Genomic DNA, 113928 nt, shown 5'->3' with positions numbered 1-113928 from the left:
GGTCGTTTTCCGGGATATCGGCGCTCATGGGGCTCGCGGTGGCAATGACGGGTCAGTGAGGGCAGCGGGCTGGACGACGGCTGCCGCCGGCTTTGGCGCTTTTTCCAGGCTCAGGCGCGGCGCTTGCGGCTTGACAATGGCAGCAGGCGCGGCGGGCTCGGGTTGCAGTTCGATCGGTTGCGGGTCCGGCTCGGCGGCAGGCGCATCGCGGTTCAGCACGTCTTCGTTGGGCGGCGAGAACAGTTTGCGGGCTTCTTCTTCCAGCGACAGGATGTGTTCGTTGTGCAGTTGCCGGCGAATTTCGTCGGCACCGATTTCACGTTCGACTTCCTGCTTGATGGCATTGAAGCTGCGTCGCAAGCGGCCTATCCACAAGCCTGCGGTACGCGCGGCGCCCGGCAGGCGCTCGGGGCCGAGCACCAGCAGGGCCACCAGGCCGACCAGCAGCAGTTCGGAAAAGCTGATACCAAACATGGATCAGACCTGATCCTTGCGCACTGGCTCCTGCACCCGCTGCGCCTGGGCGTCGATGGTATGCGGCGGCTCCGGTTGTGGATTATGCGCGGTGGTTTGCGCCGGCTGCGGTTGTGGCTGCGGCTGGGCGCTGGCATTCGGGTCAGCCGGCTTTTCGTCGTCGTTCATGGCTTTGCGAAAGCCCTTGATCGATTCGCCGACGTCACTGCCCAGGCCCTTGAGTTTCTTGGTACCGAACACCAGCACCACAACGACCAGGATGACGATCCAGTGTTTCCAGTCAAAAATACCCATGAAGCAATCCTCTTGAAGTTCAGACTCGAAATCAGGCCTGGCCTGTGGTCCGGGCCGCTTTTTCCGCATGACCGGACACGCCGGTGCGGCGCTCCAGTTCGTCGAGTACCGCTTGTGGATGCAGGCCCAGGGCCGAGAGCATCACCATGCTGTGGAACCACAGGTCAGCGGTTTCATAGATGACATCGCTGAAGTCGCCGCTGACGGCGGCGTCCTTGGCGGCAATGATGGTTTCGACCGACTCTTCGCCGACTTTTTCCAGAATCTTGTTCAGGCCCTTGTGGTGCAGGCTGGCGACATACGAACTGTCGGCGGCTGCGCCTTTGCGCGATTCCAGCACTTCGGCCAGGCGGGTCAGGGTGTCGGTCATGTTCAGTTTCCTGCTTGATAGATGGCGTCGGGGTCTTTGAGCACCGGGTCGACGGTTTTCCAGTCGCCGTTCTCGTAAACCCGATAGAAGCAGCTTTGCCGGCCGGTATGGCAGGCGATGCCGCCCAGTTGCTCGACCATCAGGATGACGACGTCGGCATCGCAGTCCAGGCGCAGCTCGTGCAGTTTTTGCACATGGCCGGATTCTTCGCCCTTGCGCCACAGTTTGCCGCGCGAGCGCGACCAGTAGATGGCGCGGTTTTCGGCGGCGGTCAGGGCCAGCGCCTCGCGGTTCATCCAGGCCATCATCAATACGCGGCCGGTCTGATAGTCCTGAGCGATTGCAGGCACCAGTCCGTCGCTGTTCCAGTGAATCTCGTCCAGCCAGTCTTTCATATTTACTCCGGCTGCCGGGGTTCTCGCCCGGCGGATTTGACAGTGTGCCAGCGCCTTGGGCTGCTGGCTATCGACGAACGATCAGATACAACCCTGCCACCAGCATGATCCCGGCCGGTACGCCGGCCACTCCCGGCAAGGTAGTACCTGCCGAGCTCATGGCCCAGGTCTGGATCGCGCCACCGCTCAGCAATGCGGCCCCCAGCAGGCGCAAGGCCCAGCTGTCGTTACGCTCGCGCCACGGTTGGGGCGGATCGTTGGCGTGCGGCTGCGAGAGACGTTCAAGCAGGTCGCGGGTCATGCCGGCAATATGCGGTAACTGTTCTACCTGTGATTGCAGGTTGCCCAGCAGCGTTCTGGGGCTGACCCGGTCGCGCATCCAGCGCTCCAGAAACGGTTGCGCCGTGCTCCACAGGTCCAGGTCAGGGTACAACTGACGGCCCAGGCCTTCGATGTTGAGCAGGGTTTTTTGCAGCAGCACCAGTTGCGGTTGCACTTCCATGTTGAAGCGCCGTGCGGTCTGGAACAGGCGCATCAAGACCTGGCCGAAGGAAATATCCTTGAGCGGTTTCTCGAAGATCGGTTCGCACACCGTACGGATTGCTGCCTCGAATTCGTTGAGTTTGGTTTCTGCCGGCACCCAGCCCGAATCGATGTGCAACTGCGCCACCCGGCGATAATCGCGCTTGAAGAAGGCAAACAGGTTACGGGCCAGATAATCCTGGTCTTGCGGAGTCAGGCTGCCGACGATGCCGCAGTCGATAGCGATGTATTGCGGGGCCCACGGGGTGACCGTGCTGACGAAAATATTGCCCGGGTGCATGTCGGCGTGGAAGAAGCTGTCGCGAAACACCTGGGTGAAGAAAATCTCGACGCCGCGTTCGGCCAGCAGCTTCATGTCGGTGCGCTGGTCGGCCAGGGTCGCCAGATCGGTGACCTGCACGCCATAGATGCGCTCCATCACCAGTACCTTGGGCCGGCACCAGTCCCAATACACCTGCGGCACGTACAGCAGGTCCGAGCCTTCGAAATTGCGCCGTAGCTGGCTGGAGTTGGCCGCTTCGCGCAGCAGGTCCAGCTCGTCGTAGATGGTCTTTTCGTAGTCGCTGACCACCTGCACCGGGTGCAACAGGCGTGCATCGGCCGACAGCCGCTCGGCGATGCGCGCCAGGATGAACAGCCAGGCCATGTCCTGGGTGATGATCGGGCGCAGGCCGGGGCGCACCACCTTGACCACCACCTCTTCGCCGGTCTTGAGCCGCGCGGCATGCACCTGAGCAACGGAGGCCGAGGCCAGCGGTTCGACATCGAAACGGCTGAACACCTCGCTGATCTTCGCGCCCAGCTGCGATTCGATCAGTTGCACCGACAGTTGCGGGTCGAACGGTGGCACCCGGTCCTGCAGCAGCATCAGCGCGTCGGCGATGTCTTCGGGCAGCAAGTCGCGGCGGGTCGAGAGCAACTGGCCGAACTTGATGAAGATCGGCCCCAGGTCCTGCAACGCCAGGCGCAGGCGCGTGCCGCGATCAAGCTCGGAGGGCTTGCGTGGCAGCCAGCGCCACGGCAGCACAAAGCGCACCGCCAGCAGCCACCAGGGCAGCGGCAGGGCAAACAGCAGGTCATCGAGACGGTAGCGGATTACGACACGCTGGATACGAAACAGGCGGCGGACGGCAAGCAACTTCATGCGGGATCGCTATTGCTGGGGTTCAGTGAGTGGGAAAGGCGTGCAACCCGGGCTTCCAGGCGTTCCAGATCGAGTTTGATCCGGTCCAGTTCACTGAACTGCGCCTCGGCCTCATGTTTGCCGACCAGGGTGCGTGATTCTTCGCTCAAATAATCGGCCAGGTTCTGGCTCAGGCTGGCCAGCGCGCCCTTGCTCCAGCGTGCGCGGCTGCGCAGGTGGCTGCCCAGCAACTGGCTGGCCACCGGGCCCAGCCAGCGCGACAGCTCGTATTCCCAGTCCAGTTCAAGGTCCTGAAGAATACCGGTCAGCTCCAGCAGCACGCCGCTGTCGCCTTCGATCTCGACATTCGGGCCATGCAGGACGGCGGTCTTGTCCTGGCTCAGGGCCAGACGCAGCAGGCTGGTGGCCGGTGCGCGCAGCGTACAGTCGGCGTCACCGGCCCAGTCGGCGGCCAGAAACAGGCCTTCATCACTGGGCAGGATGAACAGCTTCAGGGCCGGATCGCGGCAATCGATGGCAATCACCGTGCCGGCCAGCGCACTCAGGCGCGGCAGCGCGGTGCTGTCCATGCGCAGCACCCGGTTGATGCCGTGCTCGACACTGGCCAGCAAGCCTCGCAGCAGCATCAGGGCTTGATACCCCGGTGCAGGGCAACGATGCCGGAAGTCATATTGTGGTAGGTCACGCGGTCGAAGCCGGCCTGGACCATCATCGACTTCAGCGTCTCCTGGTTGGGGTGCATGCGGATCGATTCGGCCAGGTAGCGGTAGCTTTCCGAGTCGTTGGTGACCAGCTTGCCCATCAGCGGCATGAAGGCGAACGAGTAAGCATCGTAGGCCTTGGACATGAAGGTGTTGGTCGGTTTGGAGAACTCCAGCACCAACAGACGACCACCGGGCTTGAGCACGCGCAGCATCGAGCGCAGGGCGTCTTCTTTATGGGTCACGTTACGCAGGCCGAAGGCGATGGTCACGCAATCGAAATGGTTGTCCGGGAACGGCAGCTTTTCAGCGTCGGCCTGAACGAATTCGATATTGCCCGACACGCCTTTATCCAGCAGGCGGTCGCGCCCGACCTTGAGCATCGAGGCATTGATGTCGGCCAGCACCACATGGCCGGTCGGGCCGACCAGTTGCGAGAACTTGCGCGCCAGGTCACCCGTGCCGCCGGCGATGTCGAGCACCCGGTTACCCGGGCGCACGCCCGACAACTCGATGGTGAAACGCTTCCACAGCCGGTGCATGCCACCGGACAACAGGTCGTTCATCAGGTCGTATTTGGCGGCTACAGAGTGGAAAACCTCAGCGACCTTCTCCGCCTTCTGGCTTTCCGGCACGTTCTTGTAGCCGAAGTGGGTGGTAGGTTCGGCATCGCTGCCTTTGCGCTGATCGGTCATATCGCTGTCACCGGAATAGAATGCGGCCATTCTAATCGGCGTGGCTGGCTTTGTCTTGACAACGCGCATGACAGCTACAAGTGGCTTGCTATAGTGCCCCCATGATTCACCTTCGAACGAGGACCATTGGCATGTCGAAAATCATCGTTGAGCGCCCGCACGATCTGGGCCACGAGCAGGCCCGTACCAAGGCTGAGCATCTGGTAGAGAAGCTGGCGGCCAAGTACGGCCTGGAACACGAATGGGACGGCGACAGCGTGTCGCTGCACGGCAAGGGCGCCAAGGGCCGGGTCGACGTGGAAGCGGCGCTGATCCGCGTCAGTATCGAACTGAATTTCTTCCTGTCGGCGATGAGCGGCAGCATCAAAAGCGAAATCGAACGAGTCCTCGATCGCGAGCTCGCTTAGGCGCAGCGGCAAGCGATCAGCCTCAAGCTGCAAGAAAGAGCTAACGGCAGCTGTAAGTCTCAAGCCTCAAGCTGCAAGTAAGAACAACACGCTTGTAGCTTGAGGCTTGCAGCTTGCGGCTGCTCTTAGGGTGTGGATTCTAATTTTTCGCTCTACTTTGGTTTCACTGTCCCTTGAGGGACGTTCTCTTCAACTATCGAGCGTGAGGTGAACCATGGCCAAAGTCAGTGTGAAAAGAAAGATCGAAGTCGACCTGGAACAGGACGGCAAGCTTTCCGAAGTCAAGCACTACGCCCGCAAGATCTGGCTGGCGGGCCTGGGTGTGTATACCCGGGTCAATGAAGAAAGCAGCGAGTACGTCAAAGAGCTGATCCGCACCGGCGAGCGTGTCGAAAAGGACGCAAAAAAGGTCATCGACGAAAAGGTCGAGGCCGCCAACAGCGAGATCGACTCGATCAAGGGCGAGGCGTCCGAGGTCAAGAATCGCTTTGAAGCGCAACTCGACAAGATCGAAGGTTTGCTCGACCGGCGCATCGCCAAAGGCCTGCACCGCATCGGTATTCCGTCAAGACATGACGTTGATGCGCTCTCTGCTAAGCTCGATGAACTGACGGCATTGCTGGAACGCGTCGGGCCTCGAAAGCTCGAGCGCCCAGAGCCTAAAAAGCTCGCGCGCGTCGAGTCTGATCAATAAGGAGAGTGGGATGGCTGGCAAGAAAAAAACCGAAAAAGAAAGCAGCTCCTGGGTTGGCGAGATAGAGAAGTACTCTCGCCAGATCTGGCTGGCTGGGTTGGGTGCTTACTCCAAGATCAGCAATGACGGCAGTAAGCTTTTTGAAACACTGGTAAAGGATGGCGAGCAGGCCGAGAAGCAGACGCAGGCTCAGGCCGAGCAGAAGCTCGATGACGTCAAGGACGGCATCAAGGCGGGCAAGTCCCGGGTTGGCGATGTCAAGGACCTGGCCATTGGCAAGTGGAACGAGCTTGAAGGCGCTTTCGATAAACGCCTGAACAGCGCCATTTCGCGTCTGGGCGTACCGAGCCGCAATGAAGTCCAGAGCCTGCATGACAAGGTCGACCAACTGACCCGCAAGATCGAGCAACTGACGGGCGAAAAAGCCAGGCCAGTGACCTCGCGGGCTGCCGCGTCCAAACCGGCTGCCGGCAGCACTGCCAAGCCGTTGATCAAGGCCGCAGCGAAAACGGTCGCCAAGACCGCCGACAAGGTTGCCGATAAAGCCGCTGCCGCCAAACCTGCGGTGAAAAAGGCCGCTGCCAAGCCTGTTGAAGCCGTCAGCAAAACGGCTTCAGCAACTGCCAGCAAGGCTAAATCGGTGGCCGATTCGGCCGAAGCGAAGCCGGCCAAAAAACCAGCGGTACGCAAGCCTGCCAGCAAACCGGCAGTGGCCAAGGCGCCCGCCAGGGCAAAAGCTGCGGCCAGGCCAGCAGCAGAGGCTGCGCCTGCCACCGAGGCGCCGGCAGCCCCTGCAAGTCCGGCTGCCAACAGCGACGCCGGTGCGTCCGCCAGCCAGTCCTGATCAGGGCTGGCCAGCCCGGTTTGCCTTGCAGATCGGGCGGGCTCCTGGCGCTCAGGACGCTTGCTGTTCCAGATAATGCAGCGCCAGTTGCTCCACGCTTTGTCGCGAAGGGGCGACCAGGTGCGGCGCGACCAGCATCATGATCTGGTAGACCACTACCCGCACCTGGCCATCACGGCCCAGAATGCGCTGGTAATCCAGTGAAAACAGCAGCGTTAACGTTACCTGTTCTACCAGATGCCCCAATGCCTGGGTGTCGCTGACCAATTGCCCCTGCGATTTGAGATGGGCCAGTAACGACGCCAGGGTGCGCTTGAGCGCATCGAGCAGGTTACGAATGCCGCGCGCCAGCTTGGGCAAGCGCCCGGCCAGGTTCGACAGGTCCTGAAACAGAAAGCGGTAATGCGCCAGCCGTTCGACGATCAGGTGCAGGAACAGCCAGTAATCCTCGGCATCCAGCCGCGCATGCGCCGGTGGGTCGAGCAACGGTGCCAGCTCTGCCTGGAAGCGTTCGAACAGGTTGAGAACCAGTGGCTCCTTGCCGTGAAAGTGGTAGTACAGATTGCCAGGGCTGATGCCCAGTTCATTGGCGATTTCCAGAGTCGAGACATTCGGCTCGCCATTGCGATTGAACAACGCCAGAGCACATTCAAGAATTCGGTCGCGGGTTTTCATCCATCCCTCTTGTTCGGCAATCCATTCAGTCAGCGCACATGCACGTAGGTGCCCGGGGCCGCTTCCATCGGCGGATACGCCTCGTTGCCCAGGCTTGTGCGGGGTTCGCGCAGGGTGCCGGAGCGTTCCTGAACCCAGGCCAGCCAGGTCGGCCACCAACTGCCTTCCTGCGACTTGGCGTCGTAATACCAGGCGCGCGGGTCACTGCTGAGCTGGCTGCTCTCGACGAATGTAGCCTTGGGATTGCCCGGCGGGTTGAGAATGCTCTGCACATGACCGCTGCTCGACAACACGAAGCGCCGCTCGCCGCCCAGCAGCAGGGTAGAGCGATACACCGCATCCCAGGGGGTGATGTGGTCGTTGATGCCGGCCACGCTGAAACTGTCGACCGTGACCTTTTGCAGGTCGATGGGCGTGCCGCACACTTCAAGGCCGCCAGGGTGGCTCAACGGGTTGTGCTTGAAGAAATCCAGCAGGTCGCCATGCAAGGCGGCGGTCAGGCGCGTGGTGTCGTTGTTCCAGTAGAGGATGTCGAAAGCCGGTGGTGCCTTGCCCAGCAAATAGTTGTTGATCCAGTAATTCCAGATCAGGTCGTTGGGGCGCATCCAGGCAAATACCCGGCTCATCTCACTGCCTTCCAGCACGCCGCGCTGGTACGAGCGACGCTTGGCAGCCTCCAGCGCTTCTTCATCGATGAACAGCGTGGCCGGGCTTTCGATCTGGCTGTCGAGCAGGCTGACCAGATAAGTAGCGCTGGCCACCCGGCGCATCTGCCGCTTGGTTTGCAAATGGCCTTGCAGAGCGGCAACCGTCAGGCCGCCGGCGCAGGCCCCCAGCAGATTGACTTCGCGGGCGCCGGTGATTGTCCGGCAGACATTCATGGCCTGTTCGGCGGCTTCGACGTAGCTCGACAGCCCCCACTCGCGATGGCGTACATCGGGGTTGCGCCAACTGATGACAAAGGTCTGCAGGCCGTTTTTCAGGGCGTACTGTACGAAGCTGTTGGCGGGGCTCAGGTCGAAAATATAAAACTTGTTGATCTGCGGTGGCACGATCAACAGGGGGCGGCTGTATTGCTTCTCGCTCATGGGCTTGTACTGGATGAGCTCCAGCAGTTCGTTGCGAAACACCACCGCGCCTGCGGTGGTCGCTAACGTCCGGCCAATCTCGAAAGCGTCCTTGGTGGTCTGGCTGGGCAGGCCATTGTTGTGCAGCAGATCACTGGCCATGTGGCTCAGGCCCTTGATCAGGCTGCTGCCACCGGAGTTGAACAGCTCTTTGATCGCCATCGGGTTGAGCAGGGTATTGGTGGGCGCCAGCGCGTCGTTGATCAGGCTGAACAGAAAGTGCGCCCGCGCCCGGTCGTCGCTGCTCAGGTCGCTGTCATCGATCCAGTGCTTGAGCTGATGCTGCCAGCTCAGATACGCCTGCAGCCCGCGGCGGTACAGCGGGTTAAGGCGCCAGGCCGGGTCATCGAAACGGCTGTCGCGCGGGTGAGGTGCATGGGGTGTTTCGCCCAGGATCATTACCCGTCCCAACTGGTTGCCCAGCGCCAGTGCATGGCGGGCGCTGCGCAGCGGATGCCGCCAGCCCTGGCTGGCCACACTGCGCAAGGTAGAGAGCAGGTCGCGCCCGCGCAGGCCGGTAATTGCGCTTTGCGCGTTGATGTACGTGGCCGGGGTCGTCTCGGCATGCTTCACAGGTTTTTCTCGCATCTGGCAACACTCCTTCGTCAAGCCATCAGTGAAAACTCGGGACGCAGGAACGCTGCGTCGTTCTGCGCGATTCGACGGTCCTGTCAGGGCGCACAGCGGGGTAGAGCGAATGGCGCCTCTTCAGAGGCGGCCAAAATCAACGCGTGGTGGATGTGGGGTGCGGATGCATGACTGCACGCTGACGTTCCTGTTGCAGAAAGCTCATGATGATGGGCGCTACCGCTTCGGCCCGGGTAATCAGGAACAGATGACCGTCATCAATTATGTGTAGCTGGGCATTGGGTATCCGCCAGGCTAAAAGGCGCATATTTACCAGCGGAATCAGTGGGTCGTCGTCACCGGCCAGCACCAGGGTTGGCTGGCGAATCTTGTGCAGCCAATGAATGCTGGTCCAGCCCATGCCGGCAAACAGTTGCCAGTAGTAACCCAGCTTGCCGGACGAGCGAACCTTGGCAGCATGGTTGGCCGCCAGGTGCGGGTCGCGGCGAAAGGCCCCGCCGTAGATCTCAGGTGCAATACGGATGACGTGCGAGGGCTGGATATAGCGCCGGGGGCTGGCCATCAGCATCAATACCCGCGGCTTGCCCGGCACCATCACCATGCCGGCTGCGGTGGCGGCCAGCACCAGCTTTTTGCAGCGCTCCGGGTAATCGTGGGCGAACTGCTGGGCCAGCGCGCCGCCCCAGGAAACACCGATGGCATTGACCTGCCCGTAGTCGAGGTAATCGAGCATGCGCGCAGCCAGCCTGGCCAGGCCCGGAAAACGGTACGGACGCCTGGGTGTCGAAGAGCCGCCGACGCCTGGCACATCGAAGGCGATGACTTCCATGTCAGGGTCCAGCGCGTCGACGAACGGAAACACCAGTTCCAGGTTGGCGCCGATGCCGTTGAAAATCAGCAGCGGCGTCATGTGGCTCTTGCCGGGCCGCACGGCGGTACGAATCGTGTGGCCGTCCAGGTCAATAGAGCGAAATACAAACGGATGCGGCATGCCGGAGCCCTGTTGGTTAATACGCTGGAAAGCGGTCCTGCGCCTTTTCCAGACCGACCGAGGCATGGCCTCTTGCGTTTAGATCAAGCTTAGCGTTCGTGGACATAAGTGCCCGGTGAGGCCTCGCCGGCCGGGTGCGCTTTGTTGCCCAGGCTTGCAGGCGCCTTTTTCAGCGTGCCAGAGCGCTCGCTGAGCCAGGCCTGCCAGTGCAGCCACCAGGAGTCGGTGTGCTTGGTGGCGTTCTCCTGCCAGGCGGTCGGCTCTGCCGGCAGCTCGCTGTTGGTCATGTAACGGGCCTTGGGGTTGCCCGGCGGGTTGAGGATGCTCTGGATATGGCCGCTGCTCGACAACACGAATTCGGTCTTGCCACCGAACAGGCGCGCCGATTTGTAGCACGACAGCCAGGGCGTAATGTGGTCGTTGGTGCCGGCCAGGCAGAACACGTCGTTGGTGACCTGTTTGAGATCGATGGCGGTCCCGCACACTTCCAGGGCATTGGGGCGGGTCAGCGGGTTGTTCTTGAACATCTCGATCAGGTCGCCATGAAAGGCGGCCGGCAGGCGCGTGGTGTCGTTGTTCCAGAACAGAATGTCGAACACCGGCGGCTCGTTGCCGAGCAGGTAGTTGTTGACCCAGTAATTCCAGATCAGGTCGTTGGGGCGCATCCAGGCAAACACCTTGGCCATGTCGCGGCCTTCGAGTACGCCGGCCTGGTAGGAGTGGCGCTTGGCCGTTTCCAGGGTCTGCTCGTCGACGAACAGGGCGACTTCGTTATCCATGGTGGTGTCGAGCACGCTGACCATCAGGGTCATGGCATTGATCTTTTTCTCGCCCAGGGCTGCATAGTGGCCCAGCAAGGCGGTGCAGGTAATGCCGCCCGAGCAGGCGCCCAGAATGTTCAGGTCGCTGCTGCCGGTGATGGCGGTGACTACGTCGACCGCTTCCTTGAGCGCCTCGATGTAGGTCGACAGGCCCCACTCGCGCTGGGCTTTGGTCGGGTTACGCCAACTGACGATGAACGTCTGTACCTTGCTGTTCAGGCAGAAGCGCGCCAGGCTTTTTTCCGGGCTGAGGTCGAACACATAGAACTTGTTGATCTGTGGCGGGATCACCAGCAGCGGGCGCTGGTAGACCTGTTCGGTGCCGGGCTTGTACTGGATCAGCTCCAGCACATCGTTGCGAAACACCACCGCGCCTTCGGTGGTGCCCAGGTTCTTGCCGACCTCGAACGCATCCATGTTGACCTGGCTGGGCATGCCGCCGTTGTGCACCAGGTCCTTGGCCAGGTGTGACAGGCCGTCGAGCAGGCTCTTGCCGCCGGTCTCGAAAAAACGCTTGATCGCCGCCGGGTTGGCCGCGCCATTGGTCGGTGCCATGGCCTCGGTCATCAGGTTGATGACGAAGTGGCCGCGGCTGATGTCCTGCGGGGTCAGGTGGCTGCCGTCGAGCCAGTCATGCAGCTCTTTGCGCCAGGCCAGGTAAACCCCCAGATAGCGGCGGTACAACGGATTCTGGCTCCAGGCCGGGTCCTGAAAGCGGCGATCGTCGCTGGTCGGCTGCAGCTGCGAGCGACCCAGCATCACGTTTTTCAGCTCTACGCCCAGGTGGGCGACATGCTTGACGCTATGGATCGGATGCCTGATCGCCAGGCGCATGACCATGCGTGCGGTGGTCAGTAAATCCTTGCGACGCAAGCCCACCACCGGGTTGAGTCCCAGCGTGTGTTCAGAAGCCTGGCGCGGCAGTTCATCGTTGTTCTTGCTACTCATCTACGACGCTCCGTTGTCCTGAGGCGAGTACTGGCGAGTGATACAGGCGAGCGCCAGTACTACTGCTCATGTGACCGATGATGGCTGGTTGGCCGGTTCCCCAAGGCATGCCCATGGCACGAAGGCGTCTGAACGGCTGCGCTTTCACCACGGTTGACTGGCATGGCCCCTTTTGCTGCTGCGTCGAAACGATGCAGTTAACTTGCCAGAATCCTTGGCTACACGAGATTGCAAAAAACATGCAGGCAGCGTTATGCAAACAGGCCGCTGCGCGGCACATTGAAACAAAAACAATTAGAAACCGCTTACTAAAACGCCAAGCGGTTCGGGGGAAGGATAGACGCTGTTTATGACTGCGCTAGGTCAAAGCATCAGGCGCACGACTTGCTCGTGCGGATCGCGGGTCTTGCCGGCCTTTTTCAGCTCCAGCAGGTAGTCGTTCCACAAGTCGTCCTGGCGCTGGCACAACTGGTACAGGTAGTCCCAGGTGAACAGCCCGCTGTCGTGGCCATCGTCGAAGGTCAGCTTCAGGGCATACTGCCCGGCGGCCTCGACCTTGCTCAGGCCCACGCCCAGTTTGCCGAACTGCAGGATGGGCTTGCCATGCCCCTGCACCTCGGCCGAAGGCGAATGCACACGCAAGAACTCGGCGGGCAAACGATAGTGCTCGTCGGGGGCGTACTTCAGCGTCAGGGTTTTCGAGGCTTTATGCAGCTCGATGGCAGTGGGCAGCTTGTTCATGGTCCGCAGCTTAAGGCTGCAAACCCATTAGCTGCAAGCCTCAAGCCGCAAGCTTCAAGCAGAACGATGTTAGTGCGGCTAACACCACTCTGCCTCTAACTTGCGGCTTGAAGCTTAAAGCTTGCCGCTGCTGTCAGAGAATATAGCGCGACAGGTCTTCGTCGTCGGCCAGTTCGCCCAGGTGGCTGTTGACGTAGTCGGTGTCGATGCTGATCGGCTGTGCATCGGGCTGACCTGCCAGATCACCGGCGCTGAACGACACTTCTTCAAGCAGACGCTCGAGCAGGGTGTGCAGGCGGCGGGCACCGATGTTTTCGGTCTTTTCGTTGACCTGCCAGGCGATTTCGGCCAGGCGCTTGATACCGTCGGGCTTGAATTCGATGTTCAGCCCTTCGGTCTTGAGCAGTTCGCGGTATTGCTCGGTCAGCGAGGCATGTGGCTCGCTGAGGATGCGCTCGAAGTCCTGTGGCGACAGGGCCTTGAGTTCCACGCGAATCGGCAGCCGGCCTTGCAGCTCGGGCACCAGGTCGCTTGGCTTGCTCAGGTGGAACGCACCGGAGGCGATGAACAGGATGTGGTCGGTCTTGACCATGCCCAGCTTGGTGTTCACCGTGCAGCCTTCGATCAGTGGCAGCAGGTCGCGCTGTACGCCCTCACGCGAAACGTCTGCACCGCCGACATTGCCGCGCTTGGCGACCTTGTCGATTTCGTCGATGAACACGATGCCGTGCTGTTCGACCGCTTCCAGCGCCTTGGCCTTGAGCTCGTCGTCGTTGACCAGACGGCCGGCTTCTTCCTCGCGGACCATCTTCAGCGCGTCCTTGACCTTGAGCTTGCGCGACTTGCGTTTGCCCTTGCCCATGTTGGCGAACAGGTTCTGCAACTGGCTGGTCATTTCTTCCATGCCCGGCGGCGCGGAAATGTCGACGCCAACGGCTTCGCTGACTTCGATCTCGATTTCCTTGTCGTCCAGCTGGCCTTCGCGCAGGCGCTTGCGGAACAGCTGGCGGGTGTTGGAATCGCTGGTCGCCACCGGCTCTTCATTGAAGCCGCCGCGTGCCGGTGGCAGCAGGGCATCGAGAATGCGGTCTTCGGCAGCGTCTTCGGCGCGGTGGCGAACCTTGACGATCTCTTGCTCGCGCAGCAGCTTCATGGCGGCATCGGCGAGGTCACGGATGATCGACTCGACGTCGCGGCCGACATAACCGACTTCGGTGAATTTGGTCGCTTCGACCTTGATGAACGGCGCGTTCGCCAGCTTGGCCAGGCGACGGGCGATTTCGGTCTTGCCGACACCGGTCGGGCCGATCATCAGAATGTTCTTGGGGGTGACTTCGACGCGCAGTTCTTCGGGCAGTTGCATGCGCCGCCAGCGGTTACGCAGGGCGATGGCGACGGCGCGCTTGGCGTCGTCCTGGCCAATGATGTGGCGGTTCAGTTCGTGGACGATTTCGCGGGGAGTCATGGACATGGTTATCAACGGTCCTCAGGTCGGATGGCCGCAACGGCTCACTCGGCGAGGTCCTGCTCCTCAATGGTGATGTTGTGGTTGGTGAACACGCAAATATCGCCAGCGATGTGCAATGCGGTTTCAGCGATCTCGCGCGCCGACAGCTCGGTCTTCTGTAACAGGGCGCGGGCCGCGGCCTGGGCGAAGGCGCCGCCGGAACCCATGGCGATCAGCCCGTCTTCGGGCTCCACGACATCGCCGTTGCCGGTGATGATCAGGGAGGCGTCCTTGTTGGCGACTGCCAGCATGGCCTCAAGGCGGCTCAGGGAGCGGTCGGTACGCCAGTCCTTGGCCAGCTCGACGGCGGCACGGACCAGGTGGCCCTGATGCTTTTCCAGCTGGGCTTCGAAGCGTTCGAACAGCGTGAAGGCGTCGGCGGTGGCGCCGGCAAAGCCTGCGATGACCTGACCGTGGTACAGGCGACGCACTTTTCTGGCGTTGCCTTTCATCACGGTATTGCCCAGGGAAACCTGGCCGTCACCGGCCATGACGACTTTGCCGTGGCGGCGTACTGAAACGATGGTGGTCAAGGGAAGAGTCTCCACGCAGCGGGGCGAAAATGCCCAGATGGAGACAGATATGGGGATGGGGGCGGTGATTTCAACCGTGGACGATAAATGCCGGGTTGCTGGATGGTAACCCCGTAGGAGCGGTTTTAACCGCGAACCAGACACTGCGGTCTGTGATCTTCCCGGCTAAAGCCGGTCCTACGGGCCCCGTCAGCGGCTTTGGCGCTGTTGTAACAACAGGTTGCTGAAGCCGCCGCCGGCCAGTTGCTTCTGGGCGGTGGTCAACTGGTCGCGGTTGCTGAACGGGCCGACCAGCACGCGGTACCAGGTTTCTTCCTTGACCGTGCCGGACTCCACAGTTGCGGTCTGGCCCAGCAGGATGATCTGCGCACGCACCTTCTCGGCGTCGGCCTGTTTGCGGAACGAACCCGCTTGCAGGAAGAACTGCGTCACCGGCGCAGGCTTGGCTGGCGTGGTCGCCACCGGTGGCGCAGGCGGCGGGGTCAGGCCACTCAAGGCTGCCTGGGCGCGGGCGGTGTCGATCTTCGCCGCCTGTTCCGCAGTAACCGGAGCGACCGGGGCTACAGGTGCAACCGCAGGCGCCGGTGGGGTTTTCTCAGGCACCGCTTCCTTGGGCACGATGACTTCCGATTCCGGCAGCAGCGTGTAGAAGTCGTACTTGGGCTTGACCACGGCCGGGCTCGGCGGCGTCTTGTTCGCCTCGGCGATCTTGGCGGCAGCCTTGGCCTCGGCTTTTTCGCGTTTGATGTCGCTACCACCGGGCTCCAGTTTCATCAGAAAGACAATGAAGGCGCCGACCGTAAGGCCGACAGCCAACCATACCCATCCTGGGATCGACTTCTTCGGCGCTGCCTGATGGCGACTGGCACCGCGCTTGGGAGCCGCTTTCTTTTTAGCCACTGCCAACTTACATACGCTCCAGAGTGTCCAGGCCCAGCAGATCCAGGCCTTGCTTGAGGGTGCGGCCGGTCAGGGCAGTCAGGCGCAGGCGGCTCTGCTGCTGGTCCGGGTTTTGCGCACCAAGGATAGGGCAGTTTTCGTAAAAGCTGGAAAACAGCCCCGCCAGATCATACACATAGGCACACAGTACGTGCGGTGTACCTTTTTCGGCAACCGTGTTGAGAATTTCACCGAACTGCGCCAGGCGCGCGGCCAGCTCCAGCTCTTGTGCGGCCTCCAGCACGATATGGCCGCTGCTGGCGTCGAACGGCGTGCCCAGCTTACGGAACACCCCGGCAATACGCGTGTAGGCGTACAGCAGGTACGGCGCGGTGTTGCCTTCGAAGCTGATCATCTGATCGAAGTTGAAGCTGTAGTCGCTGGTGCGGTGCTTGGACAGGTCGGCGTATTTCACCGCGCTGATACCCACCGCTTTGGCGATGCCGCGCAACTCGGCCTCGGCCAATTCGGGGTTCTTTTCCTTGACCAGGTCATAGGCGCGCACTTCGGCTTCGTCGAGCAGATCGATCAGCTTCACGGTGCCGCCATCGCGTGTCTTGAACGGACGGCCGTCGGCGCCGTTCATGGTGCCGAAACCCATGTGCTCCAGTTGCATGCCTTCGTGGGTGAAGCCTGCACGGCGCGCCACTTCGAAGACTTGCTGGAAGTGCAGCGCCTGGCGCTGGTCGACGAAATACAGCACACGGTCGGCGTGCAGCACCTTGCTGCGGTAGCGGATGGCGGCCAGGTCGGTGGTGGCATACAGATAACCGCCGCCGGCCTTTTGCACGATCACCGGCAACGGCGTGTCGTCGGCGGTGCGGAATTCTTCGAGGAACACGCACTTGGCGCCTCCGCTCTCGACCAGCAGGCCGGTACTCGCCAGGTCGCTGACCACGTTGGCCAGGTCGTCGTTGTAGGCGCTCTCGCCCTTGACGTCGGCCGGGGTCAGGTTGACGTTCAGGCGTTCGTAGGTCTTCTGGCAGTGCGACAGCGAGATTTCGTTGAAACGCTTCCACAAGGCCAGGCACTCGGCATCACCGGCCTGCAGCTTGACCACCAGCGCGCGGGCGCGATCGGCGAACTCTGCGCTGTCGTCGAAACGCTGCTTGGCGGCGCGGTAGAAGTTCTCAAGGTCCGACAGCTCGTCGCTGGTCGTAGGCTTTTCTTGCAGGTAAGCCAGCAGCATGCCGAACTGGGTGCCCCAGTCGCCGACGTGGTTCTGGCGAATGACAGTGTCGCCCAGCCAGGTCAGCACGTTGGCCACCGCATCGCCAATGATGGTCGAGCGCAGGTGGCCGACGTGCATCTCTTTGGCCAGGTTCGGTGCCGACAGGTCGACCACCACGCGCTGTGCCGGGCCGTTGCGCAGCACCGACAACCGTTCGTCGGCCAGCGCCGCGTCAAGGCGTGCGGCGAGCGCTTGAGTGTTCTGGAAGAAGTTCAGAAAGCCGGGACCGGCGATTTCGACCTTGCTGATCTGCTCGTCGGCGGGCAGGGCGGCAATCAGCTTTTCGGCCAGATCACGCGGTTTCAGGCCCGCAGGCTTGGCCAGCATCATGGCGATGTTGCTGGCGAAATCACCGTGGGTCTTGTCCCTGGCGTTCTCCACCTGAATCGCCGGCGTCAGCCCTGGCGGCAAGACACCCTCGGTCTCGAGACGGGTCAGGGCGTGTTGGATCAGCTGGCGAATGGTGTCTTTCATGGGGTTCTCTTCAACCGCAAGCGCGGTAGCGCCTGGATGCGCGGGTGGAAAAACTGCACATTATCCGTGCCTGAAGCGGCCTTGCCAACCTTGGAGGCGTCAATACAGGTCGACCGGGTCGACATCCAGCGACCAGCGCACCTGACGGCCGCTGGGCAGTTGCTCGAGGACCAGTAGCCAGGCGCCCAGCAAACGGTGCAATGGCGCGCGGGCATTGGCCTGCAACAGCAGCTGTGCGCGATAGCGCCCGGCGCGCCGCTCCATGGGCGCCGGCACCGGCCCCAGCAGCTCGATGCCACCGGGGCTGATCTGCTCCAGCAATATCTCTGCCTCGGCGCAGGCTTCGTCGAGAAACTGCTCGGCCTGGCCCGGCTTGTGCGCTTCGGCGCGCAGCAGCGCCAGGTGCGCAAACGGCGGTAGCCCGGCGGCACGGCGCTCGCTCAGGGCTTGTTCGGCAAAGGCGAAGTAACCTTGCTCGGTCAGCTGAATCAGCAACGGATGGTCGGCCAGGTGCGTCTGGATGATCACTTTGCCGGGCTCTTCGGCGCGTCCCGCACGCCCCGCCACCTGCACGATCAATTGCGCCATGCGCTCGCTGGCGCGGAAGTCACCGGAAAACAGCCCGCCATCGGCATCCAGAATCGATACCAGTGTCACCCGTGGAAAGTGGTGACCCTTGGCGAGCATCTGGGTGCCGACCAGAATGCACGGCTGGCCACGCTGAATGGTGGCGAACAGTTGATTCATGGCGTCCTTGCGCGAGGTACTGTCGCGGTCGACCCGCAGCACCGGGTAATCCGGAAACAGAATCCCCAGGCGCTCTTCGGCACGTTCGGTGCCGGCGCCAATGGGGCGCAAATCGACCTGGCCGCACGACGGGCACTGGCGCGGCACGCGCTCGACATGCCCGCAATGATGGCAGCGCAACTCGCCGGAGCGCTGGTGCACGGTCATGCGTGCATCGCAGCGCACGCAGCCCGACAACCAGCCGCAGTCATGGCACAGAAGGGTCGGCGCAAAGCCGCGGCGGTTGAGAAACACCAGCACCTGCTGGCCCGCCGCCAGGGTTTGAGCGATGGCCTGTTGCATGGGGCCGGAAATGCCGCTGTCCAGCGGCCGGCTCTTGACGTCCAGGCGCAAGAAGCGCGGTTGCTTGGCGCCGCCGGCGCGCTGGGTCAGGCGCAGCAGGCCGTAGCGACCGGTGTAGGCGTTGTGCAGGCTTTCGAGCGACGGCGTGGCTGAGCCGAGCACGATCGGGATGTTTTCCTGGCGGGCACGCACGATGGCCAGGTCACGGGCGTGATAGCGCAGGCCTTCTTGCTGTTTATAGGAGCCGTCGTGCTCTTCGTCGATGATGATCAGCCCGGGATTCTTCATTGGCGTAAACAGCGCCGAGCGTGTGCCGATGATGATGTCGGCATCGCCGTCACGGGCCGCCAGCCAGTGATCGAGCCGTTCGCGGTCATTGACTGCCGAATGCAGCAGGGCGATACGCGCATTGAAGCGTTGCTCGAAACGCGCCAGGGTTTGCGGGCCGAGGTTGATCTCCGGGATCAGCACCAGCGCCTGCTTGCCGGCCTCCAGCACCTGACGAATCAGTTGCAGGTAAACCTCGGTCTTGCCGCTGCCGGTGACCCCGGCCAGCAGAAAGGCATGAAAGCTGTCCATGCCAGCGTTGATCGCCTCGCAGGCGGCACTTTGCTCAGGGTTGAGCGGCAGCTCGGGCTGCGCCAGCCAGTGCTCGTGGCGGGCGCCGGGCGCCTGGCTGCGCACCTCGATCTCCACCAGCCCCTTGGCCAGCAGCAGGTTGAGGCTGTCCTTGTTGAGCATCAGCTTGCCCAGCACCTGATGGGCCACGCCATGCGGGTGCTGGGCCAGGGTCGCCAGGGCCTCGCGCTGCTTGGGCGCGCGGGCAATGCGCGGGTCTTGCAGGCTGGCACCGGGTGTCACCTGCCAGAAACGCTCCTGACGCGGTTCGGCCAGTTCGCCCTGACGCAGCAGCACCGGCAAGGCCCAGCTCAGGGTGTCGCCCAGGCTGTGCTGGTAATACTGCGAGGTCCACAGGCACAGCTTGAACAGCGCAGGCGGTAGCGGTGTGTGGCTGTCGAGCAAGGCAATGGCCGGCCTGAGCTTGTCGGCCGGCACTTCGCTGTGGTCGCACACCTCGATCAGGATGCCGATCATTTCCCGGCGCCCGAACGGCACGCGCAGGCGCATGCCCGGTTGCAATGCAGCGCGGGTCACGCCGGCCGGGGCAAGGTAGTCGAACAGACGGCGCAGCGGCGAGGGCAGCGCAAGGCGCAAAATGACATCAGACACGCGGTGGCTTTCCCAAAGGGCTTTCCCTATATGACAAGCAGGCTGAACGAGCGGCGATCTTAGCAGACAGCCTGCCCGGGCTGACGACCGGCATGCGCGTGCATTTGCGTAATGGCAATTGTCTGGTAACATCCGCCGCCTATTTCGCGTGCGGTATCCGACAATAGTGTCGGGTGGCGGCTCGCAAGCCTGAGGAAGTTCCCATGAAAGCCGATATCCATCCAGTTTACGAGCCAATCGACGCCACCTGCAGCTGCGGCAACGTCATCAAGACCCGTTCCACTCTGAACAAGCCTCTGAGCCTGGACGTGTGCAACGAATGCCACCCGTTCTACACTGGCAAGCAGAAGACTCTGGACATCGGTGGTCGTGTTGACCGCTTCAAGTCCCGCTTTGGTGCTTTCGGCGCGCCGAAAACCAAGTAAGACCGGTTGCCACGGACTGCCCTTCGGGCATCTCCAGGCTGCTGGAAAAGGCGCCCCTTGCGGGCGCCTTTTTCGTTTGTGGGCTATGGTAATCCGGCTATCGCCAGCGCACCCGGCGCCGGTTTTGTACGGGTGCGACATAAACTATTCCACAATTGCAATCCAACCATCCGCCCTCTTGACAGCAGTGACTACCCAGTCTTGTTAGGATTCTGCATCTTGCGTATCCTCGGCGGTCCGTCTGTCCATAGAAAAAAGCGGAATCCTATAAAATGTCCGATCTGAAAACCGCTGCGCTCGAATACCATGCCAATCCTCGTCCAGGAAAGCTGAGTGTAGAGCTCACCAAGCCAACTGCTACTGCCCGTGACCTGTCCCTGGCCTACAGCCCAGGCGTTGCCGAACCTGTACGTGAAATTGCCCGCGATCCCGAGCTGGCTTACAAGTACACCGGTAAAGGCAACCTGGTAGCAGTCATTTCCGACGGTACAGCCATTCTGGGTCTGGGCGACCTGGGCCCTCTGGCCTCCAAGCCGGTCATGGAAGGCAAAGGGGTTCTGTTCAAGCGTTTCGCCGGTATCGACGTGTTCGACATCGAAGTCGACTCCGAAAGCCCGCAGGCTTTCATCGACACCGTCAAGCGCATCTCGATCACCTTCGGTGGCATCAACCTGGAAGACATCAAGGCACCCGAGTGCTTCGAGATCGAAAAGGCCCTGATCGAGCAGTGCGACATCCCGGTGTTCCACGATGACCAGCACGGCACCGCGATCGTCACCGCTGCCGGCATGATCAACGCCCTGGAAATCGTCGGCAAAAGCCTCGACACCGCCAAGATCGTCTGCCTGGGCGCCGGCGCTGCGGCCATCTCCTGCATGAAGCTGCTGGTAAGCATGGGCGCGAAGATCGAAAACATCTTCATGATCGACCGTACCGGTGTCGTTCATTCCGGCCGTACCGACCTGAACCAGTACAAGGCTCAGTTTGCCCACGCCACCGAAAAACGCACCCTCAGCGACGCGCTGGAAGGTGCTGACGTATTCGTCGGCCTGTCGGGTCCAAACCTGCTGAGCGCTGAAAACCTCAACCTGATGGCCAAGGACCCGATCGTGTTCGCCTGCTCGAACCCGGATCCTGAAATCGCTCCTGAGCTGGCCCATGCCACGCGCAGCGACGTGATCATGGCCACCGGTCGTTCGGACTACCCGAACCAGGTCAACAACGTACTGGGCTTCCCGTTCATCTTCCGTGGTGCCCTGGACGTTCGCGCCAAGCGCATCAACGAAGAAATGAAAATCGCCGCTGCCAACGCCCTGAGCGAACTGGCCAAGCTGCCTGTGCCTCAGGACGTCTGCGACGCCTATGGCGGCATCGAACTGAAATACGGCCGCGAATACATCATTCCAAAGCCACTGGACAGCCGCCTGCTGGGCGTGATCTCGGAAGCGGTGGCCAAAGCGGCTATCGAGAGCGGCGTTGCCACCCTGCCGTATCCAAAGCACTACCCGCTGACCAGCGTTGATGAAGTCTTCAATGGCTAAATGCAGCTGCAAGCCCCAATAAAAAACCCCGGCCATTGGCCGGGGTTTTTTATTGGGGAAGCTTCAAGCTGCAAGTTAGAAGCACAGCAGTCAGCACGACCCGGACTGCTCCTTCTTGCCGCTTGTAGCTTGCCGCTTGTGGCTGCTTTAAAACAGGTCAATTGGGGCGGATTCGTCCGCCGGCAGCGGGCTGCCCGGTGCGCTGCCGCCCATTTCGTTGACGCTCGGCGGCGTGTCCTCGCTTTTGAACAGCTCAAAGAACGCATTCGGCGTGTTCGGGCCAGCCGCGCGGCCGCTGAACGGGTCGACGCGCAGGCTGAGGATGCCGTCCGGCTCGGGTTGCTGGTGCGGTGGCTTGTCCTTGAGCGCGGCACTCATGTAGTCCATCCAGATCGGCAGGGCAACGGTGCCGCCGAACTCGTGGCGACCCAGGCTTTCAGGCTGATCGAAGCCGCTCCACACCGTGGTCACATAGTCGGCGTTGTAGCCGGAGAACCAGGCGTCCTTGGACTCGTTGGTGGTGCCGGTCTTGCCGGCGATGTCCGGGCGATTCATCGACAGCGCACGGCGGGCGGTGCCGCGCTTGATGACGTCCTGGAGCATGCTGTTGAGGATGTAGGTGGTGCGGCTGTCGACGATACGCTCGGCGACGGCCGGCGCCTGAGGCTCGCTGCCGGGTGCGCTGGCGACGATGCCTGGCGTGTCGTGTACCGCAAAGGTGGCGGTGTTTGGCGCCGCCTTGACTTCGTTGGCCGGCACCGTTGGCGGGTTGGCAGTGAACAGGAGCTGGCCGTCGCGGTTGTCGATGCTCTGGATCAGGTACGGGCTGATCTTGTAGCCGGCGTTGGCGAAGGTGCTCCAGCCGGTGGCGATTTCCATCGGCGTCAGCGTTGCGGTGCCCAGTGCCAGCGACAGGTTGCGCGGCAGGTCCTGCTTGGCGAAGCCGAAGCGGGTGATGTAGTCGATCGAGGTGTCGATGCCCAGTTGCTGCAACAGGCGGATCGACACCAGGTTGCGCGACTTGTACAGCGCTTCGCGCAGGCGGATCGGACCAAGGAAGGTGCCGTTGTCGTTTTTCGGGCGCCAGACCTTGTCGACGTACTCGTCGACGAACACGATCGGTGCATCGTTGACCAGGCTGGAGGCGGTGTAGCCGTTGTCCAGGGCGGCGCTGTACAGGAACGGCTTGAAGCTAGAACCCGGCTGACGCTTGGCCTGCATGGCGCGGTTGTAGTTGCTCTGCTCGAACGAGAAGCCACCGACCAGGGCGCGAATCGCACCGTTGCGCGGGTCAAGCGAGACCAGCGCGCTTTGCGCGGCAGGCACCTGGCTGAATTTCAGGCTGTTGTCGGGCTGGCGCAACACGCGGATCAGGTCGCCGACCTGAGCCACATCGCTGGTCTGGCGTGGCGTGGCGCCCATGCTGTTGGTGTTCTGGTAAGGCCGTGCCCATTTCATGCTGGCCCAGTCGACGGATTCTTCTTTTTCGCCATTGCGGGTCAGGACGCGCAGGCCGGTCTTGTCGACCTGGGTGACGATCGCCGGCTCCAGGCCGTTGATCGGGCGTTGCTTGCCCAGTTCCTGAGCCCAGACAGCACGGGTTGCGCCGGCAAAACGGCTTTCCGGGCCACGGTAGCCATGGCGCTGGTCATACTCGATCAGGCCTTGGCGTACGGCATCGTTGGCGTGTTCCTGCAGGTCGCTGGGCACCGTGGTGGTGACCCGGAAACCTTCGGTGTACGCCTCGCTGCCGTAGCGACCGACCATTTCGGCGCGGGCCATTTCTGCAATATAAGGCGCATACACTTCCGGCGTCGGCACGTGATAGCTGGCGTTCATCGGCTCGGCGAGGGCTGCCTGGTAAGCCGTCTGATTGATCTTGCCCAGGTGATACATGCGCCCCAGAATCCAGTCGCGGCGCTCTTTGGCGCGCACCGGGTTGGCCAGCGGGTTGAAGCGCGACGGTGCCTTGGGCAGGCCGGCAATAGTGGCCATTTGTGCAAGGCTGACGTCACGGATCGATTTGCCATAGTAGACTTGCGCCGCCGCCTCGATACCGTAGGCGCGGTTACCCAGGTAAATCTTGTTGACGTACAACTCCAGGATCTCGTCCTTGGTCAGTTGCCGCTCGATTTGCAGGGCCAGCAGGATCTCGGTGGTTTTACGCGAAAAGCTGCGCTCGCTGGTCAGGAAAAAGTTTTTCGCGACCTGCATGGTGATCGTGCTGCCGCCCGACTGGATATGCCCGCTCTTGACCAGTTCGCTGGCTGCGCGCACCAGGCCCGTGGGGTCGACGCCATAGTGGTTGGCGAAGTTGTCATCCTCGGCGGCCAGCAGGGCGTTGATGAAGTCGGTAGGAATCTCGGCGAAACGTACCGGTGTGCGGCGCATTTCACCGAATTCGGCGATCAGTTTGCCATCGCTGCTGTAGATCCTCAGCGGGATCTGCAACTGAATGCTGCGCAGCGCTTCTACCGAGGGCAGGTTAGGGCTCAGGTAGAGGAAGGCACCGCTCAGACCCAGCACCAGGGCACAGATCACCGCGACGATGGACCACCAGAAAAACTTCAGCAGGCGTATCAAGGCTTTTGGATTTCCAGAAAAAGAATGAGTGGGCGCAGGCTTTAACAATTGAATACAGTTGTAAGCCTTTGGTGTTTAAAAAAGCGCCGGGCATTATAAGCATTTTTCGTGTCCGGGCGGGATTTGCGCTACTGTCAAGGCGGTCGACAGCGCTGCTGGCCGCAAAACACTTCGTTAGTGACGCAAAGGCATAGGAATCAGGTTGTGTTCGAACTCTTCAGTAAGAAGGCCAACGCCCTTCTAGGGATCGATATTAGCTCCACATCGGTAAAGCTCCTCGAATTGAGCCGTTCCGGTAACCGCTACAAGGTCGAGTCCTATGCGGTCGAACCCTTGCCTGCCAATGCCGTGGTCGAAAAGAACATCGCCGAACTCGAGGGTGTCGGTCATGCCCTGACTCGCGTGCTGGTCAAGGCCCGCACCTCGGTCAAAAGTGCAGCGGTGGCCGTGGCGGGTTCTGCGGTGATCACCAAGATCATCGAGATGGACGCCGGCCTGTCCGACGACGACATGGAAAACCAGCTCAAGCTGGAGGCCGACCAGTACATTCCCTATCCGCTGGAAGAGGTGGCCATCGACTTCGAGGTCCAAGGCTATTCGGCGCGCAACCCTGAGCGCGTGGATGTCTTGCTGGCCGCGTGCCGCAAGGAAAACGTCGAGGTCCGTGAGGCCGCTCTGGCCCTGGCCGGGCTGACGGCGCGGGTGGTCGATGTCGAAGCCTATGCGCTGGAGCGCTCGTTCGGGCTGCTGTCGGCGCAACTGGGCAAGGGCCATGAAATGCTCACCGTCGCGGTGGTCGATATCGGCGCGACCATGACCACCCTCAGCGTTTTGCACCAGGGGCGCATCATCTATACCCGCGAGCAACTGTTCGGCGGCAAGCAACTGACCGAAGAGATCCAGCGCCGCTACGGCTTGTCGGTGGGCGAGGCGGGGCTGGCCAAGAAGCAGGGCGGTCTGCCCGACGATTACGTCAGCGAAGTGCTTGAGCCTTTCAAGGATGCGCTGGTGCAACAGGTTTCCCGTTCGCTGCAGTTTTTCTTCGCCGCCGGGCAATACAACGCGGTGGACTACATCATGCTGGCCGGCGGTTCGGCCTCGATTGCAGGTCTTGAACACTTGATCCAGAAACGCCTGGGCATGCCGACCATGGTTGCCAACCCCTTCGCCGACATGGCGCTGAGCGCCAAGGTCAATGCTGGCGCCCTGGCCAGCGATGCACCGGCACTGATGCTTGCCTGTGGTCTGGCGTTGAGGAGTTTCGACTGATGGCACGGATCAACCTTCTACCCTGGCGCGAACAGCAGCGCGAAGAGCGCAAAAAACGCTTTATCACCGCCCTCGTCGGTGTATTGGTGGTGGCGGTAGGCATCGTCCTGCTGATCGACCAGACCCTGAGCCGGGCGATTACCCATCAAACGGCGCGCAATACCTTTTTGCAGGGTGAACTGGTGCAGCTCGATGCGCGCATCAAGGAAATCAGCGAGTTGAAAGCGCGCCGCAAGCAGTTGCTCGAACGGATGAAAATCATCCAGGACCTGCAGGGCAACCGGCCGATCATTGGCCGTGTGTTCGATCAACTGGTGCGCACCTTGCCCGATGGCGTTTATTTCACCGATATCAAAATGCTCGACAACGTGATCGCGATCAACGGCATCGCCGAATCGAACAACCGGGTGTCCGACCTGATGCGTAATCTGGAAGCCTCCGACTGGCTGGAAGGGCCGATTCTCAATGAGGTCAAGGCCAGCGCCGCGCCCGATCAGGCCAATGCCTTCCAGTTGACCGTTCGCCAGACCCAGCCCTCTATAGAGGGAGCCAAGCCATGAATGTCTCCGAATGGCTGGAAAGCCTGCGCAAGGTCGATCTGGGCGAGCTGGACGTGAACAACCTGGGTTCATGGCCGGCGGCCGTCAAGGGCGTGACCTGTGTCCTGTTGATGGTTCTGGTGCTGGCTTTGGGCTACTTCTTTTACATACAAGACCTCGAAGCCCAGCTCGACGGCGCCCGTGCCTCTGAGGCACAGCTCAAGGAGCAGTACACCAGCAAGGCCTTCCAGGCTGCGAACCTCGAGCCTTACAAGAAGCAGATGACCGAGATGGAAGACACCTTCGGTGCCCTGCTGCGGCAGTTGCCCAGTGACACCGAGGTACCGGGCCTGCTTGAAGACATCACCCGTACCGGCCTGGGCAGTGGACTTGAGTTCGAAGAAATCAAACTGTTGCCCGAAGCGGCCCAGCAGTTTTACATCGAGCTGCCGATACAGATCACTGTGCAGGGCAGTTACCACGACCTGGCGACGTTCGTCAGTGGTGTGGCCAGCCTGCCGCGTATCGTTACGCTGCACAATTTCGATATAAAACCGGTCGACAAGAGCCCGATGAAGTTGCGCATGAGCATCCTGGCCAAGACTTATCGCTACAACGATGAAGGGTTGAAGAAATGAGCATGGCGCGTCTGATGTGCGTCAGCATGGTGCTGCTGGGGCTGGCCGGCTGTGGTGGCAGCGACGATTTCACCGACCTGTCTTCGTTTGTCGAAGAGGCCCGCAAACGGCCGACCGGCGCCATCGAACCGCTGCCCAAGTTCAGGCCCTACGAGGCCTTCACCTATAACGCCGCCAGCCTGCGCAGCCCGTTTCAGCCGCCGGTGAAAATCGACCCGCTCAATCGCCAGAAAGGCTCGCGCCAGGTAAAGCCCGACGAAACCCGGGTCAAGCAATTTCTGGAAGGCTTTAATATCGAGTTGTTCGAGATGGTCGGAACCCTGGGCAATGCTTCGGGTACATTTGCACTGCTGCGCGGCGGCGGTGGCGTTCATCGCGTCAAAGTAGGCGATTACCTGGGCCGCAACCACGGCCGGGTCGTGTCGGTCGGCGATCTGCAGGTCGATGTCATCGAAATAGTTCCTGATGGTGAGGGGGGCTGGCTGGAAAGGCCGCGTACGATCTCCCTCAATGAACGCTCTTGAAACGGGCAAGGCCAAGCATGCAAAGCACCGCACAACGGAAATTGAACATGATCAGGATTCTCTCGATTGTCAGCGCATCGCTATGGATCGCGATGGTGTCGCCGATTCTCCAGGCTGCCAGTCTCAAGACCCTGGATGTTGCGACACTGCCCGGTGATCGCATCGAGTTGAAGCTGGGGTTCGATGCTCCGGTGCCGGCACCCCGTGGCTATACCACTGACCAGCCGGCGCGTATTGCGCTCGACCTGCCCGGGGTCAGCAGCGAGCTGGCCAGCCGCAGTCGCGACCTGGGGGCCGGCAATGCACGCAGCGTCATGGTGGTTCAGGCCCAGGACCGCACGCGGGTGATCGTCAACCTGACCTCGCTGGCGCCCTACACCACGCGGGTCGAAGGCAATAACCTGTTCGTGGTCATCGGTCAGAGTGCTGCCGCCACGCAGCCTGTTGTGCAAAGCACTGCAAAAGGCGCTCCGCGCGTCGCAACGCCCATTCCGGTACCGGCCACCGCGACCCTGCGCGCGGCAGTACCGCCGGGAGCCAAGGCGGTGCGCAATATCGATTTTCAGCGTGGCGAGCTGGGTGAGGGCAACATCCTCATCGACCTGAGCAACGCCACTGTTGCCCCGGATATCCAGGAGCAGGGCGGCAAGATCCGGGTCGACTTCGCCAAGACCCAGTTGCCCGATGCCCTGCGCGTGCGGCTGGACGTCAAGGATTTTGCTACACCGGTGCAGTTCGTCACCGCCACTACCTCGGGTGACCAGGCCAGCATCAACATCGAGGCCTCGGGGGCCTACGATTATTCGGCTTACCAGAGCGATAACCGCCTGACCATCAGTGTCCGTCAGCTGACCCGCGACGACCAGGCACGCCGCGCCCTCGACAAGCCGGTGTACACCGGTGAGAAGCTCTCGCTCAACTTCCAGGACATCGATGTACGCTCGGTGCTGCAACTGATCGCCGACTTCACCAACCTCAATCTGGTGGCCAGCGACACGGTACAGGGCGGTATTACCCTGCGCCTGCAAAACGTCCCGTGGGACCAGGCGCTGGACCTGGTACTCAAGACCAAGGGCCTGGCTCAACGCAAGGTCGGTAACGTGTTGCTGGTCGCGCCGGCCGACGAGATCGCCGCCCGCGAGCGCCAGGAGCTTGAATCGCAGAAACAGATCCTGGAGCTGGCGCCGCTGCGCCGCGAGCTGCTGCAGGTCAATTACGCCAAGGCTGCCGACATTGCCAAGCTGTTCCAGTCGGTCACCAGCGCCGAGGCCAAGAACGAAGAGCGTGGCTCGATCACGGTCGATGACCGCACCAACAACATCATTGCCTACCAGACCCAGGACCGCCTGGACGAACTGCGGCGCATCGTCTCGCAACTGGATATTCCGGTGCGTCAGGTGATGATCGAGGCGCGTATCGTCGAGGCCAACGTCGGTTATGACAAGGCGCTCGGCGTACGCTGGGGTGGCTCCAGAACCAGCGGCAGTGGCAAGTGGACGACCTATGGTCTGGATGACAACGGCGACGAGGCGGGTAACACCGGTACGGACCTGACCCGAAACATTCCGTTCGTCGACCTTGGCGCTGCCGATGCGACGTCCGGGTTCGGCCTTGGGTTCGTGACCAACAACACGTTGATCGACCTTGAACTCAGCGCCATGGAAAAAACCGGTAATGGTGAAATCGTCTCCCAGCCCAAGGTCGTGACCTCCGACAAAGAGACGGCCAAGATCCTCAAGGGCACCGAGATTCCTTACCAGGAAGCCAGCTCCAGCGGCGCCACCAGCGTGAGCTTCAAAGAGGCCTCGCTGTCGCTTGAAGTGACCCCGCAGATCACCCCGGACAACCGCATCATCATGGAGGTCAAGGTCACCAAGGACGAGCCCGACTACCTCAATGCCTTGAACGGCATACCGCCAATCAAGAAAAACGAGGTCAACGCCAAGGTGCTGATTTCCGATGGCGAGACCATCGTTATTGGTGGTGTGTTTTCCAACACGCAAAGTAAAGTTGTAGAAAAAGTGCCATTTCTTGGCGATGTGCCGTATGTTGGCCGCCTTTTTCGGCGTGACGTGGTGTCAGAGGCCAAGTCCGAACTGCTGGTCTTCCTCACACCGCGCATCATGAATAACCAGGCGATTGCTGTGAGTCGTTGATTCTGTGCGAAATCTAATACTTGTGGGGCCGATGGGCGCGGGTAAGAGCACTATCGGACGTTTGCTGGCCAAAGAACTGCGGCTTCCTTTCAAGGATTCCGACAAGGAAATCGAACAGCGTACCGGTGCCAATATCCCGTGGATCTTCGACAAGGAAGGCGAGCCTGGCTTTCGTGACCGCGAGCAAGCGGTGATAGAGGAACTGTGCCTGTCCGACGGTCTGGTGCTGGCGACGGGTGGCGGTGCGGTGATGCGTGGCGAAAATCGCAAGGCGCTGCATGACGGCGGGCGTGTGGTATACCTGCACGCCTCGGTCGAGCAGCAAGTCAGTCGCACCGCCCGTGACCGCAATCGGCCTTTGCTGCGTACCGCCAATCCGGCCAAGGTCCTGGCGGACTTGCTGAGCCTGCGCGACCCGCTGTACCGGGAAATTGCCGACGTAATAATCGAAACCGACGAACGGCCACCGCGAATGGTGGTTCTGGAGATTCTGGCCCGTCTGGCAGAGCTTCCGCCCCGTTAAAGCATGGCGCAAAATGCGCTATCCTCGGCGACCAGCGAAACAGTGGCGGCCTGTGCAGTGCCCGAATGCACGCACACCGTCCAACCGGTAATCAATGTGGGGACACATGCAGACACTTAAGGTCGAGCTTGGCGAGCGTAGTTATCCGATTCATATTGGCGAAGGTCTGCTGGACCAGCCCGAGCTGCTGACACCGCACATTGTCGGGCGTCAGGTGGCTATCGTGACCAATACGACGGTTGCCCCGCTTTATCTCGAACGTCTGACCCGGACCCTGGCGGGCTACAAGGTGCTGCCGATCGTGCTGCCCGATGGCGAGGCGTTCAAGAACTGGGAAACCCTGCAACAGGTGTTCGACGGCCTGCTCGGCGCCCGGCACGACCGGCGCACCACGGTCATCGCCCTGGGCGGCGGCGTGATCGGCGACATGGCAGGCTTTGCCGCCGCCTGTTACCAGCGCGGGGTGAACTTCATCCAGATCCCGACCACCCTGCTGTCGCAGGTCGACTCCTCGGTGGGCGGCAAGACCGGTATCAACCATCCGCTGGGCAAAAACATGATTGGGGCTTTCTACCAGCCCTCCGTGGTTCTGATAGATACTCGTTCGCTGGTGACGCTGCCTGAGCGCGAACTGTCGGCGGGCCTTGCCGAGGTCATCAAGTATGGCATGATCTGCGACGAGCCGTTCCTGACCTGGCTTGAAGAAAACCTCGAAGCGTTGCGCGGCCTCGACCAGGTTGCCCTGACGGCCGCCATCGAACGCTCCTGCGCGGCCAAGGCTCGTGTGGTCGGCGCCGACGAGCGCGAGTCGGGCATCCGCGCCACACTGAATCTGGGCCATACCTTTGGCCACGCCATCGAAACCGAAATGGGTTACGGTGTCTGGCTGCATGGCGAGGCGGTCTCGGCCGGCATAGTCATGGCACTGGAAATGTCCACGCGCCTGGGCTGGATCAGTGCCGGCGACCGCGACCGTGGTATTCGTCTGCTGGTGCGCGCCGGCTTGCCGGTGGTGCCGCCGGCGCAAATGAATGAAGCGCAGTTCATGGAACACATGGCAGTCGACAAGAAGGTGATCGATGGCCGTCTGCGCCTGGTATTGCTGAACCGGTTGGGCGAAGCCGTCATTACCGACGACTATCCACGTGAAGTACTACAGGCCACCCTGGTTGCGGACTACAGCGCCCTGGTGGATCAGCTTAGAGGTTAATGGAAAGCCGATGACTAGTTTGCACGCCGACGAGGCCTTTCTCGGCCACTACCAGTTAAGCCATGACCCTTTTGCAGCACGGGTGCCGGGCTTCAAGTTCTTCCCGGCCCAGCGCAAGCCGGTGCTGGGGCAGCTCCATCACCTGGCGCGCTACAGCCAGTTGCTGCTGGCGGTGACCGGGCCTCAGGGCAGTGGCAAGACCTTGTTGCGTCAGGCGCTGGTGGCCAGCACCAACAAGCAGTCGGTGCAAAGTGTCGTGATTTCGGCGCGTGGCGCCGGCGACGCAGCGGGCGTTCTGCAGCAGATGGCGCAGTCGCTGGGCCTTGCTCGTGGCGATTTGCAGTCGATCCTCTACCAGGTGGTGCAACTGGCCCTGACCGGCCAGGAAGTCTACGTTCTCGTCGACGATGCGGAACAACTGGACAATTCTGCGCTCGAAGCCCTGCTGGGGTTGTCTGTGGGTGTGCCTGAAGGGCATCCGCATGTATTCCTGTTCGGCGAGGCTTCGTTGCTCGACCGTCTTGATCAGGTATGTGGCCAGTTACCTGCCGGTGCCGATGGCGAACGCTTTCATGTCATCGAATTGCAGCCCTACAACGAAGATGAAACCCGTGAATACCTGGCACAACGCCTGGACGGCGCCGGGCAGGGTATTGCCCTGCTGAGTGCCGAGCAGATTGCCGATATTCATGAACAGTCCGATGGCTGGCCTGGGATCATCAACCAGGTGGCCCGCGATTCAATGATCGAGGCGATGATCGCGAGTCGCTCTGCGGTCAAACGCCCTAGTGTGGGGTTCAACATGCCGAAGAAACACATAGTGGCTCTAGGCGCCGTAGTGATCGCGGCGGTCGCGGCTGCGGTACTGATTCCGGGGGGCAGCAAGACGCCCGAGTCCGGTCAGGCGCCTGCCAATGCCCAGGCCCAGTTGCCGCTGGGGCAGGGTACACCAGGCAACGCGCAATCCAACAACGGTGGCCCGGCCATCGAATTTGCCGGTAATTCCCAGCCTGTGCCATTGCCACTGGGCGGAAACTCTCAGCCGGTCATGCGTGGCCCGCTTGCAGAAGCGGCAGGCTCCGGTGATGGCGATGAAGACAGCGTGCCGTCTACCTCACCGGCCCATCCGCCGACCGTGACTGCTGGCGCCGGCGCATCGCCGAGCCAGCCAGTGGCGCAGGTGCCGCGTTCTTCCATTCAACCACCTGCGTCGGCAACCCCTGCGCCAGCCCCTGCCCAGCCGGCACGGCCAGCGCCTGCGCCAGCCCCGCAGACCCAGGTTGCCACTGCCAGGCCAGCTCCGGCGCCGGCACCTCAACCTCAGGTAGCGGCAGCGAAGCCTGCACCTGCTCCGGCGCCAGCGCCAGCGCCTGCTCCGGCAGCGCCGGCCAAACCGGTCGAAAAACCGGTTGCCGCTGCCAAGCCGGCAGCTGGCGGCAGCTGGTACGGCAGTCAGGCGCCAGGTCGCTACGTGGTACAGATTCTGGGCACCAGCTCCGAGGCAACGGCCCAGGCCTACATTGCCGAGCAGGGCGGCGAGTACCGTTATTTCAAGAAAACCCTGCAGGGCAAGCCGCTGTTTGTGGTGACCTACGGTAATTTCTCCGACCGCACCGCTGCACAAGAAGCCATCAAAAACTTGCCAGCCAAGGTCCAGGCTGGTAAACCTTGGCCTCGCACTGTCGCCAGCATCCAGCAAGAGCTCGGCGCCAGTCGCTGATCCGACAACCTCGCTTCTCCCCTGAAAGGCGCACCACTTCACAGTGGCGTGCCTTTCGGTGTCTGTGCCCCTCTCCCTACCTTACGGCAGTCTCTGCGCCAAACAGCGAAAATATGTTTGACGTATCACACGTGGTCGCTTTAAAAGATTCATAAATGCGACATGCTATTTCACTTAATAGTCATTAAATTTGTGAGCTCTTAAGTCGCTGTGTACAATGGCCTCCTTTTTGCCTCTCCAAAGCCGGCGTACGTTCGGCGTGATAGGTGGTTGGTTGATCAAGAATTTGCCTCTAACCCAGGCAGCCTGGTGAGAAAGTGTCTATGAAAGCAGGTCTGTACCATCCGGATGAATACAAGGCTAACTGTGGTTTCGGCCTGATCGCCCACATGCAGGGCGAGGCCAGTCATCACCTGTTGCAGACGGCCATGCAAGCCCTGACCTGCATGACCCACCGTGGCGGCATCAATGCCGACGGCAAGACCGGTGACGGTTGCGGCCTGCTGATCCAGAAGCCCGACCTGTTCCTGCGCGCCGTAGCCCGCGAGCAGTTTGCCGTCGACCTGCCGCGCCAGTACGCGGTCGGCATGGTGTTTTTCAACCAGGATGCCGACAAGGCTCAGGTCGCTCGCGAACACATGAATCGCGAAATCCTTGCCGAAGGCCTGCAACTGGTCGGCTGGCGCGAAGTGCCGATCGACACCAGCGTGCTGGGCCGTCTGGCACTGGAGCGTCTGCCGCGCATCGCGCAGGTGTTCATCGGCGGTGAAGGCCTGAGCGATCAGGAATTCGCGGTCAAGCTGTTCAGCGCCCGTCGCCGTTCCTCGGTTGCCAACGCCCAGGACGCCGAGCACTACATCTGCAGCTTCTCGCACAAGACCATCATTTATAAGGGCCTGATGATGCCTGCCGACCTGGCAGCCTTCTATCCGGACCTGGGCGATGAGCGCCTGCAAACCGCGATCTGCGTGTTCCACCAGCGCTTCTCGACCAACACAATGCCCAAGTGGCCGCTGGCCCAGCCGTTCCGCCTGCTCGCCCACAACGGCGAGATCAACACCATCACCGGCAACCGTAACTGGGCCCAGGCGCGGCGCACCAAGTTCGCCAACGACCTGATGGACCTGGAAGAACTCGGCCCGCTGGTCAACCGCGTCGGCTCCGACTCCTCCAGCATGGACAACATGCTCGAACTGATGGTCACCGGTGGCATCGACCTGTTCCGTGGCGTGCGGATGATCATTCCGCCAGCGTGGCAGAACGTCGACACCATGGACTCGGACCTGCGTGCCTTCTACGAATACAACTCCATGCACATGGAGCCATGGGACGGCCCGGCCGGTGTGGTGATGACCGAAGGTCGCCACGCAGTCTGCCTGCTCGACCGTAACGGCCTGCGCCCGGCGCGCTGGGTCATGACCAAGAACGGCTACATCACCCTGGCGTCGGAAATCGGTGTCTGGGACTACACCCCTGAAGACGTGATCGCCAAGGGCCGCGTCGGCCCAGGCCAGATCTTTGCCGTCGACACCGAGACCGGCCAGGTGCTGGACACCGACGCCATCGACAACCGTCTCAAGTCGCGTCACCCGTACAAGCAATGGCTGCGCAAGAACGCCCTGCGCATCCAGGCGACCATGGAAGACAACGACCACGGTTCGGCCTTCTATAACCAGGACCAGCTCAAGCAGTACATGAAAATGTACCAGGTCACCTTCGAAGAGCGTGACCAGGTGCTGCGTCCGCTGGGTGAGCAGGGCCAGGAAGCGGTCGGCTCCATGGGTGACGACACGCCGATGGCCGTGCTGTCGCGTCGCGTGCGCTCGCCGTACGACTATTTCCGCCAGCAGTTCGCGCAGGTCACCAACCCGCCGATCGACCCGCTGCGCGAAGCCATCGTGATGTCCCTGGAAATCTGCCTGGGCGCCGAGCGCAACATCTTCCAGGAATCGCCAGAGCACGCCTCGCGGGTGATCCTCAGCTCGCCGGTCATTTCGCCTGCCAAGTGGCGCTCGCTGATGAACCTGGACCGTCCAGGCTTCGAGCGCCAGATCATCGACCTGAACTACGACGAAAGCCTGGGTCTTGAAGCGGCGGTGCGTAACATCGCCGATCAGGCCGAAGAAGCCGTTCGCGCCGGTCGCACCCTGCTGGTCCTCACCGACCGCCACATCGCGCCGGGCAAGCTGCCGGTGCATGCGTCGCTGGCCACCGGTGCCGTGCACCACCGCCTGACCGAGCAAGGCCTGCGCTGCGACAGCAACATCCTGGTCGAAACCGCGACTGCCCGCGACCCGCACCACTACGCCGTGTTGCTCGGCTTCGGTGCTTCGGCGGTCTACCCGTTCCTGGCCTACGAAGTGCTGGGCGACCTGATCCGTACCGGTGAAGTGCTGGGCGACCTCTATGAGGTGTTCAAGAACTACCGTAAGGGCATCACCAAGGGCCTGCTCAAGATCCTCTCGAAGATGGGCATCTCGACCGTTGCCTCGTACCGTGGCGCGCAGCTGTTCGAAGCCATCGGCCTGTCCGAAGAAGTCTGCGACCTCAGCTTCCGTGGCGTACCGAGCCGCCTGAAAGGCGCACGCTTCGTCGACCTCGAATCCGACCAGAAGCTGCTGGCCACCGAAGCCTGGAGCGCGCGTAAGCCGATCCAGCAAGGCGGCCTGCTCAAGTTCGTCTACGGCGGTGAATACCACGCCTACAACCCGGACGTGGTCAACACCCTGCAAGCCGCTGTGCAGCAGGGCAACTACGAGAAATTCAAGGAATACACGGCGCTGGTCGACCAGCGGCCGGTGTCGATGCTGCGCGACCTGCTCAAGGTCAAGACCCTTGAGCAGCCGCTGAGCCTGGACGACATCGAACCGCTGCCAGCCATCCTCAAGCGCTTCGACTCGGCCGGTATCTCGCTGGGTGCGCTGTCGCCAGAGGCTCACGAAGCGCTGGCCGAAGCCATGAACCGCCTGGGTGCGCGTTCCAACTCCGGTGAAGGCGGCGAAGACCCGTCGCGCTACGGCACCATCCGCAGCTCCAAGATCAAGCAGATCGCTACTGGCCGTTTCGGTGTCACCCCCGAATACCTGGTCAACGCCGACGTACTGCAGATCAAGGTCGCCCAGGGCGCCAAGCCCGGCGAAGGCGGTCAGTTGCCTGGCGGCAAGGTCAACGGCCTGATCGCCAAGCTGCGCTATGCCGTACCGGGCGTGACCCTGATCTCGCCACCGCCGCACCACGACATCTACTCGATCGAAGACTTGTCGCAGCTGATTTTCGACCTCAAGCAGGTCAACCCGGCAGCACTGGTCTCGGTCAAACTGGTCGCCGAAGCCGGCGTGGGCACCATCGCCGCTGGCGTGGCCAAGGCCTATGCCGACCTGATCACCATTTCCGGCTACGACGGCGGCACCGGTGCTTCGCCGCTGACGTCGATCAAGTACGCCGGTTCCCCATGGGAACTGGGTCTTGCCGAAACCCACCAGACCCTGCGCGGCAACGACCTGCGTGGCAAGGTCAAGGTACAGACCGACGGCGGCCTGAAAACCGGTCTCGACGTCATCAAGGCGGCCATCCTCGGTGCCGAGAGCTTCGGCTTCGGTACCGCGCCAATGATCGCCCTGGGCTGCAAATACCTGCGCATCTGCCACCTGAACAACTGCGCCACCGGCGTGGCGACGCAGAACGACAAGCTGCGCAAGGATCACTACATCGGCACCGTCGACATGGTGATCAACTTCTTCACCTTTATCGCTGAAGAAACCCGCGAGTGGCTGGCCCGCCTGGGCGTGCGTTCGCTGGAAGAGCTGATCGGCCGTACCGACCTGCTCGATATTCTGCCGGGCGAGACCGAGCGCCAACAGTACCTGGACATGACGCCATTGCTGGGCAGCGACTACATTCCGGCCGACAAGCCGCAGTTCAGCCTGGTCGACCGCAACCCGCCGTTCGACAAAGGCCTGCTGGCCGAGAAAATGGTCGAGATGGCCAAGCCGGCCATCGAATCGCTGAGCGGTGGTGAGTTCGAGCTCGACATCTGCAACTGCGACCGCTCCATCGGTGCGCGCATCTCCGGCGAAATCGCCAAGCTGCACGGCAACCAGGGCATGAACAAGGCACCGATCACCTTCCGCTTCAAGGGCACTGCCGGGCAGAGCTTCGGGGTGTGGAACGCCGGTGGCCTGAACATGTACCTCGAAGGCGACGCCAACGACTACGTCGGTAAAGGCATGACCGCCGGCAAGCTGGTGATCGTTCCGCCAAAAGGCAGCCCGTTCAAGAGCCAGGAAAGCGCCATCGTCGGCAACACCTGCCTGTACGGTGCTACCGGCGGCAAGCTGTTCGCAGCGGGCACGGCGGGTGAGCGTTTCGCGGTGCGTAACTCCGGTGCCCACACCGTGGTTGAAGGCACGGGCGACCATTGCTGCGAATACATGACCGGCGGTTTCGTCTGCGTACTGGGTAAAACCGGCTACAACTTCGGCTCGGGCATGACCGGTGGTTTCGCCTACGTTCTGGACCAGGACAACACCTTCGTTGACCGCGTAAACCATGAACTGGTCGAGATCCAGCGCATCAGCGGCGAAGCGATGGAGGCCTACCGCACCCATCTGCAGAGCGTGCTGAACGAGTACGTCGCCGAGACCGACAGTGAGTGGGGCCGCAACCTGGCCGAGAACCTGGACGACTACCTGCGTCGCTTCTGGCTGGTCAAGCCAAAGGCCGCCAGCCTCAAGTCGCTGCTGTCCAGCACCCGCGCCAACCCACAATAAGCAGCTCTAAGCTGCAAGCTTGAAGCTACAAGCTTGCAGCCGATTGCACTTTGATTAGAACGTGATTCTTGCAGCTTGAAGCTTGACGCTTGAAGCTGCCCTGAGGGGCAAAAAATGGCTGAACGTCTGAGTAACGACTTCCAGTTCCTTGATGTCGGACGTAAAGATCCGAAGAAGAAGCTGCTGCGTCAGCGCAAGAAAGAGTTCGTGGAAATCTACGAACCTTTCAAGCCCCAGCAGTCCGTCGACCAGGCGCACCGTTGCCTGGGTTGCGGCAACCCGTATTGCGAATGGAAGTGCCCGGTGCACAACTTCATTCCCAACTGGCTCAAGCTGGTGTCGGAAGGCAACATCCTGGCCGCCGCCGAGCTGTCGCACCAGACCAACACCCTGCCGGAAGTCTGCGGCCGCGTGTGCCCGCAAGACCGTCTGTGTGAAGGGGCCTGCACCCTGAACGACGGCTTTGGCGCCGTGACCATCGGCTCGGTCGAGAAGTACATCACCGACACCGCCTTCGCCATGGGCTGGCGCCCGGACATGTCGCGCGTGGTGCCGACCGGCAAGCGCGTGGCGATTATCGGTGCCGGTCCTGCGGGCCTGGGCTGCGCCGATGTGCTGGTGCGCAGCGGCGTGACGCCGGTGGTGTTCGACAAGAACCCGGAAATCGGCGGTCTGCTGACCTTCGGCATCCCCGAGTTCAAGCTGGAAAAGAGCGTGCTCAGCCACCGCCGTGAAGTCTTCACCGGTATGGGCATCGAGTTCCGCCTGAACATGGAAGTCGGCAAGGACGTGACCCTCGAGCAGTTGCTCGCCGAATACGATGCCGTGTTCATGGGCATGGGCACTTACACCTACATGAAGGGCGGCTTTGCCGGTGAGGACCTGCCGGGCGTCTACGACGCACTGGATTTCCTGATCGCCAACGTCAACCGCAACCTGGGCTTTGAAAAGGCCCCGGAAGACTTCATCGACATGAAGGGCAAGAAGGTCGTGGTTCTGGGCGGCGGCGACACCGCGATGGACTGCAACCGTACCTCGATCCGCCAGGGCGCCAAGGCCGTGACCTGTGCCTATCGCCGCGACGAAGAAAACATGCCCGGCTCGCGCAAAGAGGTGAAGAACGCCAAGGAAGAAGGCGTGAAATTCCTCTACAACCGCCAGCCAATCGCCATCGTCGGCGAAGACAAGGTCGAAGGCGTCAAAGTCGTCGAAACCCGTCTGGGCGAGCCTGACGCCCGTGGCCGTCGCAGCCCCGAGCCGATTCCGGGTTCCGAAGAGATCATCCCGGCCGATGCTGTGGTCATCGCTTTCGGCTTCCGCCCAAGCCCGGCGCCATGGTTCGAGCAGTTCGACATCCGCACCGACAGCCAGGGCCGCGTCGTGGCGCCTGAACAAGGCAAGTTCAAGCACCAGACCAGCAACCCGAAAATCTTCGCCGGTGGTGACATGGTGCGCGGTTCCGACCTGGTCGTGACCGCCATCTTCGAAGGCCGCAACGCCGCCGAAGGCATCCTCGATTATCTGGGCGTCTGAAGACGCCAGCTACAAGTGGTAAGCATCAAGCTGCAAGCTGGACACGATCCACTTGTAGCTTGGCGCTTGAAGCTTGCAGCTTGAGACTGCTTTAATGCCGGCACTTTTATTGCGGATGCCGACATGACTGCCCTGAAGAACGACCGTTTCCTTCGTGCCCTGCTCAAGCAACCCGTGGATGTGACTCCGGTCTGGATGATGCGCCAGGCCGGTCGCTACCTGCCGGAATACCGCGCCAGCCGTGCCAAGGCCGGCGATTTCATGAGCCTGTGCATGAACCCCGCGTTCGCCTGTGAAGTCACCCTGCAACCGCTTGAGCGTTATCCGCTGGACGCCGCGATCCTGTTCTCCGACATCCTGACCATTCCCGATGCCATGGGCCTGGGCCTGTATTTCGAGACCGGCGAAGGCCCGCGTTTCAAGAAAACCGTCAGCACCCTGGCCGACATCGAAGCCCTGCCGATCCCCGATCCACACAAGGACCTGGGGTATGTGATGGACGCGGTCAGCACCATTCATCGCGAACTCAATGGCCGCGTACCGCTGATCGGTTTCTCCGGCAGCCCGTGGACCCTGGCGACCTACATGGTCGAAGGCGGCTCGTCCAAGGACTTCCGCAAGTCCAAGGCCATGCTCTACGAAAATCCACGCGCCATGCACCTGCTGCTCGACAAGCTGGCGCAGTCGGTCACCGCCTACCTGAACGGCCAGATCCGTGCCGGCGCGCAAGCCGTGCAGATCTTCGACAGCTGGGGCGGCAGCCTTTCGGCGGCGGCGTATCAGGAGTTCTCACTGGCCTATATGCGCAAGATCGTCAGCGGCCTGATTCGCGAACACGATGGCCGTAAAGTCCCGGTCATCCTGTTCACCAAGGGCGGCGGTCTGTGGCTGGAGAGCATTGCCGACGCCGGTGCCGACGCGCTGGGCCTGGACTGGACCTGCGACATCGGCCAGGCCCGCGCCCGGGTCGGTGACAAGGTTGCGCTGCAAGGCAACATGGACCCGACCGTGCTCTACGCCCGTCCCGAAGCCATTCGCCAGGAAGTGGGGCGCATTCTGGCCAGCTACGGCCACGGCACCGGCCACGTGTTCAACCTCGGCCACGGCATCACCCCGGAAGTCGACCCGGCGCATGCCGGCGCTTTCATCAACGCGGTGCATGAGCTGTCGGCTCAATACCACCGCTGATCAACGACCATCGCTGAGCAGAAAATTCCCCGGCCCACTGTTATCCAGCACCGGCACTTCGGCTTCGTCCTTCAGGTCGACGCCGGAGAGCTGGCGGCGGCAGGCTTCGCGCATCAGGTACATCAGGCGGAAGGTCGCCATGTTGTAGCTCAGGCCTTCAAGTCGCACGTTGGAAATGCAGTTGCGGTACGCATCGTTGAGGCCGATTTTAGGCCCGTAGGTGAAGTACAAGCCCAGGCTGTCCGGTGAACTGAGCCCCGGCCTTTCGCCGATCAGGATCACGCTCATCTTCGCCCCCAGCCGTTGTCCGACCTCGTCGGCCACCGCCACCCGGCCCTGTTCGACCAGAGTAATCGGCGCCAGCGACCAGCCGGCTTCGGTGACCTGCTCCAGCAGCTTGTCGAGAAACGCCACGCTGTGGCGGCGCACGGCCAGTGACGACAGCCCGTCGGCAATCACGATGGCCAGGTCATAACCCTTGCCCTGTTGCGCCGCATAGTCATCCAGCGCCTGCGCCGATTCTTCGTTGAGCTTGCGGCCCAGGTCCGGGCGTTGCAGGTAGGTGTGGCGGTCGGGCGCGGCGCTGTGCACCAGCAGCGTGTCGAATTTTCGTTCGTGCAGTTCGTCACGCAGGCCGGCATGGTCGAACGGCAGGTGTACCGCGTCGCGGGCCTGGGCGTGGGCGAACTGAAAATCGAGCTGCGCGGCGGTGGGCAGGCTGGTGCCTGCACGCCCCAGTGCAATGCGTGCAGGCGTCAATTGGCGCAGTTGCTGCCAGGGGTTTTCGGTCGCGGGGGATTGGTCGGTCATGTCCACCTCTTAAGCCAGTTGCGCCAAAGCCTGACGAAATGCCGGCGGCAGTTCGTTACCCATGCGCAGTTGACCGCCTTGCTGCTGGAAGATGCCCATACGCGCCAGCCATTGCTCGAACTCCGGTGCGGCATGCAGGCCCAGCACCTTGCGCGCATACAGCGCATCGTGGAACGAGGTGGTCTGGTAGTTGAGCATCACGTCGTCCGAGCCCGGAATGCCCATGATGAAGTTGATCCCGGCGGCGCCCAGCAGGGTCAGCAGCACGTCCATGTCGTCCTGATCGGCTTCGGCGTGGTTGGTGTAGCAGATATCGCAGCCCATCGGCACACCGAGCAGCTTGCCGCAAAAGTGATCTTCAAGGCCGGCGCGGATGATCTGCTTGCCGTTGTACAGGTACTCGGGGCCGATGAAGCCGACCACGGTGTTGACCAGAAACGGATTGAAATGCCGGGCCACGCCATAGGCGCGGGTTTCACAGGTCTGCTGGTCGACGCCGTGGTGGGCGTTGGCCGACAGGGCGCTGCCCTGGCCGGTTTCGAAGTACATCAGGTTGTTGCCCAGTGTGCCGCGCTTGAGGCTCAGCCCGGCTTCATAGCCTTCCTGCAGCACCTTGAGGCTGACGCCGAAACTGGCGTTGGCGGCCTCGGTGCCGGCAATCGACTGGAACACCAGGTCCAGCGGCGCGCCGCGCTCGATGGCGGCAATGGAGCTGGTGACGTGGGTCAGTACGCACGACTGGGTCGGAATCTGGTAGCGCTGGATGATCGCGTCGAGCATCTCGACCAGCGTGCAGATCGAACTCATGCTGTCGGTGGCCGGGTTGATGCCGATCATGGCGTCGCCGTTGCCGTACAGCAGACCGTCGACGATGCTGGCGGCGATGCCGGCCGGATCGTCGGTGGGGTGGTTGGGCTGCAAGCGGGTCGACATTCGCCCGCGCAAACCTTGAGTGTTGCGAAAACGGGTTTCGACGCGGGTTTTCTGCGCGACCAGCACCAGGTCCTGGATGCGCATGATCTTCGACACGGCGGCGGCCATTTCCGGAGTCAGGCCGGGCGCCAGTGCTTTCAGGCTGGCCTCGGTGGCCTGTTCGCTGAGCAGCCAGTCGCGCAGGCCGCCCACGGTCAGGTGGCTGACCACCGAAAATGCCTCGGCATCGTGGCTGTCGATGATCAACCGGGTGACTTCGTCGCTTTCGTAAGGAATCAGCACTTCCTGCAAGAAGTGCTTGAGCGGCACATTGGCCAGCGCCATTTGGGCAGCGGCGCGCTCGGCATCGCTGCCGGCGGCCACTTCGGCCAGGTAGTCACCGGAGCGCGCCGGGCTGGCCTTGGCCATCAGCTCGCGCAGGCTGTCGAAGCTCCAGGTCATGTGGGCGATGGTGTGGGTAAACCTAGCCATTGATCAGTCTCCTGTCGCGGTCACCCGCAGGGTGGCCGCTAATTGCAGGTCAGCGCAGGGATTGTTCAGCCGCCTGAATGGCCGCGAACTCTTCCTCGGGGGTACCGGACACCAGATGGTGACGGCTGTACAAGGCGAAGTAGGCAATGAACAGAGCGTAGATGACGGCAGCGCCGATCACGACCCGCGTGTCGACCAGAAAACCTGCGACCAGGGCAATCGCCGCCAGCACCAGTGCCACCGCCGAGGTCAGCACGCCGCCGGGTGTACGGTACGGGCGTGGCATGTCCGGGCGACGCACGCGCAGGGTGATGTGCGCGGCCATCATCAGGACATACGACAGCGTGGCGCCGAAGACTGCGACCAGAATCAGCAGATCGCCCTGGCCGCTCAGCGACAGGCCGAAACCGATGATGCCCGGCACAATCAGTGCCATGACCGGTGCCTTGTTACGGTTGGTCAGCGACAGGCCGCGTGGCAGGTAGCCGGCACGCGACAAGGCGAAGATTTGCCGCGAATAGGCGTAGATGATCGAGAAAAAGCTGGCGATCAGGCCGGCCAGACCGACCAGGTTGACGAACTGGCTCATCCAGGTCGAACCGCCGTAGACCTTGACCAGCGACTCGACCAGCGGGTTACCCGAAGCCACCAGCGCCTGGGCACCGGCAGCGCCCGGACCGACCAGCAGGATCAGGCCGGCAAAGGCCAGCAGCACCAGCATCGCGCCAATCAGGCCGCGTGGCAGGTCGCGTTTCGGGTCTTTGGTTTCTTCGGCGGCCAGCGGCACGCCTTCGACGGCCAGGAAGAACCAGATGGCGTACGGCAGCGCCGCCCAGATGCCCATGTAGCCAAACGGCAGGAAGCTGCTGGCGCCGGTGGCTTCGGTGGCCGGAATATCGAACAGGTTGGCGACCTGAAAGTGCGGCACCATCGCCACGATGTACACGCCCAGTGCGATGGCGGCCACGGCGGTGATCACGAACATCAGCTTCAGCGCCTCACCGGCACCGAGAATGTGGATGCCGATGAACACGACGTAGAACACCAGGTAGATGATCCAGCCGCCGATGCCGAACAGCGATTCGCAATAGGCGCCGATAAAGCAGGCAATCGCCGCAGGTGCGATGGCGTATTCGATCAGGATCGCCGTACCGGTCAGAAAGCCGCCCCAAGGCCCGAACGCGGTGCGGGTAAAGCCGTAGCCGCCGCCGGCGGTAGGAATCATCGACGACAGCTCGGCCAGCGAGAAGCACATGCACAGGTACATGGTCGCCATCAGCAAGGTGGCGATGAACATCCCGCCCCAGCCACCTTGCGCCAGGCCGAAGTTCCAGCCGGCGTAGTCACCGGAAATCACGTAGGCCACGCCCAGGCCGATCAGCAATACCCAGCCGGCGGCGCCTTGTTTGAGTTGGCGGCTGGCGAAATACTCGGCGCTGACCGCTTCGGTTTCCACACCCCCTTGAGAGGGTGTGGTGAGTGTCTCTTTGGACATATCTGGGCTCCTTCACGTCCCGCCGCGCGGCAGCGGGTCGTTGCTGTGTTGAGTTGGCTGTCTATGCGGCAGATCAGAAGAAGCCCAACGGGTTGATGTCGTAGCTGATCAGCAGGTTTTTGGTCTGCTGATAGTGGTCGAGCATCATCTTGTGGGTTTCGCGCCCGACCCCGGACTTTTTGTAGCCGCCGAAGGCAGCGTGCGCCGGGTACAGGTGGTAACAGTTGGTCCAGACACGCCCGGCCTTGATCGCCCGGCCCATGCGGTAGGCACGGTTGATGTCGCGGGTCCAGACGCCGGCGCCAAGGCCGAACTCGGTGTCGTTGGCGATTGCCAGGGCTTCGGCTTCGTCCTTGAAGGTGGTCACGCCGACCACCGGGCCGAAGATCTCTTCCTGGAACACGCGCATGTCGTTGGTACCCTTGAGCAGGGTCGGCTGGATGTAGTAACCGCTGGCCAGATCGCCTTCGAGTTGCTCCGAGGCGCCGCCGGTCAGCAGTTGTGCGCCTTCCTGCTGAGCGATGTCGAGATAGCCGAGAATTTTCTCGTATTGCTGCTGCGAGGCCTGGGCGCCGACCATGGTCTCGGTGTCCAGTGGGTTGCCGCGCTTGATGGCCTTGATCTTCTTCATGACCTCGACCATGAACGGCTCGAAGATCGACTCCTGCACCAGCGCCCGCGACGGACAGGTGCACACTTCACCCTGGTTGAAGAACGCCAGCACCAGGCCTTCGGCAGCCTTTTCGATGAAGGCCGGTTCCGCCTGCATGATGTCTTCGAAGAACACGTTCGGCGATTTGCCGCCCAGCTCCACGGTGCTCGGAATGATGTTGGTGGCCGCGCATTTCATGATATGCGAGCCGACCGGCGTCGAGCCGGTAAAGGCGATCTTGGCGATACGCGTGCTGGTGGCCAAGGCTTCACCGGCTTCGCGGCCAAAGCCCTGGACGATATTCAGCACGCCGGGCGGCAGCAGGTCGCCGATCACCTCGGCCAGCAGGGTGATCGACAGCGGTGTCTGTTCGGCCGGTTTGAGCACCACGCAGTTACCGGCGGCGAGTGCCGGCGCCAGCTTCCAGGCGGCCATCAGCAACGGGAAATTCCACGGGATGATCTGCCCGACCACGCCCAGCGGCTCGTGAAAGTGATAGGCAGCAGTGTGTTCGTCGATCTCGGCGCTGCTGCCTTCCTGGGCACGGATGCAGCCGGCGAAGTAACGGAAATGATCGGCGGCCAGCGGCACATCGGCGTTCAGGGTTTCGCGCACGGCCTTGCCGTTGTCCCAGCTTTCGGCGACGGCGAGCAATTCAAGGTTGGCTTCGATGCGGTCGGCGATTTTCAGCAAAATCAGCGAGCGGTTCTGCACCGAGGTCTTGCCCCAGGCCTCGCTGGCAGCATGGGCGGCGTCCAGCGCGCGCTCGATGTCGGCGCTGTCGGAGCGGGGGAATTCACCGATCACTGAGGCATCCACAGGGCTGGTGTTGGTGAAATGCTGGCCGTTGACGGGCCCGACGAATTCACCGCCGATGTAGTTGCCGTAACGCGACTTGAGCGTGACGACGGCGCCTGCAGTACCTGGTTTGGCATAGATCATGAGAATTCTCCGGACGACATTTGTTGTTATTCGAGATGGCCTGGTTAACGTGGCTCATCTTCATCATGAGCGGATTTCATGGGCGCGACTTGACCTTGAGAATGGCTCTTTGTCGTCCAGGGTCAACTCTTTACCGACGACGCGCAGCACTGTCGTATTGAGTCAAATCCGCCGCCCGGCAGCGGTGCAGGTGTTCCCGGATGACCCATTTGGGTGCATTTATCTTCATTCGAGAGGTGTCTTGATCGGCTGAAAGCGTTGCGCCCCGCAGTTATCAGAGTGGGCGGCGTATTTCTTGCTTGCTGACATCAATTGTCACAAAGGAGCCGCCCATGAGCATTCTTCTTGCCCAGCCAGCATTCTCGGCGGGCTCCTCGCTGCTGGCCGGTGCTCAGGCCAATGCCGGCGTACTGGCGGCGGCCGCCAGCGGGCTGTGCGACTTCATCGAAAAGCAGGGCGGCGACCCTGACCGTATTCTCGGCGTGTCCGGTATCGATCCCGAATCGCTGCGCCACCCGACCCTGAGCCTGGCGCTGCCCAATTACTGCCAGGTGCTCGAAGAGGCCTCGCGGCAGTCGGGCTGTGACAATTTCGGCTTGTACTACGGCCAGCAGTTCAAGCCCCAGGCACTGGGGTTGCTCGGCTATATCGGCCTGTGCTCGGCGACTGTCGAACAGGCACTGATCAACTTCGCCCGCGCCTTTCCGCTGCACCAGCGCAACAGCCTGATTCGCCTGGTCGATGCCGGCGACTGCTATCGCTTTGACTATCAGGTGCGCCACGGCGCGATTCTCAGCCGGCGTCAGGATGCCGAGTTGACCCTGGGCATGGCACTCAATCTGGTGCGTCATGTATTGGGCAACCAATGGGCGCCACGGGCGGTGCATTTCGAGCATCCACGGCCCGAGCACTGGCATGAGCACTGCAAAGTCTTCGATGCGCCGGTGTACTTCGAGCAACCGTTCAACTCTCTGCTGATCCCCAAGCGCGGCCTGCAACGCAGCATGCCGCAGAGCGACCCGCTGCTGTTGCTGGTGATGCAGGACTCGCTGAGCCAGCTCAGCCGGCTGAGTGAGAAGGGCGGGCAGGGCACGCTGGACATCGTCGATGAGGTGCGCGAACAGGTACGCCAGCGCCTGCTGGAAGGCGAACCGGTGCTGGAAGACATCGCCGGGCAACTGGGCATGGCCAGCTGGTCGCTGCAACGGCGCTTGCGCGAGCAGAACCTGAGTTTTTCGGCTGTGGTCGACACGTTGCGTTGTGAACTGGCCACTCATTATCTGCGCCAGCAGCAATTGCCGATTTCCAGCCTGGCGCCTTTGCTCGGCTATTCGGAAACCAGCGCCTTCAGCCGCGCCTTCCGCCGCTGGTTCGGGGTCAGCCCCCGGCAATGGCGCCGCGACGGTGATTGCCCGCCCTAGCTACCGTTCATCGGCACTCCAAAGCCGATGGTCTTTAGCTCGTATTCCCCGCGCCGATTTCTGGCGATGCTGCGTTGCGCCCGGTTTACACGTGCGTAACGAACCGGCACAACTCCCTATGGTCTGAAACAAACGCGCTGACAGGCGGTTATCAAGATCGTATTTATCGATATTTCAAAGCAGTTTTTTGCGCTTTTTTTCGATAGATAAATCGCTAGTCTGATCGCACGTCTTACAAGGTACCCGGCAATGCAGTTACGTAATTCACCTTCTCGATACGGTCTGGTCAGCCGCGTGCTGCACTGGGGTGTGGCCTTGACGGTCTTCGGCCTGTTTGGCCTGGGGCTGTGGATGATGGGGCTGGATTACTACGACAGCTGGCGCAAACAAGGCCCTGACCTGCACAAAAGCATTGGCCTTGTGTTATTCGCAGTGATGCTGGCCAGGGTGATCTGGCGCTTTGTCAGCCCGCCGCCACCGCCATTGGCCAGCTACAGTAGATTGACCCGTATCGGCGCGGCCTTCGGTCATCTGTTTCTGTATGTCGCGCTGTTTGCGGTGATGACTGCCGGTTACCTGATTTCCACCGCCGATGGCGTGGGCATTCCGGTATTCGGGCTGTTCGAGGTGCCGGCGCTGATCAGCGGACTGCCGCAGCAGGCCGACACTGCAGGACAAATACATTTTTATCTGGCCTGGACCATCGTGATTTTTGCGGTGCTTCATGGTCTGGCTGCTCTGAAACACCACTTTATTGATCGTGATGTGACCCTCAAGCGCATGCTGGGTCGTAATTGATAGCTCAACCATAAAGGGAATACAGCATGTTGAAGAAGTCTCTCGCCGCACTGGCTCTGGGTACAGCACTGTTCACCGCCGGTCAGGCAATGGCTGCCGACTACGTGATCGACAAGGAAGGCCAGCACGCCTTCATCGATTTCAAGATCAGCCACTTGGGCTACAGCTTCATCCACGGTACCTTCAAGGACTGGGACGGCACGTTCACTTTTGACGCCGCCAAGCCTGAAGCCAGCAAGATCGCCGTCGAGCTGAAAACCGCCAGCCTGTTCACCAACCATGCCGAACGTGACAAGCACATTCAGAGCAAGGATTTCCTGGACACCGGCAAATTCCCTGAAGCCAGGTTCGTCTCTACCAGCGTGAAATCCACCGGCGAGAAAACCGCTGACGTGACCGGCGACCTGACCCTGCACGGCGTCACCAAGCCAGTCGTGATCAAGGCGACCTTCAATGGTGAAGGCAAGGATCCATGGGGCGGCTACCGTGCCGGCTTCAACGGTTCGACCACTTTGAACCTGAACGACTTCGGCATCAAAGGCCCAGGCCCGACGTCGCAGACGCTGGATCTGGATATCTCGCTGGAAGGCGTGCAAAAGAAGTAAGCCTTAGCGCAGATACAAAAACGCCGACCCTTGGGTCGGCGTTTTCGTTAGCGGCTTTTAGCTGTCGCGGTTGCGGGTCAGCAGGGCCGGTTTTTCACCGCGTGGACGGTTTGGCAACTCGTCGAGCAGTTCGGCAGACGGGAAACGATCGATCTTCGATTCCTTGTGCACGATTTTTGGCTGCTGCGGCTGACGCTCCTGTGGACGAACGGCGGGCTCTTCACGGGCCTGACGATCACGTGGGGCGTTGTTGCGTGGGCCGCCGGTACGCGGACCGTTGCTGGTGCGCTTGCCGGCACCGGCGCCAGCACCGGCCGGACGTGGCGAGTTGTTGCGTGGTGCCTGCCCCTGCGGCCGGGCTGCGCCGTTGCCCGGCGACGATGCAGCGCCTGGGCGACGACCACGGCCCTGGGCGTTACCCTTGTAAGGGCTGACGTAGTCGGCGCGGTTGCCGAAGTTGTCGACGTCATCGTCCAGAAACACTTCCGGATCACGGTTGGCCGGTGCGCGCGGGATGGCAGGTGCAGCCGATTGCTGTGGTTGTTGCTGGCTGCGGCCAGTGCCTTCGCGTGGCTTTTTCTCGCGTGGCGGGCGAGCAGGGCGTTCGCCCGGTGCCGCTGCGGCGGCCGGCTTGTCCCTGCCCTTGTCTTTTTCGCGCCCTTTGTCCTTGCCTTTATCGCGACGGCCGCCGCTTCCCTTTTCGCCTTTGTCGGCGCCTTCGGCACGGCCGTTACGGGTATTGCGTTGTGGACGAGGCTCGCGGGTTTCAGGCTTTTCGGCTTCAACCGTGGTGGCGTCGAAACCGGCCAGATCGCCGTCGGCAATCTTCTGTTTGGTCATGCGCTCAATGCTCTTGAGCAGCTTTTCTTCGTCCGGTGCCACCAGCGAGATCGCCTCGCCGGTACGGCCTGCACGGCCGGTACGGCCGATACGGTGCACGTAGTCTTCGTCGACGTTGGGCAGTTCGAAGTTGACCACGTGTGGCAACTGGTCGATGTCCAGGCCGCGAGCGGCGATGTCGGTGGCGACCATGATCCGCACTTCGCCGGCCTTGAAGTCGGCCAGGGCTTTGGTACGGGCGTTCTGGCTTTTATTACCGTGAATCGCGACAGCGCTGAGGCCGTGCTTGTCGAGGTATTCGGCCAGGCGGTTGGCGCCGTGCTTGGTGCGGGTGAAGACCAGTACCTGCTCCCACGCGCCCTGAGTGATCAGGTGGGCGAGCAAGGCCCGCTTGTGGCTGGCGGCCAGGCGGAACACACGCTGTTCGATACGCTCTACCGTGGTGTTCGGTGGCGTGACTTCGATGCGCTCGGGATCATGCAACAGCTTGCCGGCAAGCGCGGTGATGTCGCTGGAGAACGTTGCCGAGAACAGCAGGTTCTGACGCTTGGAAGGCAGGCGTGCGAGGACCTTTTTGACGTCGTGCACAAAGCCCATGTCGAGCATCCGGTCGGCTTCGTCCAGCACCAGGATTTCAACGTGGGACAGATCGACATTGCCTTGGCCGGCAAGGTCGAGCAGGCGGCCCGGGCAGGCGACCAGTACGTCGACGCCTCGGGACAGGGCCTGGATCTGTGGATTCATGCCGACACCGCCGAACACGCAGGCGCTGACGAACTTGAGGTCGCGGGCATACAGCTTGAAGCTGTCGTGCACCTGCGCTGCCAGTTCGCGGGTCGGGGTCAGGACCAGTACGCGCGGCTGGCGCGGGCCGTGACGCTGGGATTTGTCCGGGTGACCGTTGGGGAACAGCCGCTCCAGGATCGGGAGGGCGAAACCACCGGTTTTACCAGTACCTGTCTGCGCCGCAACCATCAGGTCGCGACCTTGCAACACGGCGGGGATAGCCCGCTGTTGCACGGGAGTAGGCTGGGTGTAGCCCGCCGCTTCAACAGCGCGGACTAAAGCCTCGGAGAGACCGAGGGAGGCAAAGGACATGAGAAATCCTGTTCTGGTTGGAGCTTGTGCTCAGGGAAATCGTGCCTGGCGCAATGGCGTTCTGGCTGCTTTGACCTGCGACGGGGTGTGGGTCGCGGTTTTCAGGAGCTCATGAGGAACGCATCGCGTCCGGTGCAGCAGGGTCGGAAATCCATCTCGTGACTGCATCGGCGTGATCGAGATGCCTTTTGCAAGACCCAGCGTCCGGGCGTAAGCCTGGCGGGAAGGCCGGAGTATAACAGAGCCACTACGCTGTGCTGGTTTCCGGCTGCTCAACGGTTTTATCAGGAGTATGGCCCCGAAGCAATGCCTGGGGGCCATCGAACAATGGTCTCAGCGTGGCAGCTTGAGGTTGTTCCAGATTGCCAGGCTCGGTTCAGCCTGGTTCAGGGTGTAGAAGTGCAGCCCCGGCGCGCCGGCTTGCAGCAGGCTTTCGCACATTTCGGTGATGACCTGCTCGCCAAACGCCTGAATGCTTGCACTGTCGTCGCCGTAGGCTTCGAGCTGCTTGCGCACCCAGCGCGGGATTTCCGCACCGCAAGCGTCCGAGAACCGGGCCAGCTTGCTGTAGTTGGTGATCGGCATGATGCCCGGCACGATCGGGATGTTCACGCCCAGCTTCTGCACGCGCTCGACAAAGTAGAAGTAGCTGTCGGCGTTGAAGAAGTATTGGGTGATCGCGCTGTCGGCACCGGCGTTGACCTTGGTCACAAAATGCGCCAGGTCGTCCTCGAAGTTGCGCGCCTGCGGGTGCATCTCCGGGTAGGCCGCCACTTCGATATGAAAGTGATCGCCGGTCTCTTCACGGATGAAACTCACCAGGTCGCTGGCATAACGCAGGTCACCACTGGCCACGCCCATGCCCGAAGGCAGGTCGCCGCGCAGGGCGACAATGCGTTTTACCCCGGCGTCTTTATAGTGGGTCAGCAGCTCACGCAACTCAGTCTTGGTGTCGCCGACGCACGACAGGTGCGGTGCGGCAGCAATCTTCACCTCGTTTTCGAGCTGCAACACGGTGTTGAGCGTGCGATCACGGGTCGACCCCCCGGCACCATAGGTGCAGGAGAAGAAATCGGGGTTGTAGGTTGCCAGTTGGCGGGCAACGTTCAGCAGTTTTTCATGCCCGGCATCGGTCTTGGTAGGAAAGAACTCGAAGCTGTAGCGACGTTCCAGGCTCATAGGGAGCTCCAGCGGCAAGCTTCAAGCCTCAAGCTGCAAGAAGGCAGTGCGCCGACTCTCGCAGCCCAAGGTTCAAAGCGTGTTGCTATTAAAGACGTTAGACGACAAGCGACAAACCAGCCGCAAGCAACACCGCGAACGGCTCTTGCTTGCAGCTTAAAGCTTGCCCCTTGCAGCTGGCCTCACCTTAGTAGCGGTAAGTGTCCGGCTTGAACGGGCCTTCGACGGTCACGCCGATGTAGTCGGCCTGGGTCTTGGTCAGTTTGGTCACGACACCGCCGAAGCCACGTACCATTTCCAGGGCGACTTCTTCGTCCAGCTTCTTGGGCAGCACTTCTACAGTCAGGCGCTCGGCTTGCTGGGCAGGTGCCAGGTCAGCGAACTTCTGCTCGAACAGGAAGATCTGCGCCAGCACCTGGTTGGCGAACGAGCCGTCCATGATGCGGCTTGGGTGGCCAGTGGCGTTGCCCAGGTTCACCAGACGGCCTTCGGCCAGCAGGATCAGGTAGTCATCGTTCTGAGCATCGAACGCGCCGGCACCGGTACGGTGAATCTTGTGTACCTGTGGCTTGACCTCTTCCCATGCCCAGTTCTTGCGCATGAAAGCGGTGTCGATTTCGTTGTCGAAGTGACCGATGTTGCACACCACGGCGCGCTTTTTCAGAGCCTTGAGCATGCCGGCGTCGCAGACATTGACGTTACCGGTGGTGGTCACGATCAGGTCGATCTTGCCCAGCAGGGCAGCGTCGACGCTGGCTTCGGTGCCGTCGTTTTCACCGTTGATGTACGGCGAAACCAGTTCGAAACCGTCCATGCACGCTTGCATGGCGCAGATCGGGTCGACTTCGGTGACCTTGACGATCATGCCTTCCTGACGCAGCGACTGGGCCGAGCCCTTGCCCACGTCACCGTAGCCGATGACCAGCGCCTGCTTGCCCGACAGCAGGTGGTCGGTGCCGCGCTTGATGGCGTCGTTCAGGCTGTGACGGCAGCCGTATTTGTTGTCGTTCTTGCTCTTGGTGACCGAGTCGTTGACGTTGATCGCCGGGATCTTCAGTTCGCCCTTGGCCAGCATCTCTTGCAGACGGTGCACGCCAGTGGTGGTTTCTTCGGTCACGCCGTGGATGCTGGCCAGCATCTGCGGGTATTTGTGGTGCAGGATCTCGGTCAGGTCGCCGCCGTCGTCGAGGATCATGTTGGCATCCCATGGCTGGCCATCCTTGAGGATGGTCTGCTCGATGCACCACAGATACTCTTCTTCGGTCTCGCCTTTCCAGGCGAATACCGGTACGCCGGCTGCGGCGATACCGGCGGCGGCCTGGTCCTGAGTCGAGAAGATGTTGCACGACGACCAGCGTACTTCGGCACCCAGGGCAATCAGGGTTTCGATCAGCACGGCGGTCTGGATGGTCATGTGGATGCAGCCGATGATTTTCGCGCCCTTGAGCGGTTGTTCACCAGCGTACTTGCGGCGCAGACCCATCAGGGCTGGCATTTCGGATTCCGCGATGATGATCTCGCGGCGGCCCCAGGCGGCCAGGGAAATGTCGGCGACCTTGAAGTCGTTGAAATCTGCGGGCGTGTTTGCAGCGCTCATTGAAGAGTCTCCATTCCAAGTAAATGCGAATGGGCGCCGTTGTGCGTTAAAGGCCGGCCGGCTGAAGGATCAGCCTGACAGACAACGCCCCATCCGAGCCTGACAGGGTAAAACCTGCTGCAGCGCCCCTCGGACAGGTGGCGGGAACGGTATCAAGGGTAGATGACCGTTTGAAATCGGGTGGCAGTATAGCTGCGCTGGCGAATGTTCCCAAGGTTTTCTATCGGTTGTGCGTTTGTGGCGTATTCAGCAGAAAAATATTCTTGTACCGCACCCGGCCCTGCAAGGGCGCTTATCCTCGACGCCGAATTAATGCGCGCAAGGAGCAGCACTTGAACAGTCCCTCGAAAGGAATCGAGTCAACGAAGGCAATCGAGCCAGCCCAAATCATCGTCGAGCAGGCGGGCAGCCGCCGTATCACGCTGTCAGAAGGCGACAACGGCATTATCCACCTTGAACTCGATGGCCCGCCGATCCGCAAGCTGATTCTCAGCGGCGGTGGCGCGAAGGGCTTTGCCTATTCGGGGGCGGTGACGGCGCTGGAGCATCTCGGCGTCTTGCCAGGGCTTGAGTCGGTTCACGGATCGTCCGCCGGCGCGATCATGGCGGCGTTGATTGCCGCCGGCATGCCGGCGCCGCAATTCGATGACCTGATCGACAACACCAACCTGCTGGCCCTGCTCGACAGCAGCAATGCCAGCGTCGGCTGGTTGCAACGCGGCCTGGCCGGGCTGGGCGAGCGCGCAGGGCAAGTGGTGCCTGGCACCGCTGGCGGCTTCACCCATTTATTGCTGAGCGTATTGCCGCGCATCCGTTCCGAAGCGTTGCCATTGCAAACGTTGATTCGCAACACGGCCCGCGCTGCGGTACTGGCCCTGATCCACGATGCGCACCCTACCGAGGTGCTGGTCGTGCGCGAGCGTTTGCTGGCCGGTGGTGCGGTGACCTTCGCCGACCTTGCACTGCTCAGCCGGCATATCCCCCGGATCAAACAGCTCAACATCACCGGCACGGCGATGTTTTCAGGCGCCCCGCAACTGGTGGTGTTCGGCGCGGCGCTGACCCCCGACATGGACATCGCCCAGGCCGCGCATGTGTCGGCCTCATTGCCGGTGGTGTTTCGCCAGCCGGGCCAGCAAGGCCTGGATTTCCAGGTGTTCGACGAATTGACCTTCTTCCAGGACGGCGGCGTGCTGCTCAATACGCCGGTGCCGCAACTGCTCGATCCGGGGCTGGCCACCGACCTGCTATCGGGTGCCGACATGCTGATCCTGACCTTCGAAAAAAGTCCGATCGTCAGCAGCCGTGGCGGCTTGAAGGGTTTTCTGAGCGACTGGCTGGCAGACGCCCCGGTGACGGCGCAGCGCGAATTACAAAACCTCGACCTCAAGACCTTTGCCGCGCAAACCGTGGTGGTGCCGTTGCGCACCGAGCGCGGCGACTTCACCGGCGCGTTGAACGGCACGTTGAATTTCACCATGAGCGCGCAGGTCAGGAATCACTTGCAGGACAAGCTGGAACAGGCGGTCAGGGCGCATCTGGCCGAGCGTGCCGAAGGGCGTGAGGCTTATGATTTCGGCTCATTGCACGAGGCGCTGCAAAGCCTGGATGACGACATGCTTGCCAGCGTCGAGCGCGTGCCGGCAGCGGCGCAGATGCGGGCGTGGCGCAACACGGCATACAACCTGTTCGCCCAACTGGAGGCGGCCATTGCCGCGCTTGATCTCGACACTGCATCGGGTGATGTCGACACGGTCCTTGCGGCGCTCGAACGGCACACTACGACGGCGGCTGACAGTCAATGGCTGGTGCTGCAACTGAACCGTTACGAGCGGCCAGCCTTTGCGCGACTGCTCGATACCCGGCGCGTGCAGTCGCCGCTGCTGACGGCGGCGCGGGTGCTCATGCGTCAGCGAGAGATCCGGGTCATTGCTGGCAACATCCGAAAGGCGCTGATCTTTCCTTCCCTGCATCTGCTTTGGCAGACCGAGGCCAATACCGAATTGCTGCTGCGTGCCGATCAACAGTTGTTGCAGGCCAGAACGGCTGGCGAGATCAATCAGGCGCTGGATGCAATCATTGACGGCTATCAGTCGCGCAACCGTTTGCCGGTCACGCTGTGGACATCGCAGACCGTGGAGCAGGCCAGGGCATGGCGAATCGAGGAGGGCGTTGCGTAAAGGCAGGCATGGGCTTGAGCGGCTGGCTCTGCCATGATGCTTGGCATCTTTAGGTCAGATGACAGGAGTTACGATGAATTTTCATACTCGCAAATGGGTGAAGCCCGAAGACCTCAATCCTAACGGCACGCTGTTCGGTGGCAGCCTGCTGCGCTGGATCGATGAAGAGGCGGCGATCTATGCCATCGTCCAGTTGGGCAACCAGCGGGTGGTGACCAAGTACATCTCCGAGATCAACTTCGTCAGCGCCTCGCGCCAGGGCGACATCATCGAGCTGGGCATTACTGCCACCGAGTTCGGCCGTACCTCGATCACCCTGCATTGCCAGGTGCGCAACAAGATCACCCGCAAAAGCATTCTGACCGTCGAGAAGATGGTCTTCGTCAACCTGGGCGACGACGGCCTGCCGGCGCCGCATGGCCGCACTGAAATCCGCTACATCAAGGACCAGTTCGGCCAGCCGGGCGACGAATGACGCAGGCCGCCCGGCCTTGCGCAATGGTTGTTACGCCTTGAGGCGGCGCAGCCATTCCAGGCCTTCGCTGGTGTCGCCTTTCGGACGGTATTCACACCCCACCCAGCCGGTGTAGCCCAACTGGTCGATCACCTCGAACAGGTGCGCATAGTTCAGCTCGCCCAGGTCCGGTTCGTGACGGTCCGGCACGCCGGCGATCTGGATGTGGCCGATGCCGGCGAAGTCGCGGCGCAGTTTGGCGGTCAGGTCGCCTTCGACGATCTGGCAGTGGTACAGGTCGAACTGCACCTTGAGGTTGTCGGCACCGACCTGCTTGACGATGGCCTGTGCCTGGTCCTGACGGTTCAGGAAGAAGCCCGGCATGTCGCGGGTGTTGATCGGCTCGATCAGCACGATAATGCCGAACGGCCTGGCCTGCGCTGCGGCATAGGCCAGGTTTTCCAGATACACCGCCTGGTGATGTTCGCGCAGGCTTTCGTCGGGCAGCAGGCCGGCCATCACGTGGATGCGGTCGTTGCCCAGCACCTGAGCGTACTCCAGCGCCTTGGCCACACCGCTGCGAAACTCTTCTTCACGCCCTGGCAGGCTGGCAATGCCGCGCTCGCCGGCTGCCCAGTCGCCCGGTGGGGCATTGAACAGCGCCTGCACCAGACCGTTGTCGTCCAGGCGCTGCTTGAGCTCCTGCGGACTGTAGTCGTAAGGGAACAGGTACTCGACCGCCGCAAAGCCGTCGGCAGCAGCGGCAGCGAAGCGATCCAGAAAGTCATGCTGTGGGTACAGCATGCTGAGGTTGGCGGCGAAACGAGGCATGTTAACTCCAGTCTTTCAAGCTTCAGGGGGTCAGACGAAAGGCCACATTACCAGGGTCATCAAGAACCCCAGTGTGCCCAGCAGGGTGACCAGTACGGTCCAGGTCCGCAGGCCGTCGGCGACGTTCAGGCCGGCCAGCTTGGTGAACATCCAGTAACCGGCGTCGTTGATGTGCGACATGGCCAGACCGCCACCGCCCATGGCCAGACACAGCAGGGCCAGGTGGTTGGCCGACAGGTCCAGAGTGGCGATCAGCGGGCTGAGGATACCGGCGGTGGTCACCAGTGCGACAGTGGTCGAGCCTTGTACGGCGCGCAGCAGCAGGGTCAGGATAAAGCCCAGTGCCAGAACCGGCAGGCCGGTGTTGCGCAGTGCTTCGGAGACCACAGCACCGATGCCGGTGTCGACCAGGACCTTGCCGAATACGCCACCGGCGCCGGCAATCAGGATGACCATGGCCACGCCCGGCAGGGCCGAGCCGATCACGTCCGACACTTGCGAGCGGCTCCAGCCACGGCGCGAACCGAGCAGCCAGGCGCACAGCAGGGTGTCGATCAGGAGGGCGACCAGCGGCGCGCCGAGTACGGTCAGTACGTCGCGCAGCAGGGTGCCGGCCGGCAGCATGGTGGTGGCCAGCGTACCGAGCAGTATCAACACGATTGGCAGCAGGATCAGGGCAATGATCAGACCGAAGCCCGGTGCAGGCGCTGGCGGCAGGCTCTTGGCCAGGCTGCTGGCGCTGGCTTCGGCACCGAACTCTTTGGCGTCGGACGCTTCACGCACGGTGGAGTAGTCGTTACGTGCCCAGGCTTCCAGGTCGGCGTTGGTGACGTGCGGGCCATAGACTTCGGCGCGGATGTCATCGGTCATCGGGTAGGTCTTGCGGGTCATGCGCCCGGCCACGAAGTAGCCGATTGCGCACAGTACCGCGACCATCGGAATGCCCAGCAGCAATACCCGGCCCAGATCGGCACCCAGTTGGCTGGCAGCGGCCACGGCACCCGGATGTGGCGGCAGGAAGGCATGCACGGCCAGCAAGGCGGCGCACATCGGCAAGGCGAAGATCAGCAGCGGCTTGCGTGCCGCACGGGCCACGCCATAGGCCAGCGGCATCAGAATGATGACCCCGACCTCGAAGAACACCGGGATGCCGACCATGAAACCGGCCACGGTCAGCGCCAGCGGTGTGCGCTTGTTACCAAAGCGCTGGATCAGCGTCTTGGCCAACGCCTCGGCACCGCCAGACAACTCGATGATGCGCCCGATCATCGCGCCCAGGGCAATGATGATCGCGATGTGACCGAGGGTCTTGCCCATGCCGCCTTCGATGGTCGCCACCAGATCGGCAGGCTTAACGCCCGCGACCAGAGCGACGATGATGCTGACCAGCATCAGGGCAACAAAGGGCTGGAATTTGTATTTGAGAACCAGAAACAGCAGCAGGGCAATACCTGCGCCGGCAATCAGCATCAACATTAATGGAGTCATGCTTGCTTCCTGTTTTTATTGTGTTCCGGCAGTGCCGGCGTTGGCACAAGCCGCGGGCGCGGCCTGTTTTGGATTTATCGAGACGCGATTACCACTTGGCCCCGAACGTCTGATGCAGTTCTTCCAGCGCCTGGGCCGACAGCGGCGCAGGCTTGGGGTCGGTCATCAGCCACAGGCGGGCGGTTTCTTCGAGTTCTTCCAGGGCATAGCAGGCCTTGGCCACCGAGCTTTCCCAGACCACCGGGCCCAGGCGCTCGAGCATCACGCCACGCACGCTGTTGGCCAGTTGCGCCACACGCTCGGCCACCAGTGGCGAGCCCGGGCGTTGATAGCCGATCAGCGGGATGTGCCCGACCTTCATGACCTGATAAGGGGTCAGTGGCGGCAGAATGTCGTCTTCACGCCAGACGCCGGCAAGGGTCAGGGCCACCAGATGCGTGGAGTGGGTGTGCACCACGCCGCCGACCTGCGGGTTGCGGTCGTAGACCTGGCGGTGCAGGGCCAGGGTCTTGGACGGCTTGCTGCCCGACACCCATTCGCCTTGCAGGTTGACCTTGGCGATCTCGTCCGGCTGCAGACGGCCCAGGCAGGCGTCGGTCGGCGTGATCAGCCAGCCGTCGTCGAGGCGCGCACTGATGTTGCCGGCGCTGCCGACCGTGTAGCCACGGCCATACAGCGAGCGGCCGGCGTCGCAGATTTCTTCGCGCAGGGCTTGCTCATTAATCATCAGGCTTCTCCTGCCAACTGCTTGAGCGCCTTGGCGAAGAAGTCGCGGGCACCGAAGTTGCCGGACTTGAGCGCCAGGGCCAGCGGTTGTTCACCGTCGCTGACCGTTGCCGGTACGCCCGGATCGATCTGTGCGCCGATTTTCAGCAGTTGCACGCCGAGCGCCTGAACCACGGCACCGGAGGTTTCACCACCGGCGACCACAAAGCGGCGTACGCCAGCGTCCAGCAGGCCTTTGGCAATCTGCCCCAGTGCTTCTTCGACCATCGCACCGGAGCGCTCGACGCCAAGCTTCTGCTGCACAACTTTGACTTCGTCAGGGGTGCTGGTGGCATAGATCAGCACGGTCTGGCCGGCATCGCGGGCAAAAGCGATGGCCTGCTCGACCACAGGCTTGCCGTCGGCCAGTTCCAGCGGGTTGATGCGCAGGGCCGGGCGACCGGCTTGCAGCCAGACCGCGACCTGGCCATTGGTAGCCACCGAAGCGCTGCCGGCCAGGACCACTTCGCCGCCAGCGATGTCGATCTTTTGCGCGGCATCGAGCGCACGCAGTTTGCCGGCCTTGCGGAAGTTCTCCGGCAGGCCCAGCGCCAGGCCTGAACCGCCGGTCAGCAGCGCAAGATCGGCACAGGCTTCGCCCAGCACATACAGGTCGGCGTCCGACACGGCATCGGCAATGGCCATGCTCACGCCTTCGGCGCGCAGCTCATTGATGCGTGCGCGTACCGCTTCAGGGCCTTTGGCCACGGTGTCGTAACGCAGCAGGCCGACCTTGGCCCTGGTCTGCGCTTGCAGCACGCGCACCAGGTTGGCGTCGGTCATGGGCGTCAGCGGGTGGTTCTGCATGCCCGATTCGTTCAGCAACTGGTCCTGCACGAACAAATGGCCACGGAAGATCGTGCGGCCGTTTTCCGGGAAGGCCGGGCAGGCCACGGTGAAGTCGCTGCCCAGTTGCGCCAGCAAGGCGTCGCTGACCTGGCCGATATTGCCGGCTGCGGTCGAGTCGAAGGTCGAGCAGTATTTGAAGAAAATCTGCTCGCAGCCACGGTCGCGCAGCCATTGCAGGGCCGCCAGCGACTCCTCGACAGCGTCTGCCGAGGGCGTGGTGCGCGATTTCAAGGCGATGACGATGGCGTCGGCGTCCAGGCCAGCGGCTAGCTCGGCCGATGGAATACCAATGCTTTGTACCGTGCGCATGCCGCCGCGCACCAGCATGTTGGCAAGGTCCGTGGCGCCGGTGAAGTCGTCGGCGATGCAGCCCAGCAGCGGGCGGGAATTAACGCTCATCGCTTATTCCTCGGACTTGGCGGTCGGCAGGGTGATACCCGGGAAAATCTTGATCACGGCCGAGTCGTCTTCGCGGCCGAAACCGGCGCTGGAAGCCTGCATGAACATCTGGTGCGCAGTGGCCGACAGCGGCAGCGGGAATTTGCTGGCGCGGGCGGTATCCAGTACCAGGCCCAGGTCCTTGACGAAAATGTCGACGGCAGACAGCGGGGTGTAGTCGGCCTTGAGGATGTGCGGCACGCGGTTCTCGAACATCCACGAGTTGCCGGCGCTGTTGGTGATCACTTCGTACAGGGCGTCGGCATCGACGCCTTCGCGCAGGCCCAGGGCCATGGCTTCGGCACTGGCAGCGATGTGCACACCGGCCAGCAGCTGATTGATGATTTTGACTTTCGAGCCCAGGCCATGGACGTTGCCGAGGCGATAGACCTTGCCGGCCATGCCCGCCAGAACCGCTTCGGCCTTGGCGTAGGCGTCGGCGGGTGCCGAGGTCATCATGGTCATCTGGCCGGCGGCAGCCTTGGCCGCGCCGCCGGAGATCGGCGCATCGAGGTACAGCAAGCCCTGATCGGCCAGGCGCTGGCCCAGCTCGACGGCAAAGGTCGGCGCGACAGTGGCGCAACCGATGACCAGACTGCCTGGACGCAGTGCAGCGACGGCACCGTTGTCACCGAACAATACGGTTTCGGTCTGCTCGGCGTTGACCACCACGGTGATGATCACGTCACAGGCAGCGGCCAGAGCGGCTGGCGAGGTTGCGGCCACGCCGCCCTCAGCGGCGAACGCCTGGACCACTTCGCTGCGCACATCGCAGGCATGCACGTTAAAGCCATTGCGCAACAGCGAGCGGGCAATGCCCAGGCCCATGGCGCCCAGGCCGATCACACCAACATTGGATTGGGTCATTGCATCATCCTCGGTCTGTGCCGCTGCTCGTCATACCAACAGACGGCTAACATTGTTCTGAAATGTGAATGTGATAGTGGATCAGTGAACGATTAATGTGAAGTGATATTTAGGATTAACAAATATTCACACAGAAAAAAGCCCCTCGAAAGGGGCTTTGGTGAGCTCGCTGCGGGTGGCCTAAACCACTGCCAACTGCAACTCGATGCCTTGCTTGCGGATGCTGTCGGCTGCCGCGCCGGCCAGGGCGTTGTCGGTGATCAGGGTGTCGAACTGCTCCAGTGGCGCGATCTTGTACATGCCGAAGGTGCCGTATTTGGAGCTGGCGGCGACCAGCACGCTGCGCGAGGCTGACTGCATCGCCGCCTGCTTGAGCTCGACCTTGAGCGCCGACGGTGTGGTGGTGCCGCGTTGCAGGTCCCACGAACTGGTCGACATGAACGCGATGTCGGTGGCCAGTTGGCGCAGGGTTGCCGCCGCCAGGCCGCCGACGCTGGACAGGTTGGGGTGATCGAGAAGGCCGCCGGTGTGAATCACGTCCACATGCCCGGCATCGGCCAGCGCATTGACGATGCCGAAGTCGTTGGTCACCACGGTCATGCCCGACAGGGCAATGATGTACGGCACGATTTCCAGGGTGGTGGTGCCGGCGTCCAGATAAACGGTCATGTCCGGGTGCAGCAACTGCGCGGCCAGCTGCGCAATCGCCTGTTTGTGCGGCAGCTCGACCACCGCCTTGGATTGATGGCTGGGCTCGCTGTGCAACTGGCTGGCAATGCGCACGCCGCCGCTGACCGAATAGGCGCGGCCTTCTTGCTCAAGCAGGGCAATGTCGCGGCGGATGGTCATGTGTGAGCAGTCGAACATTTCCATCAACTGGTGGACGCTCAGCACCTGATGCTTGCGCAACTGGCGCAGTAGCAGTTCACGGCGTTGATCGGGAATCATTGGCGCACCGCCTGTCGGGGCGATCTCGTCATGGGCGGACATGCTTGCTCCTGCATTGCGCTAAGCGGACTAGGCATTGATTGAACCTCAACAGACCGTGGTCTGCCGAGGTGTTTTTTTTAACACTATTTATTCACGCTTTAGCATGCGTCCGGTCAGTGTGCCGCATCGAGCGCCGAAGCGGGGGGTTGCGTGTGTCCGGTGACCGAGCGCACCAGCTTGCCGATGGTCAGGCCCTGCAACAGGATCGACAGCAGCACCACGATGTAGGTGATGCTCAGCAGCACATCGCGCTCTGGCCCCAGCGGCAAAGCCAGTGCCAACGCGACCGACACGCCGCCGCGCAGGCCGCCCCAGGTCAGGATGCGAATGGTGCCTTGCGGCACGCTGCGCCAGCGGCGCAACAGCAGGATGGCCGGTGCCACGGTGACAAGGCGGGCCAGCAGAATGGCCACCGCCAGCAGCCCGGCGGCCAGCAAGTGCAGCCATGAGAACGGCAGCAGCAACAGCTCCATGCCGATCAGCGCGAACAGCAGGGCGTTGAGCATGTCGTCGAGCAGTTCCCAGAAACCGTCCATGTAACGGCGGGTCATGTCGTTCATCGCCAGGTTGCGTCCCAGGTTACCGATGATCAGACCAGCCACCACCATCGCGATGGGTGCCGACACATGCAGCTCGGAGGCCATCGCAGAGCCGCCGATGACCAGCGCCAGGGTCAGCATGACCTCGATCTGGTGTTGCTCGATGCTCTTGATCATCAGGTACACGGCGTAACCGATCAGGCCACCGAACAGCACTCCGCCAATCGCTTCATGGGCAAACAGCATGGCGGTTTCAGCGACGCTTGGGGTTTCACCCAGTTGCGCGATGCCCAGCAGCACGGTGAACACCACTACGGCCGTGCCGTCGTTGAACAGCGACTCGCCGACAATCGTGGTCTTCAGCGGTTTGGAGGCATTGGCGGTGCGCAACACCCCCAGCACGGCAATCGGATCGGTCGGCGAAATCAGTGCACCGAACAGCAGGCAATACAGGAAGCTGACGTGCCAGCCGAACAGGGCAAAGATCCACCAGGCCAGTGTGCCGATCACCACGGTGGCGATCAGCACGCCAAAGGTCGCCAGCAGGCCGATGGGCCAGCGGTAGCTCTTGAGGTCGGCCAGGTTGACGTGCAAGGCGCCGGCAAACAGCAGGAAGGACAGCATCCAGTTCATCAGCAGATCGCCGAAGTCGATCTGTCCGATCAGTTGCTCGACACGTTCTTCAAGCCCCGGAAAACCGATCAGGCTCAGGCCTTGCAACAGCAGGGAAAACAGCAAGGCGGTAACCATCACGCCGATGGTCGGCGGCAGGCCGATAAAGCGGTAGTTCACATAAGTGAGCAGGGTGGTCAGGCAAATGAAAGCAGCAACAAGTTCAAGCATCCGTAGGTCCGTATCCATTGCATATCGAGGGTGCATTTCAGTGGTTCAAGCGCACGCGTTGACCACAGGGAACCGAGGATAGTGCACTGAAAAGGAAATTTTTTGCCACACAGGATTATTTGATGGCGGCATGAAACTGTCGGGCGAGCCGCCCATCGGCTATTCTCGCGGCCTGTTTCGCGCGTTGGCCGAACAAGGAGAATCGAGGGTGTTGGCGACAGTCCTGGTGTTGATCGCGGCCGTGCTGCACGCGCTCTGGAACACGCTGGTCAAATTCAGCGGCGAGCGCTTGCTGGTGATCGCCAGCATGGACGCAGTGGCGCTGGTCTTTGCGCTGCTGGCCTTGGGCTTTGTCACGCCGCCTGCGTTGTCTATCTGGCCCTGGCTGATAGCCTCGGCGTTGTTCGAGTTGCTCTATCGTGCGCTGCTGATCAAGGCTTACCGGGTCGGCGATCTTGGGCTGGTCTACCCCTTGATGCGTGGCCTGTCACCACTGGTAGTGCTGGGCCTGACCCTTGTCTTTGCCGGCGAAGACCTGAGCAGCCAACAGATTCTGGGCATCCTGCTGATTCCTGCCGGCATGGTCTGCCTGCTTTGGCAGGGCGGTGGCGGGGCGCGCTTGCCCTGGTCGATGCTGCCGGTGGTGGGCCTGATCGGCCTGTGCATCGGCAGTTACACCTGGATTGACGGGCAAGCCTTGAAACTGGGCGCGAAGCCGCTGGATTATCTGGTCTGGCTGACGCTGATCAGCGCCTGGCCCTTTCCGTTGCTGGCCGTCGCTTACCGACGGCCTGCCTTCGTCATGTTCTGGCGCGAGCAGTGGCGTTTGGGCGTCAGCGTCGGGCTGTGTGTGTTGCTGAGTTATGCGCTGGTGCTGTGGGCCATGCAACTGGGCTCGGTCGCGGAGGCGGCGGCCCTGCGCGAGATCAGTGTCGTGCTGGTGGTGATCATGGGAATGCGTTACTTCAAAGAACCTTTCGGGCGGCCCCGGCTCTTAGCTTGTGCGCTGGTGTTGCTCGGCATGTTCGTGATGAAGCTCAATTGAAGGGAAAGAAAAATGACAGTCGCTTTCTGGTGTGTGTTGATCGCCATCCTGCTGCCGATAATCTGTGCGGCTATCGCCAAGCTCAGCAGCGGTAAATTCAATCTGGACCATAACCATGACCCGCGTGATTTCCTCGACCGCCTCGAAGGATTGCCAAGACGCGCCCATAACGCACAACTGAACAGCTTCGAGGTTTTGCCGGGATTCGCCGCTGCCGTGATCATTGCCCACATCGCCGGCAATGCGCAGCTGGTGACCATCGATGTACTGGCGGTGCTGTTCATTACCAGCCGCCTGCTGTACATCATTTTTTACCTGGCCGACCTGGCATTGCTGCGTTCGCTGGCCTGGCTGGTGGGCATGGGCCTGATCATCGGGCTGTTCGGCGCCTCGGCCTTCCCGGCGGCGGGCGCCTGATAAAGGCCTGATCAGTTCTGGACTTTCTCAAGCTCGGCCTGCGCGTCGAGCAGTTCCTTGCGCGACTCGGCCAGCTTGTCTTTGCGCTTGTTGATTTTCTCCGGGTCGCCCTTGGTCATGGCCTGGTTGAGGTCGGTCTGGCGGCGGCTGACTTCGCGCTTGGCGTCCAGCACTTTCTGTTCGCGTTGCTTGACCAGCGACGCTTCGCTGCAGTTGGCATTGGTTTCGCTCAGGGCCTTTTCCAGGCCGGCTTGCTGACGTTTGTTGCCTTCGGCCTTGGCCTGCTGAATCTTGCTGCTGATTTCCTGGCTCTTGAGCAGGCACTCCGACACCGGCGGTGGCGTCTCGGCGGCCAGCAGTGCAGGTGGGGTCAAGGTACAGGCCAGCAACAGCAGCAATGGGGAAAAACGCTTCATAAAAACTCCATGTGAAAGCCGGGCGGGTTCGACAACCCGGCATTAAAAACCCGCTACACCCAAGACTCGCAATCGGTCACTGAGTGCCAACACCTGCGGGTCGAGAAAAAAGGCATGCAATTGCGCCGCGCGCCCTGGGCCGACACCCGGTTCGGCCTGCCACTGCTGCGCACTGCGCGAGGCCAGTGACAGCCAGTCGTCACCCAGCGCTGCATTACCGGCGGGTGGGAGGCCCAAGGCCTTGAGCCAGAGCCTGAACGGTTTGTCACGGGCGCTTTGCAGGCTGGCGAACAGTTTAGTCGCGCTGCGCTCGCCAAGGCCCGGCATCTTAACAAGCTCGGTGGCCTCAAGGGTCATCCAGTCAAGCAGATTGTCGAGCAATCGGGCCTCCAGCAACTTGTCCCAGGTACCGGGGCCAACCCCCGGCAGGTTCAGCCCCTGCTTGCCGGACAGCCAGACCAGACGAGCCTTGAACTGGCTTTCACACCCCGCTGTCGGCTGCCAGCAACTGAGCGAATGAAACGCCTGAGGGTCCGGCACGTGCAGCTCGACCCGCTCGGTATTGCGCAGCACCACGCTGTCGAGGCGCGGGATGGTCAGGCCGGCCAGGCTCAAGGCGACCTGATCGCCGGGGCGGATATTCATTTCTTGCCAGCGTTGCAGCGAGCCGACGCTGAGCGAGCGGATGGTGCGGTCGTCCAGGCGGACCGGATGTACGTCAAGCACCGGGGTAATCCGGCCGCTGCGGCCAATATTGAAATTGACCTTGCGCACCTCGGCCAGAGCGGTGGCATAGGGGTATTTCCAGGCCGCGATCCAGTAAGGCGCCTTGGCCTGCCAGCGTTCGGCGGCGGGACGCTGGCCCTGGCGTAACACCACGCCATCGCTGGCAAACGGCAGCGGCTGGCGATACCAGAACTCGCGCCAGTGCCGGGCGCTGTCGAGATTTTCCAGCGGTTGGGTGTAGCCCGGGCTATCGGCAAAACCCATGGCGGCAAGGCCCGCCAGACGTGCCTGGATGTGCGCAGGTCCGTCGGGCCAGTCCCAGACGAACAGTTCGATCCGCTCCAGTTCGGCAGCGCTCGGGTTTTTACGCGCCAGAGCGCCGGCGACCTGACTGCGTGCGTTCAGGCTGCCGGCGCTGGCCTGTATGTGATCGCTCAGCCGCCAATACAATTCGCCTTGCAGCACCATGCTGTCGGGTCTGGGCAACGTATTGGGAATAGCGGCAATGCGCAGGGCATGAGCGGTCCAGTCCTGGCCGTGCACGCCGTCACCCCGGCTGATTGCGCGGCTCAGCCGGCCGTGTTCATACACCAGCGTAACGGCCACGCCATCGACCTTGGGCTGAATCCACAGATCCTCACGACCGTTCAGCCACTGTGCCACAGCCTTTTCGTCGGCCAGTTTGGTCAAGCCGGTGTGCGCAACCGGATGGGCGACCGGCCCTTTGGCGGTCTGCAGCGGGTTGTCGGTATCCTCGGCCGCAAGGTTGAAGCACTGGCGCAGGTGGGTCAGCCGCTGTCGTGCCTGGTCATAGACTTCATCGGCAATCAGCGCGACGCCCTGGCGGTGATAGCTGTCGTCCCACTGGCTGATCTGCGTTTGCAATGCACTGATTTCATGTTGGGCTTTGGGCGCGTCCCATTCAGGGCAGGACCTGGCATAAGCCGCTGCGCCCATGGCAAGCAAGCCCAGGCCCATGACAAAACGTATGATCGACGACATTGAAAGCATCCTTGCTGGAAACGATGCCTGACAGGCTAGACAGCTTTGGTCTTGCGCTGTGTGCGCTATGGTCACCGGCTTTTGCAAGACGTTAGCGAGTGTTTCGCAGCAGTACAGTCGTCGTGGATAAAAGCGCCTGGCTGTGCCTTGAGCGCTCGCGGCGTGCATGACAAATTGCTGTTCTGTTCTGGAGAACCCTCATGGACCTGACGACTCTCGCGGTATTTATCCCTGCCTGCTTTGCGCTGAACATGGCGCCCGGCCCGAACAACCTGCTCTCGGTCAGTAATGCGAGCCGCTATGGCTTTGCCCGCTCGTGCGTGGGTGGCGCCGGTCGCATGCTGGCCTTCGCGATCATGATTGCGCTGGCGGCGGTCGGGCTGGCGGCAGTGCTGCACACCTCCGAGTGGTTATTTCATGTGATCAAAATCGTAGGCGCCGCTTACCTGTTCTATCTGGCGTGGCAGCTCTGGCGGGCCTCCCCGCAGGCCGATCAGCAGGTTAGTGCAGGCTCGACCAGCCTGTGGCGGCTGGCGCGTCAGGAGTTTCTGGTGGCCATCGGCAATCCCAAGGCGATTCTGTTGTTCACCGCATTCTTGCCGCAATTCGTTGACCAGTCGCAGGATGTCAGCGCCCAGTTCGTTGTGCTGGGCGGGCTGTTTCTGGCGCTGGAGTGCGTGGCCATCGCCCTGTATGCCGCGATGGGTGTACACGCCCGCAAGCTGTTCGCCCGCCCGTCCAGCAAACAGCTGTTCAACCGCGTGTGTGCCGGCCTGCTGGCCAGTGCCGCCTCGGCATTGCTGGTGGCGCGCCGGGCTTGAGACTGGAACCGGGCAACGCAATACCGGGTCTCATCAGGCTGAATAGTGCCGATAGGGACGTGTATGAACAGCAAGCAGCTGTCTGAAACCAGCAAGTTTCTAAGCTATGTACTGCGCCATGAGCCGCAAGCCATCGGCTTGCAGCTCGACAGCGAAGGCTGGGCCAGTCTCGATGCGTTGATTGCGGGCGCCGCCAGCGACGGCCGCGTGCTCAACCTGGAAATTATCCAGGCGGTGGTCGAGAGCAATGACAAAAAGCGCTTTGCCTTCTCCGAAGACGGCCTGCGCATTCGCGCCGTGCAAGGTCACTCGACCACGGCGGTGGATATTCAGCATGTCGAGAAAATCCCGCCGGCGCTGCTGTACCACGGCACGGCCACGCGCTTTCTCGAGTCGATTCTGCAACAAGGCCTGATCGCAGGCTCGCGCCACCATGTGCACCTGTCGCAGGACGAACAAACGGCGGTGTCGATCGGCCAGCGCTACGGCAAGCCTGTGGTATTGCAGATCGATGCGCTGCGCATGCAGGAAGCGGGGTTCCGGTTCTTTCAAGCAGACAACGGCGTGTGGCTGACCGAGTCGGTGCCGGTTGAATTCATAAGGCAATAGGCCGCACAACAAAAAGCCCCGCACGATCACTCGTGCGGGGCTTTTTCGTAACCGCCAGGTATTACAGGCCGGCAGCGACGCGCAGGGCGTCGGCGCGGTCGGTTTTTTCCCAGGTGAAGGCGGTGAAGGTGTCGTCGCCCACGGTCATCTCGTACGGCGTACGGCCAAAGTGGCCATAGGCTGCGGTCTGCTTGTACATCGGGTGCAGCAGGTCGAGCATGGTGGTGATGGCGTATGGGCGCAGGTCGAAGTGCTCGCGTACCAGCTGGATGATCTTGTCGTCCGACAGCTTGCCGGTGCCGAAGGTGTTCAGCGAGATCGATGTTGGCTGGGCCACGCCGATGGCGTAGGAAACCTGAATCTCGCAACGCTCGGCCAGGCCGGCGGCGACGATGTTCTTGGCCACATAACGACCGGCGTAGGCGGCCGAGCGGTCAACCTTCGATGGGTCCTTGCCGGAGAACGCGCCACCGCCGTGACGGGCCATGCCGCCGTAGGTGTCGACGATGATCTTGCGGCCGGTCAGGCCGCAGTCGCCCACCGGGCCACCGATGATGAAGTTGCCGGTCGGGTTGATGTGGAACTGAGTGTCCTTGTGCAGCAGTTCTGCCGGGATCACGTGTTTGACGATCAGCTCCATCACGCCTTCGCGCAGGTCTTTGTATGACACGTCGGGGTTGTGCTGGGTCGACAGGACGATGGCGTCGACGCCGACCACTTTGCCGTTCTCGTAGCGGCAGGTGACCTGCGACTTGGCATCCGGGCGCAGCCACGGCAGCAGGCCGGACTTGCGGGCTTCGGCCTGGCGCTGCACCAGTTGGTGCGAGAAGGTGATCGGGGCTGGCATCAGCACGTCGGTTTCGTTGCTGGCGTAGCCGAACATCAGGCCCTGGTCGCCGGCGCCCTGGTCTTCAGGCTTGCTGCGGTCAACGCCCTGGGCGATGTCCACCGACTGCTTGCCGATGATGTTCATCACGCCGCAGGTGGCGCCGTCGAAGCCGACGTCGGAGCTGTTGTAGCCGATGTCGAGGATGACGTTACGGACGATATCTTCCAGGTCGACCCAGGCGGAGGTCGTGACTTCGCCGGCAATGATTGCAACACCGGTCTTGACCAGGGTTTCGACCGCGACACGGGCGAACTTGTCTTCAGCGATGATGGCGTCCAGGACTGCGTCGGAGATCTGGTCGGCAATCTTGTCCGGATGTCCTTCGGACACGGACTCGGAGGTGAAAAGTGAGTATTCGCTCATGTCTACGGGTTTCCTGAATTTAACCGAGGGTGAGTGTCGCCAGACGGCCGCTGAAAATGGCGAACCTGGATCTGGAAACCATTGCGTAAGCCCACATAAAGGCTCTGTTCGGGGACCAGCCCCGCGGCGATGGCCCAGTGGGCCAGGTCTTCCTGTTCAAAGCCCAACCAGAGATCGCCACAGGCCTCCCTGGCCCAGCTCTGGTCATGGCTGCACAAGTCCGTTACCAACAGGCTGGCGCCTGGGCGCAGATGCCCGGCCAACTGTCCAATGGCATCGGCCGGTGCGGCGAAATGATGAAGCACCATGTTCAATACGACGCAATCGACCTGCACTTTAGCGTCGCCCAACGCATCGGCCAGGCGCAACTCGACGTTGCCAAGTGCCTGACGCTCGCACAATTTACGCGCCAGTTCGAGCATCGCAGGACTATTGTCCATCGCCGTGACATGGGCAAAACGCTGCGACAGGTCAGGCAAAAAACTGCCATCGCCGGGGCCGACTTCCAGTGCTGTTGCGTCGGCACCGAAAGGCAGTTTGTCGAGCAACGCCAGCAGGCTGTCGCGGTACTGCGCAAGGCCGGCGATCAGGTCTTGCTGGGCATGGAACTTGTCGGCCACCCGGGCAAAAAAATCCTGGCTGGCGGCCGCGCGCTGACGATGCACGGCATCGATCCGTGCCTTGACCTCGACCGGCAGGCGCAGCGCATCGACTTCTTCAAGCAGGGCGGCATGCAGACGACCGCCGGTCGCGCCGGTCAGCGGCAGGGAGCGGCGATAGAAAATGGCATTGCCTTCGCGGCGTGTCGCCACCAGCCTGGCCTGGGCCAGCACCTTGAGGTGATGACTCATGCCTGACTGGCCGATGGCGAAGATCTGCGCCAGCTCCAGAACGCCGAACGAGTCGTTGGTCAGCGCGCGCAGAACATTCAGCCGCAACGGATCGCCGCCGGCTTTGCACAGGGCGGACAACTCGTTACAGGCATCATTGCCGATGGCAGGCACGCAACTATTCATAAGGCGGCAGTCTAGACAGCGACCGGGCACGCTGCAAGATCAATATCAAAAAGTTTTGATATTGATTGGCGGGTAGTGGCAAAGCGCAGTTTCAACCCGCGCGGCAGGGCATATGCGCCAGCGCTGACTGCAAATGACGCCTGGGCGACAGGAAAAAAACGGCTCGGTGACTATCTTTCATTGCCCCCAGCCAGTCGCTGAGGGAAAATGGACGCCTTTTTTCCGATCCTATTCTTTACCCCCAGGAGATCAGCGATGCCTAGCCGTCGTGAGCGTGCCAACGCCATTCGTGCCCTGAGCATGGATGCCGTGCAAAAAGCCAACAGCGGCCATCCGGGTGCCCCCATGGGTATGGCGGATATCGCCGAAGTCCTGTGGCGCGATTTTCTCAAGCACAACCCGGCCAACCCGTCGTTCGCCGACCGCGATCGTTTCGTGCTGTCCAACGGCCACGGTTCGATGCTCATTTATTCGCTGCTGCACCTGACCGGCTACGACCTGTCGATCGACGACCTGAAAAACTTCCGTCAATTGCACAGCCGCACCCCGGGTCACCCTGAATTCGGCTACACCCCGGGCGTTGAAACCACCACCGGTCCTCTGGGCCAGGGTTTTGCCAACGCCGTAGGTTTTGCCATCGCCGAGAAGACCCTGGCGGCGCAGTTCAACCGTCCAGGCCATGACATCGTCAACCACAACACCTACGTGTTCATGGGCGATGGCTGCATGATGGAAGGCATTTCCCACGAAGTCGCCTCGCTGGCCGGCACACTGGGCCTGGGCAAGCTGATCGCGTTCTACGACGACAACGGTATCTCGATCGACGGCGAAGTCGAAGGCTGGTTCACCGACGACACGCCAAAGCGTTTCGAGTCGTACAACTGGCAGGTGATCCGCAATGTCGACGGCCATGACGCCGACGAGATCAAGACCGCCATCGAAACCGCGCGCAAAAGCGCTCAGCCGACCCTGATCTGCTGCAAGACCACCATCGGTTTCGGTTCGCCGAACAAGTCGGGCAAAGAGGAATCCCACGGCGCGCCACTGGGTGCCGACGAGATCGCCCTGACCCGCGCTGCACTTAAGTGGAACCACGGCCCGTTCGAAATCCCGGCCGACATCTACGAGCAGTGGAATGCCAAGGAAAAAGGCCTGGCCGCCGAAGCCGAGTGGGACCAGCGTTTCGCTGCCTACTCCGCTGCTTTCCCTGAGCTGGCCAACGATTTCATCCGTCGCATGAGCGGTGAGCTGCCGGCCGATTTCGCCGAGAAGTCCGCTGCCTACGTCGCTGACGTCAACGCCAAGGGCGAGACCATCGCCAGCCGCAAGGCCAGCCAGAACGCACTGGGCGCTTTCGGCCCGCTGCTGCCTGAATTGCTTGGCGGTTCGGCGGACCTGGCCGGTTCCAACCTGACCATCTGGAAAGGCTGCAAGAGCATCACCGGCGAAGACGCCAACGGCAACTACCTGCACTACGGTGTGCGTGAGTTCGGCCAGGGCGCAATCATGAACGGTATCGCCCTGCACGGCGGTTTCGTGCCGTACGGCGCGACCTTCCTGATCTTCATGGAATACGCCCGCAACGCCGTGCGCATGGGCGCACTGATGAAGCAGCGCGTGATCCACGTGTTCACCCACGACTCCATCGGTCTGGGCGAAGACGGCCCGACGCACCAGCCGGTCGAGCAACTGGCCAGCCTGCGCACCACGCCGAACCTGGACACCTGGCGTCCGGCCGACGCAGTCGAATCGGCTGTGTCCTGGAAATACGCGCTGGAGCGTAACGACGGCCCATCGGCCCTGGTGTTCTCGCGTCAGAACCTGCAGCACCAGACCCGCGATGCCGAGCAACTGGCCAATATCGCCCGTGGCGGTTATGTACTGCGCGACAGCGTGGGCGAGCCGGAGCTGATCCTGATTGCCACCGGTTCCGAAGTCGGCCTGGCCGTTCAGGCCTACGAGGCACTGGCTGCCAAGGGCCGCAACGTCCGTGTGGTGTCGATGCCGTGCACCAGCGTGTTCGAAGCCCAGGACGCCGGCTACAAGCAGTCCGTCCTGCCGTTGCAGGTCAGCGCCCGTATCGCCATCGAGGCGGCGCATGCCGACTACTGGTACAAGTACGTGGGCCTGGAAGGCCGCGTGATCGGCATGACCACCTTCGGTGAGTCGGCACCGGCTGCCGCGTTGTTCGAAGAATTCGGCTTCACCCTGGAAAACATCCTGGGCACCGCCGAAGAACTGCTCGAAGACTGATCGATCAGCGACATCCATCGGCGTGGCCGTCCGGCCGCGTCGACGGGTGTCGTCACTGTTTCTGACGTGTGAGCCACCATGCCCCAGCCCCGCCCTTATAAAGTTGCTCTGAACGGCTACGGCCGTATTGGTCGTTGCGTCGTTCGTGCCCTGTGCGAACGTGGCGCAAAGGCGGGCTTCGAGGTGGTGGCGATCAACGACCTGGCCGATATGGCCAGTCTCGAATACCTGACGCGCTTTGACTCCACACATGGCCGGTTTCCCGGAGAAGTGCGGGTCGAAGGCGATTATCTGCACATCAACGACCACCGCATTCGCGTGTTGCGCAGTGCGACGCCCGAAGGCATCGACTGGGCGGCGCTGGACATCGACCTGGTGCTGGAATGCTCCGGTGTCTACAACACCCGCGACGATGGTCAGCGCTTTCTCGATGCCGGTGCGCCGCGTGTGCTGTTTTCCCAGCCGATGGCCAGCGAGGCGGATGTCGACGCCACCATCGTCTACGGCATCAACCAGCAAGACCTCACCGGTCGTGAGCTGCTGGTGTCTGCCGCTTCCTGTACCACCAACTGCAGCGTACCGTTGCTGCGTTTGCTGGATCAGGCGCTGGGGCTCGATTACATCACCATCACCACGATTCACTCGGCGATGAACGACCAGCCGGTGATCGACGCTTATCATCATGAAGACCTGCGCCGTACGCGCTCGGCTTTCCAGTCGATCATCCCGGTGTCTACCGGGCTTGCGCGAGGTATCGAGCGGCTGCTTCCGGAACTTGCCGGTCGAATTCAGGCCAAAGCGGTGCGTGTGCCGACGGTCAACGTTTCGTGCCTGGACATCATTGTGCAGACCGCACGCGACACCGACGCTGTCGAGATCAACCGGATTCTGCGCGAGGCCGCAAGCAGTGGCCCGCTCAAGGGCTTGCTGGCCTACACCGAGTTGCCGCACGCCAGCTGCGATTTCAACCATGACCCTCATTCGGCGATCGTCGATGCGAGTCAGACCCGCGTGTCCGGCCCACGGCTGGTCAATGTGCTGGCCTGGTTCGATAACGAATGGGGTTTTGCCAACCGTATGCTCGACGTCGCAGGCCACTTCCTGCGCGTTGCAGACCCACAACAGTAAAACAGGAACGCCTCATGACCGTGTTGAAGATGACCGACCTTGATCTGCAAGGTAAGCGTGTACTGATCCGCGAAGACCTCAACGTGCCGATCAAGGATGGCGCTGTCAGCAGCGACGCGCGGATTCTCGCCTCTCTGCCGACCATCAAGCTGGCACTGGAGAAGGGCGCAGCGGTCATGGTCTGCTCGCACCTGGGCCGTCCGGTCGAAGGTGAATTCTCCGCTGAAAACAGCCTCAAGCCGGTCGCCGAGTACCTGAGCAAGGCGCTGGGCCGTGAAGTCGCGCTGGTGGCCGATTACCTGGACGGCGTCGAGGTCAAGGCCGGCGACGTGGTGCTGTTCGAAAACGTGCGCTTCAACAAGGGCGAGAAAAAGAACGCCGACGAGCTGGCGCAAAAGTACGCCGCCCTGTGCGACGTGTTCGTGATGGACGCCTTCGGTACTGCGCACCGCGCCGAGGGCTCGACCCACGGCGTGGCCAAATTCGCCAAGGTGGCAGCGGCAGGCCCGCTGCTGGCTGCCGAGCTGGACGCACTGGGCAAGGCGCTGGGCGCGCCGGCCAAGCCGATGGCGGCCATCGTTGCCGGTTCCAAAGTGTCGACCAAGCTCGACGTCCTCAATAGCCTGAGCACGATCTGCGACCAGTTGATCGTCGGCGGCGGCATCGCCAACACCTTCCTGGCCGCTGCCGGGCACCCGGTGGGCAAATCGTTGTACGAACCCGACCTGCTCGACACCGCTCGCGCCATCGCCGCCAAGGTCAGCGTACCGCTGCCGGTCGATGTGGTGGTGGCCAAGGCCTTCGCCGAAGACGCAGAAGCCACCATCAAGCGGGTTGCCGATGTGGCCGAAGACGACATGATTCTGGACATCGGCCCGCAAACCGCCGAGCAGTTCGCGCAATTGTTGAAATCTTCGAAGACTATCCTGTGGAACGGCCCGGTGGGCGTATTCGAGTTCGACCAGTTCGGCAACGGCACCAAAGTGCTGGCCAAGGCAATTGCCGAGAGCGATGCGTTCTCCATCGCCGGTGGCGGCGACACGCTGGCGGCCATCGACAAATACAGCGTTGGCGCGCAGATTTCCTATATCTCCACCGGTGGCGGCGCGTTCCTGGAGTTCGTCGAAGGCAAGGTGCTGCCGGCGGTCGAAGTGCTGGAACAACGCGCCAAGGCGCAATGATCCGCTTTGCCTGAGGTATCGATGATGGTCAAGGTCTTGCCGGTATTGTTGATTGCGGGAGTGTTGGCCGGTTGCGCCGGTACACCGGCGTCCGAAGACAAGCAGGACGACAGCCAGGCCGCGCCCGTGCAACTGAGTTGCTATCAGGCACGCTGGCAGGCCGAAACGATTCAGGTGGTCGATAAACGTAGCGGTCAGACGTTCTGGGACCGTTACGATTTCATGCCGCAGATCGGCAATGTAGGGTGTCGCTGATCCGCACGCTGTGATTGCAGGCAACATCCAGGCAGCAGGGCGGTCATTAACAGGGTGGATATCTTTTATGCAAAAGGAGTTTCGCCATGAAAATCGCCGCCCTGCTGTTGGTAAGTTGCGCTGTACTGTCTGGCTGTAGCGGTTCGGGGTCAAACCGGGCCTGTGAAGTGTTCAGCCCGGCTGCGGTAAATGTGCCGACCACCGAAAACAGTCAGCGGGTCGAAGCCCAGGCCACGGGTGAACCGTCTGACGATGGTAAACACGAACAGCACTGCCCTTGAGCGACATTCGCCGGGCAGGCCAGGAGAGTGAATGAAAGGCGTGATTGCTCTTGGAGCACTGGTTTTGCTTGGCGGTTGCACAGTCTTCAAGCCAGCGCCAAAGGTTGATCCGTGGACCCGCTGGGTCTGCGACAGCAAGGCCGAGGTCAACTGGCGCTATACCGACGCTGCCCACAAGGCGGTGGATGTGCGCCTGAACCAGAGCGATCAGGTGTTTCGCCTGCAGGCCGAGCCCGGTGGCGTCGGCGAGCTGTATGGTAACGGTGTCTTGTCGCTGGCCAAAAATGGCGATGAAGGCCTGGTGTACTGGACCGCCACCAACGATTTGATCGGTCGCGGCTGCAGCGTCAGATAAACTGCAGCACGGCCGCGCGCCGGCGTTTTTACATCGCCTGCGCAGATAACTTGAATAGCAGCCGCCACTGGGGCAGGCTCGCACGATTAACGACCCGATCGGGAGAGAAACAGACAATGGCACTTATCAGCATGCGCCAGATGTTGGACCACGCCGCCGAATTTGGCTATGGCGTTCCAGCTTTCAACGTAAACAACCTGGAACAGATGCGCGCCATTATGGAAGCGGCCGACAAGACCGACTCCCCGGTGATCGTTCAGGCTTCGGCCGGTGCCCGCAAATACGCCGGTGCCCCGTTCCTGCGTCACCTGATCCTGGCGGCCATCGAAGAGTTTCCGCACATTCCGGTGGTCATGCACCAGGACCACGGCACCAGCCCTGACATCTGCCAGCGCTCGATCCAGCTGGGCTTCAGCTCGGTAATGATGGACGGCTCCCTGGGCGAAGACGGCAAGACCCCGGCCAGCTACGACTACAACGTCGATGTTACCCGTCGCGTCGTGGCCTTTGCTCACGCCTGTGGCGTGTCGGTAGAAGGCGAACTGGGCGTACTGGGCTCGCTGGAAACCGGCCTGGCCGGTGAAGAAGACGGCGTGGGTGCCGAAGGCGTTCTGGATCACAGCCAGATGCTGACCGACCCTGAAGAAGCCGCCGACTTCGTCAAGCGCACTCAGGTCGATGCCCTGGCCATCGCCATCGGCACCAGCCACGGCGCTTACAAGTTCACCAAGCCGCCTACCGGCGACATTCTGGCCATCGAGCAGATCAAAGCCATCCACAAGCGCATCCCCAACACCCACCTGGTGATGCACGGCTCGTCTTCGGTGCCGCAAGAGTGGCTGAAAATCATCAACGAATACGGCGGCGACATCAAAGAAACCTACGGTGTGCCGGTCGAAGAAATCGTTGAAGGCATCAAGCACGGCGTGCGCAAGGTCAACATCGACACCGACCTGCGTCTGGCCTCTACTGGCGCCATCCGCGAATTCCTGGCCAAGCACCCGGCCGAGTTCGACCCGCGCAAATACCTGGCCAAGACCGTGGTTGCCATGCGTGACGTGTGCATCGCCCGTTACGAAGCCTTCGGCACCGCCGGTAACGCCTCGAAGATCAAACCGGTCTCCCTGGACCGCATGTTCGAGCGTTATGCCCGTGGCGAGCTGGATGCCAAGATCAACTGAGTGTTGATCGGTTGAATAAAAAACCCGCGCCTGCGCGGGTTTTTTAATGGCTTCATTTGTTTGCCCCCGGCCCCGATGGGATACTCACGCACTTGTGAATAGCTCTCAACGACGCCTGCCATGACCACGCCTGTGCACATCCTCCTGATCGAAGACGACGAACAACTGCGTCTGCCGCTGCTCGACCATCTGCAACGCCAGGGGTTTCAGATGACGGCCTGTGAGCGCGGGGATACCGGGCTGGCGCAAGCGTTGGCGCAGCGTTTCGACCTGGTGCTGCTCGATATCATGCTGCCGGGCCTCGACGGGCTGGGGTTGCTGGCTCGTCTGCGCGAGCAGCAGGGCATTCCGGTGATCCTGATGTCGGCGCTGGGCGCCGAGCAGGACCGCATTACCGGCTTTACCCAAGGGGCAGACGATTACTTGCCCAAACCCTTCAGCCTGGCCGAACTCGACGCACGCATCGGTGCCCTGTTGCGCCGTGTGGCACTGGACCGGCGAGGGCCGCAGACGCCAGCACCCGGCGGCGCCTTGCGCTTTGACCCGATTGCCCAGGATGTGTCTGGCAGCAGCGGCCCTGCCGGGTTGACGCCATCGGAATACCGCCTGCTGACCACCTTGCAGGAACATGCCGGCCAGCCCTTGAGCAAACCGTTTCTGTATCAGCACGTGCTGCACCGTAACTACACCCGGCTCGACCGCGGTCTGGACGTGCATGTGTGCAATATCCGCCGCAAGCTCACGGCCATCGAGGCGCATGAGGTGCAGATTCAGGCCGTGCGCAATCAAGGCTACGTGTTGGTCCGGGCGGCAACGTGATGGTGCGTCGTCGGCATTCGTTGCTATGGAAGCTGGCGCTGTTGCAGGTGTGCTTTTGCCTGGTGCTGGTCTGGACTGTGTGGATCTGGGGCCTGAAGCTTGAGCGCAGCACCTATTTCCTGAGCCCGCCCGAACGTGAACTGCTTGAAGGCTACGCCGCCCAGGCCGAGGCATTGGCGCAAAGCGCTGACCCCGTTGCCGTCGAGCGCTGGCGCGAACAGATGATGGCGCAGGAACAAACCTGGTTTGCGGTACTCGATGCGCGTCTGCAAAGCCTCGGTACCCAGCCCTTGAGTGCCGAAGAGGTTGGCCACCTGACCTACATGCGCAAGCTCGACTGGCCCATGAGCCGGCGCCTGCAGGATGAATTGCCGTACGTCAGCATCGAGTTTGCCCGGCACCCGGAAAGCGGCCGGCTGGTGCTGCAATTGCCCGAGCGCTTGCTGCCCGGTGGCCTGACGCCCTGGACCCATGTGATTTCCCACGGCGTGGTGCCGGCCTTGCTGGCGCTGGTGTTGGGTCTGATTTTGTACCGGCTGGTGGTGGTGCCGCTGGCTGATCTGCGCGAGCGGGCCAACGCGTTGCGCGCCGATGATCTGGACAGCGGCCTGGGCAGCCGGGTCGCCCTGCGCCGCGACGAACTGGGCGAACTGGCGCAGGCGTTCGACCATATGGCGGTGCGTTTGCGCCAGAGCCTGAATCAGCAGCGGCAAATGCTCCGCGCCTTGTCGCATGAAATCCGCACGCCCTTGGCGCGCTTGCGCATCGCTTGTGACAGCAACCTGCCCGCCGAGCAATTGCAGGAGCGGCTAGGGCGGGAGATCGACGACATGCAGCGGCTGGTCGACGACAGCCTGGACCTGGCCTGGCTGGACACCGAGTGTCCGCAACTGCCGCGCGAAGAGGTCATGGTGCTGTCGGTCTGGGAAGCGCTGTGCGCCGATGCCTGTTTCGAAAGCGGCTGGGCGTCGTCGCGGCTGATCTGCGAACTGGGCACCGAATGCGTGGTGCATATCCACCTGAACAGCTTCGCCCAGGCGCTGGAAAACCTGCTGCGCAACGCCATTCGCCATTCCCCGGCCGATGGCGTGATCCGTCTGCGCGGCCAGCGCGAAGGCGACTACTGGCTGCTGAGCCTCGACGATCAAGGGCCGGGAGTAGACGAGCAGGACCTGCAAAGCATGTTCGAACCGTTCCGCCGACTGGACGGTGCCAGCGGCCAGGGTTTCGGTCTGGGTTTGAGCATCGCCCGCAAGGCCATCGAGTTACAAGGCGGGCAACTGTGGGCCAGCCGGCGCGAGCAAGGGCTGAGTATGAAAATGCGTTTACCGGCAACACCTGTCCCGTAGGAGATCACCCGCCGCCACGGCGCCGCGCTGTCGCGCAGCAAACATGGGACCTGTAGGAGGGGCCGGTCGGCGTCCCGATCTGCCGGAATGCCGGACCATCGCGATCGGCTGCGTTAGCAGTCGTAAATGTTCAGCGTTTCATCGACTTCTGTGAGCGCTTTGCGCTCAATCGCCAGCAGAGACGGATCGCCGCCCGCTCCCTCCTACACGTGGTGTTTTTAATTCAATAAAATCAATAACTTATTTTATGTTTGATGAGAGATCGCCCGTCGCCATGGCGCCGCGCTGTCGCGCAGCAAACATGGGACCTGTAGGAGGGGGCTCTGCCGGAATGCCGGACCATCGCGATCGGCTGCGCAGCAGTCGTAGATTTGTAGCGTTTCGACGATTTCTGTGAGCGCTTCGCGCTCAATCGCCAGCAGAGCTGCCTCCTACAAGTGGTGTTTTTAATTCAATAAAATCAATAACTTATTTTATGTTTGATGAGAGATCGCCCGTCGCCTTGGCGCCGCGCTGTCGCGCAACAAACATGGGACCTGTAGGAGGGGGCTCTGCCCGCGATCGGCTGCGCAGCAGTCGTAAATGTTCAGCGTTTCATAGATTTTTGTGAGCGCTTCGCGCTCAATCGCCAGCAGAGCTGCCTCCTACACGTGGTGTTTTTTAATTCAATAAAATCAATAACTTATTTTATGTTTGATGAGAGATCGCCCGTCGCCTTGGCGCCGCGCTGTCGCGCAGCAAACATGGGATTGTAGGAGGGAGCTCTGCTCGCGATCGGCTGCGTAGCAGTCGTAAAATGCTAGCGTTTCAGAAATCTCTGTGAGCGCTTCGCGCTCAATCGCCAGCAGAGCTGCCTCCTACAAGTGGTGTTTTTTAATTCAATAAAATCAATAAGTTATTTTATGTTTGATGAGAGCGGCTTTAGCCTGGGCGGCATACCGACGAATGCCGCAGAGCCCTGTGTTTAGAAAGTTAATGCGCTTTACTCTCAACTGACACTAATTATCATTTGTGATCTCTGCGCTTTCTGCCGCTTGTCGTTTCTGGAGATCACTGATGTCTGTGCGCCTGTCACCCCTGCCGTTAACCACTTTGCTGCTGTCGGGTTGCTGCCTGTTGCCCGTTGCCGTACGGGCCGCCGATGCGGCGCTTGAACTGCCCAGCCAGACCGTACTGGCCACCGCCGAAGAAGAGGTCAAGCAGGCGCCCGGTGTGTCAATAATCACGGCTGACGACATCAAGAAACACCCGCCCGGCAATGACCTGTCGCAGATCATTCGCACCATGCCGGGGGTCAATCTGACCGGCAACTCCAGCAGCGGCCAGCGCGGCAATAACCGCCAGATCGACATCCGTGGCATGGGTCCGGAAAACACCCTGATCCTGGTGGATGGCAAGCCGGTGGGCAGCCGCAATTCGGTGCGTTACGGCTGGCGTGGCGAGCGTGACAGCCGGGGCGACAGCAACTGGGTGCCGGCCGATCAGGTCGAGCGTATCGAGGTGCTGCGTGGCCCGGCAGCGGCGCGCTACGGTAACGGCGCAGCGGGTGGGGTGGTGAACATCATTACCAAGAAGCCGGGCACTGAAACCCATGGCTCGGCGACGGTCTACAACTCGATTTCCCAGCACTCCGAAGAGGGCGCGACCCGGCGCATGAACTTCGGCCTCAATGGCCCGCTGACCGACAGCCTCAGTTACCGGGTTTACGGCAACGTCGCCAAGACCGATTCGGACGACGCCGACATCAACCAGGGCCATGAATCGCTGCGTACCGGTAATCAGATCGGCACCTTGCCGGCCGGGCGCGAAGGCGTGCGTAACAGGGATCTCAATGGCTTGCTGAGCTGGAAGCTGTCGCCCGAGCAGACGATTGATCTGGAAGCCGGCTTCAGCCGCCAGGGCAACATCTATACCGGCGATACCCAGAACACCAACAGCAACAGCACGGTGCAGAACCTGCTGGGCCATGAAACCAATCACCTGTATCGCCAGACCTTCTCGGTCACCCATCGCGGCGACTGGGATTTCGGTACCAGCCTGGCTTACCTGCAATACGAGAAAACCCGCAACACCCGGATCAACGAAGGCCTGGCCGGCGGCACCGAGGGGATTTTCTCCAACAGCAGCGTCTACACCACGACACTCAACGACCTGACTGCCCACGGCGAGGTCAACCTGCCGCTGCACCTGGGTGTCGACCATGTCCTGACCCTGGGCACCGAATGGGTCGAGCAGAAGCTCGACGATCCAAGTTCCAACACCCAGACCACCACGGCCGGTGGCACGGTGTCCGGCATTGCCAGCAGCAACCGCAGCACCGAATCGGCATCGCGGATTGCTTCGCTGTTTGTCGAAGACAATATCGAACTGTTGCCGGGCACCAGGCTGACGCCGGGCCTGCGCTTCGACCACCATGACATTGTCGGCGATAACTGGAGCCCGTCGCTCAACCTGTCGCAGGTGCTGACCGACACCATCACCCTCAAGGCCGGTATCGCCCGTGCGTACAAAGCGCCGAACCTGTACCAGCTCAATCCCAACTACCTGCTCTACAGCAACGGCCAGGGCTGCTACGGCTCGACCACCAGTTGCTATCTGCAAGGTAATGCCGACCTTGAGGCCGAGACCAGCGTCAACAAGGAGCTGGGCATCGAGTACCGCGACAACGGCTGGGTGGCCGGGCTGACTTACTTCCGTAACGACTACAAGAACAAGGTCGAGTCCGGTCTGACGCCGGTCGGCACGGCCAGCGGCGGCACTGGCAGCACCGCCAATGCCAATATCTTCCGCTGGGAAAACGTGCCCAAGGCGCTGGTCGAAGGCCTGGAAGGTACGCTCAATATCCCGCTGGCCGATGGTCTGGACCTGAGCAACAACTTCACCTACATGCTGCAATCGAAGAACAAGCAGACCGGTGACGTGCTCTCGGTCACGCCCAAGTACACGCTCAACTCGACCCTTGACTGGCAGGCCACCGATGCATTGTCGCTGCGTGCCAGCGTGGCCTGGTACGGCAAGCAGACGCCGAAGAAATACGACTACCACGGTAATCGCGTCACCGGCACCGCCAACAACCAGCTCTCGCCCTATGCGCTGGCCGGGATCAGCGGCACCTATGAGCTGAGCAAGAACCTGAGCCTGTCGGCCGGCATCGACAACCTGTTCGACAAACGCCTGTACCGCGAGGGCAACGCGCAAGGCGTGAATAATATCGAAGGGGCAGGCGCTGCGACCTATAACGAGTCCGGGCGGACCTTGTACACCAGCCTGACGGCCTCGTTCTGATGGGCCGCCTGGCACTGGCCGGCCTTGCCCTGTGCGCTTGTATTTCCAGCGTGCAGGCCAGGCCACCGGCCGATGAAAAAATGAACGGGGACATTCTGCAACGTCAGGATTTGCCCTATCGCTTCGAGCAACAGCGCCTGGACTCGGCCGATGGCCTGCGTCATTACCGTCTGTGGGTTGGCATACCAAAACGCCCGGCACCGGCCAGCGGCTATCGCGTAGCGTATCTGCTGGACGGCAATGCCGCCGTTGGCGCGCTGGATGACGCGCTATTAACGGCACTGGATCAGGGCAGTCCGCCGCTGCTGGTCGCCATCGGCACCGACACCCCGCTGCGCATTGATCGCAGCGCCCGAACGCTGGATTACACGCCAAGGCGTGAGGCAGCGGTGCAGCTCGATCCGCTGACCAACGAACCCAGCGGTGGCGCCGATGCGTTTCTTGACTTGCTGCAACAGCGCATCAAACCGCTGGTCGCCAGTCATTATCGCGTTGATGCACAGCGGCAGACCTTGTGGGGGCATTCTTATGGCGGGTTACTGGTCTTGCATGCCTTGCTGAGCCGCCCCGGCGAGTATCAGCATTACGCAGCGGCCAGCCCGTCGCTGTGGTGGGGCGACGGCGCGATTCTGGAGGAGCAGAAAGGTTTTGCGACACGCCTGAGGGGCCAGCCGCTGAGTCTGTTGCTGATGCGTGGCGAGCAAGAGCCGGCGGTGCCGGGGCGGGCCGCCGCCAGCCGTGTGGATGAGAGCAGCGCGGCGCAACTGACCGAGGCGCTGGCACACAACCCCAGCCTGCAAGTGCAGTACCAGGTGTTTCCGGGCCTGGGTCATGGGCCAATGCTGGCCGAGTCACTGCGTTACACCTTGCAGTGGCTGGCCAGGCAGCCTTGAGCGCTTATTTAGCGGCGATGCATTCCACTTCTACCCGCGCCTCAAGGGCCAGACCCTTGACGGCCACAGCGCTTCGGGCCGGGAAGGGTTTGCTGAAGTAGGTGCGATAAACATCATTGAAGGCGGACCATTCGGACATGTCGGCCAGAAATACCGTGCACTTGATGATGTTGTTCATCTTGAAGCCGCTGGCTTCGGTGCCTCGCTTGACGTTGTCCATGACCTGTCGGGTTTCGGCCTCGATACCGCCCGGTACCAGATTATTCTGGCCGGGCACGATGCCCAACTGGCCGGACATGAACAGCAGGTTGCCAACTTTGGCGGCACTGGAAAACGGATAGTTCTCGTTATGGCCGAAATCGAGAATCTCGACCTTGTTATCGGACTTGGCATTGGCTTGAAACGCCAACAATGAGGCGCAGAGCGAAATAGCCCAGGCTGTCTTATTCATGGGTAAAGTCCTTGCTTAAATAATTATTACAGTGCGAGTGCTTTTAACAGTGTCGGGTAAAACTGTTGTGGGGCCTGCAAGTGTGGCGAATGCCCCAGTGTTTCAAACTCGACCAGTGTCGAACCTGGAATGCGTTTGGTGGCAGCTTTACCCAGCTCGGCATAGTTGGCCAGTGTGGCCATCACCGCAGGCGATGCGCCATGGCTGATCGCTGTTTTATCGGTCAGGCCGATAAATAGCGTGGTGGGCATCTTCAGGTGTTCAAACTCGTGAACCACCGGCTCGTTAAATATCATGTCGTAGGTGAGTGCCGCGTGCCAGGCAATGACGGGTAGTTGCGGGCCACTGAACAGGTGTGCCTGCATATCGACCCAACGCTGTAGCTCGGGTCGCCATTCGCCGTTGTAATGCACGCGCTGCTGGTACGTTTTAAGGCCGGCTGCGCTGAAGCCGAGTTCTTCTTCATAGTAGCCATCGACACCTTTATACGGCACCCCGAGGGCTTTCCAGTCTTCGAGGCCCAGCGGATTGATCAACGCCAGTTGCTCGGTGGCTTCGGGGTACATCAGGGCATAGCGCGCCGCCAGCATGCCACCCATGGAGTGGCCGATGACCGTGCTGCGGGTAATGCCCAGGGTTTGCAGCAACTCATGCGTATTGCTGGCCAGTTGCTGGAAGCTGTATTGGTAGTGCCCGGGCTTGCTGGATTTGCAGAAACCGATCTGGTCCGGGGCGATGACTCGATAGCCGTTATCGCTCAGGGTCTTGATCGTGTCGGTCCAGGTGTCGGCGCAGAACAACTTGCCGTGCATCAATACGACGGTGCGGTTTTTCGGCGTGCTGTTCTTGCTGGCCGCTACATCGATATAGGCCATCTGGATATTTTGTTGTTGTGAGGCAAACTGATGGCGTTGTACGGGATAGTGGTAATCGAACGCTTCAAGTTCAGTACCAGTGGCCGGCGCGACAGGGATGCTCTTGGCCTGTGCCGTGGCGGTGAAGGCCAGTAATGTGCCAGTAATCAATAATTTCATGGGGCGTTTAAACTACGCAAGCAAGCGAAAGTGCTGGGTGATTAGTAACGGTGATGCTCGCTTGTTGCAAATGTGCGTGTGTTGCGAAAGTTTCAAAGCTGCAACTTTATAATTTCAAGGCGTGCCTGCGCGACGATGGCCAAAAAAGACACACCGCCGGTTTCAAGGCCTGCCGCTGGCTTTTACGCTAGTTTGGCCAGTGCAGCACAGGCTGCCTTGTACGCTTCATGCTGATATTTGTTCAGCGAATCGGGCAGGACAAAATTGTGTTTTTTGTTTGCTGCATTGATCGTCTGCGGTGACAGCAGGGTCACTTCGCAGTCGGCCAGCAGCTGAAAAATCGTCTCGATCTTGAACGTCGTCGGACCGCCGGCGAATTCGCCTTTCTTGCTGCGCTTCTTGATCACGATATGGCCGATGCCGTTTTCGCGCACGAAGGCAGCAATGCGGGTGGCGAAGTCCTTGACGTTGGCGGACTCGTCATCGTCGGCCAGCGCCACCTTGCGGGTCGCCAGCGGCAGGTGGCCGATGCTGTCGTTCTGGCGGGTAGCCAGGGCAAAAATGGCTTCGCTGCCTTTGATTTCCACACCGCAAATAATCATGTCATGCCCTGTGTCTTTCGTTGAAAGGCCACAGGGTAGCGCATTAACAGGCTGATTATTCCTGTGCGATCGACTCCAGATATTCCGAGCGTTCGTCGCTCATCCGCGCAATACAGTCGTTTTCGCTGATTTTGAACGCCTTGCTGCCGGCCGCCGACGGGAACACTTCGACGGCGCAGTCGGTGTCGCGCAGTTTTTCCCAGGCTTTCTGGGCGTCCTTGAGCTTGTTGGTGAAGTCGTTGAACTGGGTCTTGTTGGCCACGAACTGCGATTGCACCCGGTTGAGCAGGTTCTGGAAGTTTTCCTTGAGCAGTGCCTCGGCGGTCTCGCGGCTATAGACGGAGCATTCCAGGGTCTGGTTGTCGCTGTCGACGCCATCGCACGGGGAGGTTTCAGGCTCTTGTGCCGCCCAGACGCTGCTTGCCATTGCACCTGTCAGTGCCAGTCCCAGGAAAAAGGTTTTCATCTATCACGCTCCAATCCATTAATGCCCTGAATTCTGGCTCAAGCGCATGACAAAGAACAGGTTTGCCATGCAGGCAGGTGACTGGGCAGTACCCTTTGTCGCGGATTGACGCTTTCGGCAATTCCCCTGTCGTTTTTGCATCCGGCTCCCCTGCGCCTGCGGCATATGCTGGCCCCATTAGCGCCGACAGCCGATTTGGCGCGCAAGCACCTATATAAAGGGGACTGCCTGATGAGCCCAGCCGAACTTCACGCCGACAGCATCGTTATTGACGGGCTGATCATCGCCAAGTGGAATCGCGAACTGTTCGAAGACATGCGCAAGGGCGGCCTGACCATGGCCAACTGCACCGTGTCGGTATGGGAAGGCTTCCAGGCCACGGTCAACAGCATCAGCAGCAGCATGAAGCTGATGCGCGAAAACAGCGACCTGGTCATGCCGGTCCACACCACCGCCGACATCCGCAAGGCCAAAGAGATTGGCAAGACCGGCATCCTGTTCGGCTTCCAGAACGCGCACGCTTATGAAGACCAGATCGGCTATGTCGAGATCTTCAAGAAGCTCGGCGTGGGCATTGTGCAGATGTGCTACAACACCCAGAACCTGGTTGGCACCGGTTGCTACGAGCGCGACGGCGGCCTGTCGGGCTTCGGTCGCGAAATCGTTGCCGAAATGAACCGCGTCGGGGTCATGTGCGACCTGTCCCACGTGGGTTCGAAAACTTCCGAAGAAGTCATCCTCGAATCGAAAAAGCCGGTCTGCTACTCCCACTGCCTGCCGTCGGGCCTTAAAGAGCATCCGCGCAACAAGTCCGATGAAGAACTGAAGTTCATCGCCGATCACGGCGGTTTCGTCGGCGTCACCATGTTCGCGCCGTTCCTGGCCAAGGGAATCGACTCGACCATCGACGATTATGCCGAGGCCATCGAGTACACCATGAACATCGTCGGCGAAGACGCCATCGGCATCGGCACCGACTTCACCCAGGGCCATGGCCAGGACTTCTTCGAGTACCTGACCCACGACAAGGGCTACGCCCGTCGCCTGACCAGCTTCGGCAAGATCATCAACCCGCTGGGCATCCGCACCGTGGGTGAATTCCCCAACCTGACCGAGACCCTGCTCAAGCGCGGCCACTCCGAGAGCGTGGTGCGCAAGATCATGGGCGAGAACTGGGTGCGCGTTCTCAAGGATGTCTGGGGCGAATAAAGCGCCTTTGCAGCGCTGACACCTTCCATTCAGGGCAAACAGCGGTTTGCCCCATCACAAGAATTTTTCTGGAGTCAAGTTTCCATGGCCAAGATCGCCCCGCAACTGCCCATCGAAGTCGACAGCGAGACCGGTATCTGGACGTCCGATGCCCTGCCGATGCTGTATGTACCGCGCCATTTCTTCGTCAACAACCACATCGGTATCGAAGAAGTGCTGGGCGCCGACGCGTATGCAGAAATCCTCTACAAGGCCGGCTACAAGTCTGCCTGGCACTGGTGCGAGAAAGAAGCCGAATGCCATGGTCTGGAAGGCGTCGCAGTGTTCGAGCACTACATGAAGCGCCTGTCGCAGCGCGGCTGGGGCCTGTTCAAGATCCAGGACATCGATCTGGATAAAGGCACCGCCAGCGTGACCCTTGAGCACTCGGCGTTCGTGTACGTGTACGGCAAGGTTGGCCGCAAGGTCGACTACATGTTCACCGGCTGGTTCGCCGGTGCCATGGACCAGATTCTGGCCGCCCGTGGCAGCTCGATCCGCACCGTAGCCGAACAGGTTTATGGAGGCTCCGAAGAGGGCCATGACGACGGTCTGTTTGTCGTCAAACCACTTTAACCGCGCCGTTGGAAAGCACCGCGAGTAAAGCTCTGGCAAGGCGAAACCGGCCCATCCGGTTTCGCACCATTAGACCGAGCAGATGCCGCCCGCTTTCGCCTTGAGGAGTTTTGGAAATGGCTTTTGAAGCGATGTTCCAGCCGATCCAGATCGGCAAGCTGACCATTCGTAACCGTGTGCTCAGTACCGCCCACGCCGAGGTGTATGCCACCGACGGCGGCATGACCACCGAACGCTACGTCAAATATTACGAAGAGAAGGCCAAGGGCGGTATCGGCCTGGCCATCTGTGGCGGCTCCTCGGTGGTGGCCATCGACAGCCCGCAAAGCTGGTGGAAGTCGGTCAACCTGGCCACCGACCGGATCATCCCGCATTTCCAGAACCTCGCTGACGCCATGCACAAGCACGGCGCCAAGATCATGATCCAGATTACCCATATGGGCCGTCGCTCGCGTTGGGACGGCGATCACTGGCCGACCCTGATGTCGCCGTCGGGCATCCGCGAGCCGGTGCACCGCGCGACCTGCAAGACCATCGAACCCGAAGAAATCTGGCGCATCATCGGCAACTACGCCCAGGCCGCGCGCCGGGCGATGGAAGGTGGCCTGGACGGCATCGAACTGTCGGCAGTGCACCAGCACATGATCGACCAGTTCTGGAGCCCTCGGGTCAACAAGCGCACCGACGAATGGGGCGGCAGCTTCGAGGGCCGGATGAAGTTCGGCATGGAAGTGCTCAAGGCGGTGCGCGCCGAAGTCGGTCGCGACTTCTGCGTGGGCATGCGCATCTGTGGTGACGAATTTCACCCCGATGGCCTGTCGCACGACGACATGAAGCAGATCGCCAAGTACTACGACGACACCGGCCTGCTGGACTTCTTCGGCGTGATCGGCTCGGGCTGCGATACCCACAACACCCTGGCCAACGTTATCCCCAACATGAGTTATCCACCGGAGCCGTTCCTGCATCTGGCCGCCGGTATCAAGGAAGTGGTCAAGATCCCGGTGCTGCACGCGCAGAATATCAAGGACCCCAACCAGGCCACGCGGATTCTGGAAGGCGGCTATGTCGACATGGTCGGCATGACCCGCGCGCACATCGCCGACCCGCACCTGATCGCCAAGATCAAGATGGGCCAGATCGACCAGATCAAGCAGTGCGTGGGCGCCAACTACTGCATCGACCGCCAGTACCAGGGCCTGGACGTGCTGTGCATCCAGAACGCTGCAACGTCGCGTGAATACATGGGCGTGCCGCACATCATCGAGAAATCCACCGGGCCGAAGCGCAAGGTGGTGATCGTCGGTGCCGGCCCTGCGGGCATGGAAGCGGCGCGGGTGGCGGCCGAGCGCGGCCACGACGTGACCCTGTTCGAAAAGAAAGACGCCATCGGCGGGCAGATCACCACGGCCTCCAAAGCGCCGCAACGCGACCAGATCGCCGGCATCACCCGTTGGTATCAACTGGAACTGGCGCGCCTGAAAGTCGACCTGCGCCTGGGCACTGCGGCAGACGCGGCGACCATTCTCGACCTGCGTCCGGATATCGTGGTGCTGGCGGTGGGCGGCCATCCCTTCCTGGAGCAGAACGAACACTGGGGGGCGGACGAAGGACTGGTGGTCAGCAGCTGGGACATCCTCGACGGCAAGGTCGCGCCGGGCAAGAACGTGCTGGTCTACGACACCATTTGTGAATTCACCGGCATGTCGGCGGCGGACTTCCTGGCGGACAAGGGCTGCCAGGTCGAAATCGTCACCGACGACATCAAGCCGGGCGTGGCGATGGGCGGCACGACCTTCCCGACCTACTACCGCAGCATGTACCCCAAAGAGGTGATCATGACCGGGGACATGATGCTGGAGAAGGTCTACCGCGAAGGTGACAAGCTGATTGCCGTGCTGGAGAACGAATACACCGGCGCCAAAGAGGAGCGGGTGGTCGACCAGGTGGTGGTCGAGAACGGCGTGCGTCCGGACGAGGCGATCTACTACGCGCTCAAGGAAGGCTCGCGCAACAAGGGCCAGATCGACATCGACGCCCTGTTCGCCATCGCGCCGCAACCGATGCTCAGCCAGCCGGGCGACGGTTACCTGCTGTACCGGATCGGCGACTGCGTCGCACAGCGCAACGTCCACGCGGCGATCTACGACGGGCTCAGGCTCTGCAAAGATTTTTAAGAACAGCTGCAAGCCTCAAGCTGCAAGCCACAAGAGTAAAGCAGACCCGCAGCGCTGCTGTTTCTTGCAGCTTGTAGCTTGCAACTTGCACCTCGTCAGAGGTGATCCAGATGTTGAGTACTATTCTCCCGATTCTGCTGTTCGCCGCCCTGGGCCTTGGTGTCCTGGGCGCCTTGCGGCGGGTCAAGCTGTGGCGTAACGGCCGCGCCTCGAAAGTCGACTTGCTCGGCGGCCTGCTGGCCATGCCCAAGCGCTACATGGTCGACTTGCACCATGTGGTGGCCCGCGACAAATACATCGCCAACACCCACGTGGCCACCGCCGGTGGTGCGGTGGCGTCGATCGTGCTGGCAATTGTGGTGCACGGCTTTGGCCTGCATAACCAGATTCTTGGCTATGCGCTGCTGTTGATGACGGCGGTGATGTTCGTCGGCGCGATCTTCGTTTTCCGCAGGCGCCTGAACCCGCCATCGCGCCTGTCCAAAGGCCCGTGGATGCGCCTGCCGAAAAGCCTGCTGGCGTTCTCGGCGAGCTTCTTCGTATTGACCCTGCCGGTGGCCGGCATCCTGCCTGCCGATTTTGGTGGCTGGGTGCTGGCGGCGATTCTGGCGCTGGGCGTGCTGTGGGGCGTGAGCGAGCTGTTCTTCGGCATGACTTGGGGCGGGCCGATGAAGCACGCCTTCGCCGGTGCCCTGCACCTGGCCTGGCACCGGCGCGCCGAGCGTTTCGGCGGCGGTCGTTCGACCGGCCTCAAGCCGCTGGACCTCGACGACCCGCAAGCGCCACTGGGTGTCGAAAAACCCAAGGACTTCACCTGGAACCAGTTGCTGGGCTTCGACGCCTGCGTGCAGTGCGGTAAATGCGAAGCCGCCTGCCCGGCGTTCGCCGCCGGCCAGCCGCTGAACCCGAAAAAGCTGATTCAGGACATGGTCGTCGGCCTGGCCGGCGGGACCGATGCCAACTTCGCCGGTAGCCCGTACCCTGGTAAAGCGATTGGCGAACACGGCGGTCACCCGCATCAGCCGATCGTCAACGGCCTGGTGGATGCCGAGACCCTGTGGTCGTGCACCACCTGCCGCGCGTGCGTCGAAGAGTGCCCGATGATGATCGAGCACGTCGATGCCATCGTCGACATGCGTCGCCACCTGACCTTGGAACGCGGCGCCACGCCGAACAAGGGCGCCGAGGTGCTGGATAACCTGATCGCCACCGACAACCCCGGCGGCTTCAACCCCGGCGGCCGGCTGAACTGGGCAGCGGACCTGAACCTGAATCTGTTCAGCGAAAAGAAAAGCGCCGATGTGCTGTTCTGGGTCGGCGATGGTGCGTTCGACATGCGCAACCAACGCACGCTGCGCGCCTTCATCAAAGTGCTCAAGGCGGCGGGCGTCGACTTTGCCGTGCTGGGCCTCGAGGAGCGCGACAGCGGTGACGTGGCCCGGCGTCTGGGTGATGAGGCGACCTTCCAGACCCTGGCCAAGCGCAACATCCAGACCCTGGCGCGTTATCGCTTTGCGCGCATCGTGACCTGCGACCCGCACAGCTTCCATGTGCTCAAGAATGAATACGGCGCGTTTGGCGGCGAGTATCAGGTGCAGCATCACAGCACCTTTATCGCCGAACTGATTCAGGCCGGCGCGCTGAATCTGGGCCAGCACAAAGGCGGCAGTGTGACCTATCACGACCCGTGCTACCTGGGCCGCTACAACGGCGAATACGAGGCGCCGCGTGAGGTGCTGCGTGCGCTGGGCATCGAGGTCAAGGAAATGCAGCGTTCCGGTTTCCGCTCGCGCTGCTGTGGCGGTGGCGGCGGTGCGCCGATCACCGACATTCCTGGCAAACAGCGGATTCCTGACATGCGCATGGACGACATCCGCGAAACCGCCGCTGAACTGGTGGCCGTCGGTTGCCCGCAATGCACCGCCATGCTTGAAGGCGTGGTCGAGCCACGCCCGTTGATCAAGGACCTGGCCGAATTGGTGGCTGATGTCTTGATCGAAGACGACGCCGCCCCGGCCCGCCAGCCGGCACAGACCAAACGTGAACCTGCGGAGGTGCACTGATGAGCGACATTATCCGCCGCGACCCACGCGCCGAGTGGATCGCCCGTAACCGCCTGCACCCGCTGCATGCCGCCATGCAACCGGTGCAGGATCGCTGGATGGGGCCTAATGGAGTCCTGCGTAAAAAAGTCCATGGCATCGGCTTTATCGGCCCCAACGGCCTCAAGCGCATCGACCGCAGCGGCGCGCAGCAGGGCGGCGCGGTCAAGCGCAGCGCCGCTGTGGAGGTACAACTGCCACTGCACAGCGTCGCGCAGCCGGCGTTCATTATCAGCGTGGTGCCAGACATGGTCGGCGGCCGCCTGAGCAGCCACGACCGCGACCTGCTTGGGCTGGCGCGGCAACTGGCCGGCAGCGACGGCGCGGTACTGGCCGTGGTGTTTGGCGACCATAAAGAAAGCGCGTTCGACACGGCGGGTGTAGATCGCCTGCTGGTGTTGACCGATGACAGTTTTGAAGGCTATTCACCGGAACAACGCGTTCAAGGCCTGCGGGCTGTGGATAACCAGTTCGACCCGCGCCACTGGCTGCTGCCTGACAGCCGCACCGGTGGCGGCGAACTGGGCCGGCGCTTTGCCGCCAGCCTCGGCGAGCGCCCGGCCACGCGGGTCTGGCAGATCAAGGACGGCCAGTGCAGCGCGCGTGCCGGTGCCGGCCGCGAAGACCTGGTGCGGCCATTGGCGCGGTTGATTCTGGCCGCCGCCGAATGCGCCGAGCCGGTCAGCGAAACCCGTCACCAAGCCTTGCCCGTAGAGTTATCCACAAGCGTGGCGCGCAGCTTGCCGCGCATCGAAGACCTGGGCGCTGTCGCCGTCGACCCGGCGGCGATTCCGATGGCCGAATCGGAGTTCATTTTCTCTGGCGGCAACGGCGTCAAGGACTGGGACCTGTTCCACCGCACCGCCGCCGTGCTTGGCGCCACCGAAGGCGCTTCGCGGGTGGCGGTGGACAACGGCTTCATGGCCCGCGACCGCCAGGTTGGCGCCACCGGCACCTGGGTCACGGCGCGGGTGTACATGGCCGTCGGGATCTCCGGGGCCATCCAGCACCTGCAAGGTATTGGCGCCTGCGACAAGGTGGTAGCGATCAACATGGACCCTGGCTGCGACATGATCAAACGCGCCGACCTGTCGGTGATTGGCGACAGCAGCGAGCTGTTCGCTGCGCTGATCGCCGCTGTGGATGCCTGGCGTAATGGAGAGAAACGTGATGCAGCCTAAGCCCGCGACCACGAACAAACCGGCCTTGCAGGTCATCAGCCTGGTCTCGGTCGGCTCGCACCCGACCTCCGGCCGCGCCCGCCGCGCCGAACAGGACGCCCGCGCCGTCGAGCTGGGTTTACGCCTGGTTGGGGATAACTTGCAGATGCTGCACGCTGGCAATCCCGAAGAACCGGCATTGCGTGCCTACCTGGGCATGGGCCTGGACGAAATGCACATCCTCGAACAACCGGCCGGTAGCGATGCCTTGCCGGCCCTGACCGAGTACATCCGCGACTGCAACGTGCAAATGGTGCTGACCGGCAGCCAGGCTGAAACCGGTGAAGGCTCGGGCATGCTGCCGTTTCTGCTCGCCGAGCGCCTGGGCTGGCCACTGGTGATCGGTCTTGCCGAAGTTGAGTCGCTGGAAAACGGCACTGCCCTGGTGCTGCAAGCCCTGCCACGCGGCCAGCGCCGCCGGCTCAAGGTGCGCCTGCCGTTCCTGGCAACGGTGGATAACTCGGGACCCACACCCCGGCAAAGCGCCTACGGCCCGGCGCGGCGCGGTGTATTGGGGGTGGATCAGGTTGAGGTGGTCAACGACGCGTTACTCACAGGCGACAGCCTGCAACCGGCCAAGCCACGCCCCAAGCGCTTGAAAGTGATCAAGGCCAAGAGCGGCGCCGACCGTATGAAAGCCGCGACCGCCAAGGCCAGTGGGGGCGGCGGCAAGGTGCTCAAGGGCGTGAGTGCGCAGGAGGGCGCCGAGGCGATTCTGAAGCTGCTGATTGAAGAGGGGGTGATTCGCTAGCTTCATCCCGTTCTTTGCGGCTGAGGTGGACTCCCACCCGGCCGCAAACGGTTCCCCACGTTTTATCCACTGCCCCATTCTCCTGTTCAACCTGCTTTACACACATTCCCTGTGCGCCTGACTGTGGATAAGGTGTTTGCTGCTGTCTGCAGGCCTTTAAATACGTGGCTTACAGAGGGTTGTTCAATTAATGATCAATTCGTCTTGCGATTTGTCATGTGGATAAAGCATCCACCGCTCAGCACATTCATCCACAACTGCCCACAATCTCTGTTGGTGTGCCTGTGCATAAGATGTTGGCTGTACGCTGTAATCATTGATTTATAAGACTTTTATTGGTTTGGTCAAAAAACGTACAAATTGGCCTGGTATTCATTTGATCCCAGTCTTGCACCTTGAAATTCAAGCCTTTGCCGCGTTTTCCACAAGTGAAGGCCGCTGGGGACAGAGTTGCCCCCAAAGTCTGTTGGTGTATCTGTGGACAAGATGTTCGTGATTCCCCAGACGCCTTTATTTACGTGGGTTTCAGAGGCTTGATCAATAAGTGATCAAGGATGTTTGCTCACATTTTCTGTGGGCCGGGCTGTGGATAAGTTGTTGGTGGATGGCGGCAAGGGCCGTAGATGCTGGTGTGTACGACAGCAGGTTGTTTTTTGAACAACGCAGGTACAAAAAAGCCCGCCCCTTAATCAGGGGCGGGCTCTTGGCAAGGCTTGAGCGATTATTTGCTCTGCACCTGCACCCCTTTGAGGTAAGGCGCAGGCTCCGCACCCAGGTTTTCCAGCACGCGGGCGCTGTACCAGTCGATGAAGTTGACCACGCCGAACTCGTAGGTCTTGGAGTACGGGCCTGGCTGGTAGGCGGTGGAGTTGATGCCGCGCTGGTTCTCTTCAGCCAGGCGACGGTCCTGGTCGTTGGTGGCGTCCCACACCTCACGCAGGCGCGCCACGTCGTAGTCGACGCCTTCGACCGCATCCTTGTGCACCAGCCACTTGGTGGTGACCATGGTTTCCTGCGCACTGATCGGCCACACGGTGAAGACGATGAGGTGATCGCCCATGCAGTGGTTCCAGGAGTGCGGCAGGTGCAGGATGCGCATCGAGCCCAGGTCCGGGTTCTGGATGCGGCCCATCAGCTTTTTGCTGCCCTGCTGGCCGTCCATGGTCATCGACACGGTGCCCTTGAGCAGCGGCATGCGCACGATACGGTTGCGCAGGCCGAAGCCGGCGTGCAGGTAAGGGATTTTCTCGGCTTCCCACTTGGCTGCCGACTCGGCCACGTGGTCCTTGAACGACTGGGTGGCACGCGGATCGTGGGTGTCGTCCCATTCCAGCAGGGTGTTGAGCAGTTCAGGGTGCGAGCCGCTGCAGTGGTAGCACTCGCGGTTGTTTTCCAGCACCAGCTTCCAGTTGGCCTTTTCCATCAAGGTGGTCTGCACCGCCACCTTGGTGTTCTCCATGTCGTAAGGTTCCATGTAGTGGCTCAGGGTGGCCAGGAACTCGTCGATGGCGGGCGGGTTTTCCGCCAGGCTGATGAAGATGTAACCGCCGGCGGTTTTGACGTTGATCGGCTTGAGGCTGAACTTCGACATATCGAAGTCTTCGCCCATCTCGGTGCCGGCGTACAGCAGGCGGCCGTCCAGCTCGTAGGTCCACTGGTGATAATGGCAGACCAGCTTGGCGACCTTGCCTTTCTCGGCCGTGCAAAGGCGCGAGCCACGATGGCGGCAGACGTTGTGGAACGCATTGACCTTGTCGTCCGGGCCACGGACGATCAGCACCGGGTTGTTGCCGATCTGCAAGGTCAGGTAGTTGCCTTTCTTGGGGATCTCGCAGGTCATGCCGGCAATCAACCACTCTTTGTGGAAGATTTCCTGCATGTCGATCTGGAACAGCCGCTCGTCGTTATAGAACGGCTGTGGCAGCGAATAGGTGCGTTCGCGGTTTTGCAGCATCTCGGCAGTCGCCTTGCGTGCTGCTTCAAGTGGGTCGCCCAGGCTCAGGTTTGCAGTGACGTCCATCTTTGGATTCCTCAAGACCGCCTCGGGCGGTCGCGGCTGTGGCTAATACGGTTGGTTGGCGGTGCACGCAAGGCGATCTCTTGGGCACCTCTAAAAACTACCTGCGTTGTCATCGCTGCGTTAAAAACAGGCTCGGAATGCTCATTTACAATCCGTAAAGTCGAACGCGACTCCGACCGTTCCTCGCCTGTTTTTGTGGGGCCGCCATCGGTATTGCACTGACTGCCTCGCCTACGTTTTTAGAGGCACCCTTTTTTGGTCGCTCTTGCCGGGAATTATCGCGTAACTGGTTAGCGGCGAGTGTGGAGATGCGCGAGGTAACAACCTTATCCATGCGCGACATGGCCGAATCCGTTCCCGACGGGCAAGTCCATGCCCTTGGGGGCTGGTCGCCGTAAGTACGTCAATGTCGCTGATAGATAAATGGCGGGGCAGGGCGTTACGCAGAATTCGCCTCATAAAAGGCCGACAGTCGGCCGTGGAGATCGAGCATGTCCCAAACCTTCCTCAACCCGGTCAACACCCAGACATGGGCCAACGGTCGTCACGCGGTGCGCGTGGTCAAAGTCATTCAGGAAACCTGGGACGTACGCACGTTTTGCTTCATGGCCGACCAGCCGATCATGTTCTTTTTCAAGCCGGGGCAGTTCGTCACCCTGGAGCTGGAAATCGACGGCCAGCCGGTCATGCGCTCGTATACCATTTCCAGCGCACCGTCGGTGCCGTACAGCTTTTCGATCACCGTCAAGCGCGTGCCGGGCGGCAAGGTCTCCAACTTTTTGCACGACACCCTGCATGAAGGCCAGGAGCTGGCCGTGCACGGTCCGGTGGGGCTGTTCAACGCCATCGACTTCCCCAACCCGAAGATTCTGTACCTCAGCGGCGGTGTCGGTATCACGCCGGTGATGTCGATGGCACGCTGGTACTACGATACCAACGCCAATGTCGACATGGTCTTCGTGCACAGCGCCCGCACGCCCAAGGACATCATCTATCACCGCGAGCTGGAGCACATGGCGTCGCGGATCGACAACTTCAGCCTGCACCTGATCTGCGAGAAGCACGGGCTGGGCGAGCCGTGGGCCGGTTATCGCGGCTACCTGAACATCCGAATGCTGGAACTGATGGCGCCGGACTTCCGCGACCGCGAAGTGTTCTGCTGCGGGCCGACGCCGTACATGAGCGCGATCAAGCGCATGTTGCAGGACAACGGCTTCAACATGGCCCAGTACCATGAAGAGTCGTTCGGCGCGACGCCGCCCGAAGCCAAGGCCGATGCGGTGGAACATGCCGAGCAAGCCGCCGAGGCGCCGAATGTCGATGCCAGCGACCTGCACGAAGTGGCCTTTACCGACACCGGCAAGAGCATTCGCATCACCCCGGGCGAAACCGTGCATGCGGCGGCGGCCAAGCTGGGCCTGATGATCCCCAAAGCCTGCGGCATGGGCATCTGCGGCACCTGCAAGGTGATGAAGCTCAGCGGCGAAGTGGAGATGGAGCACAACGGCGGCATCACCGAGGACGACGAAGCCGAGGGTTACATCCTGTCGTGCTGTAGCATTCCGAAGAGCGATGTACGCATCGAGTATTGAGCGGACCGCCCGGGCGGCGAACCGTAGGACCGTAGGACCGACTTTAGTCGGGAAGCAGGCACCGCATAACGGCTGTTCGCGGCTAAAGCCGCTCCTACGGGGTAATACCGATCAGTTAAGGCAAAACACGCTCACTCCGAGGGGAGGCGGATCACCGGTCAGAGGTTGAAACGCATCACCATGCTGTTGAGGTCCACCGCCAGGCGCGACAGTTCGGTGCTGGCGGCCGAGGTCTGACTGGCGCCGGTGGCGGTCTGGGTCGACAGGTCGCGGATGTTCACCAGGTTACGGTCGACCTCGCGGGCCACCTGGGCCTGTTCTTCGGCAGCACTGGCGATCACCAGGTTGCGCTCGTTGATTTGCTCCACCGCCGCATGAATGGTGTCCAGCGCAAGACCCGCGCCCTTGGCGATACTCAATGTCGACTCGGCGCGCTCGGTGCTGCTGCGCATGGCGCCGACGGCCTGCTCGGTGCCGCCTTGAATGGTGTCGATCATCCGCTCGATTTCGCTGGTCGATTGCTGCGTGCGGTGCGCCAGCGCACGCACTTCATCGGCCACCACCGCAAAGCCGCGTCCGGCTTCGCCGGCGCGTGCTGCCTCGATGGCGGCATTGAGGGCCAGCAGGTTGGTCTGGTCGGCCAGGCCACGAATCACGTCCAGCACTTTGCCGATATCCCGCGATTGCTCGGCCAGATGGCTGATTTGCTCGGCACTGCCTTGCACATCGCGGCTCATGCGCTCGATGGCGGTGACGGTTTCGACCACCAGGTCGCGGCCGTCGCGGGCCGATGTCGTGGCGTTTTGTGAGGCTTGCGAGGTGTCGTTGGCATTGCGCGCCACCTCCTCGACCGCACTGGTCATCTCGTTGACCGCTGTGGCGGCCTGTTCGATTTCATTGTTCTGCCGACCCAGGCCGCGGGCGCTTTCGTCGGTGACGGCATTGAGCTCTTCGGCGGCCGACGCCAGTTGCGAGGCCGAGCCTGAAATGCGCTGCAAAGTGTCGCGCAGCTTGTTCTGCATGGTGTGCATGGCTTGCAACAAACGCCCGGCTTCGTCGCTGCCGTCGACCTGAATGGGTTGGGTCAGGTTGCCTTCGGCAATGGTTTCTGCGGCCTTCAAGGCCTGGGCAATCGGCTGGGTGATGCTACGCGTCAGCAGCCAGGCGAACAGCAGGGTCAGAAAGGTGGCGACGATCAGAAGACCGACCACCAGCCTGAAGGCATCCTGATACTGCTCGGTGGCCTCGGCGGTGGTGTGGTTCAGTTGTGTGGTGTTGAACTCGACCATTTTTGCGATCAGCACGTTGATCTGGTCGGAGTTTTCCATCATCTCGTTGTTGAGCAGGCCTTGCAGGCCCTCGATATTGTTGGTTCTGGAAAAATCGAGCAGGCGCGCTTCGAGCGTGTGCTGCGTGCTGAGCAATTGCAGGTACTGGTTGTAGAGCGCCTGTTCCTGCGGGTCATCGATCAACGGCTCGTACAGCTTGCGGGCTTCGTCGATCTGCTGGTTGCGCAGCACGATGGTTTCTTTGGTTTTCTGCTGGACATCGGGTTCACGGTTGACCATCAGCCGATAGGACAACACCCGTATGCGCTGGGTCAGTTCGTTGATGCGATCCAGAGACTTGATGGTCGGTACGCTGTTGTTGGCCAGATTTTCCGTGGCGCTGCGGATCTTGCTCATCTGCGACAGGGCGAACACCCCGAGGATCAGCATGAGTGCGCCGATCAGGGCAAAACCAAGGAAGGCGCGTGGCGCGATATTCATAGTGCGTAGAGACATAAATAAGGGCTTCCAGAACGTAAGGCGCAACCCATATGGTGTGCCGGCGATAACGCTCTGACCCGAAGCTCTGGCAATCGGTTGCATTCGGTGATGGCAAAAAAGTATCACGGAGTTTCGACCCTGAAGGCAGGCCTGGAGGCCGGATTTGACCGGCGGCGGGAACCGAAACCAGCAGGCAAAGTCACATAGACCCTTGAAGGCGCCCGGTCTTGCCTCCACTTATAGCCAAAGGCCGGTTTTAAAGGCCTGAACGCTGGCATGCACCCTCACTTTTCTTTATGGTGTGTGCCCCCATGGAACTTGTACGAGTAATCAGAATGTTGGAAACGTCCCTCAGCCAGTTGGAACAACTCGTCAGCGACCTGGTGCAACAGAACCAGCAACTGCAGAACACGACCGAGCAACTGCGTGCCGAACTGTCCCAGGCCCGTGAAGAGAACGACAGCCTGCAGTTGAACCTGCTGGAGCAGGAAGAAAAACAAGGCAGCACTGCCGCACGCATCCAGGCTCTGGTTGAGCGCGCTACCAGCGCCAATACTGTGAACGCATGAGTTCAGCGAGTGATGTGACGGTCTTCTCGATCCTGGGCCAGGACTACTCGGTCAAGGCCCCGGCCGGCGAGGAGCAGGCCCTGCTGCAGGCCGCCGCAATGCTCCAGGCGTCGTTGGCCGACACCAAGCGCCAGTACCCGGCCCTGATCGGTGACCGGTTACTGGTGCTGGCGGCCCTGAACCTGTGCTCGCGGCACCTTGAGCTCAAAGAGCAGCACAAGGTGGAGCTGGCGCGCTATCAGGAACAGGTCGAAGCCACGGTCGAAGCGATCTCGCGGACCATTTCGCAGAGTTGATCAGGCCTGCATCACCTGGCGGATATCGGCCGCCAGTTGTCGCACGCGTGCTTCTTCGGTATCCCAGGAGCACATGAAGCGGGCGCCGCCCTTGCCGATAAAGGTATAGAAGCGCCAGCCCAGCCCGGTCAGGGCGGCGATGGCCGGTTCCGACAGTTGCAGGAACACGCCGTTGGCCTGTACCGGGAACATCAGCTCGACACCCGGCACATCCTTGACCAGTTCGGCCAGCAACTGCGCGCAGTGGTTGGCGTGGCGGGCGTGTTTGAGCCAGGCATCGTTTTCGAGCAAGCCCACCCAGGGCGCCGACAGATAACGCATCTTTGAAGCCAGTTGGCCGGCCTGCTTGCAGCGGTAGTCGAAGTCTTCGGCCAGCTCGCGGTTGAAGAACAGAATCGCCTCGCCGACCGCCATGCCGTTTTTGGTCCCGCCAAAACACAACACATCCACACCGGATTTCCAGGTCAGCTCGGCCGGCGTACAGCCCAGGTATGCGCAGGCGTTGGAAAAGCGCGCGCCGTCCATGTGCAGGTGCAGGTTCAGTTCCTTGCAGGTGGCGCTGATCGCCTTGAGTTCTTCAGGCTGATAAACGGTGCCGACTTCGGTGGCCTGGGTCAGGGTCACGACCCGGGGTTTGGGGTAGTGAATGTCCTGACGCTTGAGGGCGATTTCACGAATCGACTCAGGACTCAGCTTGCCGCCGACGCTGGGTGCGACCAGCAATTTCGAACCGTTGGAGAAAAACTCCGGGGCGCCGCATTCGTCGGTTTCGACGTGGGCGGTTTCCGAGCAGATGACACTGTGATAACTCTGGCACAGCGCCGACAGCGCCAGCGAGTTGGCCGCCGTGCCGTTGAAGGCGAAGAACACTTCGCAGTCGGTTTCGAACAAGCGACGGAATTCATCGGCGGCCCGCGCCGTCCATTGATCGTCGCCATAGGCGCGTTGATGCCCGTGGTTCGCCTGCTCCATGGCTGCCCAGGCTTCTGGGCAGATGCCGGAATAATTGTCGCTGGCGAACTGTTGGCTCTGGTCTGGCATGGCCGAATCCTTGTGGTCGATTATGGTGCTCACTGTAAACGAACATGGCCGGTTCCGGCAGCCGTCGTTGTACATGTCTATACATGAAGAGGGATAGATGGACCTTTCCAATCCGCCGTTTCTGCCCATGCGCAACCGGGCGCTGGACTTGCTCAAGTGGCTGGCGATGCTGAGCATGGTGCTCGATCACCTGCGTTACGTGGGCTGGTCAGTGGATTTTTTATATGTGCCGGGGCGTCTGGCGTTTCCGTGGTTCTGCCTGGCGATTGCCGCCAACCTGGCGCGCCGCAGCGCGGCTGAAGTGTCGCCGCGTGTGCAGTGGCGCTATCTGGGCTGGATGCTGGGGTTTGCGCTGTTGTCCGAGGTGCCGTATCGATTGTTCATGGCGGATGCGCCAATCTTCAACGTGATGCCGACCTTGCTGCTCGGCCTGCTGATCGCTCAGGGCTGGCGCCAGCGCATGGTTGCCACACGGATCATGGCACTGGCAGCCTTGTTACTGGCGGCGCTACTGCAACAGCACCTGATGTTCGGCCTGGCCGGGGTGCTGTTGCCGCTGGTGCTGTTGCTGGTGATTCAGCGCTCGCCTGGCTGGGCCTTGCTGGCGGGCGGGGTGTGTATTTTTGCCAACGCCTGGCAAGACATGTTCGCCGGCATGAGCTGGGGCGATCCGGTGTCCATCGGCGCATTGCTGGTCTGTTTGCTGGCGCCGCCGGCGGGCGTTGCGTTGTTGCAGCACAAGGTGCGCTGGCGAGTCTGGCCGATGCGCCGCTGGGCCTATGCGATTTATCCGCTGCATTTTTTGCTGCTGTGGGGGATACGCCACATCACGTAGGTTCTATCTGACCCTCAAGGGTGTGGCTTAACGGGGGATAGCAGCTGTTCTGCATAACGTGCAAGTACATGACCGAACGCGACCTGCTTTTCAGCAGGTGCTGTGCGCAGGGCTGTGATGATCTTCATGAGTTCCTGATCATTGGTATGCACGATGAACTCATCGTCGAAAAAACTTCCGATGGCTTCTTTGCGTCGCTGGTTGAGGTAAGCGATATCCAGTGCCAGAACCTCAATCATTGTGGATGCTGCACTATCTTCGGGGTTTGTGGGCTGTATGCCCCCGGTCAGCAGGTAGCGAAAGCGTTGCTCACAGGTCTCTTCTGTCGGGGCAATAAAGGCGTGTTCATCAAACCAGTTTCCTTTGCGATGACCGCAATGCAGAGGATTACCCGGTTTGGTTTGACGTAGACAGGATGCATGAAGATTGGCGTAGTCCAGTGCCTGCTTGGGGTAATGCTCTTGAGGTCTGAAGTGCTCGATATGGCTGCTATCAAGAGCGACCTTCTGGCCACAATAACAACAGAAGAAATTTTGTTCTTGCAGCAGGCTCTCGTGTAATTGCCGTTTTTCCGGATTCTGCAAGTCAGGGTAGACAGGGGTCCAGTCTGCATTGGCTTGTTCTTTCCATCGGCTGAAGGCAGCGGGCTCAGTTCCTTTGATAATCCGCTTCATCGGTTAATGATTTCCTTACGCCTGATCAAGGCTTCAGCGCCTGCAAACTCGGGTAAGTCAGGCGCTATTTCTTTCAGTGCCTGGAGTTTTTTTCGGGCCTGTTCAAGGCCATTGTCTTCCAGGGTGGAGAACAGCTCGTTCAGCAATTCTTCAATTTCTGGTGCACGCTGGGCAACGTCCATTACGTCTTCAAGGACGCTGCTGGAGTCGAGCCCGTAAGTGACTCTTGGATGAGAGCCCTTTGTATTGTGTAAGAGGATGACTTGGTCGGGTTTCAAACTGCCGATGATTTGTGGCGAGTGGCTGGCCGCGATGAATTGAATCTTCGGAAAGGCTTTTTGCAGGGCGGGAGCAATACTGCGTTGCCAGCCTGGATGCAGGTGAATATCCAGCTCGTCGATGATGATGACGCCTGTTGTGTCCACCAGCGCTTCTTTGCCTAGATGTGGGTTGAGCAGGAAAATCCGGCGGGCAATATCGGCGAACAGCGCAATTATTCCGCGCTGGCCATCGCTGAGGTCGTTAAAGGGTATGGTCTTGTCTTCAAGATTGACGATCAGGCTGCGCAGGTCCATGTCGTACTCGATGCTCTTGAATGGCAGCGCGCATTGGATTGCCGAGTTGAGCCACTCAAGTTCGTCGTTGAATTTATCTATAGAAGGCTTGCGCGATATTTTTTGCAGTCGCTCCAGCGTTTTACCCACCAGCCAGCTTTCAAAGTATTTAAAGTTGGCAGCTGCATCGAACCATTGTTTATACGCGTCAAGTCTGGATGGCTTTTCCAGCGCTGCCTGCTGTAGGTAAGCCTCGTCAGTCGACCAGCGTCGGTTGGCTTGATAGAAGGCCACTATTGCAAGGTCTGTTGGCTGGCTGGGATCCAGCGAGTTCAACTTTTGCTGGGTTTTTATACTGATAGGAACGCTGACCGGTTGGCCCGCACTATTGCGCTCCAACGACAGACTCCAAGCGGGAAAATCAAAAGCCTCGCCTTGCGCTTCAAGCTTGATGGGGTAAAAACGTTCAAAGCGGAACTGGCCGTCAAAATCGACGATTGAAAATCGCACGTCCGTCTCGGACAACGCCGAGCCATGAATTCCCAGAGCCTCCATAAAATCTTTGAAGCTGGCCGCCACCCCTTTCAGCAACGACGTCTTCCCGCTCCCATTAACCCCCACCACCAGATTGAACCCCGGCTGAAAGTCAAAATGAGCATCTTCGTAGCAACGAAAATTCTGCAGGTGAAGGTGGTCGAGGCGCATGGCGGTTTTCCTTACCAGGTCAGGCGGATGCGCCAGTGTACCTGAGTCGCTAATCCTTCCCACTCAACGGCTGCAACCGCGCCAGCCGCCACGCGACGCCCAGTGCCAGCAACAACAGCAACCCGATGAACAACACGATCCCGTTCCAGCCTGCGTGGTGCCAGAACACGCCGCCGGCGGTGCCGGCCACGCTGGAGCCGACGTAGTAGCAGAACAGGTACAGCGAGGCGGCCTGGCCGCGGGCGTGGGTGGCACGGCGGCCGACCCAACTGCTGGCCACCGAGTGAGCGCCGAAGAAGCCGAAGGTGAAAATCAGCACGCCGACCATCACCACGGCCAGCGGCGTGAACAGGGTCAGGCCCAACCCCGCCAGCATCAACACGATCACGGCCCAGAGTACTTTGCGCCGGCCCAATGTGTCGGCCAGGCCGCCGATTTTCGCCGAGCTATAGATGCCCGACAGGTAGACCACCGACAGCAGGCCGACTACGGCCTGGCTGAGGTTGTACGGCGCTTCGAGAAAACGGTAGGCAATGTAGTTGAAGAGCGTGACCGAGGCGCCCATCAGCAGGAAGCCTGCAAGAAACAGCAGCGGCAGGCCGGGATCGCGAAACTGCACGACAAAGCCGTCGAGCAGGCTGCGTGGGTGCAGCGAGCGCGGGCGGAAGTTGCGTGACTCGGGCAGGATGCGCCAGAACACTGCCGCTGCGATCAGCGCCAGGCTACCGATCACCAACAGCGCGACGTGCCAGTTCACGTAATCGATCAACACCCCGAGGATCAACCGCCCGGACATGCCGCCCACCGCACTGCCGGCGATGTACAAGCCCATCGCCAGGCCCAGATGGGTGGGATGGATTTCTTCGCTCAGGTACGTCATGGCCACGGCGGCCAGCCCGCTCAACGACAGGCCGACCAGTGCGCGAGTGACCAGCAGGGTTTCCCAACTGGGCATCAGCGCGCTGGCCAGTGTGGCGATGGCGGCGCAGAACATCGCCAGCACCATCACCGACTTGCGCCCCAGGCGGTCGGAAATGGGGCCGGTGATCAGCAGGCCGATGGCGAGCATGAAGGTCGAGATGGACAGCACCAGGCTGGCCTGTGTGGGGCTGATTGCAAATTCCTGAGACAGCCTCGGCATCATCGGCTGTACGCAATACAGCAAGGCGAAGGTCGCAAAACCGCCGGCAAACAGCGCCAGCACCGTGCGTTTGAACTGCGCTGTGCCCTTTTCGATATAGGTCGTGGCATCGCTAGGGGCGTGGGCAAAAGCAGGATTCACGGTAGACCTCGGAGGGTGCGACAAGCTGGCATGGAAAAAAGCATATAGCCCGCTAATGATTCAATCCAATATATTGTTCGACCTGTTTGATAGGTTTCACGACTTGATCGAGGCTGTATGGAATTGCGTCATCTGCGTTACTTCATTGCCGTCGCCGAAGAGCTGCATTTTGGCCGGGCGGCGCAGACGCTGGGGATTTCCCAGCCGCCGCTGAGCCAGCAGATTCAGGCGCTGGAACAGGAACTGGGTGCGCGGCTGTTCGAGCGTACCAATCGTCGGGTCGAGCTGAGCGAGGCCGGGCGGCTGTTTCTCGATGAGGCGCGACTGGTGCTGGCGCAGGTCGACAAGGCCGCCAATGTGGCCCGCCGTGCGCAACTGGGCGAGCTGGGTGAACTGAAGATCGGCTTTACCGCGTCGGCGCCGTTCATTTCCAGCATCCCCAAGGCGATCTTCAACTTTCGCCAGGCGTACCCCGCCGTGCATCTGGCCTTGCAGGAAATGATCAGCCAAGACGTGGTCGAGCAACTGGAGGCCGGCAGCATGCACGTGGGCATCATGCGCCCGTTGCCGTTACCCGACTCGCTGGTGGCCATTGAAATCCTGCGCGATCCACTGGTGGCGTACATGCGCGCCGATCATCCATTGGCGCTGCGCAGTGAAGAGGGCGTACACATGGCCGACCTGGCCCATGAGCCGTTTGTGTTCTTCCCGCGGACCTACGGCAGTGGCCTGTATGCGCAAGTGATGAGCCTGGCCCGGGCGGCGGGTTTCAATCCGCTGATCACCCAGGAAGCAGGCGAGCCGATGACGATTATCGGCCTGGTGGCGGCGGGGCTGGGCGTGACGATATTGCCGGCGTCGTACCAGCGCGTACGCATCGAAGGCGTGGCCTTTCGCACCTTGCTCGACCCCGGCGCCACCAGCCCGATCTGGCTGGTACGGCGCAAGGACGAACAGTCACCGATGGCCAACGCCTTCTTCGAGCTGGCAACCGGGCGACTGGGCTACTCGTGAACTCGTAGGACCGGCTTTAGCCGGGAAAGCCGTCATGCGGCGTCTGCTTCCCGACTAAAGTCGGTCCTACGAGCGTGGTGTCAGTTGACCTTGCTGAGGTCGCCTTTCAGCGCCACGCCCGCCACGAACGCGCCGGCGTGGCATTCGAAGTTCACCGGGTCCTTGCGCTCGATTTTCTTGTAGTAGCTGGCGATGTTGGTCACCGCGTTCGCGCCCGCGCCTTTGGCGGCTTCGTTCAGTTGCAGGATGGCCGATTGCAGCACCCATTCGCAGGCTTCCGGGTCGCTTTTGTTGAAGGCGTTGGTCTTCTTGTTGGTGATCGCGTTAGGGCTGACCACGGTGACCTTGCCGCGCGGGGTGACGCCGGCCAGGTAGAAGCGAACGCTGCCGTCGAGCTTGCCTTCCTGGGTCATCTGCTGGATCACCTTGTCGAAGGGCAACAGCAGCATGGTGTCGCGCGCCTGGCTGATGCCGGGCAAAACACTCAGGGCAATCGCAGCGCCTGCGATCCAGGATTTCATCTTCATCGGGTTCATCTCCTTGAAAGTTCGGGTCTCAGACCCAGCGACGGAAAATCAACGACGTGTTGACCCCGCCAAATGCGAAATTGTTGTTCATCACGAATTCGTTGCTCATCACCCGCGGTTCGCCACTCAGGTAATCCAGCGCGCCGCACTGCGGGTCGACCGCGTTCAGGTTGAGCGTGTGGATGTAGCGGTCGCGGTTGAGCATTTCGATGCTGAACCACGACTCAAGTGCCCCACAGGCGCCCAATGTGTGACCCAGAAAGCTTTTTTGTGAGCTGATTGGCATTCTTGAGCCGAACAGCTCGCTGGTGGCCAGGGTCTCGGCGATGTCGCCTTGCTCGGTCGCGGTGCCGTGGCCGTTGACGTAGCCAATGGCGTCGGGCGCCAGGTTGGCATCCTGCAAGGCCAGCTCCATGGCGCGGCGCATGGTCACCTGCTCGGGGCGGGTGCTGTGCGCGCCGTCGGCATTGCTGCCGAAACCGACGATTTCCGCGTGGATGTGTGCGCCTCGGGCCAGCGCGTGTTCAAGTTCTTCAAGCACCAGCATGCCGGCGCCTTCACCGATCACCAGGCCGTCGCGGCCGGCGTCGTAAGGGCTGGGGCTGGTGTGCGGGGCGTCGTTTTTCAGGCTGGTGGCGTACAGCGCATCGAACACCATGGCCTCGGTGGGGCACAGCTCTTCGGCGCCACCGGCAAGCATCAGCGGCAGGCGCCCGAACTTGATTGCCTCATAGGCATAGCCGATGCCCTGGCTGCCGCTGGTGCAGGCGCTGGAGGTCGGAATCAAACGCCCGGTCAGGCCGAAGAAGATGCTGATATTGGCGGCCGTAGTGTGCGGCATCATGCGCACGTACGAGTTGGCATTCAGGCCGTCGGCCACCGAGTTGAGCAGCATGTTGCCGAACGCCTTGATGTCTTCGGTGCTGCCGGTCGAGGAGCCGCAGGCGGTGCCCATGCGCCCGTCGCGGATGATCGGGTCATCGAGCAGGCCTGCATCGCGCAAGGCTTGCTCGGACGCGGCGACCGCCATGCGCGAGACCCGGCCCATGCTGCGCAATTGCTTGCGGGTCCAGTGCGCGGGCACGGCGAAGTCATCGATGGGCCCGGCCAGCCGGGTGTTGAGCTCGCCGAAGCGGTCCCACTCGCTCATGTAGCGAATGCCGCTGCGGCTGGCGCTGAAGCTGGCCTCGATCGTGGCCCAGTCGCTGCCCAGCGAGGTGATGCCGGCCATGCCGGTAACGACCACACGTTTCATCAGCACAGGCCTCCGTTGACAGCCAATACCTGGCGGGTGATGTAGCCGGCTTCGGCGGACATCAGGAAATTCACGGCACCGGCGACTTCTTCGGGCGTGCCCATGCGTTGCGCCGGGATCATTTTCATCAGTTCTTCGACCGGTACGTTTTCATCGAGCATCGCCGTGTCGATCAGGCCGGGGGCGACGCAGTTGACGGTGATCTTGCGCTTGGCCAGCTCGATGGCCAGTGCCTTGGCGGCGCCGATCAGGCCGGCCTTGGAGGCGCTGTAGTTGACCTGGCCACGGTTGCCGATCAGGCCCGACACCGAGGTAATGCACACGATACGGCCGGCGGCGCGGCGACGGATCATCGGCATGGTCAACGGGTGCAGCACGTTATAGAAGCCGTCCAGGTTGGTACGCAGCACGGTGTCCCAGTCGTCCTCGCTGAGCGCCGGAAAGGCGCCGTCGCGGGTTAGCCCTGCGTTGAGCACCACGCCGTAGTAGGCGCCATGGGTCTCGACGTCCTGCTCCAGTACCGTGCGGCAGGCTTCGCGGTCCGAGACATCGAATTGCAGCACGCGGGCCTGACGGCCCAGGGCGAGGATTTCGGCCTGTACGGCTTCTGCTTCTGCCAGGCCGCTGCGGCAATGCAGCACCAGGTCGAAACCTGCCTGTGCCAGGCGCAGGGCAATGGCCCGGCCGATGCCACGGCTGGAGCCTGTCACCAGGATCGAATCAGTCATGTGTGGCGTCCTCGTTCAAATAAGCGGCGGCGTTGGGCGGGCAATACACGCTCAGGCGGGCGAACGCTTCGAGGTTCGGGCCAGTGAGACGGCATTCGAACACGCCCATGCCGTTGTCGTCCTGCAAAGTGCGCAGGGCATTGATCGTCAGTTCGCTGCCAGCCGGAAAGTGCTCAACAGCGCATTCGTATTTGCGCGTGCCGAGCAAAAAACCAAGCTGCACAGGCTCGCCACGCTGGCGCGCCTGGCAGCCGGCAAAGGCGGCAACGCTTTGCGCCATCAGCTCGATGCCGACCCAGGCCGGCAGGTGGCCGTCGGCAGTGTTAAGCAGACCGTCGGGGCGCACGGTCACGCGGGTCTCAATGGTGTCGTCGTCGAACGCCACTACCTGATCGATCAGGATCATGTCGGCCGCGTGGGGGATCAGTTCGGCAACCGGCCAGGCGATCATGCGGCGTCTCCGATAATCAGGCTGATGTTATTGCCGCCAAAGGCAAACGAGTTGCTCATCAGGCGGCGCGGTGTGTGGGCGGGCAGGCGCGTATCGGGCCCGGCCCAGCGCAGGGCAGGCAATTGCGGGTCGGCTTCGGCGTCCCAGACATGCGGCGGTAGCGCCAGCTCGGGATTATCACCGCTCAGGCTCAGCCAGCAAAATGCCGCTTCCAGCGCCCCGGCCGCACCCAGCGTATGGCCGCTCAGCGGTTTGGTCGACGAGCATGGTACGCCGTGCGGAAACAGCGCTTGCACCGCCAGGCTTTCCATTGCGTCGTTGTGTTGCGTGGCGGTGCCGTGCAGGTTCAGGTAATCGATCTGGCCGGCTTCAAGACCTGCGTTATGCAGGGCACGCTGCATGGCTTCGCGCGCACCACGCCCGGTCGGTTCGGGGGCGGAAATATGGTGCGCATCGCTGCTGGCGCCGGCACCGAGCAGGGCAATCGAATGCTCGCCGCTGGCCTGGCGGGTCATCAGAAACAGCACGGCAGCTTCGCCGATATTGATGCCGTCGCGGTTGCGCGAGAACGGGTTGCAGCGCTGTTTCGACACTGCCTCAAGGGCGTTGAAACCGTTAAGCGTCAGTTTGCACAGGCTGTCGACGCCGCCGCACAACACCGCATCGCACAGGCCCAGGTCCAGTGCACGGCGGGCGCTGAGCAAGGCGCGGGCGCTGGAGGTGCAGGCGGTGGAAATCACATAGGCGGGGCCGCTGAGGTTCAGCCACTGTGCGAGAAAGCTGGCCGGGGCGCCGAGTTCCTGCTGGCGATAATCGTAATGTTCGGGAAAGGTCTGGTCGCGCAGCCAGGTGCCCATGCTGCGGCTGGCCTCGTCGATGCCCGAAGTACTGGTGCCGAGAATTACCCCGACCCGGTCGGCACCGTAACGGGCGATGGCCGCGCGGATCGGCGCCTCGATCTGCACGGCGGCGGCCAGCAGCAGGCGGTTATTGCGGCTGTGGGCGCCCATCTCCAGCGGGATGGGCGGCAGCTCGCCGTGAATGGCGCCGACCGGCAGGCTTGATCCTGCGACCCAGCCGCTTTCGCTCTGCATGCCGCTGCTGTCGCCGGCAAACAGCTTGCGGGCCACTTCGCTACGGCTGTTGCCCAGCGCGCAGACCAGGCCCAGATCATTGAGATAGGCGGTCATGGCGCGTTTCCGTTGTCCAGTGGGGTGATGTGATAACGCAGGCCCTGTTGCAGGCTCAGGGTGAACACGCGCGGGGTGCGATAGTCCACAACCCAGCGTGATTGCAGCCGGCGTTGTGCGCCTTGCTGCTGCGCGGCCGGGTAACGGCTGGCCAGTTCGTTGTCCGGGGTCAGGGCGAACAACAGCGCGGCGAACAGCTCACGCGCTTCGGGGTTGGGCGGCAGCAAGCCGTCGGCCTGCCATTCACCGTTGCTCAAGCGCTGGCGGGCCTGCGGAATGCCCAGCGGGTCCATCATCGACCAGCGCAAGGCGGCGTCTTCCTGCTGGATGATCAACAGCCAGTCCTGCTGCTGGGCGGCCTGTTCACGCTGCACATGCAACTGCTGCGGCAAGGGCAGCGTCGGCAGCCCGGCCATGGGCAAGGGCGCCTGGCTGGCGCAACCGGCGAGCAGCAACAGGCTCAGCCATAAGACGCGAATCATACTGCGCCACTCGCCAGCGGCTTGCGCGCCACCGCATTGACCAGGGTTTCTTCACGCTGACCAAACGGCTTGGGCTTGCGCAGTTTCAGGCGCTCCAGCAGGCCGAAGTCCTGGCTGCGGCTCCACCACAAATACGGGTACGACACGTTGGCGTCAGTGAACTGAAAACCCTGGCCACGCAGCATGTCGAGGTACTGCGCCGCGCTTTTCTGCACGTGCATGGGGTGGCGGAACAGCCAGCGGATCACCCAGGTGTCGATATAGGCTTCGGTGGACTCGGCAAACAGCAGGTAACCGCCGGGCTTGAGCACCCGGTAGAACTCGGCCAGCGCCTGTTGCTGCTCGACCAGATGGTGAAAGGTCTGGTGACAGAACAGCAGGTCGACACTGGCATCGGCCACCTGCAAAGACGCGCAGTCGCTGCCGATCAGCTCGACGTTCAGGCCCAGGCGCGTGGCTTCGGCGCGGCTTAGTTCGAGGCTGTGCGGGTCGGCATCCACACCAATGATGCGCGCTGGCTTGAACACCTCGTTCAAGTAACGGAACGACTTGCCCTGGCCGCAGCCGGCATCCAGCAGTACCGCGTTGCTCGGCAACGGCTCGCTGAACAGCCCGCGCAGGTCGTTGATGGCTACGCGCAGCACATGGTGCTGCCAGGTGTGGCTGCGCAGGAACCAGAAGCCGAAGCGGGTTTCTTCGACATAGCTGTCGCTCAGGAACGGTCCGCTCATGAGGCCTCGCTCGCGCAGATTTCAGCCAGCATGCGCAGGCGGCGCTTGGGTTCGCTGACAAACGGGTTGCGCATATCCCAGGCATAGCCGGCGAGGATCGAGCAGATCATGGCGCGAATCTCCGGTTGCGCGTCCTTGTAGAAAATCACGTCCTGAAAGCTACCGTCGTACCAGCCTTCGACATAGGCGCGGAAGGTGTCGACGCCGCGCTTGAGCGGCACGGCGAAGTCGTTTTCCCAGTCGACGCTTTCACCGCGTAGCTGACGGTCCAGCAGGCCTGCGGCCATGCTCGCCGAACGCATGGCGATGGTCACGCCCGAGGAGAACACCGGGTCGAGAAATTCGGCAGCATTGCCCAGCAGGGCAAAGCCGTTGCCGTGCAGCGATTTGACGTTGGCCGCATAGCCGCCGATGGTCCGCGCCGGGGTGTCCCACACGGCATTTTCCAGCACTTTGCTCAGGCTTGGCGTTTCGGCGATGAAGGCCTTCAGGCAGGCGTCCAGATCGTCGGGCTTGTTCTTGAAACGCTCGGCGCTGGCGACCACGCCGATCGAGCAACGGCCGTTGCTGAACGGGATCGACCAGAACCACACGTCGCGCTGGTGCGGGTGCACGCTGACAAGGATCTTGTTGCGGTCGAAAGGCGGGCTCTGGATGTGGTCTTCGACGTGGGTGAACACCGCCTGGCGCAGCGGAAAGTCCGACGGCGCCTCAAGGTCGAGCAGGCGCGGCAATACCCGGCCATAGCCGCTGGCATCCAGCACGAAACCGGCTTGCACGGTGTACTCGCTGCCGTCTTCGCGACGTACCTGCAATTGCGGTTGTGCGCGGCTGAAATCGACGCTGACAATCTCGTGCAGGTAACGAATCTCGACACCTTGCTGCGCGGCCTGATCGGCGAGCAACTGATCGAAGCTGGCGCGCTGAACCTGGAAAGTGGTCGGCTTGCCCTGGCTGAACGTGTCGCCGAAATCGAAATCGCTGTACTCATCGCCCCAGGCAAAGGCCGCGCCGTTCTTCAACTGGAAGCCCGCCGCCTGCACGGCGTCGAGCATGCCGGCTTCTTCGACGAAGTCCAGGCAGTGCGCCAGCAGGCTTTCGCCGATGGAAAACCGCGGGAACGCCTGGCGCTCGATGACCAGCACATCGTGGCCCTTGCGTTTGAGCAAGGCGGCGGCAATCGCGCCGGCAGGGCCTGCGCCGATGACCACGACCGTGCGATGTTCCTTATCAGTGATTGGCACAGGAGTTCCTTACCGGTTTGTCGGTAGCAGTAGCGAATGAAAGATTTTTGCGGCCCAGCCCGACCAGCGCCGGCATCAGGGTGGCCAGCAGGCTCATCAGCATCAGCGCCAGATAAAGTGCGGCGCTGATCAGTTGCTGTTGCAGCAGCATGTTGAGAAAGACGATTTCGCTGAGGCCGCGAATGTTCAGCAGCACGCTTTCGCGCCAGCGGCTGGCACCGGGAAACGACGGTGGCGCCCAGCACAGGCCCAGCCAGTTACCCAGCAGCTTGGCGGCGATCGGCACCACAATCAGCGCCGCCAGTTGCAGGCTGTCCAGCGCGCCGAGGGCGGTGTGCACGTTGATCTGCACCAGGCCAAACGTCAGCAGCAGCGGCACGGCCAGATAGTTTTGCAGGGCGCGCAGTACATCCGGCTTGATCGGTAGCACCCAGGCTTGCTTGAGGCGCGCCATGCACAGCAGATAACCGATGCCGAAGATCAGCGCGTTAAGCCGGTAATGCTCGGCCACCACCAGCAGGGCGAAAAAGCCCAGGCTGTAGACCAGCGGCTGGCGGATGCGCAGCACGCGCAACAGCAATGGCGCGCAGGCCATCAGCAGCGGCAGCAACAGGCTGCTCAACTGCAGGCTGCCTTGGGCCAGCGCGAACAGGCTCCAGCAGGTCAGGTCGATGATGATTGCCGCCTGCACCAGCCGATGAGTCGCTTCGAGCGGGTAGCCGATGTGCTTGAGGTACAGGTACAGCACCGGAATTGCGGTAATCGCAAATACCAGCCCCACGGCCAGATCACTGAGCCAGGCTTGTTCCGGCAGCAGCCACAGCGCACAGGCCAGGCCGCCGGCAAACGGCACGAGAAAACTCGGCACCGCAATTTTCAGGCTCTGGCGGTCGAGCCGTA

Annotated in this window: 102 protein-coding genes, 2 pseudogenes and 1 riboswitch (2 of these 105 running past the window's edge); of the genes and pseudogenes, 47 read left to right on the top strand and 57 right to left on the bottom strand. The window is 61.6% G+C overall.

What is annotated here, in order from left to right; genetic code table 11:
- The 8 genes from tatC to ubiE form a co-directional block, all read right to left on the bottom strand.
- Nucleotides 1-28, bottom strand: the beginning of a protein-coding gene (tatC, locus tag ACYP2A_RS17315) for a twin-arginine translocase subunit TatC (protein WP_459746832.1). 758 nt of this gene lie to the left of the window's left edge; only the first 28 of its 786 coding nucleotides appear in the window; its start codon is at nucleotides 26-28; the stop codon falls past the left edge of the window.
- Nucleotides 25-474 carry a Sec-independent protein translocase protein TatB gene (gene tatB / locus ACYP2A_RS17310; RefSeq protein ID WP_459746831.1) on the bottom strand — a complete coding sequence of 150 codons (450 nt, stop codon included), beginning with the start codon at nucleotides 472-474 and terminating at the stop codon, nucleotides 25-27. The genes tatC and tatB overlap by 4 nt, the downstream gene beginning before the upstream one ends.
- A gap of 3 nt (nucleotides 475-477) precedes the next feature.
- Complete coding sequence (locus ACYP2A_RS17305) at nucleotides 478-768, bottom strand: twin-arginine translocase TatA/TatE family subunit (protein WP_459746830.1); 291 nt, start codon at nucleotides 766-768, stop codon at nucleotides 478-480.
- Between the two features lie 31 nt (nucleotides 769-799).
- Complete coding sequence (locus ACYP2A_RS17300) at nucleotides 800-1138, bottom strand: phosphoribosyl-ATP diphosphatase (protein ID WP_459746828.1); 339 nt, start codon at nucleotides 1136-1138, stop codon at nucleotides 800-802.
- 2 nt (nucleotides 1139-1140) lie between these two features.
- Entirely contained in the window at nucleotides 1141-1533 is a 393-nt protein-coding gene (gene hisI / locus ACYP2A_RS17295; protein WP_459746826.1) for a phosphoribosyl-AMP cyclohydrolase, read from the bottom strand.
- Nucleotides 1534-1600: 67 nt separating this feature from the next.
- On the bottom strand, nucleotides 1601-3220 hold the full coding sequence (gene ubiB, locus ACYP2A_RS17290) for a ubiquinone biosynthesis regulatory protein kinase UbiB (RefSeq protein WP_459746825.1): 1620 nt from the start codon (nucleotides 3218-3220) through the stop codon (nucleotides 1601-1603).
- On the bottom strand, nucleotides 3217-3846 hold the full coding sequence (locus ACYP2A_RS17285) for a ubiquinone biosynthesis accessory factor UbiJ (protein WP_459746824.1): 630 nt from the start codon (nucleotides 3844-3846) through the stop codon (nucleotides 3217-3219). Before ACYP2A_RS17285 ends, ubiB begins: the two co-directional genes overlap by 4 nt.
- Nucleotides 3846-4616: a bifunctional demethylmenaquinone methyltransferase/2-methoxy-6-polyprenyl-1,4-benzoquinol methylase UbiE gene (ubiE, locus tag ACYP2A_RS17280; RefSeq protein ID WP_459746822.1), complete on the bottom strand. Its 771-nt coding sequence runs from the start codon at nucleotides 4614-4616 to the stop codon at nucleotides 3846-3848. Before ubiE ends, ACYP2A_RS17285 begins: the two co-directional genes overlap by 1 nt.
- 131 nt (nucleotides 4617-4747) lie before the next feature.
- On the opposite strand from ubiE, the gene ACYP2A_RS17275 reads away from it, so the two are divergent.
- The 3 genes from ACYP2A_RS17275 to ACYP2A_RS17265 all read left to right on the top strand — a co-directional run bounded on the left by ACYP2A_RS17275 (nucleotide 4748) and on the right by ACYP2A_RS17265 (nucleotide 6561).
- Nucleotides 4748-5023: a polyhydroxyalkanoic acid system family protein gene (locus tag ACYP2A_RS17275; RefSeq protein ID WP_459746820.1), complete on the top strand. Its 276-nt coding sequence runs from the start codon at nucleotides 4748-4750 to the stop codon at nucleotides 5021-5023.
- A gap of 214 nt (nucleotides 5024-5237) precedes the next feature.
- The gene (locus ACYP2A_RS17270; RefSeq protein WP_459746819.1) at nucleotides 5238-5717 is read left to right on the top strand and encodes a phasin family protein; all 480 of its coding nucleotides are present in this window, start codon (nucleotides 5238-5240) and stop codon (nucleotides 5715-5717) included.
- A 10-nt stretch (nucleotides 5718-5727) separates the two neighbouring features.
- The gene (locus ACYP2A_RS17265) at nucleotides 5728-6561 is read left to right on the top strand and encodes a phasin family protein (protein WP_459746818.1); all 834 of its coding nucleotides are present in this window, start codon (nucleotides 5728-5730) and stop codon (nucleotides 6559-6561) included.
- 51 nt (nucleotides 6562-6612) lie between these two features.
- Here ACYP2A_RS17265 and ACYP2A_RS17260 read toward each other — a convergent pair whose 3' ends face one another.
- The 10 genes from ACYP2A_RS17260 to ACYP2A_RS17215 all read right to left on the bottom strand — a co-directional run bounded on the left by ACYP2A_RS17260 (nucleotide 6613) and on the right by ACYP2A_RS17215 (nucleotide 19455).
- Nucleotides 6613-7236, bottom strand: coding sequence for a TetR/AcrR family transcriptional regulator (locus tag ACYP2A_RS17260; protein ID WP_459746816.1), 624 nt, complete (start codon nucleotides 7234-7236; stop codon nucleotides 6613-6615).
- Between the two features lie 29 nt (nucleotides 7237-7265).
- A complete protein-coding gene (gene phaC / locus ACYP2A_RS17255) occupies nucleotides 7266-8951 on the bottom strand; it encodes a class II poly(R)-hydroxyalkanoic acid synthase (protein ID WP_459746814.1) in 1686 nt (561 codons plus the stop codon).
- A 136-nt stretch (nucleotides 8952-9087) separates the two neighbouring features.
- Nucleotides 9088-9942, bottom strand: coding sequence for a poly(3-hydroxyalkanoate) depolymerase (gene phaZ / locus ACYP2A_RS17250; protein ID WP_459746813.1), 855 nt, complete (start codon nucleotides 9940-9942; stop codon nucleotides 9088-9090).
- 89 nt (nucleotides 9943-10031) lie between these two features.
- A complete protein-coding gene (gene phaC / locus ACYP2A_RS17245; protein WP_459746811.1) occupies nucleotides 10032-11711 on the bottom strand; it encodes a class II poly(R)-hydroxyalkanoic acid synthase in 1680 nt (559 codons plus the stop codon).
- A gap of 363 nt (nucleotides 11712-12074) precedes the next feature.
- A complete protein-coding gene (locus ACYP2A_RS17240; RefSeq protein ID WP_459746810.1) occupies nucleotides 12075-12452 on the bottom strand; it encodes a gamma-butyrobetaine hydroxylase family protein in 378 nt (125 codons plus the stop codon).
- A 133-nt stretch (nucleotides 12453-12585) separates the two neighbouring features.
- A complete protein-coding gene (gene hslU, locus ACYP2A_RS17235; protein ID WP_459746809.1) occupies nucleotides 12586-13923 on the bottom strand; it encodes an HslU--HslV peptidase ATPase subunit in 1338 nt (445 codons plus the stop codon).
- Between the two features lie 38 nt (nucleotides 13924-13961).
- Nucleotides 13962-14492, bottom strand: a complete 531-nt coding sequence (hslV, locus tag ACYP2A_RS17230; protein ID WP_459746807.1) for an ATP-dependent protease subunit HslV — start codon at nucleotides 14490-14492, stop codon at nucleotides 13962-13964.
- 189 nt (nucleotides 14493-14681) lie between these two features.
- A complete protein-coding gene (locus ACYP2A_RS17225; protein ID WP_459746805.1) occupies nucleotides 14682-15398 on the bottom strand; it encodes an SPOR domain-containing protein in 717 nt (238 codons plus the stop codon).
- A gap of 1 nt (nucleotide 15399) precedes the next feature.
- Complete coding sequence (gene argS / locus ACYP2A_RS17220; RefSeq protein WP_459746804.1) at nucleotides 15400-17136, bottom strand: arginine--tRNA ligase; 1737 nt, start codon at nucleotides 17134-17136, stop codon at nucleotides 15400-15402.
- Between the two features lie 99 nt (nucleotides 17137-17235).
- Nucleotides 17236-19455, bottom strand: a complete 2220-nt coding sequence (locus ACYP2A_RS17215; protein ID WP_459746802.1) for a primosomal protein N' — start codon at nucleotides 19453-19455, stop codon at nucleotides 17236-17238.
- A gap of 203 nt (nucleotides 19456-19658) precedes the next feature.
- Here ACYP2A_RS17215 and rpmE point away from each other — a divergent pair, with 203 nt between their 5' ends.
- Both rpmE and ACYP2A_RS17205 read left to right on the top strand, forming a co-directional pair.
- The gene (gene rpmE, locus ACYP2A_RS17210; protein WP_459746800.1) at nucleotides 19659-19880 is read left to right on the top strand and encodes a 50S ribosomal protein L31; all 222 of its coding nucleotides are present in this window, start codon (nucleotides 19659-19661) and stop codon (nucleotides 19878-19880) included.
- Nucleotides 19881-20152: 272 nt separating this feature from the next.
- Entirely contained in the window at nucleotides 20153-21421 is a 1269-nt protein-coding gene (locus ACYP2A_RS17205) for a malic enzyme-like NAD(P)-binding protein (protein WP_459746799.1), read from the top strand.
- Nucleotides 21422-21568: 147 nt separating this feature from the next.
- Here ACYP2A_RS17205 and ACYP2A_RS17200 read toward each other — a convergent pair whose 3' ends face one another.
- Complete coding sequence (locus ACYP2A_RS17200) at nucleotides 21569-24001, bottom strand: penicillin-binding protein 1A (RefSeq protein WP_459746927.1); 2433 nt, start codon at nucleotides 23999-24001, stop codon at nucleotides 21569-21571.
- A gap of 207 nt (nucleotides 24002-24208) precedes the next feature.
- On the opposite strand from ACYP2A_RS17200, the gene ACYP2A_RS17195 reads away from it, so the two are divergent.
- From ACYP2A_RS17195 to hemE, 11 genes are all read left to right on the top strand, one after another.
- On the top strand, nucleotides 24209-25273 hold the full coding sequence (locus ACYP2A_RS17195; protein WP_459746798.1) for a pilus assembly protein PilM: 1065 nt from the start codon (nucleotides 24209-24211) through the stop codon (nucleotides 25271-25273).
- Nucleotides 25273-25833 (top strand): PilN domain-containing protein, encoded by a 561-nt coding sequence (locus ACYP2A_RS17190; protein WP_459746797.1) that lies wholly within the window; start codon nucleotides 25273-25275, stop codon nucleotides 25831-25833. Before ACYP2A_RS17195 ends, ACYP2A_RS17190 begins: the two co-directional genes overlap by 1 nt.
- Complete coding sequence (gene pilO, locus ACYP2A_RS17185) at nucleotides 25830-26450, top strand: type 4a pilus biogenesis protein PilO (protein ID WP_459746796.1); 621 nt, start codon at nucleotides 25830-25832, stop codon at nucleotides 26448-26450. The genes ACYP2A_RS17190 and pilO overlap by 4 nt, the downstream gene beginning before the upstream one ends.
- Entirely contained in the window at nucleotides 26447-26974 is a 528-nt protein-coding gene (pilP, locus tag ACYP2A_RS17180; RefSeq protein ID WP_459746795.1) for a type 4a pilus biogenesis lipoprotein PilP, read from the top strand. Before pilO ends, pilP begins: the two co-directional genes overlap by 4 nt.
- 47 nt (nucleotides 26975-27021) lie before the next feature.
- Complete coding sequence (gene pilQ, locus ACYP2A_RS17175) at nucleotides 27022-29130, top strand: type IV pilus secretin PilQ (protein WP_459746794.1); 2109 nt, start codon at nucleotides 27022-27024, stop codon at nucleotides 29128-29130.
- A 4-nt stretch (nucleotides 29131-29134) separates the two neighbouring features.
- Nucleotides 29135-29653 carry a shikimate kinase AroK gene (aroK, locus tag ACYP2A_RS17170; RefSeq protein ID WP_459746793.1) on the top strand — a complete coding sequence of 173 codons (519 nt, stop codon included), beginning with the start codon at nucleotides 29135-29137 and terminating at the stop codon, nucleotides 29651-29653.
- A gap of 106 nt (nucleotides 29654-29759) precedes the next feature.
- Nucleotides 29760-30863: a 3-dehydroquinate synthase gene (gene aroB / locus ACYP2A_RS17165; protein ID WP_459746791.1), complete on the top strand. Its 1104-nt coding sequence runs from the start codon at nucleotides 29760-29762 to the stop codon at nucleotides 30861-30863.
- Nucleotides 30864-30873: 10 nt separating this feature from the next.
- A complete protein-coding gene (locus ACYP2A_RS17160) occupies nucleotides 30874-32583 on the top strand; it encodes an ExeA family protein (RefSeq protein WP_459746790.1) in 1710 nt (569 codons plus the stop codon).
- Nucleotides 32584-32906: 323 nt separating this feature from the next.
- On the top strand, nucleotides 32907-37352 hold the full coding sequence (gltB, locus tag ACYP2A_RS17155; RefSeq protein WP_459746789.1) for a glutamate synthase large subunit: 4446 nt from the start codon (nucleotides 32907-32909) through the stop codon (nucleotides 37350-37352).
- Nucleotides 37353-37466: 114 nt separating this feature from the next.
- Complete coding sequence (locus ACYP2A_RS17150; protein WP_459746787.1) at nucleotides 37467-38885, top strand: FAD-dependent oxidoreductase; 1419 nt, start codon at nucleotides 37467-37469, stop codon at nucleotides 38883-38885.
- Between the two features lie 123 nt (nucleotides 38886-39008).
- The gene (hemE, locus tag ACYP2A_RS17145; protein ID WP_459746785.1) at nucleotides 39009-40073 is read left to right on the top strand and encodes a uroporphyrinogen decarboxylase; all 1065 of its coding nucleotides are present in this window, start codon (nucleotides 39009-39011) and stop codon (nucleotides 40071-40073) included.
- Here hemE and eutC read toward each other — a convergent pair whose 3' ends face one another.
- From eutC to exaC, 4 genes are all read right to left on the bottom strand, one after another.
- Nucleotides 40074-40883, bottom strand: a complete 810-nt coding sequence (gene eutC / locus ACYP2A_RS17140) for an ethanolamine ammonia-lyase subunit EutC (protein ID WP_459746784.1) — start codon at nucleotides 40881-40883, stop codon at nucleotides 40074-40076.
- Between the two features lie 9 nt (nucleotides 40884-40892).
- Nucleotides 40893-42287, bottom strand: coding sequence for an ethanolamine ammonia-lyase subunit EutB (locus ACYP2A_RS17135; protein ID WP_459746782.1), 1395 nt, complete (start codon nucleotides 42285-42287; stop codon nucleotides 40893-40895).
- A gap of 49 nt (nucleotides 42288-42336) precedes the next feature.
- Nucleotides 42337-43782 (bottom strand): ethanolamine permease, encoded by a 1446-nt coding sequence (gene eat / locus ACYP2A_RS17130; protein WP_459746781.1) that lies wholly within the window; start codon nucleotides 43780-43782, stop codon nucleotides 42337-42339.
- A 73-nt stretch (nucleotides 43783-43855) separates the two neighbouring features.
- Nucleotides 43856-45376, bottom strand: coding sequence for an acetaldehyde dehydrogenase ExaC (gene exaC, locus ACYP2A_RS17125; protein ID WP_459746779.1), 1521 nt, complete (start codon nucleotides 45374-45376; stop codon nucleotides 43856-43858).
- Nucleotides 45377-45708: 332 nt separating this feature from the next.
- Here exaC and qhpR point away from each other — a divergent pair, with 332 nt between their 5' ends.
- The 3 genes from qhpR to ACYP2A_RS17110 all read left to right on the top strand — a co-directional run bounded on the left by qhpR (nucleotide 45709) and on the right by ACYP2A_RS17110 (nucleotide 48200).
- On the top strand, nucleotides 45709-46797 hold the full coding sequence (qhpR, locus tag ACYP2A_RS17120; protein WP_459746776.1) for an AraC-like transcriptional regulator QhpR: 1089 nt from the start codon (nucleotides 45709-45711) through the stop codon (nucleotides 46795-46797).
- A gap of 249 nt (nucleotides 46798-47046) precedes the next feature.
- Complete coding sequence (locus ACYP2A_RS17115) at nucleotides 47047-47595, top strand: cytochrome b (RefSeq protein WP_459746775.1); 549 nt, start codon at nucleotides 47047-47049, stop codon at nucleotides 47593-47595.
- A 26-nt stretch (nucleotides 47596-47621) separates the two neighbouring features.
- Nucleotides 47622-48200 (top strand): YceI family protein, encoded by a 579-nt coding sequence (locus ACYP2A_RS17110; protein WP_459746773.1) that lies wholly within the window; start codon nucleotides 47622-47624, stop codon nucleotides 48198-48200.
- Nucleotides 48201-48257: 57 nt separating this feature from the next.
- Here the strand turns inward: ACYP2A_RS17110 and ACYP2A_RS17105 are convergent, their stop codons facing one another.
- The 3 genes from ACYP2A_RS17105 to ahcY all read right to left on the bottom strand — a co-directional run bounded on the left by ACYP2A_RS17105 (nucleotide 48258) and on the right by ahcY (nucleotide 52914).
- Complete coding sequence (locus tag ACYP2A_RS17105; protein WP_459746772.1) at nucleotides 48258-50138, bottom strand: DEAD/DEAH box helicase; 1881 nt, start codon at nucleotides 50136-50138, stop codon at nucleotides 48258-48260.
- Nucleotides 50139-50471: 333 nt separating this feature from the next.
- Nucleotides 50472-51317, bottom strand: coding sequence for a methylenetetrahydrofolate reductase [NAD(P)H] (gene metF, locus ACYP2A_RS17100; RefSeq protein ID WP_459746771.1), 846 nt, complete (start codon nucleotides 51315-51317; stop codon nucleotides 50472-50474).
- Between the two features lie 187 nt (nucleotides 51318-51504).
- The gene (gene ahcY / locus ACYP2A_RS17095; protein ID WP_459746769.1) at nucleotides 51505-52914 is read right to left on the bottom strand and encodes an adenosylhomocysteinase; all 1410 of its coding nucleotides are present in this window, start codon (nucleotides 52912-52914) and stop codon (nucleotides 51505-51507) included.
- A gap of 24 nt (nucleotides 52915-52938) precedes the next feature.
- Nucleotides 52939-53051, bottom strand: a riboswitch (S-adenosyl-L-homocysteine riboswitch).
- A gap of 195 nt (nucleotides 53052-53246) precedes the next feature.
- Here ahcY and ACYP2A_RS17090 point away from each other — a divergent pair.
- Nucleotides 53247-55094: a patatin-like phospholipase family protein gene (locus ACYP2A_RS17090; protein ID WP_459746767.1), complete on the top strand. Its 1848-nt coding sequence runs from the start codon at nucleotides 53247-53249 to the stop codon at nucleotides 55092-55094.
- A gap of 73 nt (nucleotides 55095-55167) precedes the next feature.
- The gene (locus ACYP2A_RS17085; RefSeq protein WP_459746765.1) at nucleotides 55168-55569 is read left to right on the top strand and encodes an acyl-CoA thioesterase; all 402 of its coding nucleotides are present in this window, start codon (nucleotides 55168-55170) and stop codon (nucleotides 55567-55569) included.
- Between the two features lie 30 nt (nucleotides 55570-55599).
- Here the strand turns inward: ACYP2A_RS17085 and otnI are convergent, their stop codons facing one another.
- From otnI to ACYP2A_RS17050, 7 genes are all read right to left on the bottom strand, one after another.
- Entirely contained in the window at nucleotides 55600-56379 is a 780-nt protein-coding gene (gene otnI, locus ACYP2A_RS17080; protein WP_459746763.1) for a 2-oxo-tetronate isomerase, read from the bottom strand.
- A gap of 30 nt (nucleotides 56380-56409) precedes the next feature.
- On the bottom strand, nucleotides 56410-57867 hold the full coding sequence (locus tag ACYP2A_RS17075; RefSeq protein ID WP_459746762.1) for a GntT/GntP/DsdX family permease: 1458 nt from the start codon (nucleotides 57865-57867) through the stop codon (nucleotides 56410-56412).
- Between the two features lie 88 nt (nucleotides 57868-57955).
- Nucleotides 57956-58594 carry a 3-oxo-tetronate 4-phosphate decarboxylase gene (gene otnC, locus ACYP2A_RS17070; RefSeq protein WP_459746761.1) on the bottom strand — a complete coding sequence of 213 codons (639 nt, stop codon included), beginning with the start codon at nucleotides 58592-58594 and terminating at the stop codon, nucleotides 57956-57958.
- Complete coding sequence (gene otnK / locus ACYP2A_RS17065; RefSeq protein ID WP_459746760.1) at nucleotides 58594-59880, bottom strand: 3-oxo-tetronate kinase; 1287 nt, start codon at nucleotides 59878-59880, stop codon at nucleotides 58594-58596. The genes otnC and otnK overlap by 1 nt, the downstream gene beginning before the upstream one ends.
- A gap of 3 nt (nucleotides 59881-59883) precedes the next feature.
- Nucleotides 59884-60786 carry an L-threonate dehydrogenase gene (gene ltnD, locus ACYP2A_RS17060; protein ID WP_459746759.1) on the bottom strand — a complete coding sequence of 301 codons (903 nt, stop codon included), beginning with the start codon at nucleotides 60784-60786 and terminating at the stop codon, nucleotides 59884-59886.
- Nucleotides 60787-60966: 180 nt separating this feature from the next.
- Entirely contained in the window at nucleotides 60967-61776 is an 810-nt protein-coding gene (locus tag ACYP2A_RS17055; protein WP_459746758.1) for a DeoR/GlpR family DNA-binding transcription regulator, read from the bottom strand.
- Between the two features lie 113 nt (nucleotides 61777-61889).
- Nucleotides 61890-63158 carry a cation:proton antiporter gene (locus ACYP2A_RS17050; protein WP_459746756.1) on the bottom strand — a complete coding sequence of 423 codons (1269 nt, stop codon included), beginning with the start codon at nucleotides 63156-63158 and terminating at the stop codon, nucleotides 61890-61892.
- A 208-nt stretch (nucleotides 63159-63366) separates the two neighbouring features.
- Here ACYP2A_RS17050 and ACYP2A_RS17045 point away from each other — a divergent pair, with 208 nt between their 5' ends.
- Both ACYP2A_RS17045 and ACYP2A_RS17040 read left to right on the top strand, forming a co-directional pair.
- Complete coding sequence (locus tag ACYP2A_RS17045) at nucleotides 63367-64203, top strand: EamA family transporter (protein ID WP_459746755.1); 837 nt, start codon at nucleotides 63367-63369, stop codon at nucleotides 64201-64203.
- 12 nt (nucleotides 64204-64215) lie between these two features.
- On the top strand, nucleotides 64216-64620 hold the full coding sequence (locus tag ACYP2A_RS17040; RefSeq protein ID WP_459746754.1) for an MAPEG family protein: 405 nt from the start codon (nucleotides 64216-64218) through the stop codon (nucleotides 64618-64620).
- Between the two features lie 11 nt (nucleotides 64621-64631).
- On the opposite strand, the gene ACYP2A_RS17035 is transcribed toward ACYP2A_RS17040, so the two are convergent.
- Both ACYP2A_RS17035 and ligB read right to left on the bottom strand, forming a co-directional pair.
- A complete protein-coding gene (locus tag ACYP2A_RS17035; RefSeq protein ID WP_459746753.1) occupies nucleotides 64632-65036 on the bottom strand; it encodes a DUF1090 domain-containing protein in 405 nt (134 codons plus the stop codon).
- Nucleotides 65037-65078: 42 nt separating this feature from the next.
- Nucleotides 65079-66764: an NAD-dependent DNA ligase LigB gene (gene ligB / locus ACYP2A_RS17030; RefSeq protein WP_459746752.1), complete on the bottom strand. Its 1686-nt coding sequence runs from the start codon at nucleotides 66762-66764 to the stop codon at nucleotides 65079-65081.
- A gap of 200 nt (nucleotides 66765-66964) precedes the next feature.
- Here ligB and ACYP2A_RS17025 point away from each other — a divergent pair, with 200 nt between their 5' ends.
- Nucleotides 66965-67585, top strand: coding sequence for a LysE family translocator (locus ACYP2A_RS17025; protein ID WP_459746751.1), 621 nt, complete (start codon nucleotides 66965-66967; stop codon nucleotides 67583-67585).
- 63 nt (nucleotides 67586-67648) lie between these two features.
- Nucleotides 67649-68194 carry an RNA 2'-phosphotransferase gene (locus ACYP2A_RS17020; RefSeq protein ID WP_459746750.1) on the top strand — a complete coding sequence of 182 codons (546 nt, stop codon included), beginning with the start codon at nucleotides 67649-67651 and terminating at the stop codon, nucleotides 68192-68194.
- Nucleotides 68195-68255: 61 nt separating this feature from the next.
- Here the strand turns inward: ACYP2A_RS17020 and metK are convergent, their stop codons facing one another.
- Nucleotides 68256-69446: a methionine adenosyltransferase gene (gene metK, locus ACYP2A_RS17015; RefSeq protein WP_459746749.1), complete on the bottom strand. Its 1191-nt coding sequence runs from the start codon at nucleotides 69444-69446 to the stop codon at nucleotides 68256-68258.
- A 2-nt stretch (nucleotides 69447-69448) separates the two neighbouring features.
- Nucleotides 69449-70462 (bottom strand): ArsR/SmtB family transcription factor, encoded by a 1014-nt coding sequence (locus ACYP2A_RS17010; protein WP_459746747.1) that lies wholly within the window; start codon nucleotides 70460-70462, stop codon nucleotides 69449-69451.
- Nucleotides 70463-70717: 255 nt separating this feature from the next.
- On the opposite strand from ACYP2A_RS17010, the gene tkt reads away from it, so the two are divergent.
- From tkt to ACYP2A_RS16955, 11 genes are all read left to right on the top strand, one after another.
- On the top strand, nucleotides 70718-72715 hold the full coding sequence (gene tkt / locus ACYP2A_RS17005) for a transketolase (protein WP_459746746.1): 1998 nt from the start codon (nucleotides 70718-70720) through the stop codon (nucleotides 72713-72715).
- Nucleotides 72716-72793: 78 nt separating this feature from the next.
- Nucleotides 72794-73843, top strand: coding sequence for an erythrose-4-phosphate dehydrogenase (gene epd / locus ACYP2A_RS17000; protein ID WP_459746745.1), 1050 nt, complete (start codon nucleotides 72794-72796; stop codon nucleotides 73841-73843).
- A gap of 14 nt (nucleotides 73844-73857) precedes the next feature.
- Nucleotides 73858-75024: a phosphoglycerate kinase gene (locus ACYP2A_RS16995; protein ID WP_459746744.1), complete on the top strand. Its 1167-nt coding sequence runs from the start codon at nucleotides 73858-73860 to the stop codon at nucleotides 75022-75024.
- Nucleotides 75025-75048: 24 nt separating this feature from the next.
- Nucleotides 75049-75279 carry a hypothetical protein gene (locus ACYP2A_RS16990; RefSeq protein WP_459746926.1) on the top strand — a complete coding sequence of 77 codons (231 nt, stop codon included), beginning with the start codon at nucleotides 75049-75051 and terminating at the stop codon, nucleotides 75277-75279.
- An 86-nt stretch (nucleotides 75280-75365) separates the two neighbouring features.
- Nucleotides 75366-75560: a hypothetical protein gene (locus tag ACYP2A_RS16985; RefSeq protein WP_459746742.1), complete on the top strand. Its 195-nt coding sequence runs from the start codon at nucleotides 75366-75368 to the stop codon at nucleotides 75558-75560.
- Between the two features lie 31 nt (nucleotides 75561-75591).
- Nucleotides 75592-75915, top strand: a complete 324-nt coding sequence (locus tag ACYP2A_RS16980; protein WP_459746740.1) for an MliC family protein — start codon at nucleotides 75592-75594, stop codon at nucleotides 75913-75915.
- A gap of 116 nt (nucleotides 75916-76031) precedes the next feature.
- On the top strand, nucleotides 76032-77096 hold the full coding sequence (fba, locus tag ACYP2A_RS16975) for a class II fructose-bisphosphate aldolase (RefSeq protein ID WP_056840585.1): 1065 nt from the start codon (nucleotides 76032-76034) through the stop codon (nucleotides 77094-77096).
- Between the two features lie 120 nt (nucleotides 77097-77216).
- Nucleotides 77217-77915: a response regulator transcription factor gene (locus ACYP2A_RS16970; protein WP_459746737.1), complete on the top strand. Its 699-nt coding sequence runs from the start codon at nucleotides 77217-77219 to the stop codon at nucleotides 77913-77915.
- Entirely contained in the window at nucleotides 77915-79264 is a 1350-nt protein-coding gene (locus tag ACYP2A_RS16965) for a HAMP domain-containing sensor histidine kinase (RefSeq protein WP_459746924.1), read from the top strand. Before ACYP2A_RS16970 ends, ACYP2A_RS16965 begins: the two co-directional genes overlap by 1 nt.
- 1056 nt (nucleotides 79265-80320) lie before the next feature.
- Complete coding sequence (locus ACYP2A_RS16960) at nucleotides 80321-82549, top strand: TonB-dependent siderophore receptor (protein ID WP_459746735.1); 2229 nt, start codon at nucleotides 80321-80323, stop codon at nucleotides 82547-82549.
- Nucleotides 82549-83442 (top strand): alpha/beta hydrolase, encoded by an 894-nt coding sequence (locus ACYP2A_RS16955; protein ID WP_459746733.1) that lies wholly within the window; start codon nucleotides 82549-82551, stop codon nucleotides 83440-83442. The genes ACYP2A_RS16960 and ACYP2A_RS16955 overlap by 1 nt, the downstream gene beginning before the upstream one ends.
- 4 nt (nucleotides 83443-83446) lie before the next feature.
- On the opposite strand, the gene ACYP2A_RS16950 is transcribed toward ACYP2A_RS16955, so the two are convergent.
- The 4 genes from ACYP2A_RS16950 to ACYP2A_RS16935 all read right to left on the bottom strand — a co-directional run bounded on the left by ACYP2A_RS16950 (nucleotide 83447) and on the right by ACYP2A_RS16935 (nucleotide 85995).
- Entirely contained in the window at nucleotides 83447-83893 is a 447-nt protein-coding gene (locus ACYP2A_RS16950) for a RidA family protein (RefSeq protein ID WP_459746731.1), read from the bottom strand.
- A 26-nt stretch (nucleotides 83894-83919) separates the two neighbouring features.
- Nucleotides 83920-84927, bottom strand: a complete 1008-nt coding sequence (locus ACYP2A_RS16945) for an alpha/beta fold hydrolase (RefSeq protein WP_459746729.1) — start codon at nucleotides 84925-84927, stop codon at nucleotides 83920-83922.
- Between the two features lie 182 nt (nucleotides 84928-85109).
- Entirely contained in the window at nucleotides 85110-85529 is a 420-nt protein-coding gene (locus ACYP2A_RS16940; RefSeq protein ID WP_459746727.1) for a DUF3010 family protein, read from the bottom strand.
- A gap of 55 nt (nucleotides 85530-85584) precedes the next feature.
- Nucleotides 85585-85995 carry a lysozyme inhibitor LprI family protein gene (locus ACYP2A_RS16935; protein WP_459746725.1) on the bottom strand — a complete coding sequence of 137 codons (411 nt, stop codon included), beginning with the start codon at nucleotides 85993-85995 and terminating at the stop codon, nucleotides 85585-85587.
- A gap of 231 nt (nucleotides 85996-86226) precedes the next feature.
- Between ACYP2A_RS16935 and ACYP2A_RS16930 the strand changes: the two genes are divergently transcribed.
- From ACYP2A_RS16930 to etfB, 6 genes are all read left to right on the top strand, one after another.
- Entirely contained in the window at nucleotides 86227-87204 is a 978-nt protein-coding gene (locus ACYP2A_RS16930; protein WP_459746724.1) for a dipeptidase, read from the top strand.
- Between the two features lie 84 nt (nucleotides 87205-87288).
- A complete protein-coding gene (locus ACYP2A_RS16925) occupies nucleotides 87289-87819 on the top strand; it encodes a DUF5943 domain-containing protein (protein WP_459746723.1) in 531 nt (176 codons plus the stop codon).
- A gap of 116 nt (nucleotides 87820-87935) precedes the next feature.
- Nucleotides 87936-89996, top strand: coding sequence for a dimethylglycine demethylation protein DgcA (gene dgcA, locus ACYP2A_RS16920; RefSeq protein ID WP_459746721.1), 2061 nt, complete (start codon nucleotides 87936-87938; stop codon nucleotides 89994-89996).
- A 110-nt stretch (nucleotides 89997-90106) separates the two neighbouring features.
- Complete coding sequence (gene dgcB / locus ACYP2A_RS16915; protein WP_459746720.1) at nucleotides 90107-92059, top strand: dimethylglycine demethylation protein DgcB; 1953 nt, start codon at nucleotides 90107-90109, stop codon at nucleotides 92057-92059.
- A complete protein-coding gene (gene etfA, locus ACYP2A_RS16910) occupies nucleotides 92059-93279 on the top strand; it encodes an electron transfer flavoprotein subunit alpha (RefSeq protein ID WP_459746718.1) in 1221 nt (406 codons plus the stop codon). Before dgcB ends, etfA begins: the two co-directional genes overlap by 1 nt.
- Entirely contained in the window at nucleotides 93269-94069 is an 801-nt protein-coding gene (gene etfB, locus ACYP2A_RS16905; protein WP_459746716.1) for an electron transfer flavoprotein subunit beta, read from the top strand. Before etfA ends, etfB begins: the two co-directional genes overlap by 11 nt.
- Before the next feature lie 721 nt (nucleotides 94070-94790).
- On the opposite strand, the gene gbcA is transcribed toward etfB, so the two are convergent.
- Complete coding sequence (gene gbcA / locus ACYP2A_RS16900; RefSeq protein ID WP_459746714.1) at nucleotides 94791-96089, bottom strand: glycine-betaine demethylase subunit GbcA; 1299 nt, start codon at nucleotides 96087-96089, stop codon at nucleotides 94791-94793.
- A gap of 491 nt (nucleotides 96090-96580) precedes the next feature.
- On the opposite strand from gbcA, the gene gbcB reads away from it, so the two are divergent.
- The gene (gbcB, locus tag ACYP2A_RS16895; protein ID WP_459746712.1) at nucleotides 96581-97681 is read left to right on the top strand and encodes a glycine-betaine demethylase subunit GbcB; all 1101 of its coding nucleotides are present in this window, start codon (nucleotides 96581-96583) and stop codon (nucleotides 97679-97681) included.
- A gap of 158 nt (nucleotides 97682-97839) precedes the next feature.
- Here gbcB and ACYP2A_RS16890 read toward each other — a convergent pair.
- Together ACYP2A_RS16890 and ACYP2A_RS16885 are read right to left on the bottom strand one after the other, a co-directional pair.
- Nucleotides 97840-98925, bottom strand: a pseudogene (locus ACYP2A_RS16890) (methyl-accepting chemotaxis protein); the annotation flags it as partial.
- A gap of 48 nt (nucleotides 98926-98973) precedes the next feature.
- Nucleotides 98974-99399: pseudogene (locus ACYP2A_RS16885) on the bottom strand (MCP four helix bundle domain-containing protein); the annotation flags it as partial.
- Nucleotides 99400-99785: 386 nt separating this feature from the next.
- Between ACYP2A_RS16885 and ACYP2A_RS16880 the strand changes: the two are divergent.
- Both ACYP2A_RS16880 and ACYP2A_RS16875 read left to right on the top strand, forming a co-directional pair.
- On the top strand, nucleotides 99786-100019 hold the full coding sequence (locus tag ACYP2A_RS16880) for a hypothetical protein (protein ID WP_459746710.1): 234 nt from the start codon (nucleotides 99786-99788) through the stop codon (nucleotides 100017-100019).
- Nucleotides 100016-100315: a cell division protein ZapA gene (locus ACYP2A_RS16875; RefSeq protein ID WP_459746708.1), complete on the top strand. Its 300-nt coding sequence runs from the start codon at nucleotides 100016-100018 to the stop codon at nucleotides 100313-100315. Before ACYP2A_RS16880 ends, ACYP2A_RS16875 begins: the two co-directional genes overlap by 4 nt.
- Here ACYP2A_RS16875 and ACYP2A_RS16870 read toward each other — a convergent pair whose 3' ends face one another.
- Nucleotides 100316-101356 carry a threonine aldolase family protein gene (locus ACYP2A_RS16870; protein ID WP_459746706.1) on the bottom strand — a complete coding sequence of 347 codons (1041 nt, stop codon included), beginning with the start codon at nucleotides 101354-101356 and terminating at the stop codon, nucleotides 100316-100318. It abuts the gene before it with no gap.
- A gap of 97 nt (nucleotides 101357-101453) precedes the next feature.
- On the opposite strand from ACYP2A_RS16870, the gene ACYP2A_RS16865 reads away from it, so the two are divergent.
- Nucleotides 101454-102191, top strand: coding sequence for a TraX family protein (locus ACYP2A_RS16865; protein WP_459746705.1), 738 nt, complete (start codon nucleotides 101454-101456; stop codon nucleotides 102189-102191).
- A 14-nt stretch (nucleotides 102192-102205) separates the two neighbouring features.
- Here ACYP2A_RS16865 and ACYP2A_RS16860 read toward each other — a convergent pair whose 3' ends face one another.
- The 3 genes from ACYP2A_RS16860 to ACYP2A_RS16850 are packed head-to-tail and all read right to left on the bottom strand — an operon-like array spanning nucleotide 102206 to nucleotide 105406.
- Nucleotides 102206-102865: a retron system putative HNH endonuclease gene (locus tag ACYP2A_RS16860; protein WP_459746704.1), complete on the bottom strand. Its 660-nt coding sequence runs from the start codon at nucleotides 102863-102865 to the stop codon at nucleotides 102206-102208.
- Entirely contained in the window at nucleotides 102862-104124 is a 1263-nt protein-coding gene (locus ACYP2A_RS16855; RefSeq protein WP_459746703.1) for an AAA family ATPase, read from the bottom strand. The genes ACYP2A_RS16860 and ACYP2A_RS16855 overlap by 4 nt, the downstream gene beginning before the upstream one ends.
- Nucleotides 104125-104173: 49 nt before the next feature.
- Complete coding sequence (locus ACYP2A_RS16850; RefSeq protein ID WP_459746701.1) at nucleotides 104174-105406, bottom strand: MFS transporter; 1233 nt, start codon at nucleotides 105404-105406, stop codon at nucleotides 104174-104176.
- 117 nt (nucleotides 105407-105523) lie between these two features.
- Between ACYP2A_RS16850 and ACYP2A_RS16845 the strand changes: the two genes are divergently transcribed.
- A complete protein-coding gene (locus ACYP2A_RS16845) occupies nucleotides 105524-106420 on the top strand; it encodes a LysR family transcriptional regulator (protein WP_459746700.1) in 897 nt (298 codons plus the stop codon).
- Nucleotides 106421-106500: 80 nt separating this feature from the next.
- Here ACYP2A_RS16845 and ACYP2A_RS16840 read toward each other — a convergent pair whose 3' ends face one another.
- The 9 genes in view from ACYP2A_RS16840 to ACYP2A_RS16800 are tightly spaced (at most 28 nt apart) and all read right to left on the bottom strand, a layout consistent with a single transcriptional unit that may run on beyond the window.
- On the bottom strand, nucleotides 106501-106947 hold the full coding sequence (locus ACYP2A_RS16840) for an excinuclease (RefSeq protein WP_459746699.1): 447 nt from the start codon (nucleotides 106945-106947) through the stop codon (nucleotides 106501-106503).
- 28 nt (nucleotides 106948-106975) lie between these two features.
- Entirely contained in the window at nucleotides 106976-108202 is a 1227-nt protein-coding gene (locus tag ACYP2A_RS16835) for a beta-ketoacyl-ACP synthase (RefSeq protein ID WP_459746697.1), read from the bottom strand.
- Entirely contained in the window at nucleotides 108202-108930 is a 729-nt protein-coding gene (gene fabG / locus ACYP2A_RS16830; RefSeq protein WP_459746696.1) for a 3-oxoacyl-ACP reductase FabG, read from the bottom strand. The genes ACYP2A_RS16835 and fabG overlap by 1 nt, the downstream gene beginning before the upstream one ends.
- Nucleotides 108923-109381, bottom strand: a complete 459-nt coding sequence (locus tag ACYP2A_RS16825; RefSeq protein ID WP_459746695.1) for an ApeP family dehydratase — start codon at nucleotides 109379-109381, stop codon at nucleotides 108923-108925. Before ACYP2A_RS16825 ends, fabG begins: the two co-directional genes overlap by 8 nt.
- Nucleotides 109378-110571, bottom strand: coding sequence for a beta-ketoacyl-[acyl-carrier-protein] synthase family protein (locus ACYP2A_RS16820; RefSeq protein ID WP_459746694.1), 1194 nt, complete (start codon nucleotides 110569-110571; stop codon nucleotides 109378-109380). The genes ACYP2A_RS16825 and ACYP2A_RS16820 overlap by 4 nt, the downstream gene beginning before the upstream one ends.
- Nucleotides 110568-111053, bottom strand: coding sequence for a hypothetical protein (locus tag ACYP2A_RS16815; RefSeq protein WP_459746693.1), 486 nt, complete (start codon nucleotides 111051-111053; stop codon nucleotides 110568-110570). The genes ACYP2A_RS16820 and ACYP2A_RS16815 overlap by 4 nt, the downstream gene beginning before the upstream one ends.
- Nucleotides 111050-111784, bottom strand: coding sequence for a class I SAM-dependent methyltransferase (locus tag ACYP2A_RS16810; protein WP_459746691.1), 735 nt, complete (start codon nucleotides 111782-111784; stop codon nucleotides 111050-111052). The genes ACYP2A_RS16815 and ACYP2A_RS16810 overlap by 4 nt, the downstream gene beginning before the upstream one ends.
- A complete protein-coding gene (locus ACYP2A_RS16805; RefSeq protein WP_459746690.1) occupies nucleotides 111781-113028 on the bottom strand; it encodes an NAD(P)/FAD-dependent oxidoreductase in 1248 nt (415 codons plus the stop codon). The genes ACYP2A_RS16810 and ACYP2A_RS16805 overlap by 4 nt, the downstream gene beginning before the upstream one ends.
- Nucleotides 113015-113928 carry the 3' portion of a sodium:proton antiporter gene (locus ACYP2A_RS16800; RefSeq protein ID WP_459746689.1) on the bottom strand. It continues 259 nt past the right edge of the window, so only the last 914 of its 1173 coding nucleotides appear in the window; its start codon lies beyond the right edge, outside the window — the gene reads right to left on this strand; it ends in the stop codon at nucleotides 113015-113017. Before ACYP2A_RS16800 ends, ACYP2A_RS16805 begins: the two co-directional genes overlap by 14 nt.

The organism is Pseudomonas sp. 3A(2025), assembly GCF_054589175.1.
The sequence above is the reverse complement of the archived record's forward strand: the minus strand, read 5'-3'. Positions and strand labels throughout refer to the sequence as shown.

Bases quoted from the DNA above. Each gene is read 5' to 3' on its own strand.
- tatB (WP_459746831.1), bottom strand. From the start codon at position 474: ATGTTTGGTATCAGCTTTTCCGAACTGCTGCTGGTCGGCCTGGTGGCC.
- ACYP2A_RS17305 (WP_459746830.1), bottom strand. From the start codon at position 768: ATGGGTATTTTTGACTGGAAACACTGGATCGTCATCCTGGTCGTTGTG.
- ACYP2A_RS17300 (WP_459746828.1), bottom strand. From the start codon at position 1,138: ATGACCGACACCCTGACCCGCCTGGCCGAAGTGCTGGAATCGCGCAAA.
- hisI (WP_459746826.1), bottom strand. From the start codon at position 1,533: ATGAAAGACTGGCTGGACGAGATTCACTGGAACAGCGACGGACTGGTG.
- ubiB (WP_459746825.1), bottom strand. From the start codon at position 3,220: ATGAAGTTGCTTGCCGTCCGCCGCCTGTTTCGTATCCAGCGTGTCGTA.
- ACYP2A_RS17285 (WP_459746824.1), bottom strand. From the start codon at position 3,846: ATGCTGCTGCGAGGCTTGCTGGCCAGTGTCGAGCACGGCATCAACCGG.
- ubiE (WP_459746822.1), bottom strand. From the start codon at position 4,616: ATGACCGATCAGCGCAAAGGCAGCGATGCCGAACCTACCACCCACTTC.
- ACYP2A_RS17275 (WP_459746820.1), top strand. From the start codon at position 4,748: ATGTCGAAAATCATCGTTGAGCGCCCGCACGATCTGGGCCACGAGCAG.
- ACYP2A_RS17270 (WP_459746819.1), top strand. From the start codon at position 5,238: ATGGCCAAAGTCAGTGTGAAAAGAAAGATCGAAGTCGACCTGGAACAG.
- ACYP2A_RS17265 (WP_459746818.1), top strand. From the start codon at position 5,728: ATGGCTGGCAAGAAAAAAACCGAAAAAGAAAGCAGCTCCTGGGTTGGC.
- ACYP2A_RS17260 (WP_459746816.1), bottom strand. From the start codon at position 7,236: ATGAAAACCCGCGACCGAATTCTTGAATGTGCTCTGGCGTTGTTCAAT.
- phaC (WP_459746814.1), bottom strand. From the start codon at position 8,951: ATGCGAGAAAAACCTGTGAAGCATGCCGAGACGACCCCGGCCACGTAC.
- phaZ (WP_459746813.1), bottom strand. From the start codon at position 9,942: ATGCCGCATCCGTTTGTATTTCGCTCTATTGACCTGGACGGCCACACG.
- phaC (WP_459746811.1), bottom strand. From the start codon at position 11,711: ATGAGTAGCAAGAACAACGATGAACTGCCGCGCCAGGCTTCTGAACAC.
- ACYP2A_RS17240 (WP_459746810.1), bottom strand. From the start codon at position 12,452: ATGAACAAGCTGCCCACTGCCATCGAGCTGCATAAAGCCTCGAAAACC.
- hslU (WP_459746809.1), bottom strand. From the start codon at position 13,923: ATGTCCATGACTCCCCGCGAAATCGTCCACGAACTGAACCGCCACATC.
- argS (WP_459746804.1), bottom strand. From the start codon at position 17,136: ATGAAAGACACCATTCGCCAGCTGATCCAACACGCCCTGACCCGTCTC.
- rpmE (WP_459746800.1), top strand. From the start codon at position 19,659: ATGAAAGCCGATATCCATCCAGTTTACGAGCCAATCGACGCCACCTGC.
- ACYP2A_RS17205 (WP_459746799.1), top strand. From the start codon at position 20,153: ATGTCCGATCTGAAAACCGCTGCGCTCGAATACCATGCCAATCCTCGT.
- ACYP2A_RS17190 (WP_459746797.1), top strand. From the start codon at position 25,273: ATGGCACGGATCAACCTTCTACCCTGGCGCGAACAGCAGCGCGAAGAG.
- pilO (WP_459746796.1), top strand. From the start codon at position 25,830: ATGAATGTCTCCGAATGGCTGGAAAGCCTGCGCAAGGTCGATCTGGGC.
- pilP (WP_459746795.1), top strand. From the start codon at position 26,447: ATGAGCATGGCGCGTCTGATGTGCGTCAGCATGGTGCTGCTGGGGCTG.
- pilQ (WP_459746794.1), top strand. From the start codon at position 27,022: ATGATCAGGATTCTCTCGATTGTCAGCGCATCGCTATGGATCGCGATG.
- aroB (WP_459746791.1), top strand. From the start codon at position 29,760: ATGCAGACACTTAAGGTCGAGCTTGGCGAGCGTAGTTATCCGATTCAT.
- ACYP2A_RS17160 (WP_459746790.1), top strand. From the start codon at position 30,874: ATGACTAGTTTGCACGCCGACGAGGCCTTTCTCGGCCACTACCAGTTA.
- gltB (WP_459746789.1), top strand. From the start codon at position 32,907: ATGAAAGCAGGTCTGTACCATCCGGATGAATACAAGGCTAACTGTGGT.
- ACYP2A_RS17150 (WP_459746787.1), top strand. From the start codon at position 37,467: ATGGCTGAACGTCTGAGTAACGACTTCCAGTTCCTTGATGTCGGACGT.
- hemE (WP_459746785.1), top strand. From the start codon at position 39,009: ATGACTGCCCTGAAGAACGACCGTTTCCTTCGTGCCCTGCTCAAGCAA.
- eutC (WP_459746784.1), bottom strand. From the start codon at position 40,883: ATGACCGACCAATCCCCCGCGACCGAAAACCCCTGGCAGCAACTGCGC.
- ACYP2A_RS17135 (WP_459746782.1), bottom strand. From the start codon at position 42,287: ATGGCTAGGTTTACCCACACCATCGCCCACATGACCTGGAGCTTCGAC.
- eat (WP_459746781.1), bottom strand. From the start codon at position 43,782: ATGTCCAAAGAGACACTCACCACACCCTCTCAAGGGGGTGTGGAAACC.
- exaC (WP_459746779.1), bottom strand. From the start codon at position 45,376: ATGATCTATGCCAAACCAGGTACTGCAGGCGCCGTCGTCACGCTCAAG.
- qhpR (WP_459746776.1), top strand. From the start codon at position 45,709: ATGAGCATTCTTCTTGCCCAGCCAGCATTCTCGGCGGGCTCCTCGCTG.
- ACYP2A_RS17115 (WP_459746775.1), top strand. From the start codon at position 47,047: ATGCAGTTACGTAATTCACCTTCTCGATACGGTCTGGTCAGCCGCGTG.
- ACYP2A_RS17110 (WP_459746773.1), top strand. From the start codon at position 47,622: ATGTTGAAGAAGTCTCTCGCCGCACTGGCTCTGGGTACAGCACTGTTC.
- ACYP2A_RS17105 (WP_459746772.1), bottom strand. From the start codon at position 50,138: ATGTCCTTTGCCTCCCTCGGTCTCTCCGAGGCTTTAGTCCGCGCTGTT.
- metF (WP_459746771.1), bottom strand. From the start codon at position 51,317: ATGAGCCTGGAACGTCGCTACAGCTTCGAGTTCTTTCCTACCAAGACC.
- ahcY (WP_459746769.1), bottom strand. From the start codon at position 52,914: ATGAGCGCTGCAAACACGCCCGCAGATTTCAACGACTTCAAGGTCGCC.
- ACYP2A_RS17085 (WP_459746765.1), top strand. From the start codon at position 55,168: ATGAATTTTCATACTCGCAAATGGGTGAAGCCCGAAGACCTCAATCCT.
- otnI (WP_459746763.1), bottom strand. From the start codon at position 56,379: ATGCCTCGTTTCGCCGCCAACCTCAGCATGCTGTACCCACAGCATGAC.
- ACYP2A_RS17075 (WP_459746762.1), bottom strand. From the start codon at position 57,867: ATGACTCCATTAATGTTGATGCTGATTGCCGGCGCAGGTATTGCCCTG.
- otnC (WP_459746761.1), bottom strand. From the start codon at position 58,594: ATGATTAATGAGCAAGCCCTGCGCGAAGAAATCTGCGACGCCGGCCGC.
- otnK (WP_459746760.1), bottom strand. From the start codon at position 59,880: ATGAGCGTTAATTCCCGCCCGCTGCTGGGCTGCATCGCCGACGACTTC.
- ltnD (WP_459746759.1), bottom strand. From the start codon at position 60,786: ATGACCCAATCCAATGTTGGTGTGATCGGCCTGGGCGCCATGGGCCTG.
- ACYP2A_RS17055 (WP_459746758.1), bottom strand. From the start codon at position 61,776: ATGTCCGCCCATGACGAGATCGCCCCGACAGGCGGTGCGCCAATGATT.
- ACYP2A_RS17050 (WP_459746756.1), bottom strand. From the start codon at position 63,158: ATGCTTGAACTTGTTGCTGCTTTCATTTGCCTGACCACCCTGCTCACT.
- ACYP2A_RS17040 (WP_459746754.1), top strand. From the start codon at position 64,216: ATGACAGTCGCTTTCTGGTGTGTGTTGATCGCCATCCTGCTGCCGATA.
- ACYP2A_RS17035 (WP_459746753.1), bottom strand. From the start codon at position 65,036: ATGAAGCGTTTTTCCCCATTGCTGCTGTTGCTGGCCTGTACCTTGACC.
- ligB (WP_459746752.1), bottom strand. From the start codon at position 66,764: ATGTCGTCGATCATACGTTTTGTCATGGGCCTGGGCTTGCTTGCCATG.
- ACYP2A_RS17025 (WP_459746751.1), top strand. From the start codon at position 66,965: ATGGACCTGACGACTCTCGCGGTATTTATCCCTGCCTGCTTTGCGCTG.
- ACYP2A_RS17020 (WP_459746750.1), top strand. From the start codon at position 67,649: ATGAACAGCAAGCAGCTGTCTGAAACCAGCAAGTTTCTAAGCTATGTA.
- metK (WP_459746749.1), bottom strand. From the start codon at position 69,446: ATGAGCGAATACTCACTTTTCACCTCCGAGTCCGTGTCCGAAGGACAT.
- ACYP2A_RS17010 (WP_459746747.1), bottom strand. From the start codon at position 70,462: ATGAATAGTTGCGTGCCTGCCATCGGCAATGATGCCTGTAACGAGTTG.
- tkt (WP_459746746.1), top strand. From the start codon at position 70,718: ATGCCTAGCCGTCGTGAGCGTGCCAACGCCATTCGTGCCCTGAGCATG.
- epd (WP_459746745.1), top strand. From the start codon at position 72,794: ATGCCCCAGCCCCGCCCTTATAAAGTTGCTCTGAACGGCTACGGCCGT.
- ACYP2A_RS16995 (WP_459746744.1), top strand. From the start codon at position 73,858: ATGACCGTGTTGAAGATGACCGACCTTGATCTGCAAGGTAAGCGTGTA.
- ACYP2A_RS16990 (WP_459746926.1), top strand. From the start codon at position 75,049: ATGGTCAAGGTCTTGCCGGTATTGTTGATTGCGGGAGTGTTGGCCGGT.
- ACYP2A_RS16985 (WP_459746742.1), top strand. From the start codon at position 75,366: ATGAAAATCGCCGCCCTGCTGTTGGTAAGTTGCGCTGTACTGTCTGGC.
- ACYP2A_RS16980 (WP_459746740.1), top strand. From the start codon at position 75,592: ATGAAAGGCGTGATTGCTCTTGGAGCACTGGTTTTGCTTGGCGGTTGC.
- fba (WP_056840585.1), top strand. From the start codon at position 76,032: ATGGCACTTATCAGCATGCGCCAGATGTTGGACCACGCCGCCGAATTT.
- ACYP2A_RS16970 (WP_459746737.1), top strand. From the start codon at position 77,217: ATGACCACGCCTGTGCACATCCTCCTGATCGAAGACGACGAACAACTG.
- ACYP2A_RS16965 (WP_459746924.1), top strand. From the start codon at position 77,915: ATGGTGCGTCGTCGGCATTCGTTGCTATGGAAGCTGGCGCTGTTGCAG.
- ACYP2A_RS16960 (WP_459746735.1), top strand. From the start codon at position 80,321: ATGTCTGTGCGCCTGTCACCCCTGCCGTTAACCACTTTGCTGCTGTCG.
- ACYP2A_RS16955 (WP_459746733.1), top strand. From the start codon at position 82,549: ATGGGCCGCCTGGCACTGGCCGGCCTTGCCCTGTGCGCTTGTATTTCC.
- ACYP2A_RS16950 (WP_459746731.1), bottom strand. From the start codon at position 83,893: ATGAATAAGACAGCCTGGGCTATTTCGCTCTGCGCCTCATTGTTGGCG.
- ACYP2A_RS16945 (WP_459746729.1), bottom strand. From the start codon at position 84,927: ATGAAATTATTGATTACTGGCACATTACTGGCCTTCACCGCCACGGCA.
- ACYP2A_RS16940 (WP_459746727.1), bottom strand. From the start codon at position 85,529: ATGATTATTTGCGGTGTGGAAATCAAAGGCAGCGAAGCCATTTTTGCC.
- ACYP2A_RS16935 (WP_459746725.1), bottom strand. From the start codon at position 85,995: ATGAAAACCTTTTTCCTGGGACTGGCACTGACAGGTGCAATGGCAAGC.
- ACYP2A_RS16930 (WP_459746724.1), top strand. From the start codon at position 86,227: ATGAGCCCAGCCGAACTTCACGCCGACAGCATCGTTATTGACGGGCTG.
- ACYP2A_RS16925 (WP_459746723.1), top strand. From the start codon at position 87,289: ATGGCCAAGATCGCCCCGCAACTGCCCATCGAAGTCGACAGCGAGACC.
- dgcA (WP_459746721.1), top strand. From the start codon at position 87,936: ATGGCTTTTGAAGCGATGTTCCAGCCGATCCAGATCGGCAAGCTGACC.
- dgcB (WP_459746720.1), top strand. From the start codon at position 90,107: ATGTTGAGTACTATTCTCCCGATTCTGCTGTTCGCCGCCCTGGGCCTT.
- etfA (WP_459746718.1), top strand. From the start codon at position 92,059: ATGAGCGACATTATCCGCCGCGACCCACGCGCCGAGTGGATCGCCCGT.
- etfB (WP_459746716.1), top strand. From the start codon at position 93,269: ATGCAGCCTAAGCCCGCGACCACGAACAAACCGGCCTTGCAGGTCATC.
- gbcA (WP_459746714.1), bottom strand. From the start codon at position 96,089: ATGGACGTCACTGCAAACCTGAGCCTGGGCGACCCACTTGAAGCAGCA.
- gbcB (WP_459746712.1), top strand. From the start codon at position 96,581: ATGTCCCAAACCTTCCTCAACCCGGTCAACACCCAGACATGGGCCAAC.
- ACYP2A_RS16880 (WP_459746710.1), top strand. From the start codon at position 99,786: ATGTTGGAAACGTCCCTCAGCCAGTTGGAACAACTCGTCAGCGACCTG.
- ACYP2A_RS16875 (WP_459746708.1), top strand. From the start codon at position 100,016: ATGAGTTCAGCGAGTGATGTGACGGTCTTCTCGATCCTGGGCCAGGAC.
- ACYP2A_RS16870 (WP_459746706.1), bottom strand. From the start codon at position 101,356: ATGCCAGACCAGAGCCAACAGTTCGCCAGCGACAATTATTCCGGCATC.
- ACYP2A_RS16865 (WP_459746705.1), top strand. From the start codon at position 101,454: ATGGACCTTTCCAATCCGCCGTTTCTGCCCATGCGCAACCGGGCGCTG.
- ACYP2A_RS16860 (WP_459746704.1), bottom strand. From the start codon at position 102,865: ATGAAGCGGATTATCAAAGGAACTGAGCCCGCTGCCTTCAGCCGATGG.
- ACYP2A_RS16855 (WP_459746703.1), bottom strand. From the start codon at position 104,124: ATGCGCCTCGACCACCTTCACCTGCAGAATTTTCGTTGCTACGAAGAT.
- ACYP2A_RS16845 (WP_459746700.1), top strand. From the start codon at position 105,524: ATGGAATTGCGTCATCTGCGTTACTTCATTGCCGTCGCCGAAGAGCTG.
- ACYP2A_RS16840 (WP_459746699.1), bottom strand. From the start codon at position 106,947: ATGAAGATGAAATCCTGGATCGCAGGCGCTGCGATTGCCCTGAGTGTT.
- ACYP2A_RS16835 (WP_459746697.1), bottom strand. From the start codon at position 108,202: ATGAAACGTGTGGTCGTTACCGGCATGGCCGGCATCACCTCGCTGGGC.
- fabG (WP_459746696.1), bottom strand. From the start codon at position 108,930: ATGACTGATTCGATCCTGGTGACAGGCTCCAGCCGTGGCATCGGCCGG.
- ACYP2A_RS16825 (WP_459746695.1), bottom strand. From the start codon at position 109,381: ATGATCGCCTGGCCGGTTGCCGAACTGATCCCCCACGCGGCCGACATG.
- ACYP2A_RS16820 (WP_459746694.1), bottom strand. From the start codon at position 110,571: ATGACCGCCTATCTCAATGATCTGGGCCTGGTCTGCGCGCTGGGCAAC.
- ACYP2A_RS16815 (WP_459746693.1), bottom strand. From the start codon at position 111,053: ATGATTCGCGTCTTATGGCTGAGCCTGTTGCTGCTCGCCGGTTGCGCC.
- ACYP2A_RS16810 (WP_459746691.1), bottom strand. From the start codon at position 111,784: ATGAGCGGACCGTTCCTGAGCGACAGCTATGTCGAAGAAACCCGCTTC.